We start from the raw sequence: 115,343 nt of genomic DNA on the forward strand, positions 1-115,343 counted from the left end.
TCATCTTTTCTTCCTATCGTTAAAAGTTGATAATAATGCTTATAATACCATTTTTTTGAGGTTCTTACAATCCGGTCATTATATCCATATACAACCTACAGGACTCAAACAACTGCTTCAGCTCTACATATTCATTCTCCCTATGTACCACAGCCAAATCTCCGGGGCCTATTATTACAGGGACGAGTCCGTTCTTTATAAGTTTACTTGCATCTGTCGAACCTGAGAAGGTTTCAAAGCAAGGCTCTGTTCTCAGGTTTTCAAGGCTTGAACTTATCGCCTTTATAAGTTCGTTTTCTTTATCCGTATGCCATGAATCTCTCATATCGGCAATCTCATATGTTGCGTCAAAATGCGGATTTTCATCCTTTATCTCTTTTATCAGCTCTTCAAGCTTTTCCCATATCTTGCTTGGCTCATGTCCCACCTGTAGTCTTGCATCCACAGTAAATACACATCTGTCAGGCACTACCTGAGGCTCCACTCCGGCATTTATAGCAAGTGTACGCCAAAATGTATCCGGATACTCCTTAAACTCTGTATGCTTTATCTTTTCTATAAGTTTTATTGCAAGATATATCGCATTCTCTCCCACACCTTTTTGAGAACCGTGTGCAGTCATACCGTGTACACAGATATCCGCCCATGTCCTGCCCTTTTGTTCATTACATATATGCATATTTGTAGGCTCACAAACCACCAGATACTTTGCAGTATCAAATACCGGATTTTTATATAATGCTCTTGAACCCTTCATATAATTTTCTTCATCAATAGTTGCCGCAAGTATTATATCTCTTTTCGGAGTAATATTGTTTCTCTTTAAAAGTATCATAGCATACAGCGCACTTAAAAGTCCGCTCTTCATATCCGCACTTCCTCTGCCGTAGAGTTTGCCATCCTTTATAGTGGAAGTAAAAGGCGGTGTATTCCATCTTTTCATCTCGTCATCAGATACAGGTACCACATCCATATGCCCTGTAAATACTATAGCATCTTTTTTGGTTGCTCCCTTTATTTTAGCCAAAATATCATACCTGTCCTTTTCCACAGGTACTATAGAATACTCTATACCGTTTTCTTTCAAAAGTCCTTCGACATATTCACACATAGGCCTTTCATTTCCTGTAGGATTGGTACTTTTTATATCCACCGCATTTGAAAGAATCTTTACCAACTCATCTTCTTCAACCAAATCAAAAAACTCCTGCATAATATCTCCATTCATAATTATCTCTAAAATATTTTATGTTTATCAACAAACTGAGTATATTTTACTATTTTAAAAATATTTTTTCTACTTTTAAAAAATTTATATTACTAACAAACGCACCACTTCTTACAATATAAGTTTTATATGAACTCAGTTGTCAAATCAGGTTGTTTAGGTGATAATGTAAGTGAAACGCTTTACATTTTAGTGTAAATAGAATACAATAAACTAAAAGTGAGGAGAATTATTATGGCACAGATTAGCTTAAGAATTGATGATGATGTAAAAATGAATGCAGAGAAAGTATGTAAAGATATTGGAATGTCAATGTCTACAGCAGTTAATATCTATTTAAAAAGACTTGGGGCAGAGCGACGAATACCTTTTGAAGTATCTGCAGATCCTTTCTTCAGTAAAGAAAATATGGATGAATTGGAGAGAAGAATCGCCAATATTCGCACAGGGAAAAGCGTGTTAAAAGAACATGAATTAACGGGAGTTGAATAATGCGAAAACTATGGGATGATAATGCATGGGAAGAATATCTTTATTGGCAAACACACGATAAAAAGATTTTAAAGAAAATCCACAGATTATTAACAGATATTGATAGAAACGGATATGAGTGTACCGGAAAGCCTGAACCGCTTAGTGGAAACCTTTCAGGATATTGGAGTGTTCGTATTGATGAAAAAAATCGAATTGTATTTAGAATATTCGAAAACAGTATTGAAATAATACAGTGTGGTTCTCACTATGGTGACAAATAAGTTTACACTTAAAAACGTTATGTCGATATAGTGTGGATTTGTTGCTGTTCACTTTTAAAACTTAATCGTATTCAGATAGTATTTACTCATAATATAAGGTCCCCTATGATTTGTATTTTGTCATAGGGGAACTTTCGTTTAACAATTGTTTACAAAAAGGTATTCTCATACCGGTAGACTAAAAGAATGTTTAAAGCACAAATTAAATAACCGATACTATATTCTCTTACCTTAGCTTCACCTCTATCGCTCCCATCTTTGCCGTTTCATAAATAGTGCAGCCGTTTTCTTTCAATGTATCCAGAGTTTCACTGCTTGGGTGGCCGTAGTGGTTGTTCTTACCGTAGGATATAACCGCGTAGGTAGGACTTACATTCTCTATAAAGGCTTTTAAAGAAGAGTTTTTTGAGCCGTGGTGTGCCACCTTCAGTATGTCAACCTTGCCGATATCACCGTATTTTAAAATACTCTCTTCACTTGACCTACCGATATCTCCTGTAAACAATAATCTTTTATCAAAAGCCTCTACAATAAATGTCTGGCTTTGCTCGTTTACATTTTCCTTAGGCTTCTTATCGGGCCACAGACATTCAATCTTTAAATGCCCGAGGTTTAAGTGATCACCTCTGCTTAAATACACCACATTAGTCCCGCAGTTTGCCGCCTTTTGCTTCAATTCATCATACGAGGTATCATTCATTGCCTGATAAGGCAGGTACAAATTTTCAATCCTTATATCACTCTCAAGCAGATACAACACTCCGCTTATATGGTCAATATCTGAATGTGTGACAAAGGACATCTCTATATCATCCACACCCTTATACAATAAAAACGGCTCCATAGTATACTCACCCAGAGAAAGCTTTGAGGTGCTGCCGCAATCTATCAAAATATCATTGTCATCAATATGCATATAGATGCCGTCACCCTGTCCCACATCCAAGTAAATCACCTCATCTCTTTTAAAAAACGGAAATAAAATAAAAACAGACGGAATACAAAGCAGTAAAAAAACTCTTTTCTTCTTAAAAATTGTCAAAGCTGTCAATACAGTCAATACAGTGTAATAGATAAAAATCTGTATAATATCCGGTCTGCCAAAGACAAGCCTATGCAAAGGCAAACGACTTGCCGCTTCACAGATAAACTCATAGAAATCTAAAATACCCACTGCAATAAGGCTAATATACTTATATAAAAATACACCGACTATATTAAACACAAGTGATAATATAGAAGAATACAGCACAAAGCTCATAAGCGGAATCACCACGATGTTTAATAAAAAAGCGTATACCGGAAAAGTATAAAAATAGTATAGAATAAGCGGCAACGTCAGAATCTGAACTCCGATACTTACAAGCATTACTTCAAATACTTTTTCACTGAAGTTTTTCTTTTCTTTTTTTAATTTCTTCAGCACAAATGCAAGCACTCCGCCAAGACTTAACACGGCTCCGAATGAGAGTTGAAAGCTTACTCCAAAAACTTCAAACGGAGATATAAAACATATAATTACCGCACTGATGCAAAGTGCCGATATCAGACAGTAGCTTCTTCCAAGTACCTCCGCGATAAAATAAAGTACAAGCATAACTCCCGCTCTTGCGATGCTTACACCGTCACCTACCAAAAGCCCGTAAAACAGCAGAAATATACTTGCGAATCCTGCCGAAAATAAAAAACTTCTTTGCAATATTTTCCTTAAAAGCTTATAAAGACCGATTCCAAGCAATGAGACATGAAGACCGGATATTGCCAACAGGTGTGCAATACCGTTTTTTTGATACATTTTGTATACATCTTTATCAAGGTCAGCCCTTACCCCAAGCAAAATCGCTTTTATAAGTCCCGCAGTTTTTTCATCAAATATACTCTCTATTCTTTTAGACAAATACTGTCGCAGATTAAAGAAAAAACAACCTATAAGGTCACAGCTTTTATCTGTAACGGTATATTTGTTTACAGTCATTTTACAGTATATACCCTTTGTTCTGTAGTAGTTTTTTGCATCAAATTCGCCGGGGTTTGGATTACTTTTTATCTCTTCCGCCTTTCCGTAAAAACTGACGCTGTTACCTATACTTATATCGCCGTAAAACTTATCCGCGTCCAGATAATATATCATACCCCTTGATGTAAAAATCACCATATCATCCTTGAAGCCGATACTTTTTATATTTTTGCAAACATATTTATTTTCTTTTTTGTTGTCCACATTCTGTGATACAAATTCTCTTTCAAATCGGATTTCATACTTGATTCTAAGCGTGAATATAATAAAGAAGGTAAAGAAAATAAGAATATATATTTTTTTGATTTGAATTATTTTTTTGAATACTAAGATAAGACAGACCGAAACCGGGATGACACAAATCACCCCAAGTTTCAGTATACTTATATAACATCCCATAAGCTCTCCAAGCAGGCAGGCCGTTACTATAAGTACACATGGTCTTTTCATTATTTTTCCTCTTTTACATAGTCAAGATTTCTCTCTACAGAAGTCCCCAAAGAAATCGAATTATAATTTTTATCTGATTTACCGTTTACCAGTATCTGCACACGAGATATATTCGGCAGTTCGGAAAGTGAATCCACTATTGAATATATTGTAATACTGTCCAAAACATCAGGCAATGCATTTAAAAAGCCTTCATCAAAATTTACATAGCAAATGCCTTCATTCACAGTGACACTTATAACCTTCGTATCATTAGGTATAGTGGCCTTAAGTCTCGTATTGGCCGGTCCCTTCATAAGCTCGTCTATTATAAGTCTCTCTTTTGAAGTGTTCATATCGTAGAACATCTCTCTGGTCTCAGGCACCAGCTTCGTTCCTTCTTCATCTGCAAAATACAGTGTCAGAGTTGCTTTTTCAAAGCTGTTTACATTTGATACACTGTTTATAAAATTGCTTGAACTTATAAGTCCAACATTCTCTCCAAGCGCATTGATAAGCGGCTGGTCTCCTGAACGAATACTTATATAATCTATTCCGTCTATCTGCGTCAGAGTCTTTGCCAGTGCCGCTCTTGCAAGCACCTCTCTGCTCACATCCATGCTTTGATAATTGGTATCAAAGTTCAGATACAGTATATTACCGTCTCTGTTAAATCCCTGAAATGTAACCTTGTCAGGCAACGCGCTTAATGCCTCCAGATCATCCGGCACTTTTAAAAACTGTGTCATAAGCTCATCCACCAGTTCGTCCACATCATCATTTGGGAGTGAGACCGTATATCTGTTTTCTACAAGCTTGTCCATTGCGGTATTTATATAATATACATAGTATTCGGTTTCTGAAAGAGGTTTATCATCTTTCTTCTTACAAGCTGTAAGGCTAAATGAAAACAGTATCATCAAAAAAAGTAAGATTTTATTTTTCATTTTTTATCCCTCCTTTTTACATGATTCAGAGGAATTCTTACTGTGAAGGTGGTTCCCTCGCCCTCTTTACTTGACACTTTTATAATACCGTCATGCAGATGCACTACATTTCTGGTAATTGCAAGCCCAAGTCCTGTACCGCCTGTCTGTCTTGATCTTGCCTTGTCAATACGGTAAAACCTTTCAAATATAAGATCCTGATATTCAGGTGCAATGCCGTCTCCGGAGTCCTTTACCTGAATATAGAAAAACTTGTGGTCGGCGTCAATACTTACCTTTACAAAACCGCCGTCCTTATTATATTTTATGGCATTTTCTATCAGATTGTTGATGGCAAGTGAAAGCTTGGTCTCGTCCACATCCGCACTCACCTCTCTGATAGTCTCAAATGTCAGCTCAATATCTCTTTTATCGGCTATAGGCCTTAGTCTCTTTAATATCTGCTTTATAAGCTGATTGATATCCACCTGCTCGGTTACCAATGTATTTGCCGCCTTGTCAAGCTTTACAAGTGACAAAAGGTCGTCAATTATCTTTGCCTCTCTGTCTATCTCATCTGAAATATCATGCATAAACTCCGCATACATCTCATTCGGCACATTCTCCATACCTATCAGCGAGTCCGCCAAAACTCTTATTGAGGTGATAGGAGTCTTCAGCTCATGTGACACATTTGCCACGAACTCATCTCTTAACTTGTCCGCCGCCTGTAACTTTGCCAGTGTCGTATTGATATTCTCGGATATGGACTTTGTAAGCTTATACTCATTATGCTCAAGCTTTTGATCAAGCTTTCCGTACCCTATACTTGCTATATCGTCTCTCAGTTTTGTCAGCGGCCTAAGCAGTCTGCCCGCCGTTATTATAGAGAGTACAACTACTATGGCCGACAATGTAATATAAAGGAATCTCTCTGTATTACCTACCCCTTCCGCTACCGCAATCAAATTGTCCGTAGATGCAATAAATAATAAAACACCGTCTATATTTTTATTGTCTATTGTCTCATATATAGGCATTGTCTGCAAAATATATGACTTTTTCCTGTTGTAAATATTTGTATTTGTACCGTTGAAAGTATCTATTATCTCAGGTGCTATATTTATCTTTCCGACTGCCAGATTGAAAGTATCTACAATGGTATTATATGACTTATCTATAACAACTATTCTGCCGTTATAGATTTCCGCCACCGCATCTATCTCTGAATTAAGGCTCTCCCTTTCTTTAGGGTCTTTCAAGAAATTGCCTCTTGTAAGCTTATTGCTTAGCATAAGTCCCTTGGTCTGAAGCTCTATCTTTCTGGCATCAATCCTTGATGAAAGATTGGTACGGCTTACCATCCTTCCATATATAAATACAGGTGCTATTCCTAACACTATAAATACTATTGTAAGCAGTAAACGAAAGCTTACGGCAGGCATTTTAAACTTGAATTTTTTCTTTTCCTCATCCATATCAGTCTGTACTTATCTTTCTTGCAACAGCCAAAGCCACGGTTCCGGGACCTATATGTGTAGCAACCGACAGTGACAGATTGACTGTCTCAACCTTACCGAACTCAGCCTCAAGCTCTGAGGCAAACTCTTTTGCAAAATCAAGATAACCGTACTGTGCTATCATCAGTCTGGAATCCTTACACATAGGGTCATTCAGTCTTTCGCTTAAGTCTTTTTTTATAGCTTCCACCATTATCTGTTTTGCCTGCTTAAACGTTCTTGCCTTGGCATAGGCGTCTATCTTTCCTTCATGAAGCTGAAGCACCGGCTTTATCTTCAAAAGTGAGGCAAGTGCGGCCGCCATAGGTGTTATTCTTCCGCCCTTTTTCAAATATTTTATATCACTGACCATTACATAAATGCCTGACTTCAAAGCATCGGCTTCAAGCTTTTCTTTAATCTTATCAGGTGTAAAGCCGGCATCAATAAGTGTCAGCGCATCAAGTCCCGCACTTATCTGTGTAACGGATATTCTCTTATCATCCACTACAAATACTCTTCCTACATACTCGTCCTCACTTGCAAGCATGGTGGCGGTATCACATGAACCTGAAAGCCCTGATGTCATAGGTATATGTATTACAGAGTCGTATGTCTTTAAAAGCTCATCCCACAGATCCATAACATTTTCAGGAGAAGGCTGTGAAGTAACTATATCGGCTCCCTCTTCCTGCCTCTTTAAAAACTCTTCACGTGTAATATCTATTCCGTCCAAATACTCCTTGCCGTCAATCATAAACGGCATAGGTAAAATATACATACCGTATTTTTTTGCCTCTTCACCGGTCAAACCGCAATTACTATCTAATACCACTGCTGTACTCATTAGCCTCTATCCTTACCCTTTGCTATTTCATCTATTACATTGTTCTTTATCATATCATCTATGATCTTTTCGCCGCTTTTTTCACCCTTTTTCGCCTCAGTTTCCTCCATCTTTGCATGTAGTGTATAAACGGCACATACAGCCACAAGTATTAAAATAAGTATTACAAACCTAATCATTTTACCACTTCCTTTATTACTCTCAGTGCATTTTTATATGTTATATTTTCAATGAGGCTGTGACCAAATCCTTCTCTTTCCATTGCATCAATCAAATCCTTTGTCCCTGAAGCGTCCTTCCACTCAAGAGTATCATCAAAGCCGTCATAGTCGGAACCGAGTGCAACAAACTCACTTCCGCCCACCTTTACCATATACTTTAACATCTCTACGGCATCTTTTATATAAGCTTTTCTCTCTCTTTTTGAAAAGTCTGTAGATAAAAACTCGGGATAAAAATTAAGTCCCGATATACAACCTTTGTCCGCCATCTTTTTTATCATATCATCTGTAAGATTCCTTGCATGATTACAAACCTCTCGGGCATTTGAATGACTTGCAACAAAAGGCCTCTTTGACATATCAATTATATCATAAATTCCGGCATCCGACATATGTGAAACATCTACAATCATTCCCAGTTCTTCCATTTTTTCTACAACTTCAAAACCGAAAGGCTTCAGTCCGTTCTCGATATCCGGAACATATCCTGCAAATTCACCGTTTTTTGTGATTCTTTTATTTCCGAATCCGATAGAGTTCTCAAAATTCCATGTCAGAGTCATCATTCTCACGCCTCTTTTATAGAAATGCTCAAGCTTTTCAATACTTCCCTCTATCGCCTCACCCTCTTCTATGGTCAAAAAAGCCGATATCTTATTATTGTCTGAATTCTTTAAAATGTCACTGTAATTTTTTGCAAAATCAATATCACTTTTATTTTTCCCTATCTCTTCTTCATACAGGTCTATCAAAGCATTGACATAATTATAAGGTTCTCTCACATCCTTAAGATGAGTAAACATTGCAAAGCACTGTAAGATTACATCCGATTTTTTAAGCTTTTTTATATCAATCATCAGATTGTTTTCCCTGAGAGTCAGCCCTTTTTTCTTATATATTTCGCTTATCGTATCACAATGTAAATCTACTATCATATTACTCCTTTTTTAAATCCTTATGCCACCACTTTCCGGATGCAAATCTGTATACAAAATTGGAGGATCTGAAAATCCAATCTATTATCATTGCGCACCATACTCCGACGGCTCCTATATGGAATACCTTTGCTATGAAAAGCGATGTGCCGAATCTGAATACCGCCATTGAAAACAGGCTGATACCCATTGTAAACTTAACATCATTCCCTGCTCTTAACGCGTTCGGAAGTATAAAGCTTAACGGCCACAAGAATACGGCAACGCCCATATGTATCCAGACCAAAACTGCAGTAAGTTCCTTTGTAGCATCAGGCACTTTGTATATTGAAATAAAGGAATTTTGGAATAAGAAAATAATTAAAGCAGGTATTATAATAACCAAATATCCCATGCACATAAGCTTCTTTACATAATACTTGGCTTCCTTATACTTACCTGCTCCCACACAGCGGCCTATTACGGTAATCATGGCAATGCCTATTGCATTTCCCATATTTACCCCCAGACCGTCCAGATTGTTGGCAATAGCATTGGCGGCTATCTGAGTTCTTCCGAAGTTTGATATGATGGAGACTACCGCCACTCTTCCAACCTGAAATAATGAATTTTCAATACCTGACGGTATTCCGATGTAGAGAATCCTTCTCATAAAGTCCGACTTTATACCAAAGACTTCCTTAATCTTCAAAAAAACCGTTGCATCCTTATTTTTAGATGCAAGTATTGTTATCACAACCGCCGCCACACTTCTTGATATTACACTGGGTATTGCCACACCTGCAACGCCAAGATGAAGTATAAATACTCCTATATAATTACCCACAATATTTATTATATTCATGAGTATACTTACCTTCATAGAAGTCTTTGAATCTCCGATACTTCTGTATATTGCCGCTCCCGAGTTGTATATTGCAAGCATGGGAAAGCTTATTGCAGTGATCATTAAGTATTTCTTACTCGCCTCAAACACTTCACTGTCTATATTTCCGAAAAGCACTGATATCAGCGGATGTGCAAAGGCTATTGAAAATATTGATATAAAGACGGCTACAACAAAAGCCATAAGCTCAAGCTGTGCAGCCGCCATACACGCATCTTCATGCCTTCTTGCACCTATAAACTGACTGATCACCACCGCACCGCCTGTTGCCAGTGCAGCAAGCAGTGATATTATTACATTGTTGACCATGTCCACAAGAGATACACCGGATACCGCAGCCTCGCCTGCAAAGCTTACCATTACGGTATCCGACATACCTACAGTTATAGCTAAGAACTGTTCTATAATAAGCGGGACTATAAGCACCTTCAAGTCCGTATTGTCAAACATCTTCCCTATATATTTTTCACTATCCCGTAGCATATAATCTCCATGTAACTTTTATAAGTTTTCGCTGACCAGTAAATATCCTGAATGTGGCTCTATCTCCATGTTCAAATATCCGTTGTCATTTTCATATGTCACTCTGCCCACATTGTAGCCTGTTCCGTTGGTATAGATCACTCTGCTTATTATCGCATTGTCTCTCATTCCTGTAAGGTAAAGAGGTATATCTATTTTCTTTGCATATTCTCCTGTATTGATAACAATGACCGAAACATTGTCCTTTAAAACTCTGGCATAACATACCGCTCCTGCGGCTGAAATAAGCTTTATCAACGAACCGCTCTTTAATTCTTTTCTGACCCTATGCCATCTGTTCATATACCTGTGATACTCTAAAAGTTCAAGATTTTCATGTCCCCAAGGATATGTTCTTCTGCTGTCAGGGTCTGTAAATCCGCATACTCCCACTTCATCGCCGTAGTATACGGTAGGTGCTCCGGGTAATGTCACCTGCATCATTATAGCCTGTCTCATAACCTCAAGCTTCACGCCGCTACTTGCATCCTCAGACTTATGAGTATTTATTCTTCCCACAATGCCGTTGGTTCTTGTAAGGAATCTTGAGTGGTCATGGTTTGAAAGCTGAATCATTGATACCAGTGCACAATCATAAGGCATCTTTCCAAGTGCATTGTTAAGCATAAGAAAGAATGCATCCGAGTTTCCTTTCAGATTCATATCCGCTCTGTCCGAGTGCTTATCAAGTCCTGTCAAAAACCAGCTTACAGGCTCCATAAATCCGTCATAGTTCATTACGCCGTCCCAACATTTGCCGTCAAGCCAAAAACTCGGATCACCGTAATGCTCCGCCAAAATAACCGCATTTTTATTGGCAGACTTTACCGCACTTCTGAACATAGCCCAAAATCTGTGGTTGAACTCATGGCTGTAGCCCAAATCCGCCGCAACATCAAGTCGCCAACCGTCTACATTAAAAGGCGGTGACACCCACTTTTTCGCTATACCAAGTACCTCGTCTATAAGTTTTTTGCTGTTCTCATAATAAAGCTTCGGCAGAGTATCATGTCCCCACCATCCGTCATATTCATTACCGATAAAGTTAAAATACGGCCTGAACTCACTTTCCTTTGACCAGTACGCACCTATCGGATATTTATCTTCGGCTCTTTTATATATACCTTCTTTGTCCATCCACTTGTTAAATGAGCCGCAGTGGTTGAAAACTCCGTCAATTATAACCTTAATATTTCTCTTATGTGCTTCCTCTACAAGTCTTATAAAAAGCTCATTACTTGCCTCAAGATTTTTCTTGCAGGTAACTCGCTTTACATACTTTGTGGCATTTTTATTGTCAGTATCGTCCTCACCGAGCACTCCGTCTGCATCTTCCACTATCACACCGATATGAGGATCTATATAGTCATAATCCTGAGTATCATATTTGTGGTTTGACGGTGATACAAAGAGAGGGTTAAAGTAAATTACCTCAACCCCAAAGTCCTTTAAGTAGTCCAGTTTTTGTAAAACTCCTGCCAAGTCTCCGCCATAGAAATATCCGACATCAAAGTTTGAAGGATACTCGTCCCAGTTCTCCTTATGCTTCACAGGCAAACCTATGTAGATATACTCGTCATCTACAACATCATTTGTCTCATCTCCACGATTGAATCTGTCAATAAAAATCTGATACATCAAAGCTCCCTTTGCCCAATCAGGCAAAGTAAAGCCCTTGTTGTATTCAAATAATGCGTCTTCCTTCAGATAATCCGTAACTCCGAACCTTGTAAAGAACAAAGTCTTTTCGCCGTCAATTATCTTAAAATAATACTTTAAATAATCCCTATCCTCTAAATCTGCGTAGTAAAAGTCGAAATACTCGCTTGAGTGAAGCTTTGACATCACTACTTCACTGTTATCTTGGTGATTTACCAATATAATATCCGGTTTATCATCCTTAAAAATTCTAATCTGTATTCTTATATTCTGTCTATTCTTAAGGCTTTGTATTGATACATATTCGTTTGTCTCATCACTAAAAATACCTTCAATATTCATCTAAAACAATGCCTCAAATTCTTCAAAACCAATTTTCTCTTTTTCTATAAGAAGGGCCGCACATGCGTCAAGCACATATTTTCTCTTCATTATTATCTCTTTTGCCTTTGTATGACAATCGTTTATAATTTTTCTGACTTCCTCGTCAATCATATTTGCAGTCTCTTCACTGTATGACTTTGTCTGCCCGAAGTCCCTTCCTATGAAAATCTCATCTCCTTCATTTCCGTAGTTTACAAGTCCGGCTCTCTCATTCATACCGAATTCCATTACCATTGCTCTTGCTACGCTTGTCGCCTGCTTGATATCCGAGCTTGCACCTGTTGTAATATCTCCGAAGATGATTTCTTCCGCTATTCTTCCGCCAAGGCTGACCATGATATTATTAAGCATCTTTGACTTGGTATTAAACATCTGATCTTCACCGGGCAGAGGCATGGTATAGCCTGCCGCACTTACGCCTGTAGGTATAATGGATATGGTATGTACAGGTCCCACTCCGTCAAGCTCTCTAAAGAGTATTGCGTGTCCGGCCTCATGATATGCGGTGATTGACTTTTCCTTCTCACTTACTATCCTTGACTTTTTCTCCGTACCTATTCCTACTTTTATAAATGCCTTGTTTATATCATCGGCAGATATAAATCTCTTTCCCTCTCTTGCAGAGAGTATTGCCGCCTCATTCATAAGATTTTCAAGGTCTGCACCTGTAAATCCTGAAGTCTGTCTTGCAACCGAATGTAAATCCACATCATCTCCCAAAGGTTTTGATGCCGCATGTATCTTTAATATTGCCTCTCTTGCAGCCACATCGGGTCTGCCTACCGCAACTTTTCTGTCAAATCTTCCAGGTCTTAGAAGTGCCGGATCAAGTATATCCACTCTGTTGGTCGCCGCCATCACTATAATACCCTGATTGCCTGCAAATCCGTCCATCTCTACAAGCAACTGATTGAGCGTCTGCTCTCTCTCATCATGGCTTCCGCCAAGTCCTGAACCTCTTCTTCTTCCGACCGCATCAATCTCATCTATAAAGACGATACACGGTGCGTTCTTCTTGGCGTCTTCAAAGAGGTCTCTTACTCTGCTTGCACCCACACCTACAAACATCTCTACAAAGTCCGAACCTGATATTGTAAAGAAAGGCACTCCGGCCTCTCCTGCTACAGCCTTTGCAAGAAGTGTCTTTCCTGTTCCGGGAGGTCCTACAAGAATTATACCTTTAGGGATTCTTGCACCGAGTTTTGTATACTTGCCGGGATCTCTTAAAAAGTCCACCACCTCAGCCAGTTCTTCCTTTTCTTCTTCAAGTCCTGCCACCTTTGTAAAATTCACATTTGTGGACTTTACAATCTTTGCTCTGCTCTTGCCGAAGTTCATCATCTTGTTATTGCCGGCGTTACCTCCTGCCGCCATCCTGCCGTTCATATACATCATAAACAATATGATCATTATGGCGGTCAGTCCTATCGGCAATATGGTGTTTGTAAATACACTGTCTCTCGGAACATCATCCAATATATAGGTTATGTTCTTTTCTTTAAGTTCCTTTGTGAATTCGTTTACATCCGATACAAAATAATGTACCTCGGATTTCCCGAATTCCTGTTGAGTGTTAAAGTGTATTATCGCCTCACCTGTAGGTGTCTGTGAATTCTGTCTTATCTCTATCAATGAAATATTGTTTTCTTCAACCACTTTTTCAAATTGCTTTGAATCCAGCTTTATGCTGCTTAGTTGGTTGCCCATGTTAAAAATAAGCCAAACTATAAGTCCTAAAACTAACAGTAAGAAAAATACTCTTACCGGATTATCTGCTCTTTTCATCTTTCTCCTATCTAATCTGAGAGTTCCATCACCCCGATATACGGTAAATTCCTATATCTTTGATCATAGTCAAGTCCGTATCCCACAACGAACTTATCTTCTATCTCAAAGCATACATAATCTACAAATACATCCTTTTTCTCTCTTCTTGAAGGCTTGTCAAGAAGTGTACAAAGCTTGATAGACTTCGGGCCTCTCTTTTTTAATATATCCATAAGGTATGACAGTGTGTTTCCCGAGTCAATGATGTCCTCAACCACCAATACATTCTTGCCGTCTATACTGTCATCCAAATCCTTTATTATCTTTACCACTCCTGAGCTCTTTGTCTGTGAGCCGTAGCTTGATACACTCATAAAATCAAGTCTTACATTCAGGTTAAGTCTCTTTGCGAGGTCACACATAAACATGACTCCGCCTTTTAAAACACATATAAGTGTAAGCTCTTCACCCTCATAGTCCTTATTGATTCTGTCTGCAATCTCCAGGATTCTGTTATCTATTTCCTTCTCAGATATCAATACATCAACTTTCTCTTTCATATTTATCTCCTAATACTTCTATTTTTAAAACCTTGTTTGTGTACAAATCCACTTTGTAAAGCTCACTTATCCTGTCAAGCCCTACCGTATCATCAGGTGATTTATTCTCTTTGAATATCCAAACCACACATGACCCTATTGTAAGTACTATATGTTCTTTTCTTATACTTACAGGTATCTTTTCATCTGTAAAAAGCTTTTTTACAGCCTTTTTACCGCTTTTTATCTGAATAAAATCACCGCTCATATACCCCCTGACAGCGATATTTTTCTCTATAAATTTCAAATTGTTGTCTTTGCTTACAACACTGTTGATACACAAAGATTCCCCTGTATATTTTACTATATCTCTAAGGACTTTGTCAAAATCAAGCCATTTTATATTACCGTCACCGGGGATATCTTTCATACTGAAGTTGCTAAAAACACCGTATCTTATTTCAGGGAAACCGCTCTTTCTCTCCTTTTCATCTCCACCCTGTACAAATCTCAAATACTTATAATCATTATATACTTTTATATCATATTTTAAATCCAGCTTTTTTCCGTTCTCTCCGTGAGCCAACTGCCATACATCCTCTATATGCACCATTCCTATATCCTTGATTCCGAGTTTTTTTTCTTTCAACAACTCTTTCAGTGCATACCTTATTATATATGTACCTAAAATATGCGGATGCTCTATCAGCTCATTTCGCTTTAGTGTATAACCTCTGTTTCCTTCAGCTTTTAAATTCTTTTCACAAAATTTCTTTGCCGAATCTTCAAAATATTCATCGGCCTCAGCCGCAACTGTTGAAGTTTTATAAAAGTTATTGATTACATTGCTGTTTACATACTTTGTAAGTATCGGAAAGACTTCATTTCTCAATACATTTCTTGTGTATTCGTTTTCAAGATTTGTACTGTCGGTCATATACTCTATTTTATTTTCATTCAGATATTCTTCTATCTCGGCTCTTGTAAAGATAAGCAGAGGTCTTATTATTCTGCCGTTTTTTGCCAATATACCCTTAAGACCTGATATTCCGCTTCCTCTTGAGAGATTGTGCAGCATGGTCTCCGCATTGTCATTTTTATTGTGTGCGATTGCAATCTTTACCTTTGAAATATCAACTCCTTCAGTTTTACTTATATCAGTTGCGATATTTTCAAAAGCTTCGTATCTTGCCTTTCTTCCGGCCTCTTCCTCACTGATTTTTAACATAGATGCCATCTTCGGGATATTGTAATGAACAGAAAAAAACTCCACATCAAGTTTATTACAAAGCTCTTTTACATAATTTTCATCGCGGCTTGCTTCTTTTCCTCTGATGCCGTGATTTATATGTACAACAAAAAGCCTTATTTCTAAGGCTTTTTGCAACTTACAAAGTGTATGCAGCAGGCAAACGGAATCCGCCCCGCCGCTTACACCAAGTATCACTCTGTCTTCTTTTTCAATCAATTTGTTGTTTTCTATAAAACGACTCAATATATCTATATTCAACATATCAATTCTCAGGCTTTATGGCAATTTCATTTGGAAAAACCAAGCCCAACTTCTCCCTTGCCATCTCTATTATATAGCTGTCTGTCTGAACATACTTCTTTTTTTCATCAAGTTCCTTGGCTCTTTCGCTTTCGCTTTCCAGTTCTTTGACTATTTTTTGATTATAAGCCTCTCTGTTTGCAAGCTCTTTTTTTATACTTCTTACCTTTACTCCAAGGACTATCGCCATAGACACTACTACCATAGTAATGAATACTATAGAAAGTCTGTTCTCAAATATTCCTTTGGTTTTTTTCTTTTTAACCGCCTTTTTAGCCATAAACTTCCCCTTATAAAACAATCCGATGAAAAAATTTGTAAGCCCTTATTAAGATGTCTATATACTATAGTAATATCATTTTATTCTTTTTGCAAGCCTCTATCATATCTGCAGGCCATACGCTTGACTGTACTTCACCTACATGAGCTTTGTTAAGTAAAAGCATACAAAGTCTGCTCTGTCCGATACCGCCACCTATTGTGTACGGCAACTCACCTGCAAGTAATGACTTATGGAAAGGAAGATTCTTTCTGTCCTCGGCATTTGCCGCTTTAAGCTGTGACTCCATAGCATCCTCATCCACTCTGATACCCATACTTGAGATTTCAAGTGCGCAGTCAAGATTTTCAAACCAGAAAAGAATATCTCCGTTCAATTCCCAATCGTCATAGTCAGGTGATCTTCCGTCATGAGGCTTGCCGTCTCCAAGCGCTCCGCCTATCTTCTCAACAAATACACAGCCGTGTTCCTTTGTTATAAGATTCTCTCTTTCCTTAGGAGTCTTATCAGGATACATCTGTCTGAGCTCTTCAGAAGTAATAAAGAAAATATCGTCCGGCAGGTGCTTTACGGCTTGCGGATACTTATACCACACCTCATGCTCCATATGCTTGATTACTTTAAAGATAGTCTTTACGGTATCTTCCAAAGTTTTTATATTTCTGTCTTCTTTTCTTATTACCTTCTCCCAGTCCCACTGATCCACATAGCATGAATGAAGATTGTCAAGCTCCTCATCTCTTCTTATGGCATTCATATTTGTGTAAAGTCCTTCACCCGGAGCAAAATTGTACTCGCCAAGTGCCATTCTCTTCCACTTTGCAAGTGACTGAACCACTTCGTACTCCTCATTCGGTATACCTAAAATATCAAATGATACAGGGCGCTCAACACCGTTTAGATTATCATTGAGACCGCTTGACTTTGATACAAACAACGGTGCCGAAACTCTCTCCAAATTCATCTCTTTTCCGAATTCTTTCTGGAAAGTGTCTCTGATATACTTTATCGCTTCCTGAGTTTCTCTCACACTTAACACCGGGTCATAACCCTTTGGTAAAATCAATGCCATAAAAACCTCCATTCTGAATATGAAAACATATCTCTTTAAAAAACTTATGATATCACTAAGTATAATAATATACAAGATGGAATTTAGCACTTTAAAATAAAAAACTGCCACTTTCGTGGCAGTCAAAATAATTTTAATTTTATTCAATTGCTATTGTCTTTGGAGGCTGCGGTAAGCTCTCTTTTTCTTTAGGCAATGTAAGCTTCAATATACCGTTGTTGTATGAAGCCTTGATATCTTCTTCTGTAATGGCCTCTCCGACAAAGAAGCTTCTCTCGCATGAACCGAATCGTCTCTCTCTGCGGATATATTTATCATTTTCATCCTTCTTGTCATCGTTTTCTTCATGCTTTGCACTGACTGTAAGGTATCCGTCCTTAAGACTTGCTGTAATATCTTCCTTATTAAATCCCGGAAGCTCTATGCTAAGCTCATAATTACCGTCTACATCCTTTACATCAGTCTTCATGCTTGGAGCCTCAAACTTACTAAAGCCCTTACCCCAAAAATCATTATCAAAAAACTCATCAAACAAATTATAATTTCTTCTAGGTAGTAACATATCTATATCTCCTTTATTATCATCATTATTATTCAAGTAGAACCTGTTTGATAACTTTTATTGTTATCTATGTCCTATTTGTTATAGTCATAATATAACAAATATTATTAGCAATGTCAATAGGCGAGTGCTAATTTTTTAAAAAATTTTATCTTATAAATCTTTCGCTTAAACCTTGACATTCCACTTAGAATATCCTAAAATTATGGTTGCGTTTAGATTGAACTGTCCGTGTCCAGGCTTCAATATAAACTTTCGAAAGTTTAACTTTCATAAAACAAAAAGTTATTTATTTATTGGAGGTAAATGTGGCTAATATCAAATCCGCAAAGAAAAGAATTCAGGTTACTTTAGTAAAAACAGAAAGAAACAAGGCAATCAGATCAAAAGTGAAGACTGCTATTAAGAAAGTTGAGAGTGCTGTTGCAGCAAATGATAAGCAGCTTGCAAAAGACAACCTTAAGAACGCTATCGTTGAGATTACAAAGGCGGCATCAAAGGGTGTATATCACAAGAACAATGCTTCTCGTAAGGTTGCAAGACTTTCAAAGGCTGTTGATAGTATCAACGCATAAAATAAACTCCAATGACCGTCATCATTGGAGTTCTTTTTTTATCTGCTTATAATCATCTTACAAATCTTATTTCCCTGACCCACAAATTTTTCTTCATACTCGGTCATTATATTCCCTTCGCTCTTCTCTTCAGAGTGAAAATCAAAACTGCAAAAATCAAGCTTCCACTTTGAATCTTTAACCACTTCAAGCGAATATTCAAAAAGCCCCACATTGTCTGTCTTAAATTCTATCACCCCTTCAGGCTTTAATATCCTGTCATAGATTTGTAAAAAGTCAGGAGAAGTAAGTCTTCTGTTTGCATGCCTGTCCTTCGGCCACGGGTCCGAAAAGTTCAAAAATATCTTATCCACTTCACCGGTCTCAAAAATATCTGCAAGCTTTCTTGCATCCGCACATAAAAATCTTAGATTATCTATTGCTTTGTCACTTTCAAGATTTCTCTTTCTTTGTATCGCCTTCATCAGTACACTTTCATATCTCTCAATACCTATAAAGTTTATACCCTGATTTTTCAATGCCATATTTCTGATAAACTGCCCCTTGCCCATACCTATTTCTATCTGCAGCGGTCTTCTTACATCAAAGATATCCTGTATCTTACCTTTTAAGGCTATAGCTTCATCCTCTCTGAGGCATTCTTTCGCATCAGTTATAAAGTCTTCACAACCCTTTATATGTCTAAGTCTCATATCATATACTCCATTTCATATATAGCAATTTAGTATACCGTAAAAACAACAAAAAAAGCAACAGGCTTTCACCTGCCGCTTTTCAAAATATATATTACTGTTCCTGTGCTTCCCTCTTACCGAGAGTGATACTTACAGTCTTCTCAACATATTTACCGCTGTCGTCAAGTCTTTGAACTGTCAAATCCACCTTTCTGCCGCTCTCATAGTATGTAAGCATATTTTTGAGTTCTTCCATACTTCTTACACTCTGTCCGTCAAACTTGGTGATAATATCCTTTGCCTTCAAATCTGAAGATGCTGCGGCACCGCCTTCTACTACTTTGTATACATAGATACCCTGCGGCATATCATAAGCCTTTGCCATCTCCTCATCAATGTCCTTACCTTGTATACCGAGGTATCCCTGATTTTCCTGTGCTACTACAGTTCTTGTCTCCTTGCTTGAAAGTTCCTTTATAAGATCCTTTACTGTAGATATAGGGATTGCATAGCCCATTCCTTCTACAGCGGTATCTGAATACTTGGCTGAGTTGATACCTATTACCTGACCCTGCATATTAAGGAGTGCTCCGCCTGAGTTACCCGGATTTATAGCCGCATCAGTCTGTAAAAGATTTCTTGAAGTACCGCCTTCAGTCTTTACCTCTCTGTTAAGTGCCGAAATATATCCGACTGTTACGGACTGACCGTATCCCAGTGCATTTCCTATAGCGACAACACCCTGTCCTACCTTAACATTATCACTGTCTCCGATATTTGCGATGCTGATTCTTGACAATGTGTCTTCTCCCATATCTGAGAGCTTTACAGCCACTACAGCCACATCATTGTCACTGTCTCCACCTTTTACAGATGCACTTGCCTTCTTACCGTCTGAAAATTCAACTTCAAGGCTTGTAGTATCCGCAATAACATGGTTGTTTGTCACAATCAAAAGCTCACTGTCGGTCTTTCCTACTATTATACCTGAACCGCTTGACTGTGCTTCATAGCTTTGAGGACCGAAGAAACTGTTCTGTGTGACCTCTTCCTTTCCGTAGATGGACACTACCGAAGGCATTGCCTTATCTACTATAGTTGAAACATCCATGCTTGAAAGATTGGTAGCAGGTGCCGCAGTGCTTTCACTCTTGGCATTATCCTGACTGCCTATTGTAATATCGTCAGCTTTTGTCTTTGTATTTGTTCCGACATAGCTGCTTGCCACATTGTTGACACCAACCATTACTCCGCCGGCTACAAGGCCGAACACTGCAGCGCTTGCTACAAGTCCGAATGCTCTTCCTACTTTTGATTTCTTGCGCTCTTTACCCTTACCCTTGCCTTTTTGAGGCTGTGCGGCAAAAGTTTGTGTTCGTACATTTTCTGACTGAGTTCCTCTATTATCTTCTCCAAAATTTCCGCTATCTGTTGCATTATTTGCCTCCTTGATATCCGATATATTTATATTCTGTGTATTTTCCAAATTCTCACTTGCATTTGAAGCAAAGCTTGACACCGCTTCTTTGTTCAAATCAACGTCATTTTGCACGGCATCATATGAAGTATCGCTGCTTCCGTCGTTCCTTGCTATATCTTCTGCAGCCTCTGCAAGACTTTCACTGTGCCTTCTTATAATGCTGTCTATATCCTTAGGCTCATCGTTTGAAGCGCTGTTTTCAATCTCACCGTTGTTTGTGCTGTTCTCCATATTTGTATTAACCTCATTGTCAAATTCATCTCTCTCAAATTCCATAATATCTTCCATACTAAAAGTACTCTCCTTTCATAAAATATATAGTCTTATCTGCAGCAAATATACTCGCTGCGGTTTATTATCTTTGCCACCTATGTAATAAAAAAGCATCGGTGACTTTCCTTTGATGGTTATAAGTCTACCAATGCTTTGTGTCCACTTTGTGTACAAAGTAAGTTTATTTTATGTTTTTTTATTCCGGTTTCGGTTCCACCGTCTGAGCTGTAGGTACAGGAGGCACAGTCTCTTCCTTACGGTCTGCCGTAGTAGGCACAGGCTCTACGGTAGGTTCCTTTGTAGCCTTTGTCTCTCCCGGGCCCTTAGGTTTTTTGGACTCTTCAGTTGCTTTGGCTGTTGTAGTCTCTCCCGGACCGTTAGGCTTCTTTTTAGGAGCTGCAGTTTCAGTTTCCGCCGTCTCTTTCTTTGTATGAGGCTCCACTATCTCCACACTTGAACCCTTGTTGGCCTGTGTAGACTCTGCAGGTGCTTCTGTGGTTGACTTTGACTTGTTACTCTTTTCCTTATGTGTAGACTCTTTCTCCTCAGGTTGCATATAATACTTGTTTCCTGCACCGTCGGTGTAGTAGTCCTCACCGTCGTTTTTGTCTATCCAAACAGTCTCGCCGTCTTTATCAAGCTGATAATATCTGCCGTTATTGTCCGTATAGACATCCACACTCTTGCTCTTTTTGGTCTCTTCCTCTACAGTTGACTTCTTTTTCTTACTCTTAGTCTCATCTTCGTCATCATTATAACTCTTATTCGACTTATATCCGTCATTGGTCTTTACACGTTTGACTTTGTCTCCGTCCTTATAAAAACCTGTATCTTCAGATATTCTCTCACTGTAAGCCTTTACCTTTGCTGAAGCCTCATAGTTCTCATCTCCGAAAAGATAGCTGTGAAGCTGTACAACATTGCTCTCAAGGTCAATAGGAACAACTATAAATCCCTTAGTTCCCTTTGTCATATCATCCTTTTTGAACGGGAAGCCCTGTGTATCTACCAGCTTATACTTGCCTATATCATTGATTACATCCAGACCGTCCTGCCATGTAAGGTTTGTAGCCACCATTGAAAGTACATTTCCGAGCAAATCGTTTAAAGTCTTCGGATCAGCCTTCTTCGCCTTCTCAAATGCAAGCTCGACAACCTTTCTCTGTCTTTCGGTTCTTTGATAGTCCGTATCCATATATCTCAGTCTTGCATATGCCACAGCCTGAACACCGTCAAGATGCTGCATACCCGGCGCCTTAAGCTGTACTGAACCTATACCTGTTCCCTTTACGGTCTCTGTGATATATGAGTTGATATATTTAAACTCGGCAGGCGTAATATCTATATACACACCGCCAAGTATGTTTATAGCTGTTGCAACCGCCTTCCAGTTGAATGTTATATAATCCGTGATATTCAGGTCCAAACTGTCATTCAGCATCTTAACCGCTCTTGCAGGTCCGCCGTAGCTGTATGCATGAGTCGCTTTCTGGAAAGAGTTCTTTCCTACATCAAGGTAAGTATCTCTGTATATCGACACCAACTTGATTTCGCCTGATGACTGCTCTATTGAACAAATGATTATAACATCCGATCTGTTTCCCCTACCTACACTGCTGTCTCTGGAGTCCACACCGAATACGGCAATATTTCTGTATCCTCTCATCTCAGCCAACTTCTTCTCAGACAAATCCGTATTTAAAACCTGTTCAACATTGTAGTCAGGCCTTTGTATCTTAGAGTATTGCTTAAGTGCATATGCATACGCAAATATTACACCCAATACGAAAACTTCCGCTATAAGCATTGTAAAGAAAAAAGCAACCTTAGATTTTTTCCTCTTCTTTTTAGGCTTCTGATTATCTTCGCTCATTATATTCCTCCTGCTAATAAGCATTTTTATTTATAAATCCCTTAAATATAGTCAAAAACATTATCTTGAAATCAAAACCCAAGGTCCAGTTTTCAATATAATATAGGTCATGGTCAATTCTTTTTTGTATGGAAGTATCTCCCCTGAATCCGTTGACCTGTGCCCAGCCGGTAAGTCCCGGTCTTACCTGATGTTTTATCATATAATGCGGTATCTCTTCCCTGAACTTTTCCACATAGAAAGGCCTCTCAGGTCTCGGACCGACAAGTGACATATTCCCCTTTAACACATTGAAAAACTGCGGGGTCTCATCAATGCTTGTCTTTCTGATAAACCTGCCTACAGCCGTGACTCTCGGATCATTCGGTGTAGTCCACTTTGACTTCTCCTCTGACGCCTTTTGAACAGACATGGAGCGGAATTTATACATTTTGAAAGGTTTGTTATGCAAACCCACTCTTTCCTGCGAATATATTATCGGTCCACCGTCTGTCAACTTTACAAGTATTGCAGTGATTAACATCACAGGTGAAAACAATATTATACCAAACAATGCCCCAAATATGTCAACAATTCTTTTTATATATGCATTGTGAAGTTCTGTAAGCGGCACATGTCTGATATTTATAACAGGAAGCCCTTGCAAATCCTCTATATAAGGAATAGTCGGTATAAAATTATTGTAATCCGGTATAAACTTCGTATGCACACCCGATTTCTCACAGTCGTTAACTATAGCCTCAAGATGCTCATACTCTTTTATACTAAGTGTAATGGCAATCTCATCAAGCACATTCATCTCTAAGATCATATGCAGATTTGCTATTGTGCCTATTACCTTAACCCCGTTGTAGCAATATCCCCTTTCCTTGTGGTCATCTAAAATACCTCTGATATTGTAGCCCCACTCGGGATTTTGCTTAACTCTGTCTATATACCCTTCAGCCGCTCTTGAATACCCGATAAGCAAAATATGCTTTTGGTTGTATCCCTTTGTCCTGATGCTCATCAAAAAGCTTCTTATAAAGCTCCTCTCAAAGACCATCAGTACATTTGTAAGAATATAAAAGATGATTACCAATCTTCTTGAGAAGTGGTGCATATTCATATTCTTACCGCCAAGGTACAGTGTCAAGGTAAATATCAAAAATCCTATGGAATTGGCTTTAAAGATATTTGCTATCTCACTTCTTCTACCTGAAATTCTTTTGGGTGTATACAGTTCAAAGAATTCATACAGTATAAGAAATCCCGGTATTATAATAATCAATGCGCTGAAATATACCTGTGCGGACAATGCCAGTATCGCATCATCATTGTAATACATTATAAGGTAAGCTATCAAGTAGCTTGTGAATATAACAAGGGCATCCAAGAGTATATGCAGCCTATTCAGTCTCTTTTGGTTTTCTTTAATCATATATTGCTCCATATCGCACTTAAAGTGTTCGATTTCTGCCTAAATTTTGTAAAACCCTGAAACTATTTTACAACTAAAAACAAAATCATTTATTACATTTTATTTAATCTTTAGTAACAGTTATTAACAGGTATGCCTTTTTATAAATCTGTACACATATTCAAAGGTGCCGAATATGATTTCACCTTCCAGAGCCAATATATTTGATTTCTTTATTTCACTAAAATCCACTCTGTCACATTCTTTTAAGTTTTTAAATCCTTCAATAAGTCCGTTTACATAATCTTTTATAAATCCCTTTTTCAAGAAAAATCCCATCTTTATAAATGTACCGAGTGCAAGCGGTAAAATATTGAAAGCTATCTGCAAATTTGTCATATTCTTGTATATAAGATAAATATTGTTTCTTGCTGCCAGTCTTACCTTAAATGAATTGTACTTTGAGCCTGATGTGGCGCTTCCAAGGTGATATACCTTTGCAAGCGGCTCAAAACCTATAATATATCCTTTAAGCCTTGCCCTGAAGCTTAAGTCCATATCTTCAAGGTATGCAAAGTGCATTTCATCAAAGTATCCTACTTCGTCCAATATACTCTTTCTGTATATGCTTGCACCTGCACAGGCGGAAAATACAGCTCGCTTCTTTGTAAAGTCGCCTACCTTCTCACCTACACCTATCTGATATCCCCATCCAAGCAGTGAATATCCGTCTCCGGCGTCGTCCACAAGTTCCTTATTATGCGCGTTTATCATAAGCGGATTTACTGCAAATATCTTCTCAGACTTTTCTATCGCATTTACAAGTCTTTCCACATAGTCATTAAAAACTTGTGTATCGTTGTTTAATAAAATAATATACTTACTGTCGCTTGCAGCCAGTCCTACATTTACTCCTCCTGCAAAGCCTAAGTTTTCATCCAAGTATATCACCCTTATATTCAGATTTTTTTCATAGCTTTCCAAATCTCTTAAATACTCAAGTGAAGCATCCTTTGAGCCGTTATCGACCACCAGCACATCAAAGTTTTTGTATGTCTGATTTCTCAACGACTCTATACAATCGCCCAAAAAGGCGGCACCGTTGTAATTCGGTATTATTATTGTTACTTTACTCATAATTCTCCCATACCTACAGGTATTTTTTTATCTTCTCATCTATAAAAGGTTCGCCTATCTTTTCATGTAACAAATCTCTGAGTGCAAAGTTTGACTTTCTAAGCGTGAGATTCGGATTGTAATACGGGTCACCCTCAGCCAAAATCTTCGGCCATCTCTTCATAAATATAGCAGTCTCTCTGTTGAATCTTTCAATCTTTTCAGGGCTGTCCTCAAGTCCTCTTGATTTTGATTCATAGTGGTAAAACAGCGCATAAGGATTGTACACAACAAGATAATCTTTTGATCTTACCTTCATACAAAAATCAATATCGTTAAAGGCTACAGCAAGTTCCTCACTGAATCCGCCCACTTCATTAAATATTGATTTCTTTGTAATAAGTGCTGCCGCCGTTACGGCTGAATAGTCCTGTAATGTAAGCGCTCTGTGGAAATAACTGTTTTCCACATCCGACAGTCCTATAAATGTATGACCTGCCACACCTCCGAAGCCTATTACAACACCTGCGTGCTGTATGGTGCCATCATTGTAAAGCAGCCTTGCACCTACTATTCCCACATCTTTTCTAAAGGCATACCACATCATCTCCTCTATTGATGTCGGATTTATCATTTCAATATCATTATTCAAAAAGAACAGATACTCACCGCTTGCATAGCCTACACCGAAGTTGTTGATAAGAGAATAATTAAATTCTCTCTCCCAGAAAACCACCTTAACATTGTCAAATTCCTTTTGAATCTTTTCATAGTAATCAAAAGTCTTTTTCTCTGTGGAATTGTTCTCAACCACAATAAACTCTATATTTTTATAGGTACTCTTTGTCACTATGGAACGAATTGCAAGGTCAAGGTCATCACTGTGATCTTTGTTCGGAATAATAATTGATAAAAGCGGCTGCTCTTTCATAATAAAGTACTTGTGATAGATGCCGTAGTCCACACCTTTTTCAATTTTTTCCACAGGTAGGGAATTTCCCATTCTCTCTATATGTGCCTTTATAGCTCTTGCACCGGCCTCAAAAGCATACAGCTTACTTTGAGGATTGGATGCTGTAGAGTTCATATGACATCTCCAGTGGTATAAGACCTTAGGTATATGCACAATCTTTTTTGCATTCTCACTGACTCTGAAGATAAAGTCATAGTCCTGTGCTCCGTCATATGCGGCATCAAACATTCCCGCCGTATCCACAAGTTCTTTCTTTACTACAAAAAGATGACAGATATAGTTTACGCTCTCAAGCATATCAATATTGAAGTCAGGTTTAAAATGAGGGTCAAACAGTGAACCGCCGTCCATATCAAGCTTATCTTCATCAGAGTACATACAGTCACATTTTGTTTCATTTATCGCCTTGGCACATTCATACAGCGCATTTTGTGTTATCACATCATCATGGTCCGCAAGCACTATATAATCGCCTGTAGCCATCTTTAGAGCTTCGTTGGTATTGCCTGCAATCCCCAGATTCTTGCCGAGCTTTTTATACTTTATCTTATTTTGTGCACTTTTTTCTTCAATATATTTTTTTATAAACTCTTCCTTATCCTTACCGCCTTCAGAGCCGTCCGCAAGACAAACTTCAAAATTTTGATAAGTCTGATTCAGTATGGAGTCAAGCAACTCTCCAAGGAAATTGTCAGGTGTGGCATAAAGCGGCACCACTATCGAAAATAAAGGTGAGTAATCAAATTTTACATCTCTTTGTGCATTCAGTTCTTCTTTGGTAGGCTTGGTTTTTTCATACCACTCCGCATACTCGTAGTCATTGTCCATGCCTTGAATCTTACTCTTTGACTTTCTTATAAGTGCCCTGAGACCGTTCTTTTTCATAAAGTTCATTGCAACCCTTACAGTTTCCATATTGCAAAGGTCCTTTAACTTTTCCATCCTCTTATAGGCTACACTGGAGCGTTTATATATCAGTTCTTCATTGTACTTTATTCTCTTTTTTTGCTTGTCGATTGCTATCTCAAGGTAGTAGTCATCGCCCCTTTTGTAGTCAAACTTTATATCAAATCCGTAGTCCTCGTCATATACCTTTCCGAAGTATGTCTGACTTACATCATCTCTTCTGGTCTTTACATATTTGAATTCCACACTCTCCATCTTACTGTTATAGACATGAAAAGAGGGCTGTGAAGTCGGCTTTTTGCCTACAACCCAACCGTTCAAAGTAATATAGTTCTCGCGTATGCGAACGTAGTCCACCTTATATTTCATAAAGTATTTTCCTTTTATTCTTCAAAATTGATTCTTTCTTCTTCCACTACAAGCGGTCTGTTCATCACTCTTTGGTTTATGGTCATTATATACTCACCGACAAGTCCTATAAAAAATATCTGTATAGAACCTAAAAAAAGCATACCTATAAGAATAGGTGCCATCCCTGCCGGGAATCTGTCCCAATATAAGAGTTTCATAATCAAATATATCACAGCTATTACCATGGACAGTCCTGAGAGTATAATACCTGCAAAGGTCGCAAGACGAAGTCCGACCTTTGTATATGCGGTAAATGAAAGCATTGCCGCATCATAAAGTTTATAAAAGTTGTTGCTGGTCTTTCCCGCTCTTCTTTGCGGCTGCTCATACGGAATCTCTTTCCTTCTGAATCCAAGCTCCGCAACTATTCCTCTAAGAAAAGGTACCGGGTCGTCAAGCTCTCTCATAACATTGATAAATGCCTTGTCATACAGTCCGAAACCTGTAAAATGCTCTATCTGTTCCACCTCCGAAAGCTTCTTTATTGTTCTGTAATAAAGACTCCTAAGGTGATACATTATTTTATTTTCCTGACTGGATTTTTTGATTCCGATAGCTATCTTATAGCCCTCTTCCCAAGCTTTTACATACTTCGGTATCATCTCCACGGGATCTTGAAAATCCGCAGCCATCAAAATAGTCGCGTCTCCGGTACTTTGTAACATTCCGTAGTATGGAGAATTGAACTGTCCGAAATTCTTTGCATTGAATATACCCTTGATACCTTTGTCATTCTTACAAAGTTCTCTTATCAACTCTCTTGTTCTGTCTTTTGAATCATTGTCAATAAAAATAATCTCATATTTGTAAGCTGAAAGATCATTTTTGAATACTTCCCTTATGGCATTTGCCATAGGTACCACATTTTCTTCTTCATTATAACATGGTACCACCACACTTATTTTTTTCATTCTACCATCCTGTAAGTATCATTGTCTTTATAACATCATTACCCTTATCTTTCATAAGTTGTAATGCTTCCACCACATTCTCAAATCCTTTGAATGTATGTGTAATCATCTTGTCAGGTTCAAACCTTTTGTACTTTACCATGGATAAGAGTCTTTCCATCCTGACTCTGCCGCCTTTTCCAAGCTCCATATATATACTTTTACCGGACATACCCCTTCCTGAAGAAAACTTCGGTATCTCCATACTTCCGTCTCCTGTAAAAAGTTTCAGATTTACAACCTTTCCGACACCATATCTTACCATATCTATCGCATCTGAAAAAGTCCTATCATTGCCTCCTGCAATTATTACCACATCTGCACCCTTACCGTTTGTCGCTTTAAGGACATATTCGACTATATTGTGGTCTTTGTAAGATATCACTTCACTTGCTCCGTACTCATATGCAAGCGGAATACTTGCTCCTCTGCTGCCTACCGCAATAATCCTTCCGGCACCTCGAAGTGCGGCACCGCATATTGCCATCAGTCCTACGCCGCCTATGCCGAGTACTACAACCGTATCGCCGAAGTTTACCCTCTCTGCACCTGTAAAGCCCGTTGTCGCCATATCCGTACACATAAGTGCACTGCCAAGGCTTACCCCCTCAGGCAAAAGTGCCAGATTAAGATCCGCATCCGCCACTTCAAACTCTCTTGCAAAGACTCCCGGAGTACTTCTTCCAAGTGTATTTGCACTGAAGTTTGCCCCTGCATGCAAAAGATTACCGTCCTGTATATCCTTGTCGTGAAAATTCGGAGTCATGGAAGGCACTGCCACAATATCTCCCTCCTTGAAATCTCTTACACTTTCACCTGCCTTAACCACTCTTGCCACCGCTTCATGCCCCAAAATAAGATTGTCGGGCTTTTTTGAACCTGAGCCGTATACTGTATTTACATCCGATGTGCATACCGATATGGCCACCGGAGTCAGTATAGCATTGTACTCACTTTTAAATACCGGTCTTTGTGCATCTATAATCTCGGCTCTGTTTCTTTCTACCAGTGCAAATGCTTCCATTACTTCTTTTGCCTTTTCCTTTCAAAATAATACACTTATTACTTCAATCAAATACTATTATTATATATCCTAAACGCCGATGTAACAATAGTGAGAATGCAAACAAAAAATGCTTGGACAAGTATCGAAAGAAAACTTTTCAATACTAATCTAAGCATCTTTTACTTCTTAATGATTATCTTTTGTCTCCAATAAAAAATACTGCGACTGTTCCCGGACCGGTATGTGCACCTATTATATGACCTATCTCTTTTACTTCAACATTCCCTTTTAGATTCGGGAAGCGGGCCTCAAGCATACTTGCAAGTTTTGTGGCCTCTTTTTCTGAATCTGCGTGACTGATAAAACATTTTCCTGTATATCTCTTGCCGTCGACCGCCTGTACTTCCATTCTTGAAACAATGGCTTCCATGGTCTTTTTCTTGGTCTTCACTTTTTCAATCACGACCAGCTTACCGTCTCCGTCCACACACATAAGCGGACAGAAGTTAAGTGTCTTACCTATCTTATATGTAAAGTTTGTCAAGCTTTCTTCTTTCAGATAAGTAGTCAAATCGGTTGAGAAAAACCAATGATTGATATACTTTTTTGAATTCTCCGCATAGAGCTTCAATTTGTCAATAGGCATTCCCTCGTCCCTTTTGTCCGCCAAAATGTCAATCAGCAAGCCCATGCCTGCCGATGCGGACAAAGAGTCTACTACATGTAATTGTCTTTCAGGATATTCCCCCTTTAGTTCTTCTGCTGCTGCCGTCGCGGTCAGATACGATTCGGATATACTTGATGAAAGACAAATATGTAATATATCCTTACCGTCTTCCAAAAATTTCTTAAAGTATTCCTTGTAATCTGCCATGTCGATTTGACTTGTTGTCGGATTTATACCATTTCTCATCTTCTCATAGAAATCCGATAAAGGCACGCTCTCTCCCATACTTTCATCATATATCTGTCCATCAATAGAATATGTACTGTCAATATGATGAATATCCCTACTAGAGTAATACCCGTTAGTCATATCTGCGGTGGAGCTGCATGATAAAATATAGTCCTCCATGACTATACCTCCTAACGTTTTTTTGTAACCTAACCGTATGTATTTAATATTGAAGTAATGCTTACGTCCATTAAAAATACTTCAATATAAGGACCGGTTCACCCCTTATTTCTGTCTAACATATCAAGTCAATCTACTGTCAATTTGTGCAAATCTTTATGCATCTATATAATAACATACTTTTAAGCTATTTTTCAATATTTTATTGTTTGATTTATATTTTTTATGCTATTTTTTATTTGCAAAAACTTTTTAAAAAATCTATTTTCGCTATATATATATTATTATCTGATATAATTGTATATAATGATGTTTTTTAGAGTCAAAAAAAGGCCTTATATTTGAAATAAGACCTCATAAAAAATGACAAAATTTTTTAACTTGAAAGCGTTTCAATCAGTGATTGCAGTGCCTCCAGACTTCCGTTATCTCTAATCTTATAAAACAGATGTTCAAGCGTCTTTCTCTCACCAATTCTTGCTATTTCTTTTTCAAGACTCTTTGTCGCATCCAAAAAGACTTGCCAATTTTCCTGAAACAGTTCCCATTTTAAGAACTTCTCAACTCCGTCTGCTGCCATCTCCCTTGCTTTTTCAATACTGAGCTTTTTCTTTTCGTTGTTTTCCTTGGCATATTTTTTCATATCATCCATATTGTAATATGATACACCCTCCAAGCTTTTTACCCTCTCATCAATATCACAAGGCAGAGCCAAGTCCACAAATATCTTTTTGCAGGCTTTACTTAAGTTGTTTTTTATATGCTCCATAGTCAAAGTAAAATGCGGTCCGCTTGTGGAAGAGATTATAATATCCGCATCATCCACATACTTATATCTGTCATTGTATTCGATTATTCTTACCTTTCCCTCTGCATTAGGCGACATATCTATATTGTGGCTTCTCTTTGTGACATAAATTTGTGAAAAATCGTAGCTTAGGGCATTCTTTAAGACAATGCTTCCTATCTTACCTGACGCACCTATTATAAGCAGCTTCTTCCCTTCAAAACCTGACAACTCATCCTTTGCAACTCTTAATGCAAGCGTTGCGGTAGATACTCCGGACTTTGATATAAGTGTCTCCGTCTTTATCTTCTTTGCCTCGGTAACGGCATCTCTAAAAAGAGTATTCAGATAAAGATGTGAAGTGTTACATTTTCTTGCAAATTCTATAGCATCCTTTACCTGCCCAAGTATTTGGTCTTCTCCGATAAGCATCGAATCAAGCCCTGCACTTACCATATATAAATGGCTTACAGCACCCCTTCCGGTATAGCACAGTATATAATCTCTCAAATGTTCTATATCCCTACCTATAATATCTTCACACTTTTTTAAAATAAGGCTTATCAAAGTATTGGTATTCTCTTCATGCGTACTTATATATATCTCAGTTCTGTTACAGGTCACAAGTACCGCCGCCTCATCTATAGGTTCTTCACTGCACAGTGTAAGAAGCAGTTTTTTCTTGTCCTCATCCCCAAAGGCAAAATATTCTCTCACCTTTTGCGGAGTATTCTTAAAGCTGAGACTCAGAAGTAAAATCATTCAACTCCCCCAAATCTCTTTATTACATCCAGTGTATTCTTTATATCTTCACTGTCATGTGCCGCGGATATGAAAGCCGCCTCAAACTGACTCGGCGCAATATATATACCGTTATCTCTTAAAAATCTGTAGTAGCTTGCATATTTATCAAGGTCACAGCTAAGCACATCCTCGTAACAGCTCACATCTTTTGCAGTAAAGAATACACTCATCAAAGAACCTACTCTGTTTATATGTACTCTCTTTTTATCTGAATTCATTATTTTTTCAATACCTTCAGCAAGAGTTTTTGTGCTCTCATCTATATTCTTATATATTTCAGGATGTTCAAAAAGCTCTTTTAATGTGGCTATACCTGCAGCAGTGGCTATAGGATTGCCGCTAAGTGTACCTGCCTGATACACATCACCCAAAGGACTGATACATGCCATGATTTCTTTCTTTCCGCCATAAGCTGCAAGAGGCATACCTCCGCCTACTATCTTACCGATTGTAACAATATCAGGCTCTATACCGTAGTACTCACAGGCACCGCCCTTTGCCAATCTGAATCCTGTTATAACTTCATCAAATATCAAAAGCGAATCATTCTCTGTTGTAATTTTTCTTAAAAACTCAAGGAAGCCCTCCTTTGGAGGTACTACACCCATATTTGCAGCTACAGGCTCCACTATAATTGCGGCAATCTTACCCTTGTACTTATCAAACAGTGCACTTACACTCTTGGAATCGTTAAACTCCGCTACCAGAGTATCCCTTGCATAGTCATTCGGTACACCGCCGCTTGAAGAAATCGCCTCTGTAAGTACGCCGCTTCCCGCCTTTACCAAAAGCCCGTCGGAATGTCCGTGATAACATCCTGTAAACTTTATAATCAAATCCTTCTTTGTATATCCTCTTGCCAGTCTTATCGCACTCATGGTAGCCTCCGTACCTGAGTTTACAAGTCTTACCTGCTCCATAACAGGCATTGCCTCATTTATCATCTCTGCAAGAATATACTCTTTTTTTGTAGGCGCTCCGAAGCTTAATCCCTTTTTCAACGCCTTCTTTACCTTCTCTGTTACTGTAGGATAGGCATGTCCCAATATTGCAGGTCCCCATGAACATACATAATCTATATATTCGTTTCCGTCCACATCATATATCTTTGAGCCGAGAGCCGATTTTATAAAAACAGGGTCACAGTGTACCGCTCTTGCGGCACGAACGGGAGAGTTCACCCCTCCCGGAATATACTTCTTTGATAAATCAAAATACTTTTCCGATTTTTTATAATTTTTTGATTGCATCTATTATTCCCTCTACATCATATCGCTTTGCTGTAATTATATTTTCTATACCAAGTTCTACAAGTGCCTTTGTGGTCACAGGTCCTATTGAAACCACTTTTCCTGAAAGCATTTTTTTATCTTCAATCATTTCCACAAGAGCCTTTGCCCCGCTTGCACTTGCCGCCACAACATAGTCAAAGTTTTCTATATCCTTGTTGAGCTCAAACTTTTTCCTATGGTCAATTATTGTATCATAAACCGGAATATCGCTAAAGGAAATTCCCGCACTCTTAAGTCCTTTCGGCAATACATCACTTCCGATCTTTGCCCTGAGCATAAGGACCTTACTGTCTTTATCAAGTTTAAGAAGGATTTCATCCAAGAAGCTTTTTGAATCAAATTTACTTGGAATAAAGTCCGCATTCACTCCGTATTTATTCAAAGCTTCCCCGCTTCCGCTGCCTATAACGCATATCTTCTTATTATAGAGACTTCTGATATCAATACCATATCTTTTTATCTGTTCAAAAAATATATTCACACCGTTTGAGCTGGTAAATAAAATATGTGTGGAATCGTTAATCTCAGATAAAAGCTTTTCTCTTTCTATTTCTATCTCTTTTATTGCAATAAGACTCATCTCACATATATTGGCGCCCGTTTCTTTAAATCTTTTTGCCATTTTTTCTGCAAGCGACCTTGTTGCAGTCAGGAGTATATTTTTACCTGAAAGCGGCAGCTTGGATTTATTAAAGAATGACAAATCCTTTTTACACACATCGCCCACTACAATCAATGCAGGTGAAACTACATTTTCTTTTTTTGCAATCTCTTCTATACTGCAAAGTTCACCTCTGAACACTCTTTGATTGTACCTTGTACCGTTTTCCACAACAGCGGCACCGATATGAGGATCCATACCGTTTGAGAGCAGTCCGTTCACTATAAGAGGAAGATTGGATATTCCCATCAAAAATACAAGACTGCCGTCACTCTTTGCAATATTTTTAAAATCAAGGTCAAGCGGCTCTCCTTTTTTTCTGTGCCCGGTAAAGACATGAAACGATGTCGCCTCACCTCTGAATGTAATCGGTATACCTGCATAACCAAGTCCTGCATAAAATGAGCTGACTCCATGCACTATCTCAAAATCAATGCATCTTTCTATAAGGTATTCGGCTTCCTCACCGCCTCTGCCAAAAATATAGGGGTCGCCCCCCTTTAATCTGACTACATATTCACCGGACGTGGCATACTTTGCAATAGTCTCATTTATCTTATCCTGAGTCAGGTAGTGATTTCCCGATATCTTTCCGGCATAGATAAGCTTTGCATCTAATCTCGCCTTGTTTAAAACAGTAGGATTTATCAAATTGTCATATACCAACACATCCGCATTTTGTATACATTCCAACGCCTTTAATGTAAGTAGACTTTCATCTCCCGGCCCCACACCTACAAGTGAAACCTTTTTTACTTCTTTATTAAACATCTTTCCTCTTAAGTTTGATTGCTATTTTCTCCACTGTATCTAAAAGTTCTTTTTCCTTTGTATCGGCGCTTTGATATTCACCTTCAAAGTAAGCATTTATACTGTAATTATCCAATTTCTTTTTTATGTATATACCCGCACTTGTATGGCAATCCGCCTGTAATACACTTAAGTATCTTCTTTCCGCATTAAATAAAGTATTGCAGGTCTCATCCTGTATTTTTTTTAAAACCTCCGCCATATCATCAGCAGCATACTGCGCACAAAGTATTCCCTGAGCCGGAGCCGGCAGTATATCAGTCTCTTTTATATCTATAATATTTACTTTCCCAAGCAGTTCTTCACATTCCGCCGCATACTTTTTATCAGCCAAAAGTCTGTCAAGCCCTGCCTTAGCCAAGATAACTCCGTCGGTATCACCCAAAAATATCTTACCGATTCTTGTAAGTACATTTCCTCTTATAGGTACCACTTTTATATTGTCGTTCAAAAGCATGGCCTGTTCGGACCTTCTTTTTGAGCTTGTACCTATTCTGAACCCGTAAGGCAGATCTCTTATCTCCAAATCTGTGGGACAATCATTTTTTATAACCAGTACATCTCTTACAATGCCTCTTTTTAATACAGGCATAAGTTTAAGTCTGCCGTCAAATTCAAGCGGCAAATCCTTTGCGGAATGTATTGCCAAATCTATATCACCGTTTATAAGCGCTTCTTCAAGCTCCTTTGTAAACAGCCCTTTTCCGCCTATTTCCTGCAAGGAGATATCAAGTCTCTTATCTCCGAGTGTGTTAATAGGAATATATTCTATTTTTATATGGGGGAAGCTATTTTTTATAGCATCCCCCACCATTTTAGTCTGTGCAAGCGCCAAAGCACTTTTCCTTGTACCGATTCTTATTATTTCTTTATGAAACATAATTCGCCTCATCAGCATGTTTTAGTATAAGCCTTCTGACAAAATCATACTCTCCAAGTCCCTTAAGCTCATAATCCACATTCTTGTCCATATCTTCAAGTATGCTCTTAAAGCTGTCCTCATCACCTGCCATATCATTCTTTGCATGGTCACCTGCAACTATCATAAACGGAGACAAATGCACAGTATTATATCCTGAAAGCTGCGGAAGTACGTCCTCAATATACGGATAACCTTCTACACAGGCTATGTAAATATCATCTCTGCCGCATTCTACAAATCTGTTTCTGAGTAACTCATATATCTTGTTTGACTCATGGTCCGAGCCGTGCCCCATCAAAAGATATGCCGCTCCGTCTTCTTTTTCATATAGTGAATCAAGCTCTTTTATAAGATACTCAAAGTCTTCATCATTTTCAAGTAACGCATTACCCATCTTTATACTTGAAAATTTATCCTTATATGAAGCCGCCACTTCTTTGACCTTATTGTTTTCAATGCCGTCTATGATATGAGTGCTTATAATAAGCAAGTCATCGACCCCAAGCCAAAGAGCCTCTTCAATCGCCTCTTTTATATCGTTGATATGCACACCATATCTCTTTTTTAACTTCGCCCTTATAATATCGCTGGTCCAAGCTCTTAATATAATACTGTCTTTATACTTATTCTTGATTTCATTTTCGATTACATCTATTGTCTTTTCTCTTGTATCATCATGTGTTGTTCCGAAACTTGCAACTATTAACCCTTTTTTCAACCTATTAACCCCTTATCTATACATTTTGCCAATTCTTTTGCATAGTATGTGATATATATATCGGCTCCCGCTCTGAATGCCGAAACCGCCATCTCACACATTATTTTCTCTTCATCTATAAAGCCGTTTTTTGCCGCAGACTTCACCATAGCATATTCTCCGCTTACAGAGTATGCGGCCACCGGAATATCCGTTATTTCCTTTACCTTTGTCACCACATCCAAAAAGCTCATAGCCGGCTTTACCATAACTATATCCGCACCTTCCGCCACGTCGTCATAAACTTCTTTCAATGCTTCTCTTATATTGTGCACATCCATCTGATAAGTCTTTCTGTCTCCAAATGCAGGTGCCGAATCTGCCGCCGCCCTGAAGGGTCCGTAAAATGCCGAAGCATACTTTGCGGAATATGACATTATCGGAATATTCTCATAGCCGTTTGCATCAAGCAACTCTCTAATCTCACTTACTCTTCCGTCCATCATATCTGAAGGTGCCACCATATCGGCTCCTGCCTCCACCTGTGACAGAGCAATCTTTGCAATGTACTTTATAGTGGTATCATTGTCAACATCATATCCTTTCAGTATTCCACAATGTCCGTGTGAAGTGTACTCACACATACATACATCACCTATCACATATATAGGATAGTTTTCCTTTATATATCTGATAGCTTCCTGTACAATACCGTGGTCGTGATACGCTTCACTTCCCACCTCGTCCTTATGTTTCGGTATACCGAAGAGCATTACAGCACCGACTCCTGCATCCAGCAACTCTTTTATAACACTGTCACATCTGTCTATACTCATACGATACTGCCCGGGCATTGACTCTATCTCTTCGAAGATATTTTCTCCCTCTTCAAAAAACATAGGATAAATGAGCGAATCCTTGCTTATTCTGGTCTCTCTGACCATATTCCTGATAATTGCATTTGCTCTTAGTCTTCTGTTTCTAAACATATCTCTCCTCTTATATCAGTCAAATTTTTCTGCGTTCGGGTCTTCTTCCAGTTCTTTTTTGCATCTGCTGACCAAATCTTTTATATTGTACCTGATTTCACTTGCAACCCTTCTTGCCAATCTGTGATTGCTTCCTGATGATGTCACGCCTATTACCATCTCTTCTTCTGTCACAATTCCCGGAAAATAGAAATCACAGTTTTTATAGTTTGATGCATCATTTACCATGATTCCTGCCCTATTACAATCCCAGACTATCTTTTCATTCAGCTCCTTATCATTGGTAGCGGCTATAACATAGTCAACACCTACAACGTCCGAACTGTCATAAGCTCTTTCCTTTAAAATCAACCTGTCATCCTGCAAATCCATTATAGTCACTACTATAGACTTTGCTACAACTATTATTTTGCAACCGAACTCCTTAAGTTTTAGAATTCTTCTTGCAGCTATATTTCCGGCACCTACCACCAAAAATGTCTTGTTGCTTATATCAATAAACAACGGAAAATACTTTGCCATATTCGCCTCCTCTTACATAAAAACCTACCAAATCTTGTGGCAAAAAACACTGCATATATTATACCATATTCTGATATATTTTTTGATAGAAATATAAAATCTGAACGCTGATGTTTATCAAAAAAAGCATAAAGTAATATCATTTGAAAACAAGGTCCTTCGATATTCCGTTCAGAGTTGAAATATTAAAAACTCATTGGATAATTGTGTACTATCCACACATTTTGTTACTTATTTTTATATATGATGTCAATTGTTTATGATGTTAAACTTTGCTACAATCAAAGTACTTATTCTTATATGTTCGTGATTTTATTCTATATACTTTCTGTTTGTATATTCTAAATTTCACAGGGGACATGGATTCTAAAAAATTTCTTTGGTATAATAGAAAGGAGAAATATGCAAGAAAAAGATATTACTCAAAAGATGCTTGAACACTACAATGACGTATTTGCAGATATTGTAAATGTGCTGCTGTTTAACGGTGAGCGCATTGTTAAGGAGAACTCTTTAATCGATACGCCTACAGTCAGCTCACTTAAGATGGACGGACATACACATCATCAGAACAGAGATGTATCAAAGTATTGGCAACACAATAAGATAAATATTGCCATGCTGGGCTTTGAAAACCAAACATCTCCCAACAAGCTGATGCCTTTTAGAGTTATCAGTTATGACGGTGCCGAATACGGCAGACAAGCCAACAAAAAGCATGCTGATGAAGATAATTATCCTGTAATCACATTGGTACTGTACTTTGGCTACTCACAAAGATGGAACTATCCCAAAAATATCTTAGGGCTGTTAAACGTAGACGACCGTTTAAAGCCGTTTGTCAGCGACTACAATATCAATGTCTTTGAAATCGCCTTCCTTGATGAGGAAAAGCGAAAGCTGTTCAAAAGTGACTTTAGGGTATTGGTCGACTATCTTTATCAAGTGAGGACCAACCACAACTATAACCCTGAAAAATACTTTGTACAGCATATGCAGGAGGTTTTAGACTTAATGTCTGCAATGACCGGTGACACGATTTTTGAAAAATCAATTGAAAATACTAAGATAAAGGAGGCTCATTATATGTGCGATGTTATTCATGCTATGATAGACGAAGGTGTTGAAAGAGGTAGAAAAGAAGGCAGAGAAGAAGGTATACAAAAAGGCAAGCTGGAAGGGGCCAATATCATAATCCGTCTATATGAAATCTTGCTTAATGAAGGCAGTATGGACAAACTTAAAAGGGCTACCAAAGATGAATCTTACAGGTACGAGCTCTTAAAAGAGTATGACTTATTAAAAGACTTCAGCTGACATACCGGTTAAAATATTTTAACTCGCATGTACAATCAACTACTTTAAAGTTCTACTCAGGTAAGAGCCAACCACAACTATAACCCTGAAAATACTTTGTACAGCATATGCAGGAGGTTTTAGACTTAATGTCTGCTATGACCGGTGACACGATTTTTGAAAAATCAATTGAAAATACTAAGATAAAGGAGGCTCATTATATGTGCGATGTTATTCATGCTATGATAGACGAAGGTGTTGAAAGAGGTATTCAAGAAGGACTTCAAATGGGAATACAAAAAGGAAAGCTGGAGGGGATCCAAGAAGGGATCCAAAAGGGCAAGCTGGAAGGTATTCAAGAAGGTATCCAAAAAGGCAAGCTGGAAGGGGCCAATATCATAATCCGTCTATATGAAATCTTACTTAATGAAGGCAGTATGGACAAGCTTAAAAGAGCTACCAAGGATGAAGCTTACAGATACGAGCTTTTAAAAGAATACCATCTCATATAACCCGGTACTTCATATTTTTATTTGAGTCTATTTTATATATCGGCGTGTAAATATCATAGATTATCTTTCACATGCCGGTTTCCGTAATTCTTTCCGTATCTTATAACAATCCTAAAGCAGCTTAATGTTATCCAATAATTGTGTATTACCTACATATTTTATCAATTATTTTTATACACGATGTCAATTGTTTATGATGTTAAACTTTGCTACAATCAAAGTACTTGTTCTTATATGTTCGTGATTTTATTCTATATACTTTCTGTTTGTATATCCTAAATTTCACAGGGACATGGATTCTAAAAAATTTCTTTGTTATAATAGAAAGGAGAAATATGCAAGAAAAAGATATTACTCAAAAAATGCTTGAACACTACAATGACGTATTTGCAGACATTGTAAATGTATTGCTGTTTAACGGTAAGCGCATTGTTAAGGAAAACTCTTTAATTGACACGCCTACAGTCAGCTCACTTAAGATGGACAGGCGTATACACCATCAGAACAGAGATGTATCAAAGTATTGGCAACACAATAAGATAAATATTGCCATGCTGGGCTTTGAAAACCAAACATCTCCCAACAAGCTGATGCCTTTTAGAGTTATAAGCTATGACGGTGCCGAATATGGCAGGCAAGCCAACAAAAAGCATGCTGATGAAGATAATTATCCTGTAATCACATTGGTACTGTACTTTGGCTACTCACAAAGATGGAACTATCCAAAAAATATCTTAGGGCTGTTAAACGTAGATGACTGCCTGAAGCCGTTTGTCAGCGACTACAATATCAATGTCTTTGAAATCGCCTTCCTTGATGAAGAAAAGCGAAAGCTGTTCAAAAGTGACTTTAGGGTACTTGTCGACTATCTTTATCAAGTGAGGACAAACCACAACTATAACCCTGAAAAATACTTTGTACAGCATATGCAGGAGGTTTTAGACTTAATGTCTGCTATGACAGGTGACGAGGTTTTTGAAAAATCAATTGAAAATACTAAGATAAAGGAGGCTCATTATATGTGCGATGTTATTCATGCTATGATAGACGAAGGTGTTGAAAGAGGTATTCAAGAAGGACTTCAAAGGGGAATACAAGAAGGTATACAAAAAGGTAAGCTTGAGGGGATCCAAGAAGGTATACAAAAGGGCAAGCTGGAAGGGGCCAATATCATAATCCGTCTATATGAAATCTTGCTTAATGAAGGCAGTATGGACAAGCTTAAAAGAGCTACCAAGGATGAAGCCTACAGATACGAGCTCTTAAAAGAGTATGACTTATTAAAAGATTTCAGCTGATATACCGTTTAAAACTTTTTAACTTATATTTACAATCAATTACTTTAAAGTTCTACAATACTTAATGCAAAGGAGCATCTCTATATGTTCGAATATAATACAAATGATGATTTTGAAACAAGCAGAAAATACGGATTTAGTAGTCGCATTATAAAAGATGAAAAGATATATAAACATATTGTAAACAAGCTCTACGAAATATTACTTGCTGAATGCAACTTTGATAAATTAAAAAAAGCTGTTGGAGATGAAGAGTACAGAGACATATTATTAAAAGAGTACCATCTCATATAATTTAACATAATATCAAGCTTATATTGTTTTAACAATTTTACTTACTGCCGAGATTTCAAAGTCTCGGCAGTAAGTATTAGATTCAAAATTTTATTTTGCTGCAATCAATTTATAACATTTAAAAAGAGCGTACCTAAAGTAAAATACTTAAGATACACTCTTCTCTATTGTCTTTCGCAAACCTCTTTTGCAAACGGAATACTTGGTGATGCACCTTTTCTGCTTACTGTAATACTTGCAGCCCGGGCAGCCTGCTTTAAAGATGCTGCAACATCTATACCTGCAACCAGCCCTGCTATAAAGTAGCCTGTGAAGGTATCACCTGCTGCCGTAGTGTCAACTACATCAGCCTTGTATATTTCCTGTCTTATCTTCTGAGTCTCGTCCACATATACAGAGCCCTTCTCTCCCAAAGTCAACACTATCTTCATTCCCGGGAATCTTTTTGTCAACTTCTCTATCAGCTCATCTTCACCGGTGTCTGAGGCTCCAAGTATATCCGCAGCCTCTATTTCATTGAGTATAAGATATTCCACCTTTTCCAAATCACATTCAAATATTTTTTCATTTATAGGTGAGGGGTTTAATACAATGATCATTCCCCTTTTATATCCCTCATCTATAATAAATGAAAGATTACTCACCTCATTTTGAAGTAAAAGTATATCTCCTTTATCAAAATCCTTTAATACCTCTTTGATAAAGTCAATGCCTATATTTTGATTTGCACCTCCATATAAAAGTATGCAATTATTACCTGCTCTGTTTTTTTGTATAATGGCATGTCCCGATGACATATCATATCGCTTTATATAAGATATATCGGCTCCCACATTAGAAAGTGCCTCCAAAAGCATAGCTCCGTCTGCACTTCCCACTGCTCCGGCATGATATACTTTTATACCTGCCTTTGCCAAAGCCACAGACTGGTTAAGCCCTTTTCCGCCACAAAACACATTCATGTCTGTTGAGGATATAGTCTCTCCCTCTCTCACGAAATGATCTACATCATATACATAATCCAGATTTAGTGAACCAAAATTAAGTACCTTCATTATCAACTCTTACTTTCTAAAAATAGACATACCCCTTTTACCATCAGGTATCCCGCTACAGCTCCCTGACCCGCAATGCCGAAGTCTCTTTGATTATCCGTAGCAATAAAACTTAGAATCATCTACTACAAAATCCTGTGGGAAGTTATCGTATTCCATAGTATCATAGTTAAAAACACCCACCTTGAAAGGCTTCTCGCCATGGCATTTTGCCACCCTTTCATAACCTGTCAAGGCCACCTCTTCATACTCAATATATCGAATTTCCAGCTTTGTAAAGCTGTTACCTACAGGTACATATATGTTTATCTCATTCTCTGCAAGATATTCCACTGTAATATTCGAGAAGTTCATTAAGCAGTCATAGAACGTATCTAAAATAAATATATCATTCAGATTCGGCTCAAAATCACCGCTTTCCATATCATACTCTGTAAACGACATCAAATCAAAAATTGTATTTATGCTTATATCAAAGCTTACAACATATCTTTCATTCTCGTCACCGGGTTTCAGCCCCCATATAGCAAGAGTAATGCCGTCCAATGCCTCCAACTCTCTTACCTTTTTTTCAACCTCAATCTTACCCATAATGAAATCTCCTTCAAATTGGTTATAGTATAAATAAAATCTTTTTACGCATCAAAAATACTTATATATATTATAAATTTTTTCACCAATATTTTCAAGATGTATACAAAAAGGCCCCCGCACCTAAGTGCGAGAGCCCCACATTATGCTTTACTTAGATTATCTTCTCCAAGCTCCGCTTTCATTTACATGATATCCGTCAGGTGTATTTTCATTCTGATACATTGAACCAAGTGGTCTTGAGTTCACGTCTCCGAAATTCCATCTGCCTGTAGCGTTATCATAGAACCATGTCTGTGCCGGTGCTGTAGGATTTAAGAAGTAATACTCTCCTCCTATCTTGCTCCAGTTTGTATGCATAGCTCCGTTGTTTGCATCAAGATAGTACCATCTGCCGTCCTGGCCGTCATGATGCCATCCCTTTACCATCTCTCCGAAGAATCCGTTATGATTCATTGACAGATAATACCATGTATTTCCGTCTAAGAACCAGCCTGAGTTCATGATGTTGTCATCACCGAAGTGATACCACTCAGACTTTGTCTGACCCTCGTATGTATAGCTTAGATAAGCCCAGCCCTTTACTCTTCCGCCTGCTGTGAGGTTGAATACCCACTTGCTGCTGTCAGGGTTTGCTGTAGCCTGCGCAGGATTTAATAACTCCCAGTTACCGTCCTGACCTACTCTAAGTCCGGCTGTCTGTCCGGCTGCCGCTCTTCTTCCGGCGCTTCCAGAACCTCCGCCTGAACCGCCACGGCCACCACGACCTCTTCCGCCGCCGCCGTTTCTTAAGTTCAATGTCGGCAATAAAGCGTTCAATGCATCAAGCGCTGCCTGAAGTTCCGCTGTTGATGACTTTCTGTTGATTCTGTCTAAGATTGCCTGTGCTGCAGCCAACTGTGCTGTTAATCTTCCCTGTGAATTTGCATCGTAGTCTCTTAAGCTTCTTCTTGCATCATTCACTGCTGAAGTTAAATCTCTCTCAGCTTTTGCTCTTGCAACCTTATCGTTTGAATAGAATACATATAAAGTCTCATCAGATGTTACTCTCAATGTAGGATCATATGCCTGATATGTATCCTTATCGGTACTCAGTCCTTCATAATGCCATGTGATACCGTTGTTGTCAATGTAATCACCTGTGATACTTCCTGAATAAAGGCTTGCCTTATCGTTTACAACCTCTGTTGATCTTATTGTAAAGTTTGTGATAAGAGAGTTGTCTCTGTTATCCTTTATCTTTACCTTATATACTACAGGTGTTGTGTATCCGAAGATATAGCTCTTTCCTGATTGAAGGTTAATATCAAACTGTCCCGGATATGTTGAGCTTGGATTCTCAAAATCTCCGCTTAATGCACTTACCGCATTTGAGCTTGTTGCCAACTCATGGAATGTGTATTCTCTTGTTGACATCAATGCTCCTGTCTCTACAGTTGTATCAAGATTGATACTTCCTCCTGCCGGTGTATAATCCACCCAGTTGTTTGTTGCAGTATCAAACTTTTGTACCTTGATATTCATAAGGAATACTGCACTGTATGTATCTGTAAGTGTATCTGCTATCAGGTTCTTTATAGGTGTAGGTACACTGTTCTTATCAATAACAACTCTGAATCTTCCTGTATCATTGATAACAGGATTTACAGCTCCTATTGACTTTCCTGAAGAGATATTGTCGTTATATACATTTCCGTCCCAACTTGTTCCGTCACTATACATTGCCTGTACCTTTACAGGTCTGTTCGGCATTGTAAATGTGATTCTTGCATTGGTTGTTGCACTGCTGCTTGGTAAGCCGCTTACAACTTCCCAGTTGCTGAATGTATTTGATGCATTATCAAGCGGCTGTGCCAAAATCTCTACCGTTGTTCCAGGTGCAAGATTTCTAAGCTTGTTGATATCTGTTTCCGCCTGACCGTTTATCTTGAAGTTTGCAGGTAATGCTGCATTATTTGCAATAACTGTTACATCAAATGTATTTACTGTTAAACCGAGATTGTTTGTGCTTACAGGTAAATCCGCTCCTGCCGCCTGTCTTTGAGCAGGTGTATCATTGCTTCCTGTCTGTCTCGGTACTACATGGTATGTTCTTCCCGGATCAAGATTTCCGAATGTCACGGTACCGACTCCATGTGAATTGTTTGTCGGTGTAGTGAACGGATATACTGTATTTCCGTTATCGTCTACCAATGCATACTCTGTATTAGGTGCTGTAGGACTTACTTTAATACTTGCTCTTCCCGGATTTGCACTGTCTTCAGTTACCTGTGGTGTAGGTGCTACCGGTATTGTTGCAGGTGACGGTGTAGTGCTTACTCCCCCTGTTGTAGGTATCTGCAATCCCACTGCTACACTTGCACTTGGCAATGCTGTATATACATTATATGTATTACCCGGTGTTAGGAACGGTCCTGTAATGTTCGCACCGTTGGTTAAAACATCACTACCCGGTACTACCGCTACTACATTGCCGCTGTTATCTGTTACTACATAGTTAAGTCTTGCATCAATTAATGCAGATCCCGAAGGATTCATTGAATTTGAAGGATCTATTGCTATAACAGGCTCTCCTGTAGTCGGATTAAGACTTGGTGTAGGTATCGGATTATACGGAGTAGCCGGTGTATTAGGTACGGCATAAGCTGTGAATGTCATGCCGTTCATGCTTGTAATATCTGTTGCAGGTGTTACCACTGCACCGCTGCTGTCCTTCCATACAACTGTATATCCTGAAGCAACTGTTATTCCACCTGCCGCTTCATCAACATAATTTGCCAAGTCTGCAAATGTCAATGTTCTAGGGTTACCGCTTATATCTATATTCGGTAACTTTGCTATACCGCCCTGTAAAAGACCTACATGTCGTGTATCTGATGAAACAAAGTTATATGTGTTTAATGTATTAGGATTTTCCTTAAACAATGCTTTGATTGTTATATTTGATACACTTGACGGTATTCCTGTAATTGTAAAGTCAAACGGTGAAGATGAAGGTGCATCTACAAATCCGTTTCCATCCTTATCATACTGCCAATGATCAAACTCAAATCCCGGATCCGGTGTAGGTGTAGGCAAGTAACTTTCCTTAAGAGTCAACTCATAAGTGTTATTTGTGGCGTTTATATTCTCCCTTGCACGTGTGATAACGTGATTTATATTTCCCGGATCATACTCGGCACTGCCTACCATTAACTTTCCGCCTGTATTTGTCTCAGCCTGAACTCCTACAACTGCAGACGGGTTTATTCTGTAAGTTACAATAAGTGTCTCACTTGTTGACGGTGCTCCTGATGCTGTACTTACTCCTACATGGAATTTCTCATTTGTACCAAGTGACCAGCTTCCGTTAAGTGAAGAAACTGATGTAGGTGTATATGAATTTATCCAACTTGGAAGGTTTACCGCATCTATAGTAGGATTCGGTTGATACAAATCAAGCTTTGGAGCAGGTATATCTATACCGCTTGTAGATGCATTATTTACATATGCTACAAGTTGTTCACCGGTTGTTCCAAGCGGTGCACTGTAAACAGTATTTAATGTCGCTGCCGTTTGGTTTGTTGATGTGTTAGGGTCTGCAGATATGTTACCTAATTTATTTATAACCTTATCTGTAATATTGTTTCCGTCAGCATCCTGATATATTACATTTATATGTGTTCTAAAGTTAGGATTTAAAACATAGTTATATGTAACTGTAACACCTTGGTTTGGCATATGTCCGATAACTTTATTGGATGCATCCACCTTAATCTCATTAGGATCAACTCCTGTAGGTGCCTGTCCGGCAGGTAATCCCTTGCTGGCATTCTTTGTATTATGTATCAAATACTTATTAAGATTTGAATAATTGTTTCCTGTTCGGTTAATTACTGCCTCATCCTTTACATACTTTACATCAGCCTTCTCTTTTGGATCATCTGCAGCACTAAGCTTAACTGTAGGTGCTGTTGTAGTACCTACGGTAGAACCTACAAGCATATACATACCGTTTGCTGTTATATTAGGATCGTCTTTAATGTTAGATGTTCCGACATCAAAGCCTGTAGGCCTATGCTCTGTCTTTCTTACCTGATTTTTAACCAAAGTAGCAAGACCTGTAGTCGGATCAACCTGATATATGTTATCTTCAATGCTTAATGTAAACACTTTGCTTGTATCAACATCATACTTATATTGAATGTTAACATCTCTGTTTATAGCATTTCCCGATACTGTACCGTCATTATAAGTAAAATTGGTGTCAGTAAGAGTTCTTGTTGCACTTCCTGTAGGATTTACAATACTAACAGTGTCATTTAGGCTTGTATTTACTATCTTGAATCCACCGATCTCTGTTATCGGGTTTGTTTGGAAATACTTAAGTGTATTTACAGCACTGTCTGCAGCACTATGATTTGTATTGTTATAACTTCCCTTTGTATTTCCGTCAATTCCCGGTACAAAGACATTACTGTTTGCAGGTACATGAGTAACATTGATATTGTAGTATTTACTTGTATCAGCTTTCAGACCCATATAATATGTACTGGTTGTATATGGATATCTTGTCTGATCAAGTCTGTCCATCTCTTGTGAATACCTACCGTTAGGTCCATTATACCACGCATCTATCTTGTAGCCGTCAAGATCAAGCCCTTTCCAATTACTGCCGTAAAATGTTGTTGCATCATTATAATCATATCCGGCAGTTGGAGAAGTTTTATAAAAAGGCATATACACATAATCGTTACTGTCTGTTTCCAGACCGCTTCCGGTTAGAGGTGCACTTCCCTTTATTATACTTCCCGGAGTACCACCACTTATAGTCTTATTACTTAACCACTTAACAGAAGGATTAAGAGTAGCAAAGTCAAAAGTGATATCACCGTTTGCCGCATATGCCGGCATTGCCGGTGCGAGCATGACAAGAGCCATACTCGCAGACAATGCAGCAGAAACCTTTGCTTTTATTGTCTTTCTTCTCATTTTTTCTCCTATGTCACTTAGTTCCAAGCACCGTTAGCATCTACAGTGTAGCCGTCAGGAGTCTTCTCACCGGCATACATAGAACCATACGGTCTTACACTATTGTTCAAGTAGTTCCACTTGAATGCGGCGGCATCCCACTCATAGGTTTTCTGTGGAGTATTGGTGTTGAAATAATACCACTTACCACCGATATTTTGCCATCCTGTAAGCATCTCACCGTTTGAATTCAGGTAATACCATCTACCGTCCTGCTTATCAAGATGCCATCCTGTTACAAGGATACCTGTATTGTCATTCATGTAATACCACTTGTTTGTCTTAGGATCCTTTACCCAGCCTGTTACCATCTGACCGAGATCAGGACCTTCATTTGTATTCATATAATACCAGTTACCGTTCTTTGAGTCATATACCCAACCTGTTGCCATAGTTGACTGACCGTCGAAGTAATACCAGCGAGATACTTTCTTTCCTGTGTTGTCATCAAATGTGATCATACCCCACATATCGTTGATAGGTGTTCCTCCGTTAAGTACGAATGACCATCCCTTTGTTACAGGGTTTTTCTCCCAAGCACCGTCTACGCCGAGTACGAACGCTCTTACATTGCTGCCTTCGTTTCTTGCTGTACTCTGCTGTGACTTCTCTCCCGGAGTCAGAAGCTTACTTCCTCTACCGCTTGATGAGTTACCACCGCCGCTGGCACCGCCGGTTCTCTTAATTCTTGCAGCCTGTCTGTCGCTTGCACCCTTTGAGTACTTATTGATAACTGCTCTAAGTGCATCAATGGCCTGCTGAAGCTCTGCCCAGTTTGCCTGTCTGAGATATGTAGTACCGTCAGGAGCTACAAGATCTCTTGCCTGTCTGAGAGTCTCAAGTGCATGTGCAATTGCCTCGTTGATCTCGGCAACCTCACCTGCCTTAAGATACGGATCTCCTGTAAGATCTTTAGCTATATCAATAGTATCGCCAAGATCTACTCTTGCCTTTGCTACTTCTTTTCTGTTGTCGGAGTAGTAAGCATAGATAACCATTCTCTTTGTTACAGGGCTTGTTGTGTCGTATACAGAAAGCTTATCTTCCTTCTTTGACCAGTTCTTGTAGTCATACTGTACACCGTAGATATCTTCAAACGGTGTTACAAGTGCATTTGCCACATCATTTTGTGCATATGCAGTGACTGCCGCATAGTCGCTTGAATAGTAGCTGTCTTCTACGTTTTCTTTTCTTCTTACCTTGAACTTCTTATAGAAGTTTCTGCTTGTATCATTCAAGTGTAAGTTGTCAAGTACAGGTTTGTTGTCAATGAATGTAACCTTGAATGTCTTTGAGTAAACAAGTACATATGAATGTTGCAAGTTACCTGTGAACTTAAGAAGTCCGGCATTGTTTGCCACATCGGTTGTAATTGTTACTTCAACAGGTGTTATATTACCTGCATTGTCAGGTGTTACATCATATAATTGATAATCAAGCTGATCAACATCCTCTGCAGGAAGCTGTGCTATCACATCAACTGTTGCGTTTGAAGCGGTTGCAACGATACCGTTGTTTACAAGTCTGCCGTTTACATATCTTTCAAGCTGGATATCAAGTCCGTATGCAGCTGTATGTGCATCAGGATGGTCGATACCTGAAATTGAAACAGGTTTTACAGCAGTCTTCTCATTTGTCTTTGCGTCTCTCTTGTTGAATACAACCTTATATTCTATGTTTGCACCGTTTACACTGTTAAGTGATCTGTCAAGCGGTGTTGTAAGTGTATTTGCAAGTCCCGGAATCTGGTTTGGATCAAGTCCGAACTCACCGGCACTACCGCCTCTTATTGTCTCTGTAAGATCCGCATCATCACCTGCTATCTTGGTAGGTTCATATACAGCCTTAAGTACAATATTTGAATTTGAAAGAGTGAATGTGTAGTCAGCCTGTGTAATATTACCGCTAACTCCTACAGCTCTTCCTGCAAGTACCTGCCAATATAGGAAGTTCTTGCCGTTTGCATTAACAGGATCTGCATGAATGGTTACTGTCTCTCCTGCCTTTGCCTGATCATATGTATCGTTTCCGACACTTGTTGTTCCTACAGATACTACGCTACCGTCCTTAGTCTCTACAACGTACTTAGGTGCGTCAGCCATATCTCCAGGGTTTGCTATTATCTGATTACCGTCAGGAAGCTTAGTGAGCGGGTTAGGAATAGAGCTGTCGCCCTTCTTTCTTGCCACTACTGTATAAGTTTCATTAGGGTTTAGGTTGTTGAAAGTAACTGTTGAAGGATTGTTTCCTACAGGAGTCATCCAGCCGTTGTCACTTCCAGGGTATGGAACGACATTTCCGTTCTCGTCTATAAGTGCATAGTCCGCATCAGGATCTGCCGGGTTGATAACGATCTGTGCCATACCGTCATTGTCAGGATCGTATCCTATATTGTAGTTGCTGTCTACTGTAGGTACATATACATCCTGCGGTGTAGATACCGATGTACCTGTTATAGAAGAAATAGGCTGACCTACTGTAGCATGTGTATCAGGTGTTCCTTCCTGTACATTGTAATGAGCGCCAGGGATAAGGTTTGGAACTACTGTTCTGTTACCCACCGAATCTCCCGGAACTACCGCTACTATATTACCGTTAGGATCGCTGATAACATATACGTTACCAGGTGTTGTACCGTCTATTACTATCTCACCGCTACCGTCGTTTCCGATACGTCCTGTCGGTGTGATGTTACCTGTATTTGTACCCCAAGTATTAGGGTCCTGACTGAATATTGCAGTATATGTTGCATGATTTGTCAGTGTGCTTGTTGCCTGCATAGGTGTTCCGTTAGGATCCTTCCAACCGTTGAATATATAGTTGGCTACAGGTGTAGCTGTCGGCAACTGTGTTGATATCTGATTCCATGTGTAATCATATGGAACATGAAGTGTTGCCGGAGCTGAGATTGAACCGTTGCTTCCGGCTGCAAAGTTAATATCGAACCACTGACTTGGGTCCTCTACGAACTTGGCATAAAGTGTAAGCGGTGTTGTTCCTGTAGGGAATGTATCTGTACCGTTTACCTGCTGTGTTGCTGCCGCGTCGAGATACCATCCGTCAAACTTATAATATCTGTTCGGTGTGATATCAGGTACATAGCCTTCTGTCTTTAACTTATCAAATGTATAAGCGTTCGCATTACCTGCCGCACTTCCGTCATTTGCAAGGAAACTTGTCGGTGCTCCTGCCGGTAACGGATTGATTGAACCGTTGTTGTTAGGTGTTGCCGCTACAGCAAAGTTGATATCTCTCCACTTTGATGCGTCTCTACCTAATTTATAATCTGCTCTTATACCATTTCCGCTAAGAGGCATAGTACCTGTAAGTGTACCTCCGGCTCCTACAGTAAGAGAACTTGCAGGATCCAATGTTACGCTTGATGAAGCATCCCATGCATATCCGTAGAGTCTGTCACCTTCTGTAGTTCCTGCTGCCGGTATTGATGCATTTACTGTATCTCCAGGATTCATCGCATCTACTTGACTTGCAATTATTCTGTTATTTAATCTGTCAATATACCTTCTTACAAGGTTCATTCCTGCATCAGCATTATACTTATATATTATTGTAACAGGCTGATTCGGCATAAAGCCTCTAAACTCACCTGTTGTTGTATTATTTGCCGTTATCATTCCAGGCTGGTCAAGACCTATTATATATTGACCCGGTGTTGTAGGTGTTTCAGCTACCAAGTTTGAAGTTCCACCGGCTACAATGCTGAATGTATTATATGTATATCCTGTAATTGTTGCATCAGGAGCTGCCGATATAGGCTGTTCAGCTCTTCTTTGTTCAACTATCGGTGTTATCAAATCATTTCCTGCAGCATCTTGATGCTTAACAGTAAACGGCTGTTTAACACTTGGATTTACTCTATATCTATAGTTTACGCTTATTCCTCTTGGAGGCATGCTTGCTATAGTAACATTTCCTGAACCTGTATTTATAGTTCCTACACTTGCCGGATTAACCGTTACACTATTGTAATCATATCCCGGTATTGTTACAGGATTCTTTGTTACATTAGTTGTTACTGAATGATTGGTTATGTCTGAACCGAAGTTCAACGGCAAAGTCGCATTCATATTCTTATGGCTTCTTGTCACAGGATACTGTGTTGTATCAGGTGTCCATTTAGCATAAAGATAAACTGTTCCTTTGACTGAAGGACTTGGGAATGATGTAAATGCAGCTATATCCGTATCTCCGGTAGTATATGTACCGCTATGATCATTGTCATTATATTTTTCCCATCTGTCAAATACAAATCCAAGCTTCGACGGAGTAGGTAAATCTGCAGCTGTATATATTGATGCTCCTGATTGTACAGGCTCCACCTTATCAGCTATAGTATTTCCGCCATTTGAATCAAACTTGTATCTCACTTCCTCTTTTGCAAGCTTTATAACAATATCTGTATTGGCTGTAGGCATTGTTCCTGTTATAGAACCGTTATTATTGTTAATACCTGCCGGAAGTGTTCCGTCTACACTGTCATATGAATATCCTGCCACTGTAGGCATTGCAAGATCTATATCTTTTCCTGCCGACAATGATTTCAGATATGGGTTTGAAGTAACATGATTTGTACCTGTTCCTGTCCATGACATATTTGCAAAGTTTACAGAACTTCCGTCCGGTAACTGATATGTGACACTAAGATCATACAAATCTGTCTTTAAGTACAAAGCACCGGCTATCTAATTTCCTGTTGTAGTTCCTACCGGAGTTGCAGGATCTGCAGTAGTCGCATTTACTATATGCTGTCCGTCTCCATCAGGCTCAAAGTTTGATGTTGAATATGGTAATGCACCGCCTGTAGCTCTGTCGGCATAATCTACAATATATGTAGCCTGATCACTTGTCTGAGGTAAGCTTGCACTCTCCAGTGTTATACCGACAGTACCTGTATACTTGTCTCCGCTCTTTACCCATAACGGCTTATCTCCGACTTGCACATTTGCCTTCTTCACGCCTGTAGGAAGCTTATGTGTCACAGGATCAGGTGTACTTGGTGCTGTAGCTGCCGCCGCTTCTCCATTTGTATTACCTGTGATGCTTGCACCTCTGTTTAAAGTAACCGGATGATCAGCACTTGAGCTTACCATTACCGCATCTCCGTCTCCTGTAGAGAAGTTACCTGTGATCTTTGAGTTATCTCCGTCAAGAGCTAACACGGCACTTCCACCTACATTTATAGCGGAAGCTCCGTTCCCGCTTACTTTATTATTCTTAAGTGTAGCACCGCTCAGCATTTTTACAGTTCCTGCTGTAGCATCTACTATAGGTGCTGCAGCTGTAACATTGTTACCGTTACCGTCTATAGTAATATTTTGGAATGCCAATCCTGAAGTTGAACTTGTTAATTCAAACATCGCTCCGTCGTTAGCATGTCCGTTTGACTTTGTAGGCTTACGAGTAATTGTCTTCTTACCGGTTGAAGGTGTAGGCTCTGATGCAACATAACCCGTAGCATTATAATTAACACCTGCCGGTGCTCCGTCAAAATCAGCTGTTGTAATAGTTACCTGTTTACCGGCAGGTACTGAAACAGTATCATCTAAGCTAATGTCACCCTGTACATAGATATATGCCTTAGATGTGTAACCAAGCTGGCCTATTCTGGTCATAGCCTCTGCAATAGTCTTAACAGGAGTTCCCATAAATCCGTTACCGCTTGATGAGGCATTCGGATCTACATAGATAACTGCCGGAAGCATCGAAAGTTCAAAGCTGGCTGTCTTAGTCTCTCCGGGTTGTAAGTTAAAATAAGCACTGAAGCCGGCTGCCGAATCTCCCGGATTTATATATCCATACTTTGACTGTGAGAACACCCATGCAGTATGTGCTACACCCGCTGTGGTTGACCAACTACCTGCCCAAAATCTGGTCTCAGAAGGATCTCCTGCACCTCTATTGGTTATACCTGCAGGCTTTACGTCAAATACTGTACCGAATCCGTCATTATCATACGAACTGCTTGAGTTTTGAAAGTGAAGACCGTTCTTTGTAACAAATATAGGAACGGCATCCTGTCCTCCTATCATGGTATCAGTCTCATTTCCCACCATGAAATCTATAACACTGTTTGTAGGATTATAAGCTGTATACTCTACAACAACACCGCCGTCTTTTGTCGGCTTTACTTCCTGCCTTAATTCTACCTTTTTAGCACCGTCTACAATTTCTTGAACTTCACCATTATAATGACCGGTTCCTGTATGAAGTGCTCGTCTTGCAGTGCTTGTGTAGCTTGCACTTGTAGGTTCATTACCTGACCAAGTGTTGGTAGGATCCACAGGATTTGTAGCATTGTTTACCGCACCCATATTGCTTCTCAGCAACCATGGTGTACCGAAAGCGTAGTAACCGTGCCACCAGTTATCCTGAGTTCTATAAGCTGCCGCATATCGTGGGTTTGTACCCGGAGGAGTTGGAGCATTATTAGGATAGTATCCTCTTGAAGTATTTTCCCTATCTGAATCCTTTAAAACCGCTCCAACGTTAAATGTGTATGTATCTGTACCACCGCTTCCGGAGCTGTTTGTTCCTGTATGGCCTGTTGAATCACCAAAAACAAACGCTGTAGTATTTGATGATCCGTACACCCAACCGCCTACATTGTTCACAAGGCTATTTGAACCTGTGGGATTCAACGCAGTATTAGGCTGCAGCACAGTCGTCGCCGCCTGCGAAGTAAAACTTCCCAGCGGAGCGCCTGTAAGTGCCATTGCCGCTGTCAACAGCCCCGCAGTCGTCTGCTTAACCTTTCTTATTAAATTGTTTTTCTTCATATCTCTCCTCTAACCTTATCTGTCAAAGAGTACGAAATCACTGTCCAGATTGTTTGCACCGTCTGTCGCGAATGTGATCTCTGCACCCCATCTGTCATTTCTTTCAGCAGTAGAGTCATAGTGATAGAATCTACCATTTTTCTTTCTCGGTCTGTCGCCGTCAGCTACTCTTGCAACGAACTTTGAGTTGTCAACTATTATCCAATTGCCTTCGCCGTCTTTGAGTATCTTCTGACCCTTTACCTGCTTGCCGTTTGCGTCTACGACAACATATTCACCGTGACCTGTTCTTGTATCACGAAGAATTCCGTACTTAAGGTCTCCGTCAGCATCCAATCTAAGACCGTTATAATAGAACTTGTCATTGCTCTTTGCAAGTGTACACTTAGCTCCGATAGCCTTACCGTTGTCTCTGAAACCGAATACCGCATTCTGATCTCTAAGAGAAACTGTTACTTCACCTGTAACCATAGAACCGTCGTTAAGCTCATCTGTACCGAAGAGATACAAGTTACCTCTATCTATAGCTGCTATAGGTGAGTTGGTTGCGTCTGTAAGGAAGTCTTCCTTATTCCACTCATCTACATCATACTTGATACCGAATGTACCGTCTTCAAGCATTACTACAAATCCTGTCTGCATACGACCTATCTCATCGAAAGCATATCTTCTTCCAAGTACCGTAGCAATCTTGTCTTTGATGACATCTCCGTTCTTCTTTGTTCTGAACCAGCTGTGCTCCTGCGTATCGTAGTCATCCTGACTCATTACTTCATTAGGAACGCTGAATGTCCAGTAGTCATCTCTTTGCTCACCGTCTGTATCGAGTGAACCGTATTTTACTCTTGCGTTGCTTGAAGTTGCTCTGATGTTTGCACTTCTAAGTGAAAGCTGAGGTATCATTACACCGTTTTCATCAAAGAGATAATCCTTACCGTTAATCTCTCTTTGTTTTGAACGATCTGTACTGCTTGCAGCGTACTTTCTACCGTTGCTTCCAAAGTAGAGCCACATCTCGTCATACTCGCTGTAGTTTCTCTGTGCAAGCTCCGAATATCCCGGATTCTCTCCTACCTGTGAGTAGAGTAACCACTGATCCTGAAGCATTGCTCCGTCATCTCTGAAATAGTATACGGCAGTCTTGAAAGGATTTTCATCTTCTACCGCATTGCCCTCTGCGTCGAAGAATCCTGTCTGCATTACTCCGTCCTCATCGAAGAGATATTTCTTGCCGTTTATCTCTCTTGCGTATACTCTTCCTTCCTTACCCTTGTATGCCTTACCGTCAGGACCGAAGAAAAACCAACCTTCATTGTCGTCATCGTCTTTGGTCTGTATCCAACGGTTCGCAGCCATAGCGCCGTTAGCATCCAAGTAATAAGAGTTGTCGCCTATGGTAACGATTGAATCTTTTACCATATTTCCGTCATCACCTAAATAGTACCATGCGTCGCCTGACTTACGCCAAGCATCAGACACTGCGTTGTTGGCACTATCAAGGTATCTCCACTCTCCGCTTGAGTTGTCCCAGCCCTCTGCATGTGCTGTGCTTGGGAATACCCAGAGGAAAAGAGCGGAAATTGCCAGTAAGCCTGCTTGACTTACTACCCTCTTTTTCTTCATCAAACCACCTCCTTGATTGTGTGTCAACCGGAATACGGAGTCCTATATCATGCTCCACTTACATTCTCCATATAACTGTTCAACATAGCGGCATTAAATCAGTCTCTTTATATCCGGTTAGTTTATTTATATATTTTCTCCATGCAAACAAGACAACACAAAAAATATTTGCAAAATATATCAGTGTCACTTTCTTATCGGCATTAAAAAAAGTATATCATATTCATATTGTAAAAACTCACTCTAATTTACAGTCTTATATCTATTTCTATATTTTTGTATCTTGTATAATAATAAGTTCTTACACTTTGTGGAACTGTCATCAGTTCCTCTCTTCAATCCGTCATAAATCACATGAATAACCATTAAGATTTATGCCTATTTCAAACCTGCTTATGTCATATTTTACCCTGCCTATCCGACAATCGCTAATTATACTATTATATTTGTATAATACAACATTATAATAGTATTGAACAGTAGCTTTGTCAAATAAGTCAACTCGATGAATATCAGATATTTTTATTGTTTTTATATATTAGTCCAATTTAAACAGTCAAGTTCAACTAGCTATATTATATATGTTTTTCAACATTCTAGCATATTTTTATTATTTGTCAATGATAAAGTTTAGTTTCACTCAATTTGCTTTATGTAATTTTATTTTCTTACTTTTTCATAACAAAAAAATCGAATGAGTTTCCGGTATATTTATGCATATACTCAAATACTCATTCGATTTCATTGTTTATATCTTATATTATTATTGAATCTGTTTACTTCTTTGCTGTTGTGCTCTCTGCAGCTGTTGTCTCAGGTGTCTTCACCTCTGAAGGAGCCTTTGATTCAGCGCCTGTATTATCAAGAGCTATCTTATCCTCAGTAACTATTGCTACGGCACTGTCCTTTGTTATATTCTTATCTTTATCTACAGATACTACGAAATAATATCCTTCAGACTCGAATACCACTGTGCTCTCACCCTTCTGACCTACTGTAAGCAAAGCCTCGTTAGACTCAAGTCCTTTTTCTTCTTTTGCTTCCATCTGATTCATTGCATCGCTAAGGCTTACTTTATCTGCTGTAAAGCTGAGTATGTCCCCTGCCTTACCGCTTACGGCCTGAAGCATATATCCGCTTGTTCCGTCATTATAATAGTGGAACTCTCTTTCAGGATTTGTATACTTTACCAGTCTCTCTCCCGCATCTTCTTTGATATCATCCGATGCCGGATCTCCGAATGCCTTACCTATGTCGTCATATGACTCGTCAAGGTGATTTGCTATATCATAGTTTATATCCACTTTTACTGCAGCTGCTGTTGTAGTCTCGGCTGTAGTGCTTTCTGCAGCTGTTGTACTCTCCGCTACAGTCTGGCTTGATTCATTGGTATCTTTTTTTGAGCCGCATCCGCTAAAGAGTAATGCGCTTCCCATTGTTAATCCTAAAACTGTTATTAAAAATCTTTTTTTCATAGTTTTACCTCCTAAGTCAAACGGCAAGACCGCCTGAATTATTTCGTTATCTGACACTATATCACCACATCTCTCCAAAAACAAGCCTTATATATGAAAGTATTTTTAAGATATATGGTATTTTTTTATAAATACTGCTATACTTACTATGTTGTCGTCTCCCAATCTGACAATAAAAGAAAGCTTGGAGAGTCTCCCCTCTCCAAGCTTTCGCATTGTGATTATAATGAGCTGTTTCGTTCATCTCATATATGATGATAAACTTTAATCAGCAAAAAGTCAACCCCGACTATGATATTACAAGCTTTGCGGCGCCATATATTCCGGCATCGTTTCCAAGCTTGGCTATTACTATATCCGCCTTACTCTTTGTAATAGGTGTATAGTATATGAATTTTTCTCTTATCTTGTCTATAAGGAAATCTCCGGCTTTTGAAACACCTCCGCCTATTACAAATATCTCAGGGTCTACCGTCATTGCTATATGTGCCAGAGCTATTCCGAGGTATTTTGCCACTATATCGACCACTTCTATAGCAAGCTTGTCTCCGGCCTTTGCGGCATCAAGTACATCCTTGGCTGTCAAATCTTCTATCAGTGCAAGTCTTGAAGTGTCTTTTTTCTTTGCAAGAAGCTTCTTTGCTTCTCTGACTATTCCGGTGGCGCTGGATATCTGCTCAAGGCAACCCTTACCTCCACAGTTGCACTTTTCGGTCTCCGACTCTCTCACATGCATATGTCCTATTTCTCCGCCAAGTCCGTGTTTTCCCGGTACTATCTTGCCGTCTATTATGATGCCTCCGCCTACACCTGTGCCGAGTGTTACCATCACAACATCCTTGATATGTTTGGCACCGCCCATCCATGCTTCACCGAGTGCAGCCACATTGGCGTCATTGCCGAGCGCTACAGGCATACCGTCCAAAAGGTCTGAAAGGATTCTTGCAGGGAATACTTCTTTCCAGCCTATATTTACAACTACTTCTATGTAGCCGTTGGGCATTACAGGTCCCGGAACTCCCATTCCCACTCCTACACAGTCTGTAAGTGAAAGTCCGCCTTCTTTCAGGTTTTCTTTTATCGACTTGCCTATCTTTTCAATAAGAGCCTTTGTATCATTCTTCGGCTCTGTAGGTATCTCCCACTTTTTGAGCAATGTTCCGCTCAGTGTGAATATACCCAGCTTTACACTTGTTCCACCAATGTCAACTCCTACACATACCTGCTCCATAATTTCTCCTTTGCCGTGTTTATTTGAGTACTATACCTCTAAAGTCGTTATCCCCAAGCACTGTAAACCCTGATAAAAACCCGCTCTTTACAATCTTATGGATATTTACGTCCAGGCTTCCGCTGTATTTTATTACGCCTGATGTATTCATTATAATAGCATTATCGTTTTTTGTCATATATATATATCCTTTTTGCATATCGAGTTTATTAAAATCTCCCGCAAACTCTTTTTTAAGCAATACGCTTCCTGTCTTTGAATATATATATAGTGTATGATTGAATTTTTCCGAGGTGTTTTTATATACCACGCAGAGTCTGTCTCCCTCAAACGCTACCGCTTCTATATCATTCTCCGCCTTTATCGTCTTTACAAGTTTCGGCGACGCTATATTCTTTGATGAGAAAAAATACAGTCCGTCCGAAGCGATCGCCACCGAGTTTATTTTATCCAGATACTTTACCCTTGCCACCATGGATGAGACGAACTCTTCGTCAAAGCCGCCCACCACTCTGTTCGGCATATTTTTACCTATCTCCGAAAAGTCATAGAATACAACTCTTCCCATCATGGAGCTGCCTTTCAGATACTGGAATGCGGCAAGAAGTGCGGTTCCGTCAGGAGATATCGCAATATCTGTAGGGAAACCGTCTCCCGATAGCTTTGATTTTACCGTTATATCAAGTTTTTTGCCTTCATTGTCAAAAAAAACTATATCTGTAGACTTCGATTCTTCCACAAGTGCCGTGACCACTCCGCTTTTTGAGACTATCGCCTTTATTATAGGAAGTTCGGTGTCTATGCTTGCCGCTTTTCCTTCCTTGGTGTAGCTTACTATCTGCTTACTTCCGACATCAAAGACTATTGCATACCTTCCGTTGGTATTGGTCTTGGGGTTACTCATCTCATAGCTGTCCACCCAAACATTCTTGCCGTTTTTTTTCAGATAAACTGCTCCGTCTTTTGAATATTTCAAAAAACCGTTCCCAAGACTTATATAATCCACAAGGCTTCCTTCGCTTAACTCATGCATCCACTTCAGTTTGAACTTTGTATGAGTTTTAAATCTGTTTTGAAAGGCAAGCCCTAATATTATGATCCCTACCAAAACAAGGAGGAGTATGACAACTCTCCTCCCTTGTGTAAAAATATCCGCATTTTGCCTTCTTCTGGATCTTGGAGTATCTTCTTCAAGGTCAGAAGTGTCTATGATTCTGTTTTTTATTTCCTGCTTTTTCAGTTCTTTATCTTCTATCATCACTTACCCGTTTTGTCTTCTTTCATACAGATCTATAGCTTCACTGATGTTGTTTGCTTCTCCGTCTGTTATCAACTTTTGCAGTGCATCTATTTTTTCCGTATTTAAGAAGCCTCTTCCAAGATATGACTCGTATTTATCCGATATTGTCAAGTTTATCTGCGACCTTCTGTCAGCTATACTGCTTAAGCTTTTCTTTGTCATCTCAAGCTCACCGGTAAGACTTTCAAGCTTCTCTCTTGAGCTTTCCCTTATCTCATCTGTGATAATCTTTTTTGTATTGTTTTCAAAGTCGCTTACGGCCGCATTTCTCTTTGCATTCAGATCTGAAAGCTTATCGCTTACAGCCAGTATCTCATTATCAAAAGATGAGAGATCATATCTGTCATCCGCCGAATCATTGTTGATATCCTTTGTGATAAGAACAATTCTTTTCATATCGTGGTCTATATTGTCTCTCATCGCTCTTATCTTCATAAGGCTGTCTCTATGTCTTGCTTTGGTAAGGTTGCCTATAATGATATAGAGTCCTCCTGTAATAAGCACTATAACAAAGTATATAAACGGAAGGTATATCGGCTTATGCTCAGGTATCAGCTTATATATAAGCACAGGCAATCCCAAAAAGAGTACCACTACAGTTATAAGTATCTTTATATAGTCAAAGAACTTATGCGGAAAATAAAATGTAAAATAGCTCCTTGTATTGCAGAATGCCGGAATGCCTACATTTTTCATTTCCTGCTTTATCTCGGACTTTATCGTTGCAATATGTTCTCTAAGGTCCTTTGTCTCGTCGGAGATTCTTTCACTTATCTTTTTGTTCTTCGCCTTTTCTTTTTTTGCTTCTGCCAGCCTCTTTTGCTCTTCGGCTTTTTTTATCTCACTGTCATATGTAGAAGTTATTTCTTTAAGTCTCTTTGCGGTGGTGTCGGCTATCTTATCCTCGGTAGCCTTTTTTTCCGAATCTATAGCCTTTGATATTCTATCACTTTCAAGGCTCAGTCTTTGTTCCTCAGTACTGAGTGTATCAAGCTCAAGCAAAGCATTTTTTGCACCCTCAAAGAAGCTTTCATAATCTAATATAGGTTCCGCCATTTATACTCTCCATTATATGTTATTCTTTTGGGGCAAAATAATAGACCCCTATTCTTCGATTATCTGTATTTCAAGATAGTCAAAGTCTATCTGTTCTATAAAGTTGTCGGCATTAAACCTGACTTTACCTCTGTATGCAAAATCATCTATGTTCGGCAAAAGCCATATCGGCTCCGCTACATCAAACTTATGACATATCTCCCTAATCGTATCAAATACCATGGTCTTTCTGTCTTTGCTGTAGTCACCGTCCTGTGCAACATGATCTTTTATCATACGATTGTCTTTAAATATTCTACCCCAAAGTCTGAACATCTCTAACCAAGCCTCTTTAAAAGTTCTTCTCTTTGACTTTCATAGCCCGGCTTTCCGAGAAGTGCGAACATATTTGCCTTATAGCTTTCAACTCCCGGCTGGTTGAACGGATTTACTCCAAGTATGTATCCGCTGACTCCGCAGGTAAACTCATAGAAGTAGAACAAGCTTCCAAGTGAGAATGCACTCATATCAGGAATATTTATCTTAAGGTTCGGTACATCTCCGTCCGTATGTGCAAGTATTGTTCCGTTCATTGCGGACTTGTTGACAAAATCCACGCTCTTGCCTGCAAGGTAGTTCATTCCGTCGGTATCGGTCTCTTCTTCTTTCAGAAGTATTTCTGCAGGAGACTTTTCTATATCAAGTACGGTCTCAAACATTATTCTGGCACCGTCCTGAATATACTGTCCCATTGAGTGAAGGTCTGTTGTAAGGTCTACAGCCGCAGGGAAGATACCTCTGTTATCCTTGCCTTCGCTCTCACCGAAGAGCTGCTTTACCCACTCGGATACATAGTGAAGACTCGGCTCGTAGTTGGCTGTTACTTCTATATTCTTTCCTTTTCTTAAGAAGATATTTCTTGCGGCTGCATATAAAAGTGAAGGGTTCTCTTCAAAGTCCTTTTTCAGCACTTCTTCTCTGGTCGCTGCGGCACCTGCCATAAGTTCGTCTATATCTATTCCGGCTACAGCTATCGGAAGCAATCCTACCGCTGTAAGTACGGAGAATCTTCCTCCTATATCGTCAGGTACGACAAAGCTTTCATAGCCTTCTTCGTTTGCAAGTGACTTAAGTGCTCCTCTGGCCTTATCTGTTGTCGCGTAGATTCTTTTGTTTGCTTCTTCTCTGCCGTACTTTTCTATAAGCATCTCTTTGAATACTCTGAAGCTGATAGCCGGCTCTGTGGTGGTTCCTGATTTTGAAATGATATTGATTGAGAAATCTTTATCTTTTAACAGATCCTTTATATCTGCAATATATTTTGATGAGATTGAGTTTCCGCAGAATATTATCTGTGGTGTGTTTCTTTGTGACTTGTCAAGGCAGTTATAAAAACTGTGGCTTAAAAACTCGATTGCCGCTCTTGCTCCGAGATATGAACCGCCGATTCCCACAACCAGGAGCACATCCGAATCTTCTTTTATTTTCTTTGCTGTCGCCTTTATTCTCTCAAACTCTTCTTTGTCATAGCATACCGGCAAATCTATCCATCCTAAAAAGTCGTTGCCTGCTCCTGTCTTTGACAAGAGTGTATCTCTTGCGTTTAATGTTATAGTTTTAAAATTTTGTAACTCATCAGCCCCTAAAAATTTTCCTGCTTTTGAATAATCAAAACTTACTGTCTTACTCATCTTTCTCGCCTTTCAAACTTAAATAAATGATACTCTTTGAGACAAAACAAGCCTCAAAGTTATCTGTATTTTATACCAACTGAATATTATTATCAATAGGTAGTCAGCCGTCTATAGTCTCTATCAACTTCTTTGTCAGCTTCACACTGTGTTCTATAGCTTTTTTCTCAAACTCGGAGTAGTCCATGCTTGCACTGTCGTCGGCCTTATCGGATATTGACCTTATTATAAGTGCCTTTATATTATTGAGGTATGCGACCTGTGCTATGGCGGCGCCTTCCATCTCCGTACAGTAGCCTCCGAAAGTTTCTTTCAAGTCATCCTTAACGGCCTTGTCTGAAACAAAAACGTCACCGCTTAATACTCTGCCTTCAAACACCGAAATATCTTTTAAATCCTCTTCACAGATTTTTTTTGCAAGACTTCTTAAAGCATCATCTGTAGGGAATGCAAACACATCCATTCTTGGTACCTGACCTCTTTTATATCCGAAGCCTTCCACATTCATATCATGTATTACGGTATCTGTAGACAGTACAATATCTCCTATATTGATTTCGTTTTTCAGTGAACCTGCAATACCTGTATTGATAACCACATCAACTTTGAATCTGTCTATCAGTATCTGTGTGCAGGCTGCGGCATTTACCTTTCCTATACCTGAACGCACCACAGTTACCTGCTTTCTTGCAATTTCGCCTTTGACAAATTCCATTCCGGCTATTGTGTGTATTTCTTTATTGTCCATAATCTCTTTTAACTTTGAGATTTCCTCTTCCATAGCTCCGATTATACCAATCATTGTACTTCCTCACTTGAATATTTATATTTGTTAAATTATACTTATATAATACTTTTATTACAATATGAGAATGGAAACTGTATGAAAAAAATAATATTAACAGGTGGCGGTACAGCAGGACATATCACACCGAATATTGCACTCTTGCCTGCACTGAAAGAAGCCGGCTATGATATAAAGTACATAGGCAGCAAAAACGGTATGGAAGAAGGCCTTATAAAGGCACAGAATATTCCATATGAAGGCATATCCTCAGGTAAGCTTAGAAGATACTTTGACTTGAAGAACTTTACAGACCCTTTCAAAGTACTGAAAGGACTATTTGAAGCCAAAAGTATAATAAAAAAATACTCGCCCGATATCGTCTTTTCAAAGGGCGGTTTTGTGAGTGTGCCTGTAGTCATAGCTGCCGCACTCTCAAAAGTCCCTGTAATTATACATGAGTCCGATATCACTCCGGGACTTGCCAATAAGATAGCGACCAAGTTTGCAACCAAAATTTGCACAAATTTCCCCGAGACTTTACAGTATCTACCGAAGAACAAGGCGGTGCTTACAGGCTCACCTATCAGAAAAGAACTTCTTTGCGGCGACAAAGAGGTCGCAAAAAAACTTACCGGCTTTAGTGATGATAAGCCTACTTTACTTATAATAGGAGGGAGTCTCGGCTCGGTCATTGTAAATAACGCTGTGAGAAAGTCTCTTGACGATATTTTAAAGGAATTTAATGTAATACATATCTGCGGTAAGGGAAACGAAGATGAAAGCCTTATAGAAAAACAGGGCTACCTTCAATATGAATATGTCGACAAAGAATTAAAGGACTTCTTTGCGCTCTCCGATGTGGTGGTGTCAAGAGCGGGCGCCAACACCATCTGTGAGCTTTTGGCTCTCAGAAAGCCGAATCTTTTGATACCGCTCTCAGGTGCCGCATCAAGAGGTGACCAGATATTAAATGCAAAGTCTTTTGAAAACGCAGGATATTCAAAGGTTATAGATGAGGAATCTCTTTGCGATATTTCTTTATCCGCCGAGATTCAAAAACTGTATAAAAACAGGCAAAAGTATATAGACTCCATGTCAAAGTCCGATGCCAACAACGGTGTCTCAAATATAATAAAACTGATTAAACAGTACAGCTAGATTTTTATGCAAGACTTACAACTTTATTAGTTTATATTCTACATCAACAAAATCTTAAACTCTTTGAAAGTTTTTTCAATTTTCAAAGAGTTTTTTGTATATTGAATACACTTCACACGATATTTCCATTATTTTTTCTGATTATATTGTTTCTATATTTAGACTTCTACATTCTGCACAAAAATACAGTCTATAATAGTACACTACTACCATAGACAAATATTTTTACTATATTGTATAATCCTTAAAAATAAAGACAATCCAAGACAATTTAACTAAGCTATTTTTCGAACTTTATTAACATGGCTTTTACAGGATTGTGACAATAAGGAGGACTTTTTCGTGAAAAAAAGAATTTTAAGTGCACTTATGGTTGGTGCAATGTGTACAGGACTGCTGTCAGGCTGTGGCGGCGGTAAGGCTGCTTCCACCGGTGATTCATCTGCTGCAGACAACGCGGCAACAGCTACAGATGACAACACTCTTACAGTTTGGTGTTGGGACCCGGCTTTCAATATCAATGCTATGAAGGAAGCTGAAAAGGTTTATCAGGCGGACCATCCCGACTTTAAGTTGAATATAGTTGAGACACCTTGGGCCGATATTCAGACCAAGCTCAGCACTGCAGGTGCCGCAGGAGACCTCTCCACATTACCTGATATTTTCCTTATGCAGGATAACGCATTTGCAAAGAATCAGATATCATTCCCTGACGCTTTTACAAACCTTACAGATACCAAGGCATTTGATTTCACACAGTTTGCACCGGGTAAGTTGGCTTACTCCACAATAAACAATGTAAACTACGGTGTTCCTTTTGATAACGGTACGGTTATAGCGGCTTACAGAACAGATATTCTTGAGCAGGCAGGCTACAAGGTTGAGGACCTTACAGATATCGACTGGGATAAATATATCGAGATCGGTAAAGATGTACTTGCAAAAACAGGAAAGCCTTTACTTTCATGTCAGGCAAATGAAGCTGATATTATAATGATTATGCTTCAGTCTACAGGCGCTTCACTCTTTGACGCAGAGGGCAACCCGAATATCGTAGGAAACGAGACTTTAAAGAAAGCTCTTGAAACATATAAGGAACTTAAAGAGTCGGGCGTTATGGTACTTGTAAACGACTGGGATCAGTACATCACAACTATGAATGCCGAGACTGTAGCCGGAACTATCAACGGTTGCTGGATTATGGGATCTATAAGAGCCGCAAAGGATCAGTCAGGTAAGTGGGCTGTTACAAATCTTCCTAAGCTTGCAGGTATCGGTGAGCAGACCAACTACTCAAACAACGGCGGTTCAAGCTGGGCTGTAAGCGGATCTTCAAAGAAGAAAGATTTGGCTGTTGATTTCCTTGCAAAGACATTTGCAGGAAGCACAAAGCTTTATGACAGCATCCTTCCAAGCGGTGCACTTGCTACATGGTTACCTGCAGGTAACACTGAAGCTTATTCCGAGAAGGTAGAGTTCTTCGGCGGACAGGAAGTTTATAAGCTTCTTACAGAATTCGCTTCAAAGACTCCTAAGAACAATACAGGTGTTTACTACTATGAAGCAAGAGATGCCGTAGCCGTAGCTGCTACAAATATCATTGCAGGTGCCGATGTGGACAGCGAGCTTAAGACTGTTCAGGACACTGTAAACTTCGCAATGGGTAAATAATATTTTAAACTTCAGGGGGTAGGTTTGGCTATGGTCAAGTCTGCCCCTTTGTTTATAGAAGGAGAAAAAATGGGAAACAAGAAAAAATTTTCACTCTCACAAAAGCAAAATATCTCAGGCTGGATATTTTTGACTCCTGCAACGCTTCTTATAGCGATTATGAGCTTCTATCCTATGATAAGAGCCATAATACTGTCTATGCAAACCGGTGTGGGTGCAAAAATATCCTTTGCGGGACTTAATAACTATAAAAGAATGTTTTCAGATGCGGTCTTTATGCAGTCTTTGAAAAACACCTTTATATACCTGATAGTACAGGTACCTATAATGCTTTTATTTGCACTGCTTTTGGCATCACTGCTTAATGACAGGCATCTTAGATTCAAGGGGCTTTTTAGAACCTGCATATTCTTACCATGTGCCACTTCACTTGTATCATATGCCATTATCTTCAGATCTTTATTTGCGGTAGACGGCTATGTCAACAACGTGCTTATACACCTTGGAATACTGCACACCGGATACAACTTTTTGTCAAATCCTTTTACCGCAAGAATTGTAATTATTATCGCACTGCTTTGGAGATGGACAGGCTACAACATGGTATTTTATCTTGCAGGACTTCAAAATATCGAATATTCAATATATGAGGCTGCAAAGATTGACGGCGCCACATATTTCCAGATACTTAGAAAGATTACCATTCCGCTTTTAAAGCCGATGATTTTACTTACGGCGATAATGTCCACCAACGGTACACTGCAGCTCTTTGACGAGTCTGTAAACCTTACAGGCGGCGGACCTGCCAACTCAACCATTACAATGTCACATTATATATATAATTCTTCATTCAAGTATGTGCCGAACTTCGGTTACTCTGCCGCCATGTCATTCCTTATTTTGATTTTGGTAGCAGTACTTGCCGCAATCCAGATGAAAGTAGGTGATAAGCGTGATTAAACTGAAAACTGCAATAAAATATATATTTTTAATAATTGTATCACTGATATCCGTTTTTCCGCTGTACTGGATGGCTGTCAGTGCCACTCACACCAGTATCGAGGTAATAAGAGGTGCGCTCTTACCGGGCAACTACCTTTTTAAGAACTTTGCCAATCTGCTTGCGGCAGGTGATGTTTCAGGTGCTATGGCAAACTCCTTTAAGTACTCCATAGTAATGACCGTACTTGCGCTTTTTATCTGTTCACTTGCAGGCTACGGCTTTGAAATCTACCATGACAAGGCAAAGGATGCCATTATGTCGGTGCTGTTACTTGCAATGATGGTGCCTTTTGTAGCTATTATGATTCCGCTGTTTCAGGCTTTTTCAAAGTGGGGACTGCTTAATACTACTCTCGGATTTTTGCTTCCTACCATATCAACTCCGTTTTTGATAATGCTCTTTAGACAAAGTGCCAGGTCATTCCCACATGATATACTGGAAGCTGCCAGACTTGACGGACTGAATGAATTTCATATCTTCCTTAGAATTTTCGTTCCTACCATGAAGTCCACCTACGCTTCAGCCGCTATCATCACTTTTATGGGTGCATGGAACTCATATCTTTGGCCGAAGGTAATAATGACTGAAAAGACTTCCATCACCATGCCTATGCTGGTTGCCAATCTGAAAGAGGGCTATGTAACAGACTACGGCGTTTTGATGCTTGCAGTATTGCTTTGTAGTATACCTACCGTTATCATATTCTTCCTGCTTCAAAAGCAGTTTGCCGAAGGAATTACAGGTGCGGTAAAATAATATATTATATTCTTTTAAAGGTGTGAAATTGTGTTAAGATTTCATACCTTTTATTGATAAAATTTAAATTTAAGAGAGGTAAAAATGAATAAAGATATCTTAAATAATATTTCAACCCCTTCTGTTTTTGAGGAAAACAGGCTTACGGCCCACTCTGACCATCGTGTATATGCAAACAAGTCGGAGTTACTTAAGGGAAGCTCTTCACTTTGCTGTTCTTTAAACGGAGTGTGGAAATTTGACTACTCTATAAATCTCAACTGCACTCCTGACGGCTTTGAAGCCTTGGACTATGACTGTAAGAACTGGGATGATATAAGGGTTCCGGCGCATATACAGATGGAGGGATATGACAGACCGCACTACGCCAATGTCGCCTACCCTTGGGACGGCAGACAAGCTTTAAAATCAGGTGAGACTCCGACAGATTTTAACCCTGTAGGCAGTTATGTAAAGTATTTCACATTGCCGAAGAACTTTTTAAAGGACTCTCTTGTACTCAGGTTTGAGGGCGTGGAGAGTGCGGCGGCCATATGGTTAAACGGTCATTATATAGGTTACTGTGAGGACAGCTTCACTCCTTCAGAGTTTGATTTGACAAAATATATAGTTGAAGGAGAAAACAAGCTTGCAATACAGGTAACCAAGTGGTGTGCCGGCAGCTGGCTTGAAGATCAGGACTTTTTCAGATTTTCAGGTATATTCAGAGATATTTATCTCTACACCAAGCCTAAATGCCACCTTGAGGATATTGAAATTAAGCAGGTCTTTGAAAAGGGAAGCTTTGACAATGTAAAGCTTAATCTTTCCATAGACTTAAGTAATAATGCAACTGTAGCGCTTAAATTATTTGACGCTATGGACTTTACACTGAAATCAAATGAGTTTAAGGTATTTGACGAGATGCCTGTAGTTTATGAAACTGTAGGTAATTTACATTCGGGCAAAAACGAGCTTTCATTTGACATTGCCGCTCCTAAGCTTTGGAGTGCCGAGATTCCGAATCTGTATACTCTCTACATTGAAATATTTGACGGAGAGACTTTACTTGAGGTTTCAGCTGTAAAGGTCGGCTTCAGACTTTTTGAAAAGAATGCCGACAATGTAATGACATTAAACGGTAAGAGAATTGTCTTTGCAGGTGTGGACAGACATGATTTCAGCTCAAAGTTCGGCCGTGCAATCACCTTTGATGAGATTAAAAAAGATATTGTGACTATGAAGGAAAACAATATCAATGCTATAAGGACAAGCCACTACCCTAACTCATCGGCGCTCTATGAGCTGTGTGATATATACGGTATATATTTGATTGATGAATGCAATCTTGAGACTCACGGCAGCTGGGACGGTCTTCTAACCGGCGTATCCGACTATGACTTTGTACTGCCCGGAGATAAGAAAGAATGGTTACCTCTGTTACTTGACAGGGCGAACTCAATGTATATTAGAGACCGCAATCACTCAAGTGTTCTTATCTGGTCCTGCGGCAATGAAAGCTACGGCGGCAGCGATATATATGAGATGAGCGAGTTTTTCAGAAAGGTCGATTCAAGCAGACTTGTACACTATGAGGGCGTTTACAATGACCGCCGCTACAATGACACCTCGGATATCGAGAGCAGAATGTATGCAAAGGTGGCTGAGGTCAAAGAATTTTTAAAGACTCACAGAGATAAGCCTTTTATCGAATGTGAATATACACATGCTATGGGCAACTCCTGTGGCGGTATGCAGCTTTATACGGAACTTGCATGGGAGGAGGAGCTTTTCCAAGGCGGCTTTATCTGGGACTACATTGACCAAAGTATCACAGGTAAGGATCCTTTCGGAAATGACACACAGTACTACGGCGGTGACTTTGACGACTCTCCTACCGACTACAACTTCAGCGGAAACGGTATCGTCTACGGCGGTGACAGAGACGCTTCACCTAAGATGCAGGCCGTAAGGTATAATTACAGACCGGTTGACTTAAAGCTTGATTTAAACAAGGACGTTTTACATATCCACAACAGAAATCTTTTCAGAAATCTGAGTGATTACAAGTTTGTAATCTATATAAAGAAGTTCGGTAAGACTTTATATGAAGAAAGCTTTTTTATAAGCGGTGAGGGCCTTTGTAAGCTTGATTACAGCCTGAATATAAAAGAAAGAGTTAAGAGTCTGTTTGATATATATGGAGACGAGCTTATCGTGGGTGTTAAGGCGATTTTTAATATCGAAACACTTTATAACTTAGGCGAGGTATCATTCAGTGAGGCGGCTGTAAGAGAAAATATGCAGATATTTGACGCTCTTTTAAAGGCTCCGGACAATAAGCTTATATGTGATACTCCTCTGCTTGAAAAAAGACCTTATAAACTTATTATGGGTGTAAGTAATTTCGGTGTTAAGGGCGAGAACTTTGAGGTGCTCTTCTCACAAAACTTCGGCGGACTTGTTTCTTACAGATATGCCGGAAAAGAACTTCTTAAGGCCGTTCCGAGACCGAACTTTTGGAGAGCGCCTACAGACAACGACTACGGCAACAACATGCCTTTCAGATATGCCAAGTATAAGACGGCTTCACTTTATGCTACCACAAGGATGCCTAATCCCGTCAGTACATATTGGGGGGCTTTCAGACCGGTTATAGAGGAACATGAATCCTATGTCTCCATAACATATGATTATGCACTGCCTGAGAGCAGTGATAAACTGAGCCTCACATATCATGTCTACGGTGACGGCAGTATCAGAGTAAATACGGAGTACACTCCTGTGTCGGGCAAGTATGATCTTCCTGAGTTCGGTACTTTATTTAAGTTAAAGCCTGAGTATGAGAATATATCATGGTACGGTGCAGGTCCTATGGAAACTTATTCCGACAGGCTTGTAGGTGCAAAGATTGATTTATACAGCGTCAAAGTAAGTGAGCAGCTTGCAAAGTACCTTTCACCACAGGAAAGCGGCAACAAGTCTTTGGTACGTTTTGCCAAACTTACAGATAAGAAAGGCCGCGGACTTTTGGTTGCAGGCGACTGTATCAATGTATCCGCTCTTTGCTACACTCCAAGTGAACTTGAAGAAGCAAGACATGACTTTGAACTGCCTCCTGTTACAAAGACCGTGCTTCGTATCAGCCTTTCTCAGATGGGTATCGGCGGCGACGACACATGGGGCGCGCCTACGCTTGATAAATATTTGTTAAAGGGCGAAGGCACACTGAAATTTGACTATGTTATAAAGGGAATCTAAAAACAAAAAGGCCTGAGATATCACATATGTGATCTTCTCAGACCTTTTTTTATTAAATTTATTATTTTCCTGTTGCACTGTATGCACCTGAGATACCTACATAGTATCCGTCAGGTGTTGTAGTATTTGAAAGCATCTTTCCGCTGTTTAAATCCATATAGTACCAGTTGCCGCCTATTAACTGCCATCCTACAAGCATATACCCGTCGGCATTGAAGTAATACCACTCACCGTTTATCTGTCTCCATGAAGATGTTACATAGCTTCCATCAGCCAATGTGTACCACCAACCTGTATTATTGTGCTGCCATGTACCGCTCTGTGATGTCTGACTCTGACTTTCATTGTAGTTTCTTGCAGCCTCGGCCTGACTTACCGTTATGGTATTTGATGTTACCCAAGGGCCGTTCTTTTGGGCATCGCTGCTTAGAGCACGCACCTTAAGTACATATGTACCCTGTCTGTTCAAAAGATACTTTAAGTTTGCACTGTTTGTTGTAAAGTTCTGTACTCCGCCTATTGTAGATGAATTATCTCTGACAAGCTTTACCTGATAGCCTGAAGCTCCCTGTGATGCACTCCATGTAGCCTGTCCGGAGTTGTTCAAAGTAACGCTCTCTATAGGTGAAACCTGATTTGTGAGTGCAGGCAACTGAATGTCCACATACAGATCATTTGAAGTATTCTCTCTTCTTGCCTCTATAAGTTCTCCGCCTGTTATCTTAAAGTCTTCAGCCTTATATACGCTGAAGTAGTAGTTGTCATCTGCCGACAAATGTACTGTAATCTTAGGAACATCTGTAATCTGCCAATCAGTACCCATCTCCAAAAAATCTACACCGTCTATGCTGTAGTTGCTTCCTGATGTACTTACAGTAACATCATCTATATTCCTAGGCTTTCCTACAGTGATTGCATCGGACTTTATATTTATCTTTACAGACTTTATTCCTGATGCTGCAAATGCTGTCATAGAAGCCGCCAAACTCATTATTCCCGTTATCGCCGCTATTGCGAATTTCTTTCCAAAATTATTCATATATATCCTTTCACTCAAATAAAATACTCTTTTCATACTATTAAATACTAATTTACGGTTTCAGTCAATTACTATTATATGAATTTTCTTTAAAATACTTACTAAAAGGTTCCAATCCCGGTCCGTAAAATTTTCTATTAAAAAAGACGACAGCATCTCGCCGTCGTCCTTATTGTTATCTTGCAACATCTGCCACTCTTGATTCTCTGATCACATTTACTTTGATTTGACCCGGATATTGCATCTCTTCTTCTATTCTCTTTGAGATGTTTCTGGCCAATATAACCATATCGTCATCGCTTACCTTCTCAGGTAGTACCATGATTCTTACCTCACGGCCTGCCTGTATAGCAAATGACTTCTCTACTCCGTCAAATGAAGTTGTGATTTCCTCAAGCTGACTCAATCTGTTAGTATATGTCTCCAAGGTCTCTCTTCTTGCACCCGGTCTGGCTGCCGATATTGTATCTGCCGCCTGTACCAGACAAGCTATAAGTGACTCCGGATCAACATCTCCATGATGTGATTCCACAGAATTGATTACAACCGGATGTTCTTTGTATTTCTTACAAAGCTCCACACCAATCTGTACATGTGAACCTTCCACTTCATGGTCGATGGCTTTTCCAATATCATGTAGTAAACCGGCTCTCTTTGCCAGTCTGATGTCCACTCCAACCTCTGCTGCTAAAAGTCCTGCTAACTGTGCCACCTCTATAGAATGTTTCAAAGCATTCTGTCCGTAGCTGGTTCTGAATTTCATTCTTCCAAGTAGCTTGATAAGTTCCGGATGTATACCGTGCACTCCTACTTCAAGTGCGGCATTCTCACCCTCTTCTCTCATTATGTTGTCAACTTCTTTCTTCGCTCTGTCCACCATCTCTTCAATTCTTGCAGGATGGATACGACCGTCGACAATCAACTTCTCAAGTGCTACTCTTGCTACTTCTCTTCTTACAGGATCAAAACAGGATAAAACTACCGCCTCAGGTGTATCGTCTATTATAAGCTCTACTCCTGTAAGCTGCTCAAGTGTACGTATGTTTCTACCCTCGCGTCCTATGATCCTTCCCTTCATGTCGTCATTTGGCAACGCCACTACTGAAACTGTCGTTTCCGCTACATGGTCCGCTGCACATCTTTGAATTGCAGTTACCACATATTCCTTAGCCTTTTTATCGGCTTCATCCTTTGCGGCATTTTCAAGCTCTTTGATAAGCTTTGCCTTGTCATGTTTCACTTCATCTTCAACTGATTGCAATAAGAATTCCTTAGCCTGATCGCTTGTAAGTCCGGATATTCTCTCAAGTTCGGCTATTCCCTTATCATATAGGGACTCTACTTCCTTGCTTCTTGAAAGTATACTTTCCTCTCTTGCAAGAACGCTCTCTTCCTTCTTTTCAAGTAAATCCTGCTTCTTGTCCAAGTTCTCTTCTTTGCTAAGTACTCTTTTTTCATAGCGGGCTAACTCCGCCCTTCTTTCCTTCACCTCTCTATCAAGCTCATTTTTTGTCTTTATTGACTCTTCTTTTGCTTCCAAGAGAGCTTCACGTTTCTTTGTTTCGGCTGTTTTTAAGGCTTCCTCTATTATTTCTCTGGATTTAATCTCTGCTGATCCGATTTTATCTTCATATGACTTTTTACGATGAGCAATCGCTAAACTCCAACTTAGAGGCGCCACAACAACTACACTGAGTATTACCGCTATTATTATACTTCCCAGTTGTGACATAAAAGCACCTCCTTATTCAATTTTCATTGTTCAAAACAACATTTTAATTTTAACAAAAAATGAACAAAAAGTAAAGTTGGTAAAGATTGTATACAAAATACTTTATTAAAGAAATCCTTACACTCCAATCAAAAAAGCCGCCGCATATGCGACAGCCTTTATTATTATGCATTCTTATATGTTCCCACTACAACTTTTCTGAGAAGATCTACAGGTATCATTGTGAATGCCAATATGAATACTACTATCCAGCCCTGTATACTAAAAGGCACACAGCTGAACATCTTTCCGATGAACTGGAAAGGTGCAAGAGGTATTGAACCTGAATTTACTATCAATGCCTGTACTATGATGATGGCAAAGAATACTTTCAAAAATCCCGGGTTCTCCTTCAATCCGTTAAAGATAGAGAAACCTTCATCTCTTACATTGAAGCCGTTAAACAATGCACTTGCTATAAACAGTACAAAGTAGCCTGTAAGTAATTCATCCATATTTCCGCCGAAAAGGTTCATAAAGAACGGTGTTTTAAGGTATATAAAGCTTACGATTGTAAGCCAAAGTCCCATAGTAAGAATCTGAACGGCCATATTCCTGCTGATGATATTTTCATCTCTTCTTCTCGGCTTTTCCATCATGTAGCTTTCCTTAGCCGGCTCATTACCGAGCATTATAGCTCCCAGACCGTCCATTACAAGGTTGACAAACAAAAGGTGAGTTACCTTAAGCGGCTCTTCCACTCCGAAGAAAGGAGCGATGGCACTTACTATAACCGCAGTTACATTGATGACAAGCTGGAACTTACAGAACTTAAGTATATTGTGATAGATGGTTCTACCGTAGAGTATCGCATCCTTTATAGATCTGAAGTTGTCGTCAAGTATTACAATCTCACCGGCTTCCTTTGCAGCCTCGGTACCGTTACCCATAGCAAATCCGACATCTGCTCTCTTAAGTGCAGGTGAATCGTTTACACCGTCTCCGGTCATACCTACAACAAGATTCATCTCCTGACAAAGCCTTACCATTCTTGACTTGTCTGTAGGAAGCGCTCTGGCAATAACTCTGATATGCGGAATAAGCTTCTTTACTTCATCATCGCTCATCTCGTTTAACTCGGCAGATGAAAGTGCTCTGTCTGAAGTATTCTTTATAAGACCTGCATCCTTTGCGATAGCTACCGCAGTCTCAAGTCTGTCACCTGTAATCATTACAACCTGGATACCTGCTCCCATAACTTCAGCGATAGCATCCTTTGCCTCGGCTCTGACATCGTCTCTGATACCTACAAGACCGATGATTACCACATCATCGTTGATAGAATTTTGTGCAAGCGGCTTTTCTGAATAACCAAATGCCAAAACTCTCATAGCTCTTGCGGCAAGCTCGTCAATCTTTCTGTCAAGAACGGCCTTATCAATAGTCTTTACTTCACCGTTCTCATCAAGGTACTTCTTAGCCTTTGCAAGCAGTCTCTCAGGTGCACCCTTATAGAAAGTCTTATCAAGTGAATCTATCCTTGCCTGACTGAACTTATTTGTAGAGTTGAAGCCCTGATGTGCTCCCACTACCAAGTCCTTATTTTCTGAAAGTGCATTAAAAGTATCTTTTCCTATAAACTTCATAAGTGCCTGGTCTGTAGCGTTACCGCCGATTACAACACCTCTGTCGTCAAAGAGTGACTGTGTATTCTTACCGATTGCAATATCTACAAGACCCTTTACCTTGCTATGCTTACTGAGTTCTTTAATCTCTATTGAGTTGCCGTCGGCTGTAAAGAAATCCACAACTTCAAGGCTTCCCTTTGTAATGGTACCTGTCTTATCACTGAAGAGTATATTCAGTGAACCTGCAGTCTCGATACCTTCAGCCTTTCTTACAAGGACATTGTGATCAAGCATCCTGCTGGTATTTTGCATAAGTACAAGTGAAATCATCAGCGGCAATCCCTCAGGTACCGCACATACTATAATAACTATTGCAAGTGTAACAGCCTTTATAATATCCTGTACTATATGCTCTATTCCAAGTCCGAAATAAGGAGCGAATCCTCCGGCTCTTACTACAAAATATGCAAGATAAAGTACTGCAATAACCGTAGCTCCCACATATCCGAATATGGATATCTGATGTGCAAGCTTTCCAAGCTTTACCTTAAGCGGTGAATCGGGATCTTCTTCATTCATCTCAAGAGCCATCTTACCCATCATTGACTTAAGTCCGACTCTCTTTACAGCTAAAACACCCTCGCCGTCAAATACTACGGCACCTCTGAAAAGTGAATGCGCATCTACGAAGGTATCACCTGTGATATCTTCCTTAAGTTCAAAGGATTCATCCGCAGCGGTCTTTTTACATTCCTCAGCCTCACCGTTAAGTGCGGAGTTGTCCACTCTCAAATCACCGTCTATAAGAATACCGTCTGCAGGTATCTTATCTCCGGACTGTAAGAGTACCATGTCTCCCACTACCACGTCATCCACGTCAATAATGGTTACAACACCGTTTCTATATACCTTACAGGTATCCTTTTTTGTATTGTCCTTTAACTCACGATACTTGGTATCGCTGGCCACACCCGTCTTTGCGGAAACAAACGCAACTATGATTACTGCAACGATAGTACCAAGAGGCTCATAGATCTCAGCATATCCCATAAAGAACATGATTATCATAAGCACTGCAATGGCAAGCAGTATCCTTATCATAGGGTCATTAAATGTCTCCTTAAATTCCTGCCAAAAGGTGGTAGGTTCGGAATCGGGAATAACATTTGAGCCGTTTTTCTGTCTTGACTGCTCTACTTCTTTCTCAGTCAAACCGGTAAATTTCATATATTTTCCTCTTTCAAAGTTTTAGGAGAAAGCCAAAGCTCTCTCCCGTAATTTATATTACCTACGCTATTTTACAATAGTTTAGCAATAATTAAAAGTATAAAAGTATTATAAATACCTGTTTGCAAGCTCTCCAAGGCTTGCATCTGTAGTGCCCTGTCCTACAGCCGAGAACTTCCACTCACCGTTATGTCTGTACACCTCACCGAAAATCATAGCGGTCATACCTGCATAGTTCTCTGTAAGATTGTACTTAAGTATCTCTTTATTGTTTGAAGCATCTACAAGTCTGATAAATGCGTTTCTGATCATGCCGAACTCCTGACGTCTTTGTACGGCCTGATAGATATTCACAACAATAACTATTCTGTCATAATCTGCAGGAACATTTGCAAGATCTATTGTGATCTGCTCGTCATCACCTTCACCTGCACCTGTCAGGTTGTCTCCCATATGGATAACAGTACCTGATTTGTGGCGAAGATTGCCGTAGTATACCACATCATCCTTATATACAAGCTTGCCGTTCTGCAAAAGGAATGCAGATGCGTCACAGTCGATATTGCTTTCACCGCCTGAACTTCCAAACAGTGATGATAAGAATCCGCCGCTCTTTTGGGCTTCATCCCAACCGAGACCGACCACAATTTTTTTAAGTCCCGCATTTTCCTTTGTAAGACTTACCTTTTGTCCCTTTTGTAAACTGATAGACATAAAACCTCCTAGTCTCTTTAGCCTACGCTACTTCTATTCCGTAGTGATTGCAAAGTGCCGCAAGTCCGCCGCCGAAACCGCTTCCGATAGCATTGAACTTCCACTCGCCGTTGTGCTTATATAACTCACCTACCACTACCGCTGTCTCAATAGAGAAGTCCTCACCGAGGTCAAATCTGATAATCTCGGTATTTGTTACCTCATCCACGATTCTGATGTATGCGTTTGATACCTGACCGAAGTTTTGTCTTCTTGACTCGGCATCATAGATTGTTACGGTGAATGCAATCTTTTCGATATTTGCAGGTACCTTTGAAAGGTCGATTTTTATCTGCTCATCGTCTCCGTCACCTTCACCTGTAAGGTTATCTCCCATATGCTCAACGCTCTCTGACGGATGCTTTAAATTGCCGTAGAAGATAAAGTCCTTTTCAGTAGGACATTTACCGTTGGCTCCTACCATAAATGCAGCGGCATCAAGGTCGAAATCAGCACCTGAGTCAAACGCATTTACATCCCATCCTAAACCTACAATTACTTTTTTCAGTCCCGGATTTGTCTTTGTTAAATCTACTTTCTGTCCTTTGGATAAATTGATTGGCATAAAATCCTCCTTTATACACCGAATTTTTTATAAAATTCATTTTTAATATTTTCAAGTTTTACCTTGTCTTCAGCTCTCTGTCTTCTTGCGTCATCCTGTATTCTCTTTGTTTCTTCGATACCGTTTACAATAGTCTTCCAAGACTTCTCAAGAGTATCCACTTTTATTGAGCTGCCTGAAGCCATCTGTGCCGTAAGCTTTGCCTGCTCGACAGTATTGGTTGCATTCTTTAAAATCATCTCATTTGTCTTCTTATCAAGCTCTGAGAGTGCTTCAGCCTGCAATCTCTGTCTCTTAAGCATAATAGCCTGTGCAAGACTCTGCTTAAAGATAGGCAATGTGATAATGAAAGCCGAGTTTATCTTTCTTATCAGGTTTATATTGCTGAACTCCATTGTCTTTAACATAGGAATTGTCTGCATAGCCACATTCTCAGCCACTCTAAGGTCCTGTGTTCTTTGCTCAAGCATCATAAGTGCATTGTTAAGAGTGGTAAGCTCAAACTGTATGGACTTATCACCTGTACGATCCATCTCGGCTGTTTTATCCGCAATAGCCCCTTCAAGCTCTTTACAACCCTGCTCGCCTGCCAAAATATACTTAAGCAGGTCGTGGTAATAGTTCACATTTGAATCAAACATGGTGTTGAGCTTTTTATTGGTCTCTTTGATCTCACCCTCGTAACCCTTAAGCTCTACATATATCTTGTCAATCTCTCCGCCCATGGTCTGATACTTTGCCATTATCTTATCAAGCTGCTTTTTGATACCGCCGAACAGTTTGTCAAAAAGACCCGGATCCTGCTTGATCTCTTCGATATCGAACTTGCTCATGATATTGGCAAGTACACCAAGCATCTTGGATGTCTCTTCAATCTGAGCTATATTCATACTGTTAAGTACCAAATCCGACGACTTTGATATCTCGGTGGCCACCTCTCCTCCGAAGGTTACAATACTGTCAAGATTATCAAGTTCTATCTTGCTTACAAGTGCATCCACCTCTGCAGAATTGACCAAATCGTTTCTTAGTTTCTCAGACTCTACCGCAATATCAAAGGTCTGAGTTGTAGCCGGTAATGTCTCACCTTCTACGGCGGTATCTGTCACTACGCTTGCTTCACTTTGTTTTGCTTTTGAAAAATCAAGTCCCATTTTTTCCTCCTTGCTCTGTGCTTTAAAAACCGCAGACACAGAGGCCTATAGTTTTATTAACCAAAAAGTCTGGCAAAAAAAGATTTTTTCTTATTATTGCCCGCCTTTAGCCTACTGAAATCAGGTATAGCCACATCATAAAGATAATTGCCTATTATATGTTCCTTTACTATCTGATTGTTGAAATATTTGCTGATATTGTCATATCCCGTAGGTACAAAAAACAATATATCAAAACCTATCAGATTCAAAAAGGCGACAATTATACTATCTTCCAACGAAATTATGCTCTCCGTTGTATTTACTATTATAAGCTTTGGAGGGCATTTTGTAAAATCAAAGCTCTGTATAAATCTTAAAATTTCCTTAGGTAAATCTAAAACAATTGTAATAATCTTATATTCCACTCCGTTTTGCCCTGTTCCGACTATTACCTTACTCTTTAAAAGCTCCGACAGTTTGTCTAAAATATAATCCTGAGTCTCAGCTCTTAAATAGTCATATTTGAAACCGTCCCATTTCTTTATTGCTTCCTTATCAAGTCTGTTGTTCTTATAAAATGAGGTCACGCCTGCAGCAACGCTTACATTGCCTTTGTAGATATTTTCATTCTTGTATAAGAGTGTGGTATCCGTCAAAAGGTCCTTTATCTTAGCAAAATATGCATCTATATCCGAATTCACTACGCCTGAGACTTTTGCGCATATCACAGGGATATTTACCGCATTGTCAACTGTGGAGAAGTTCGGTCTGAATCTGGCTTCCTGTTTCCAATAAATTGCTATCTCCTCATAGGTGGTCGACAGTATTATTACATTTGCCTTTGTAAACTGCATATCCCTATACATTCCCGTATCCGAATACATCATGCTGTCCAAATCTCTTTCCGCATTACGTGCGGTAGTACTTATACTGAGTCCTACACTGTCTGTCGGAAACTCTCTTATTTTCAAAGTCTCTTCAAAGCGTATATCATAAAGGTTCTTATCTTCAAGCTTGTCTTTTAGCTTTTCAGGGTTAAAAATCACCACATCGACGGGCAGCTTGGACACCATCTTTAAAAACAGACATTCCGTATCACTCTCCACGCTTCCGAAGTATATAAGTATCGGTGTAGGCGAATGTATATCCATACCGTTCATAAGCTCCACTATATATCTGTTTATCCAGCAGAGTATATATATGCCCTTATTCATTATCTTGTTAAGGTCCATATTCATAAGCTTACTTGTCTCAATCATAGTGTCTACAAAAGCGTCTCTTGCGACATCTAAAAACACGTTGTTTGTGAACTTGATATTGGTTTTAAGGTCAAGTATAAGCTGATTTTCATTGGCATAATTGCCTCTTTTTATCTTGGCTATCTCATCCACGCTCGGATTTGTGATACTGTTGTTTATCACCTGTACTTTTCTGTTTGCCCTCTTCAAATCCTGATAGAGAAGGTAGAGTTCATTGGTATAATTGTTTCTGTCGTCACAACCGTTTATCCTTACAAACATGTTGTAAAAAAAGGCTGTGTTCTCACCTCTTTTTATATTTTTCAAATCCTCAAAGATATCACCGCTAAGCCATGCGTTGGTATTGGGCTTTATATTTACATTGCCGCTGTAGAGCATCTTTTTGTTTTTATCATCCTCGTACAGTTTAAGCAGCCAATCAAGGTTAAATCCCGGCGGAAATCCCTCACTGCCCATCTTTAAATCAATGGAAAACTGTGACTTCGGGTCTATGGCCAAATACTGTGAGTCGCCTCCGGGTTGCAAGAGTATAATATCCGCACCTGCATTTGATAATATATTTAATGTGGAAAGCTCCGAGAAGTTCACATTACCCCAGAAAATAATCTTAGGTATATCCTCACTTCCAAGCCTTTCCATAATGTTATAAAAGTTATAGTAGAGCCAACACATTATTCTTGTGAAGTTGTTCTTCAATATCTCTATATTCTTACCCTGACGCCTTAATACCTCCAAAGTATCAAAGATGCCGTCAGCCATAGACGCTCTCTCATAGTCTCTGATTCTTGGAAGCCATCTCTTAAGGGCATCCGCTATAAAGCCCGGACCGTGTACATATCTGTCACCTATAATCTCGTTAAAATATGAGATATTGTCGGCTGTAGGATTTTCAATATGTGTGTCAATTATTGCTCCGTCCTTTTTGGCCAATTCATAATATTTTCTGATAAATTCCAGTATTGTTTCGTCATATGAGTTTATCCTGTAAAAGTATACTCCTCTGGGCTTTCTCATACTAAGTCTTTTAAAAAAATCATCAACTTCTTTTATCTTTTGATGCAACAGCATATATTATCCCCTTTCAAGTATTATCTTATAAAGCTTTTTGCAAATCCATATATGGCATCATACGGTACCGCCAAGTTTATATTCTGTCCTTCACTAAATCCTGCCGTACTTATTCCTATTACCTCTCCAAACATATTTAAAACCGCACCGCCTGATGAACCCGGCGATATCGGTGCACTGAACTGTATCATGTCCACATTGTCGATATTTCTAAAACCTGATATGATACCGTCCGAAACCGAGTTGAAAAGTCCGAGCGGACTGCCTATAGCCACCACATTTTGCCCTCTTACAAGTTTCTCTCTTCCGTCAAAAAGCCTTAAAGGACTCAGTACTCTTGCTATCCTTATTATGGCAAGGTCAAGATATTGATTGTACTTTATCACCTCATCGGTTTTATAAATTCTCTCGTCATCTTCAATCCTTACTTCAAAATAGTAACCGCCTCTTATTACATGGTTGTTTGTCAGTATGAATCCGTCTTTTCCGATCATTATGCCTGAACCTGTTCCAAGCATCTTTTGTCTGTTGTCATATACCGCAATCATTACAATGGATGTTGAGAGTTTTGCAAGCTCGATATAGCTAAGCTCCCTGTCAGTCTTTATACCGGACCTAGGCATATTTGTATCTGCAGAAGCTACTGCCGTCTTAGCAGCTCCTCCCGTATTTGATATATGAGAGTTTGCCGCACTTGCTTCAGTCTTTATTGCTTTATTATCTCTGTCTTTTCTTCTTATTGATGCAAGGCTTATTCTCACTCTGCCTTCTTCTTTAACCTGTGCTGTGGGACTCTCTTTTTTGATATCTTTACTTTTTGTACTCTCAGGTATTTCATAAGGCTTCAGCACCAACTTATCCTCAATGAAATCTCCTATTCTCTTAGTGTAAAAATGATCCTTCAGTATATCCGTATCTTTTGAGTACTGTAAAAGGCAGACATCCATTCCAAGCAGATTTAGGAATACAAAAAAATAGATTTCAGACTCCTTATCTATGTTTTTTGCCACCACCTTTATATTCCTGCCTCCGTCAATCTTTATATCCGAAAAGTTTTCACACAACCAATACAAAAGCTTTACCATTATATTTTTTTGTATTGTATCTGTCAGATTCTTCTTATATTTGTGCAGCAGATTCTCAATTTCTTTCATTGCACCTATAAGTTCTCTCTCTGAAATATTTGTCTTTAAAATATCTATATGACCGGTGTTTACAAAGTTTTCATAGGCCGTTTTTATGCTCATGCAATCACTGTTTATATGAAGTGAATCAATATATTTATAATATATTTTCCCTTCTCTCATATCCTTTGACAGATATTTTAAAAGGTCGTTTATTTCATTTTCAGCACCTTCAGACGCCCCGCTAAACTTGACCGCATAAGTGTTTCTTATATCGCCGTTTTTGCCGCCTCTTATACTGCCAAACTCCATATAGCTGTTTATATTTATAGGATTCAACCTGTATTTAAACATATTTACTCCATTGAATTCTTTCTTTGTTTTATAACTTTTCTATGCTATAATTATACCAATAATAAGCCTATATTCAAGATGCCCCGTATAAAAGACCGTCTACAAAATAAGCGGCCGTTTTATCCTTGCAATCTTAAGCTCATTTGTAATTTTATATTTTTTGACAGGGGAAGACTATGAAAGATTCCGGTATTTACTATAGCTTGGGTGCATTGCTTTACACCGCTGCCGACAATACGAATATTATAGACGATATAATATTTGAAAAATTTAATATTCCGTTTTCTTTAGCATTTTCATTTGATACGACAAGCAATGATGCCGAAGCCGACAAGGCCGAGAATGTCCTTGTAAAGACCTTGGACAAGCTCTTTGTTGCAAAAAAGGAGAGAAATTTCTATATACCCAAGCTCTTTATAAGAGTCCTTTCCACAGCACATATCCCACATCTTTACAAGAAGTTCGGAAGCTTACTTGATCTTATCACCGGATTTATACTGCCTGACTTTTCAGTATCAAATGCAGATGTTTATATCTATGAAATGCAGCGTATCAACTCGGTACTTTCCACCCCTGTATATATTCTACCGGAGCTTGACGGCATAGCGCTTCTTGACTTAAAAAGCAGATACATTGACCTTTATTCAATCAAAGAAAGACTTGCAACATATGAGGACTATGTGCTCAATTTGCTTGTTTCAACAGGTAGCGTACTCAATTCTTTTTGTGTAAGGAGAAGAGTTGACGAAAATATTTATCAGAGCTCCCCTGTAGCTTCACTTTTAGCCGACATCGTAACTGTATTTGCAACCGATTATATACTATGTGCTCCCGCTTTTGAATATTATGCGGGTATAGGCTGGGAAGAGGGACTTTTAAAGGAAATCGAGTTTGATAAGATGAACGGTTTTGTAGGCAAGACTGTAGTACATCCTAAGCAGATTTCAATTGTCAATGACGCTTATAAGGTATCAAGTATTGACTATGACGATGCACAGAGTGTGTTGGATGATAAGAAGATATATCAGGTCCGTGCCAATGTAAACGATACCAGAATGAATGAACCGAAAATCCACTACAGCTGGGCAATGCAGGTTATATTCCTTGCAAAGTACTTCGGCGTAAAGAAATATTGATTTAAAAGGGGATGTGAAAAAATTGATCAAGTTTTTTCGCATCCCCCTTTAAGTGCCCTATATGTCTTTCATCTTTTTTATAATGCCCATACATTTATAATTGTTTAATCTTGTATACTCTATTTCGCTGTCTTTTTCTTTTGCCAGTCTGACTATATGGCGAAGCTCTCTGTCATCTTTATATCTCTCATCTATAAGGACTTTCCACGGCACTCTTCTTAACAGCACTCTTGTAGTCTCTCCTATACCCGGCTTTATCAGGTTTATATCCTCTATACAAAATCTCTTTGCCTGATTTTGCGCCTCAGTTATTCCCTTTGTCTTCGGCATATCCGTATTATCTTTATGAGTTCTGAAAAGTTTTTGTATCTCATCTATGAAATGATAACTTAAATCCTGATCTTTATATTCCTTATAATACAGTGCTCCGTGGAAATCATTTTCACCTATTATATCACTCCTTAAAAACGTCCTGCTGACCAGTCCGCACACCGTAGCATTGAGTGCAGAGCTTGGAATAAATATATCACTGTAAGTTCCCGTAAGTACGGTCTCACCTGCCGGGTCGCATACCACCGCAAGTTCAGGCGAAACGCCTTCATAGTTTTTGACCGCCTTCTTTAATTCCTTAAGTATTGCGCCCTTTCCAATCCACCCGTCTACAAAGAGTATATCCTTTGCAGGATGGTTCTTTAAAATATACTTCATAGCATTGTCGTCAATGCCTCTGTCTCTGATTATGGATACGGAATAATGCGGCAAATCCATATTATACTTCAGGTTTATATATCTTTTTAAAAGTATTCCTATAGGAGTACCCGCTCTTGCAAGTGATACAAGCACAATATTCTTTCCGCGGCTTTTCACTATCTTGTCTGCAAGTGAACCCAGCGCATCCGCCATAGCCTGCCCGAAGATTTGTAGCGAATCAAAGTATATGTCCATATATTCCTTACTTGGAATATATTCTATCGGAAGCATTTCGCTGTAATGCATTCCCGACTGTATAAGTTTTTCTCTCTCCCTGCTTGGCAGAGGTTCCACCATTCCGGTAACATCTTTTAAAAGGAATATTACATCCTCTTTTTTATAACTGCTGTTCATTATCCCACCTGATAAAATATATATCTTTATTGCCGGCAAGTTTTATTGCCTTTAATATATCGTTTTCACCGTTCTTATCTTTGCCGTCACTGACTAAAAAGAATATATCACTCTTTTTAAGATCATAGATATATGTCTGTCTGTTTTTGTCATAGATACTCTCCACCTCATATCTTGTATGCAGAGGATAATCCTTTGTCTTTGAAACTTCAATAGGACTTCTGGTGGAAGAATGTACATAGACCTTACTTGACTTATCCGCATTCTCATATATGTACTGTGCCAACTTAAGCGGCACATAGATAAACTCTTCAGTTCCAAGTACCGTAATGGTATTTTTACCCTTTATCAAAGTCTTTATATCTATATTTTTTTCCAGGTACTCTTCCAATCTTATTATTTCATTATCAAGATCTTTTATATTTAACAGTCTTCTTGTTCTTATATCTGTTTTAAAATCTATATATTTTATATTGTTTTCTTTCGGAGCATTTTCTATTCTATATACATCTCCGTCTGTGACGGTATCAAGCACATCGGCTTCAAAGTTTTCTTTATTTATATCTCGTATATAGATAATCTCCACATTTCTTTCTTTAAAAAACTTTTTTCGATCTTTTGAGAGTGTATTTGTAAGCGGTGCTATCGCATATTTTTTGTTTCCATTAAATATGCTCTCTATTTCCTCTATACAATGCCATATAGTATTGCCTGTAGTTATCTCATCTTCTACAAATACGATTCTCTCAACCTTTTCATAGATTTCTTTCATATCGGCAAGTACAATTCTTTGTTCCGTGGCGTGGCTGTGTGCCTCCGTAAAATATATGTACTCATTTTCTTCACATATGTTTTCTCTGGTTGTCTGCATAAAATAGGCTCCGGCACTGCTTGCCAGAGTTGCTCCTATCGCTATCGCCGTTTCCGCAAAACCTATAACAAGTGCATTCTTTAATACATTTTTTGAAAGTTTTGCAAGTGTATCATACTCATTTTCAACGTCTTCAACCAATGCAGGCTTGTGTTTGCCCTGATCGGCATTGATTATCAAATACCCTCTTTTATTATTGTTGAGGCGTTTTGCAAGGCTTATCTTATTCATTTATCCCACCTGTATAAATATTTATTAACATAAATATAGGGGTGACTTTCGCCACCCCTATATTAAATTCAAATCTCATCATCCGAATTATAAATCTGGAATACCTGGTACTCCTTTATAAATTCAAATCCGACTCTTGAAGCAAGCTCCACAGAATGTTGATTTCTCACATCCACATATGGATTTATCTTATTGTCTTCAAGATTAAATGAAACATTGGATGCCGCTGTAAGAGCAAGGTTTCTTCTCCTGTATTCAGGATTGGTAGCAAATACAAGTTCCATAAAATCATTACTGTATACCCTACCCATGCATCCGCTTACAGCTTTATTGTCTTTGTATACCATATATCCGAGTGCATCCTTCTTAAAGTCCTCACTGTTGTCAAAGCAGGCAGAGAAGTCTTCGCTCCACATATCGTTTGAGAGAGCTTCGTATTCATCAGGCTTAACTTTATCTATATTAAGTCCTTCTTCCAATGCACCGTTTAACTCTACCAGCAGTTCTCTGTTTTTTATACCTTTAAATTGTAACAGATATCTTGAAAAGTTTCTGTATCTGCAATCTATATTCTCTACAAGCCAGTCTATCCAAGACTCTGAAGTAGGGATAATATATGATCCTTCTCCATGTCTTGCTATAGTTCCCCACAAAGATACAGCTCTGTCCTTTTTTGGAGTAACTCCCAATATATACATATAGTGGTATATTTTTATAACACAGTATGAAGCTGCACCTGTAGCAGGTACCCAGACTCTTCCACATTTTCCGGCAAGTGCCTGTCTAACTAAGATGTCGTCTGTCGCCAACTCCGCCAGACCTTCCCTTTCCTTCAAACCAAGTTCAACCATAATACCCTTCCTCGTCTAATCTTTTTATTTTCTTTATAAACATAGTTTAACACAAAGAATGGGTTTATACTACAATAAAAAACTATGCTCTTTGTTTAAATTCTTCCTTATGAATCTTTGACACTCTCACAAATCTATTCAACTCTTCATCTGAAAGTTCAGGACTGTCTTCATCATATAAAATAGGACATTTCTTTGCATCCTCTACTTCTTTCATCTGTTCTGCTGTCAGTTTTGTTTCTTCATTAAGTACATATGTTTTAATAGCCATCTTTATACCTTTTCCTTTCTCGCTCATTTGCGATTCTGGCTGATATTAAGCGAATCTTAGGGTCTCTATATGTATAAACTACCAACAATACATCTCCTGCAAAGCCGATCGTTATATATCTGTCTTCCATTTCACTATGCTCTTCATCAAAGTACTCTATTCGTTCCTCATCCATAAATACCATTGCAGCTGTTTCAAAGGAAATTCCATGCTTAACTTTATTGATTTTTGCTTTTTCTTCATCCCACTCAAATAGCATATCCCCCTCCACAATAATGTATTTCTGATTTAATTATAATTTTTTATTTCTTAATTTTCAATATATAAAAAATCCCCCTCATACGAGGGGTGAAATATTAACCTATAACATTTGCCATACGAATAATAGGTCTGTAATTATAATTTGAAATCTTGATTCCTGTTCTTGCAGATGAAGCGTGTACTATCTTTCCGTCGCCTATATACATAGCAACATGGCTTACAGATCTGCCTGAACCGTAGAAAATAAGATCTCCGGGCTGTAGCTGGTCTGCACTTGCTACTGTAGTACCTCTTGTAGACTGCTCTGAAGATGTTCTCGGAAGACCTACACCTGCCGCATTTGCCAAGATATACTTTACAAAACCTGAGCAATCAGCTCCGATATAAGGATTTGTACCGCCATATATATATCTTCCGCCTACAAAACTCTTAGCAAAATTGGCAATCTCTTCTCTCTTGTTTGCAGACTTTGTCTCCATTATCTTCTGTGTAGCTGAAGCTGCCGCAGCCTCCACAGATTCAAGCTCCTCTATAGAAGCGTCGCCCGTCTTTATTGACATATATCCTTCAACATCGTTATAAGAAACCCTTGCATAACCGCTTCCCATATCTTCAAGTATCTGGAATACATCTCCCTTGCTTGCCTTACCGATTGTCTCGTTTGATGTCATGCTCTTGTAGATATCAAGTGAGCTTGCTTCAACTGTTGCTATATATGTACCGCTCTTAAGTGCAGGACCGCTCATAATGCTCTGTCCGTACTGATAAGTAATCTTTCTTACTGTTGTTGCAAAAGATGTAACAGGTGAAAGAGTGGTTATAGTCATTGCTGAAAGTATTCCGATTAAAAGTTTTCTTGTGTTATTCATTTTAGGCTCCTTATTCCTTTTATGGTAAACCGACTTAAGCCGGTATTAAAATCTCTAATAATTACAAACGTTTATGTTTGTTAAGTAATTGTTACAAAACATAGTATAAGCTTACAACATCCATATGTCAAGCTTTTTATATATAATTTGAATTATTTTTTCCATATATGTTTTTCATAGAAAAAAAGGGTATAAATACCATCAATCGACGATATTTACGCCCTTCATTGTTAAACTCATACAAATTTTATTTCAAAAAGACCAACCTGATGTCTATATATATCAATCAAACTTGTAAATAAATATATATTGTACTGAAATAAAATCACAATATTTTTGTCTTTTATCCACTGTAAAGGTATTACGGATACCTCTTTACAGCCTAAAATTTCGGCCTTGAAATCTCTAAATTGTTAAATCTTGTAACACTTTTGTAATAACTTAGTACCTGTTTTTATTATCTATAATTCCTTTTATAAGTCCTATCACTATAAGCACCGCTATTATCGGCAATAGTACAGGTGCCAAAAATGAAAATACCGCCACTATAGCGACCACTACAAGTATAAGCACCGCCAATACAATAATTAAAGGAAGTATCAAACTCTTGCCGGTCATATTATAGATTTTGAAAGCACCGTTTTCTTCGCGGCGCTCCTCATAATCTTTATCAAAGCCTTTATTGTTAAACTCATAATCCTGATTTTCTTTGTAGTTATCTGTACTTTCCTCAATCACTTCATCCTCAAGCCCTACAAAGACATCACTGTAACCTTCAGCCACTTTTATTGAATTGGCGATAAGCCTCGGATCGCCAAGTTCATTCATGACGTCATCCATGCTTCTTCCCTTTGCAATCTCTCCGTCAATATATGAGGAATAGTAGTCTAAATTATATTCTATAAGAGACTGTGAACCTGTAGAAAACAAGGCTCTTTTCAGCCCTTCAAGGAACTCTTCCTTTGTCATTTATCCTCCTAAATATATCTTTTAAGTTCTTCTCTTCTTTGCTTATAGTCAGGTATCTGTTTTTCCACTTCATCCCAAAAAGCTTTGGAATGGTTCATCTGTTTTAAATGTGCAAGTTCATGCACACATACATAATCTATCAATCTCTCAGGCAGAAAAAACAGTTTAAAATTGAAATTCAAATTCTTCTTTGAAGAACAGCTTCCCCATATAGTCTTTACATTCTTTATCCTGACCATATTAAAGTGAACATCCATCCGCTTTGCAAAATCATTAAGCTTCTTTTTAAATATCTTGCCTCCTAAAGAATGTAAAAAGAATTCTACCATACTTTCATACTTGTCAACAGGCAAAATAATATGAAAATTTTCATCATATTTCATGAATAAAAATTCCGCTTCTTAGCTTAGGCTCAAACCATGTGGACTTAGGAGGCATCAGCTTGTTTTCATCAGCCACGGCAAAAAGCTCCGTCATAGAAGTCGGATGCATCAAAAATGCAACTTTTCCTCTTCCGCACTTAAGCTCACTCTCTAAAAACTCCACGCCTCTTATACCGCCTGCAAACTTTATTCTGTTATCCGTTCTCGGATCCTTTATACCAAATATCGGTTCAAGCACAAAATCCTGCAATATGGATACATCCAGACTCTTTATAGTATCGTCTGCTATAATCTCTTTCTTAGCCTTAAGGATATAGAACTTATCTTCAAGCAGCATACCGAACTCATGTCTGTTTGCAATTTCTTTTTGCACAGGGCATTCTTTTATATCAAAATTTTTTGATATACTTTCAAGTATCTCTTCCTCACTCTTTAAGTTTAAATCCAAGACTATTCTGTTGTACGGAAGGATATGCAGCTGTCTCTCATCAAATATAACAGATAAAAAGTAGTTGTACTCGGCATCCTTATCATTATATTTTTGTCTTCTCTTTAATGCCACTTTCACGGCGGAAGCCGCTCTGTGATGTCCGTCCGCAATATAGAGTGCAGATATATTTTCAAAGCATTTTGCTATCTGTGTATTGTACTCTTTTTCAACTTTCCACACTCTATGCCTTACATTATCCTCACATACAAAGTCATAAAGTGGCATATTTTTAGTATTTTGTGAGATTATCTTTTGTAAAGCGTCGTTTGCTTTGTATGCAAGGAATATAGGTCCTGTCTGTGCGTCCAGTGTATCCACATGATTTATCCTGTCAATTTCTTTTTCTTCTCTGGTGTTCTCATGCTTTTTTATAATGTTGTTCAAATAGTCGTCTACGCTTGCAAGTCCGACTATACCTGTCTGACTTCTGCCGTTCATTGTAAGCTCATACAAATAATAGCTGTCACAGACGTCCTCTTCATATATGCCCTTGTCCTTAAACTCATTGTACAAATCTCTTGCGTGCTTATAAGCCTCTTTTGAGTACATATCAAAATCATCGTCAAACGCCGTCTCCGGTCTGTCAATATTTAAAAAGGCATACGGTTTATTTGCCACAGCCGCCTTTGCTTCTTTTCTGTCATATACATCATATGGCAATGACGCCACCTGCTCTGCCATATCCTCTACGGGTCTTACACATTTGAAAGATTTTACTATAGCCATCCGTCTCTCCCTAAGTTTTTATTAAATCTCTTCAGAGTATTCTATCAAATGTAGTAACAACAAGCAATATTATATAATGAAGGACTTAAGTAAAGTCATATATTCCTGTGTGCTGTTATAAAATTTTGACAGTAGAAAAAAACACTTGTAAATAGTATAATATCGTAAGTAGTGTCGGCAAAATAAAGAGGTGGAACTATGGAGTATACTGAGATAAAACTAAACGTTTCAAATGACAACATCAAAGAATATAAGCTGTTTGAAGGAATAAAGATATATTCAGATATCTTTATATCTGAAGACAAAAAATCGCTTATAAATAAAAGGGTTTATATTACTAAAAAGAAAAATTATGTCTACTATGAAAGAACGGATGTGAATTGGAATTATTGGAATGATAAAAATAAGTATGATTTCAGTTTTGATACGAACAGTATCAAACATAATATTATATTTGAAGTATCAAAAGACTTGACTTCATTTTCACATTATCTGGGAGAAAGAGTTGTTGAAAAGATTATGTTAAAAGAAGCAACCGGAGAGATTGTGGAAAAATTGGATATATAAATATATTCTCAGTTTCAGATTTTAATATTTCTTGTACACAAAGGGGATAAGTTCTTCTTATAAAGAGCTTATCCCCTTTAATGGCATATTGATTACTCTATGATTTCTTCTATTTCACCTATCAAAATAAAATGCGGCTCCCAGCCTCCATGACCGTCAGTATAGATATCAGGATAAAGTTCATAGTAGTCTTTTATTTCCTGTAATTACTTTATAACTCTTACCTTCAAAACTCCGTCAATGGCATTTAACTCATCAACAAGTTTTTCACTCGCCTTACTCTCTATGTCGATAAGTGTATATGCTCTTGAAGCTTTTGACTTGTTTGTAAGGTCTGAGATATTGTAACCGTTTTTTGCAAATGCGGATGTAATCTGACCGATCATATTCGGAATATTCTTATGAAGGATTGCAACTCTTCCTTCCGCCTGACATACTCCCATATCACAGCTTGGGAAATTCACGGAGTTCTTGATATTACCGTTTTCAAGGTAATCCACAAGCTCATTTGCGGCCATCACAGCACAGTTGTCCTCACTCTCCTGAGTTGAAGCACCCAGATGAGGTATTACTATCGCCTTTTCCATCTTTGCAGACTTTGTATTCGGGAAGTCGGTAACATATCTTGCAACTTTTCCGCTCTCAAGAGCCTTCTCCATCTCATCATCATCTACAAGCAAATCTCTTGCAAAGTTGAGGATAACAACTCCGTCCTTCATCTCGGCTATGGAATCCTTGCCGATCATACCCTTGTTATCATTTGTAAGCGGTACATGAAGTGTGATGTAGTCGCAATCTTTGAAAATCTCGTTGATATCCGTGATATGCTTTATCTTTCTTGAAAGTCTCCATGCTGAGTTTACGGAAATATACGGGTCATATCCCAGTACTTCAAGTCCGAGTGATGCCGCCGCATTGGCAACCTCGGCACCTATCGCTCCAAGACCTATTACACCGAGCTTCTTGCCCTTTATCTCGCCGCCTGCAAAGTTTTTCTTACCCTTTTCCACATCTTTTGAAATGGTATCGGAATCCTTGATGCTTCTTGTCCACTCAATGCCGCCTACGACATCTCTTGCAGCCAAAAGCATTCCGCATATTACAAGTTCCTTTACGCCGTTTGCATTGGCTCCCGGAGTATTAAATACCACTATTCCGGCATCTGCACATTTATCAAGCGGAATATTGTTTACACCGGCACCGGCTCTGGCAATTGCAAGGAGATTTTTTGAAAATTCCATATCTCCCATTGCTGCAGACCTTACCATGATTGCATCCGCCTCATTTATGTTGTCTGTAAGCTCATAGTTTTCATCAAATATATCTGTTCCCACACTTGCGATAGCGTTTAGGCAATGTATCTTCTTCATTATATCTCCTTATGCATTTTCCTGTTCAAACTTCTTCATAAACTCAACAAGCTTTTCTACGCCTTCCTTAGGCATAGCGTTGTAGATGCTGGCTCTCATACCGCCTACACTTCTGTGTCCCTTTAAGTTTACAAATCCGTTTGCCTCAGCCTCTTTTACAAACTTGGCGTCAAGCTCCTTATCTCCTGTAACAAAAGGTACGTTCATAAGTGAACGGTCTTCCTTTCTTACAGTGCCTTTAAAGAGTTTTGATGAATCAAGGAAATCATATAAAATCTTTGCCTTCTCTTCATTTCTCTTCTTCATTGCACTAAGTCCGCCAAGAGATTTTATCCACTTGAACACCTTGCCGCAGATGTAGATATTGTATGTAGGAGGTGTATTATAAAGTGACTTGTTGTCTGCATGGATTTTATATCTAAGCATTGAAGGTGTGCCCTCAAGTACATCATCAGTCACCAAATCATCTCTTATGATTGCGATTGCCAAACCTGCAGGTCCTACATTCTTTTGAACGCCGCCCCAGATAAGCGCATACTTGCTCACATCCATAGGCTCTGACAAAAAGCATGATGACACATCCGCTACCAAATCCTTGCCCTTTGTATTCGGCAATGTCTTAAACTTTGTACCGTAGATTGTATTGTTCTCACAGATATATACATAGTCCGCATCTTCTCTTATAGGTAAATCGGAGCAGTCCGGAATATATGAGAATGTCTTATCCTCACTTGATGCTACAGCCACTACGTCGCCATACATCTTTGCTTCCTGAAAAGCTTTCTTTGCCCACTGACCTGTGATGATGTAGTCGGCTTTTCTGTTCTTCATAAGGTTCATCGGAACCATTGCAAACTGTGTATGTCCGCCGCCCTGTAAAAACAGCACTTTATAATTATCAGGGATGTTTAACAGATCCCTTATATCTCTTTCAGCCTCTTCTATTATGTCTTCATATACCTTGGAGCGGTGACTCATCTCCATAACCGACATTCCGCTGCCTTTATAATCAAGCATTTCTGCAGCCGCCTCTTTTAAAACTTCCTCCGGAAGTACTGCGGGACCCGCACTGAAATTATAAACTCTTCCCATGATAATCTCCTTATAACTTATATTAAAACCTACGAAGGTAGATTCCTTGCATTATTTTACCGGATGTAACTTCAAATCTTTTTCATCAAATGCATCTGATATTGCCGCTCCCGGTGATACCATCGGGAATACCTTCTCATCAGAATCAATCTCACAGTCAATAACAAAAGTGGTATTTGACTTAAGCGCCTCGTCAAATGCGGCGTCAAACTCTTCTTTTGTAGTGACTTTCTTTGCTCTTGCCCCCATAGCCTCGGCCAATTTTACAAAATCAACCTTGTCTCTTAATATAGTCTGTGAATATCTCTTACCGTAGAAGAGATTCTGCCACTGTCTTACCATTCCAAGCACATGGTTGTTGATAACAACCTGTATAATCGGTATATCATATCTTGTAGCGGTAGCTATCTCATTCATATTCATCCTGAAGCATCCGTCACCCGCTATATTCACTACGGTTTTATCCGGTTCGGCAACCTTAGCTCCTATAGATGCTCCAAGTCCGTAGCCCATTGTTCCGAGTCCGCCTGATGTTATAAGTGTTCTCGGATGCTTAAACTTATAAAACTGTGCGGCCCACATCTGATGCTGACCTACCTCCGTACAGATGATAGTGTCGTCCTTTGTCTTTTTATCTATAGTCTCTATAATGTACTCGCCTGTAAGTCCCTGCTTGTTTGTTCTGATAGGATACATATCCTTTAATCTTTCGATATGTGCAATCCACTCATCATGGTGCAGAGGATCAAGTCTTGAATTAAGCTTTCTTAAGATAAGTCTTGCATCGCCCACCAAGCTGTAATGTGCCTTGATATTCTTGCTGATTTCAGCCGCGTCCACATCTATATGTAAAATCTTTGCATTTTTTGCAAACTTCTTTGCATTACCGATTACTCTGTCCGAGAATCTTGCACCTATTACAATAAGCAAATCACACTCGGTTATTCCAAGGTTACTTGTCTTAGTTCCGTGCATTCCGACCATACCGGTATATTTAGGATCCGAGCCGTCAAAAGCTCCCTTACCCATAAGTGTATCGGCTACAGGTGCATCTATCTTTGATACGAAGGTTCTAAGTTCTTCACTTGCTTCCGAAAGTATTGCTCCGCCACCTACAAGCACATACGGCTTTTTTGAAGCTCTTATCAGTGATACGGCATCCAAAATATCTTCTTCACTTACATCAGCCTTCGGGCTTATCTTCTCAGGCTCTTTGTACTCATATTCAAAGCTGTCTCCTGTGACATCCTTTGTAATATCTATAAGTACAGGGCCCGGTCTTCCTGTAACGGCAATCTTAAAAGCTCTTCTGATGGTATCGGCAAGCTTGTTACCGTCTTTTACTATAAAGCTGTACTTTGTTACAGGCATCACTATACCTGATATATCCACCTCTTGGAACGAGTCCTTTCCCAGAAGGCTGTTACCTACATTACAGGTAATGGCAACCATAGGTATGGAATCCATATATGCACTTGCAATACCTGTTACAAGATTGGTAGCTCCCGGGCCGCTGGTGGCAAGGCATACTCCCACCTTGCCGCTTGCTCTGGCATAGCCGTCCGCAGCGTGTGAAGCGCCCTGCTCATGACTTGTAAGTATATGTCTTATTTTGTCCTGATTTTTATATAACTCGTCATATAGGTTTAATATTGCACCGCCCGGATAACCGAAAACCGTATCCACGCCCTGTTCCAACAGACATTCAACTATTATCTTTGAACCACTTATTTTAGCCATACATCCTCCTATAATTCATCTACCGTTAAAACCGCACCTCTCGGAGCGCCTGAAACAAGCTTTCTGTATCTTGCAAGATAACCTGTAACCTCATTAAGTCTCGGCTTCCAGTTTTCTCTTCTCTTTGCAAACTCTTCTTCACTTACTCTGGCATTTATAGTGTTTGCATTGATATCTATATCAATGATATCGCCTTCTTCTATAAGTCCTATAGGACCGCCTACAGCAGCTTCAGGTGAAACATGACCTATTGATGCACCTCTTGAAGCTCCTGAGAATCTTCCGTCCGTGATAAGTGCTACGGTGGTATCAAGTCCCATTCCGGCTATGGCCGATGTAGGATTTAACATCTCTCTCATTCCCGGACCTCCCTTAGGTCCTTCATATCTGATAACCACTACATCTCCCGGCACTATCTTGCCGCCCTTTATAGCTGTAATAGCATCTTCCTCACAGTCAAATACCCTTGCAGGTCCTGAGTGCTTGAGCATTTCAGGAAGCACCGCACTTCTTTTTACCACACATGAATCCGGAGCGATATTACCTTTAAGTACCGCAATACCTCCGACCTTTGAGTAAGGGTTCTCAGCCGGTCTTATAACATCCGTATCCAGATTTATCGCATTCTTTATATTCTCGCCCACAGTCTTACCCGTAACCGTCATACAGTCAAGATTTAACAGTCCGAGCTTTGATATCTCTTTCATTACGGCATAGATACCGCCGGCCTCGTTAAGCTCCTCTATATATGTATGTCCTGCCGGTGCAAGATGGCAAAGGTTCGGTGTCCTTGCACTTATCTCATTTGCTATATCCACGTTTAACTCCACGCCTGCCTCATAAGCAATAGCCGGAAGGTGAAGCATTGAGTTTGTGGAACATCCAAGTGCCATATCCATTGTAAGCGCATTGATGAATGCTCCCTTTGTCATAATATCTCTCGGACGAATATCTCTTTTCAACATTTCCATTACGGCATATCCGGCTCTCTTTGCAAGGCGGATTCTCTCGGAATATACGGCAGGTATTGTACCGTTACCTCTAAGTCCCATACCTAAAACTTCTGTAAGACAGTTCATCGAGTTTGCAGTATACATACCTGAACATGAACCGCAGGTAGGACAGGTCTTATTCTCATATTCCATTACATCATCTTCACTCATCTTTCCTGCAGCGTAAGCGCCCACAGCTTCAAACATACTTGAAAGTGATGTGTTCTTTCCCTTAACTCTTCCTGAAAGCATCGGGCCTCCCGATACAAATACAGTAGGGATATTGAGTCTGGCTGCCGCCATCAGCATTCCCGGTACTGTTTTGTCACAGTTAGGAATCATTACAAGCGCATCAAACTGATGTGCCATTGCTACAGTCTCTGTAGAGTCCGCTATCAAATCTCTTGAACAAAGTGAATACTTCATTCCTATATGTCCCATTGCTATACCGTCACATACCGCAATCGCAGGGAATACTACAGGTGTTCCTCCGGCCTCTGCTACTCCCAGCTTTACCGCATCCGATATCTTATCCAAGTTTATATGTCCCGGTACTATCTCATTGAATGAGCTTACTATACCTATTATAGGTTTTCTCATCTCCTCAGGTGTCATGCCGACTGCATTTAAAAGCGATCTGCTCGGCGCCTGTTGCATACCTGATTTCATATTGTTTGAGCGTAAATTCTCCATTTTTTCCTCTTTCTATCAAAAATCTTTCAAATACTAAAATATGTCATCTATATCTATTTTGCCTTTTTCAATAGCTGTCGTTTCCTTAAGCCACTCTGATACTATATCTCCCATTTGCGAAGTCTTAAGTACCTTTATTCCCGGGGACTTTAAATCCCATGTTCTGTAATTGCTGTCTAATACATCATCAATAGTATCTTCTATCTTCTGTGCCTCTTCTAAAAGCCCGAGAGAATGTCTAAGCAACATCGCTGCGGAAAGTATGGTCGCAAGCGGATTTGCTTTATTCTTGCCTGCTATATCAGGTGCGGAGCCGTGGCTTGGCTCATACAGTCCGAAGCTGCCCTCTCCAAGACTTGCACTTGGAAGCATTCCTATAGATCCCGCTATCATACTGGCTTCATCGGATAATATATCACCAAACATATTTTCAGTAAGCATTACATCAAACTGTCTCGGTTCCTTTACCAGTTGCATTGCCGCATTGTCTACAAGCATATGCTCCAAAGTAACCTCAGGATATTCCTTAGCCACTTCTTCCACAACACTTCTCCAAAGTCTTGAGCTGTCAAGGACATTTGCCTTATCTACACTTGTAACTTTCTTTTTTTCTCTTGTCATAGCGATATCAAAGGCCACCTTTGCCACTCTTCTGATCTCATTTTCATTGTATACAAGAGTATCTACAGCCGTTTTTACACCGTCAATCTCCTTAGTGTATCTCTCACCGAAGTAAAGACCACCTGTAAGCTCTCTGACTATCACCATATCAAACCCTCTTTCTGCAATTTCTTCCTTTAAAGGGCATGCCGACACCAGCTTAGGATATAATGTAGCCGGTCTTAGATTTGCAAAAAGTCCGAGTTCTTTTCTAATCTTTAAAAGTCCCGCCTCAGGTCTTAAATTCGGCGCTACATCATACCACCTTGAGTTGCCGACATCTCCGCCTACCGCACCTAAAAGCACGGCGTCGCTTTTCTTTGCAATCTCTATTGCCTCATCCGTCAGCGGTACTCCGTATTTATCAATAGAGCATCCGCCCATATCTATTTCAGTAAATATAAATTCATGGTCATATGCATCTGCAACTGCCTCAAGCACTTTTTTTGCTTCTCTTATTATCTCCGGTCCGATACCGTCACCCGGTATCAAAGTTATATTAGCTTTCATATATATATCCATTCCGAATGCTGCTATAGTAATGAACTTATTTACTATCTTATTAAACATTCCAATGCTTTTTGTTTTATAATCCTTAATTAAAAAGATTTTCTTACCATAATACTTTAAAATAATCTTTTTTTCAACTTTACAGCCCACTATTCTCAAATTTGAACATATATTTTTTCTATATTATCCATAACATTTGGTTAAGTGAGGCATTAAAAAAGGACCAAAGACAAATCTTTGGCCCTCTTTTTTAGAAATCTTCTTCTTCATCTTCTTCAGCTATAGCACCGAATATAGCCCCCATCGTACCCGCCGATACCGCAATTGCCACCACTATAACGAGTCCTACAATACCTGCAAAAATTGGCATAATGTCCATATGTACCTCCCAAAGCCCAACAGCTTATTTAAAAAAAAACACCCGTAGGTGTCAGCATTAACATCTATAAAACTGGGCCAGCTGGATTTGAACCAGCGAATGCAGGAGTCAAAGTCCTGTGCCTTACCGCTTGGCGATGACCCAATAATCAAAAAAAAGGTGGGTAGAGGGATTCGAACCCTCGGCCTCCAGAGCCACAATCTGGCGCGCTAACCAACTGCGCTATATCCACCATATGCCATATACTATGACAAAAGCAGGTGATGGGAATCGAACCCACGTATTCAGCTTGGAAGGCTGATGTTCTACCATTGAACCACACCTGCAAAATCAAGTGAGCCTGAAGGGATTCGAACCCCCGACCCTCGGCTTAGAAGGCCGATGCTCTATCCAGCTGAGCTACAGACTCATATATTTTGTTTTTAGAAAACAAATCGGGGTGACAGGATTCGAACCTGCGACCCCCTGGTCCCAAACCAGGTACTCTAGCCAAACTGAGCCACACCCCGTCGATTCATTTACTCAATCGCGTCTCTCAGACACATACAGCATTATACCGAAGCATTATTGCAATGTCAAGAACTTTTTTAAAAAAATTAAAAAAGTTTTGTCTCTAAAAAATAATCCCGGGAAGGCCTTATTTAAAAGGCTTTCCCGGGTTATTATTTATTTAAAATATTCATGACCTCCATAAGAAAACAAATAAGTTAACGATGAATCAAACCATCCTACCGCATGGTTCGTAGAATAAGCTCTGTCCATAAAGTAAAGTGCACCCCTCGAGTAATCCTCTCCCAACAAAGCATTGTTTACGCCTTTGATGGTGGCTTCACTCACTTTAACCTTGAAAAATCGCTTATCTCTGATAGGCGAAAACTGACCCTTACTGAAAATAACATCTGTAATCGTGTTTTCAAAATGACTTGACCGAACCCTGTTGATAACCACATTGGCTACAATGGTTCTGCCGTAAACATCATTATCACCTACCTCAGCTTCTACAATTCTTAGCAGATTATTGTAATCCTCAACTGTAAGAGAAGGTAAATCTAACGCCTTTCTTCTTTCCTCCAGAAGCCTTTCCATTTTTTCATTTCCGGTCTCCTTTTGAACGATTCTGGGCAAATCTATATTCTCTTCCTCAGCAGTTGTATCTTCTAATCCGGCATTATCCAAAACGTCTCCGACCGCAGCTTTGTCCTCGTCATCATCCTGACTTTCATCGGATGAATTGATTACATCAGCACTGACCGCATTCTTTCCGCTTCCCGCAAATCCGTTACTTGAAAGTGCAACGACACTTATTATAGCACCTCCTATAGTGAGCAACGCCATGTATCGATACATCCTCTTTGTGATTTTCATAGGTATTGACATAATCCTGCCACAAATGGATTTAAGAAACGATGTAATTCTTGGCATAAAATCTCTCCTTTAATACAATCGCTAATTTTCTGAATTATAGTGATTGCAAAAGGAAATGTCAATAATGTCATAAATATGTCATATTTCCGTAAGTATTGCTTAATATATTTTATTTTCCTAAAATAATACCAAAACTGTATACTATATCATAGATTTATTGGTTGAAATCTGCATTCAGCCACTTTATAGCGTACTCGGCATAGAGTGCCGCACCTATATCAAGTGCATTCTCGTCAATATCAAAGCCTTCATTGTGAATTTGAATCAAGGTATTCGGCTTATCCTCATTGGATGTACCAAGATATGCATATGCTCCCGGTACTTCAAGTATAAACTCGGCAAAATTGTCACCGCCAAGTGATATAGGCCTTGTCTTTATAGCCTCATCACCTAAGATATCTCTTACAACCTCTCTTACTTCTTCACTTGCCCTCTCGTCATTTATCAATGCTGATGTATAATCTGTCCAAATAACCTTAGCACTTCCGCCATAAATTTCCGCAATATTTTGTGCCGTCTTCGTTATCTTATCTCTTACATCCTGCCTTGTTTTGGCCGATGTGGTCCTTGTTGTACCCTCTATCACACCGCTGCCTGAAACTATATTGTAAGAAGTTCCGGAGTTCAATATTCCTATTCCTATTACTACAGGATCTATAGGAGATGTTGTCCTTGTAACGAGTGCCTGAAGTGCCACCACCGTCTGTGCCGCAATATAGAGTGCGTCTATACCAAGCTGCGGTGTGGACACATGAGTAGCCTTGCCCTCTATCTCTATTCTGAAATGGTCTACCGCAGCATTGTTTATAGCTGTTGTAACACCTACCTGACCGCATCTTAGATCCGGAGCCACATGGAGTCCGAATATTCTTTCAACTCCTTTTACTTCACCGTTTTTTATCATCTCCTGTGCGCCTGCACCTATCTCTTCACCCGGCTGGAATATAAGCTTTACCGTGCCTGCAAACTTGTCTTTATTGTTTGCAAGTACTATTGCCGCTCCCAGTAATGACGCGTTATGTAAATCATGTCCGCAGGCGTGCATAACGCCTTTATTCTCTGAACAATAAGTTCTGTCATCTCTTTCAAGTATAGGAAGCGCATCTATATCCGCTCTGAGTGCAACCACTCTGTCCTTGGCTTCTCTGGTACTGTTTTGATGACCCACATTACTTTCAGATTCGTCGGCTCCCGTATTTTTTGCAGGCTGCGTGGCCGCCTCTCCTCTTATAAAGCCTACCACTCCGGTTCCTGCGCTTCTGTAGTGCTCTATACCCAGCTTATCAAGCTCTTCTTCTATCCTTGTAGCTGTACGATACTCTTTCATACTCAGCTCAGGATGAAGATGAAAATCTCTTCTGAGTTCCACCAATTTTTCATGTATTTTCTTTACTTCATTTAATATATCCATAATGCCCTCTTTATTTTATCCTTTATTCCTACTCATTTAATAGGTTTTGTTTTATAGTATCACTTTTAAAATTTCCGGTCAAGATATAGACTGAAATTTTAAAGGCCGTACTCACAACCTGTGAATACAGCCTCTATACATCTTTATTTAATTTTTGTAAGCTTTCCGCTCAGTACAAATCTTGCATCGTCAAATTCGTAGCTGCAAGTTGACAGTGTGAAAATCTTATCGCCATACTTAGGCTCTACATCCGATTTGAAAGCGGATAAATTTTTCTGATTTTTTACCCAGTTATCAAACTCCTCACTGTCACTAAAGTCAAGCTGCCACGCGTCTTCCTCCACATTTGCCACATGACCTGCAAAAAAGTCAATCCGATAAACCGCATCTTCAGTTATCAGATAACCTTCCTTGTGGCTGTCAAAGAAATCCTGCTTCTTATATCCTTTAAGCGCCGCAAACATACTTCCGTTCTTCATATGATGACCGTATATTATATTATGGACATCACTCAGATCGATGGGATTTCTTGTATCCAAAAATATCGCACCTGCCGGATTCTCGGTTCTGTCCACCATATGGTCAAGGTAGTATTCATTGTCTGTAGTATGTACTATCGGATAGTTTATCTTGGTATCAGGCAAATATATCCAACCCATGACATCACTGTTTACTTCTTTCAAGCCCTTAAAGTCCACATCAGGATACGGCTTTTCTTCAGCCGCAGTCTCTTCTTGTAATGCACTTGTCGTGGCGGTTGTCTGCTCTATAGTATACTTATCAATTTCTTTGTAGGTATCCACACCTTTTTTATATTCACTCTGTATTTTTATTATATTGAATGCGGCATACAATGCTATTGCCAAAAATACAAAGCAAAGTACTGTTCGTATCTTATCTCTCAAGTTTTTCTCCTGTCTATAATACTTACAATCCCGGCTTCAGTCCGCTTACAATACTGCCAAACAAACTTTAATCTGAAACCTTTAGTATCACAAATTTTTATAAAGTATATCACAGATGCAAAAACTATCAAGTATATTTACATTTCCAACCTGTAACTCATACCGCAGATATTGACGATATCTCCATTATTCATTTCTATATTCTCTTCATTTTCAAGCTTCTTACCGTTTATATATGTTCCGTTTCTTGAGTTTAGGTCTACGGCATAGAGTAAACCTTTCTTTTCAAAGAATTTCAGATGTATCCTGCTCACCCCCTCCACATCCAGTACATAGTCACATATTCTGTCCTGCTTACCTATAATAAAAGGCAGATAAGAAATCTCTATATCTTCCTTGCCGTTAATACTTTTTAATACTCTGCCTGAACTGTTTAACTTTATATCTGTTAAAAGTACCGTATTTGAAATCTCCTCGTTACCCACTTCAAATACGCTCTTTTCTTCATTCAAACAGGCGGCGCGTACACCGGGTTCATACCCGTCAAATACTTTTTCCAAAAACTCCTCTTCCTCGGTTTGTTCTTTTATCTTATTTCCTTTAAAAATACCTCCGAAAATATTGAACTGCTTTTTCTTTTTGTCGCGACATTCTATAGGATTTTCCATCTCGGTTTCACAGTCAACCACAGGTTCATATCTCTTTACCTCTTTTTGTACACTTCTATCCAACAATTCTTCCAAATCATTTATAACAAAATCCTTTTTCTGACATTCCTTTAACATTCCGTATACAGTTATCAGGCAATCTTTGTCCTCTTTATTGATATTATCCAATATACTTTCCAAAAGCAATTTCATTTCTTCCTTATTGTTCTCGCTTCTTGGAATATATAAAAATGAATATCTTTTCAGATTCAAATCTGTAAATATATATTCAGGATCAAGTACCACCGAAGAGGCTTCCAATAAAAACTCTTCCAATGCCTTTGTGGCGGATATTATATCAATGATAAAATCCTTTATCTCATCCGTATTCATAGTCCTTACTTCAAGCACTCTTGAAAGAGGTTGAAGTGAACTTATGTCATAGCTAAGTTGTAGTCTTGCGTCTACTCTCTTTAATGTCGGCTTTAAAAAACCTTTAATCTCATTATGCTCTATCATACCGAGCTCAAATGCGTATTTACTTTTCAGCTCAATCAAAAACTTTTCTTCCGGTTCAAATATAAGCCGGTTACTCTTTAGGTTCCTTAGATAATTGACCTTTAAGTCTTTCATATATCCCCTCCAATGCGGTAGTGGCCCTTATATATCCTTCAGGATTATATATGCTCACCCTCATACTTTTCTCACCCGACTCTGCGTCAATAAAAAATTTCTTTTCCTCTATCCTTACAGCTTCCTTTTCTTTTAAGTTTATCAAACTCTTAAGTCTCTCTTTGTCATAACCCATATCTTTCTCATCATGTGAGAGTCTTTCCAAAAGCAGGTGCAATTCCACATTGTCTACAACCTGATTATGCTTGTCTATGCCGTATCCGATTATAAAGGCTATACCCAAAAATACGAAAAATATAATATAGGTCATCTCTATTGTAAAACTTCCTCTAAGACTTTCTTTCATACACAAAACCACAGGATACAATTTGCCGCGGTTATAAACGGAAGCATTGCCACCCTTATACCCTTTATCCTTCTTCTTTTCATCATACAGTACATACAAAGAATAAGCGCATATATAGAAACTATGAACACTGAGATAAAAAACAATAATAAATTTTTCTTTAACCCCAATATGGCTCCGCTTCCTATAAAGACAAATGCATCTCCCTCGCCTAAAATATTTACTTTACCAAGCGGCAACAGTATCGCTCCGCTTAAAATACCTAAAATCACAGATTTGTAATCTATACTTATGCCGAAAGCGGCTTTATAAATCATAAGTATTACTATGGCCAGATAGAATATAACTATACCGACCGTATATATTTCTTTTTTCCTGATATCCTGAAAGCAAAATATTATAAGTGCCGTTATCAAAATTATTCTTTCCGCAAACAAAATATTCAATGACCACCTCCACAGTATGAACAGGCTCCCAGATGCTCCACATCCGACAACTTTACTCTCTGAACATATGCCGTTATCGCACTGCAATGCGGATCCGAGTGATACCTTGTACCTGAAGGCATAATATAGACCGTTCCGCATGCTCTGTTGCCGCATCTCTCACACGGATGGTACTTACCTCCGTTTTCATTTCTCAGACTGTCTATATCTGAAAGCGGTACGGGTCTTAAGTCATTGTAGAGATAGTGGCACCTCGGATTTAGGTGATACCTTGTGGGATTTTTACCTATATACACATACTTTTCATCAGCGGTATTTTCACTTCCGCCCTTGCCGCCGTCAGCTCCTATCCACGCTCTTCTTGTAGCTACCACACTCCTGGATATACCGTTTTTTCCGAATATCCCTATAGGCAGTGAATATTTATAATCAATGCGTATACATACAGTCTCACCGTCAGCCATACAGGATGAAAACAGTCCGTTTATATTTCTCATATTCTTATCCGCAATCTCAGTATTTATCTTTGATACCGCAAATGCGCCTATAGCACCTCCCGATATCACTCCCTTTATACCCTCCATTGCACTGCTGTCATAGTTTTCGCCGTTTTCCTCTCTTTTACCTGTACTCAGTCTGTTATAGGTATAGGCATACTGACAGGTATCCTTACATACGGCTTCTGCAATCCCCATGACTTTTCTGTCGGTGTTCATCATATCAAAAGGCATTAAAAGTATTGCCATGGCTATTATAAAAAGACTGAAACACAGGGCGGCTTCAACACTGAGAGAGGCTTTGTGCGTCCTCTTATACCTGCATGCTTGGAGAGCTTTCATTCTTTTGATTTTTAATTTTTTAATTTCTTTGGTATAAATTTCTTTGTTTTCAAAATCACTATAAGAGGACATACAAAACCTCCCTTCAATATATTTTTTCCACCCTTACTTCCATACTGTAGCCCGAGCTTAGACCGCTAAATTCCTTTGAAAATAATGATATTTCACTGAAAAGCCTTTTCGCGCCGCAGGATATATTTGCATCTACGCCGTATACCATATCCTTTATAAGAAAATCTTTTTGATTGACTCCTATATCAAGCTGCATTATATCCATCATCCTGAAATTTCTCTTTACAGGATCTTCGATATATAGAAGCATCTTAAGATAACCCTCATAGCTTATACCTCTCTTAAAGTCGGCACTGTTTCCGAGGTCTTTACTGCTCAATATATCAAATATGGAATCAAGGTCGGTGTGCCAGTCTTCACCGCTCTTTATTATGGGTACCTTACCTCCGGACAACAGACCCTTTATATCTATTGCGGACTCCACCAGTGCCCACACGGCTATTATAAGGAACTTTACAATAAAGGTTATCTGCGGCAGACAGAGTGCACCGCTTATAGCCGCCGCCAGCTGTGTGGCAAGTTGCACCTTATCCTGATCTCTTATTATATGCATATAATTGAGTCCTTCTCTGATTGCAAGCAACTTAAGCACCGCACTTTCAAGATTTGCCCTGTCACTACCGGCACCGTTTAATATATACTCAAGCTCATAAGAAAGCGGCGTATTTATATCATCTGTAAAATCTGCAAAGTACTTACCCATATACTCATCTATCAAAAGTCTCTCAGCAAGATTTCTGCCTGTGTATCCGCCTGTAATCGCATTTGACGGCAGACTGAGTGTATTTATACTCTTAGTGGAAACCGTCCTGTTTGAAGGAATAACCAGTGAAAATACGCCTTCTGAAATCATCTCCTTTAGCTGCTTTAACTTATCTTCCTTATCCTCATCAGCTATACCATGCTTGCAGCTTAATTTCATTTCACCGAGTGAATATACATCATCACTTACTCTGCTCCAGCCGTCACTGATTTCGCTGCTGTAATCGCCCTCATCATCTTCACTTGCCTCATCAAGTGTACTTTGCAGACTGTCTATATCAGATTCAAGATTATCAAGTTCCGCTATCATACTTTCACTTTGTAAGGACAGCGCCTCTACCTCAAGTCTTCTTTCACTGTCTTTGTCCACATAGTCTTTAAACTTTTCTATTTCACCCTCTATATATGCCTTATTGCTCTCCGAGAGTTTATCAAGGTTTGATGCGTTTTTAGCTTCTATCTCTCTTAACTTTGCCGACATCTTATCGGCTTTCTTCTCATATTTTTTTACAAGCTCAGGAACCTTCTTTAACTTCTTTTTCAGATTGTCGCTTAATCTTTTTAACTCACCAAGATTCTTATTATCAAGTGACTCCTTCATCTTAAGCTTTATCTTTTCCTGTGCATCAATATTTTCAGAAAGCCGCTTCAATGCCTTTTCCACATCTATAGCTTCTCTTGAACTGAGTCCGTAGTCCGAGGTAATCTTTTCCATGCTCTTTGCGTCCTCAATATCCTTCCACAATTTATCCGGAGACCCGTCAAATACGGATTCAAAAGTGCCAAGCTTCATATAGTCAATGATTTCCTGCTCAAGATACATTCCGCCTTTGTCATTTAAAGAGATTTTCTTATTCAGGCTTACCACAGGGTTTTGAATCCTGTACATTCCGCAATTTCTCACATAGGGCTTCATATACTCACACATCAAATCACCGATATTCTCATCGTTCTCACTTTCAAAGGCGAATATCCTGTAATTATCCCACATCGCCCTGTGGTATCTGCTAAACAGCGAATCTATTGCCGAATCTCCTGCTGTTTGTAAATAAAGTCTGGCACTTGAAGTTCTGGCGGATTCCAAAAGTGCACATATAAGTGCGGCAATACAGACAAATATCAAGGCTATAAAGACGGTAACGGAACCTCTTTTTTTCAAGTATATACCTCTTTTGACTTCTTATTGATTTCCTTGAAAATATTGTTTAGAAGCTTACCTATATTGCCTTTGAATATAAGTACCAAGCCGATAAGTACCACAAGCACAAGTACTATCTCTATAACTCCTACTCCGTCCTCGTTTTCAAAAAACTCCTTCCAAAATTCCGACATACTCCCTCCTTTTTTTACTTTTCCACATTCCGAGCATTTTCTCAATAGAATATCAACAATGCCGGAACAATTATCATCATCATCACTATAAGTAACATCATAAAAAGCGGTAAGAGTAACTTGGTATTCAGCTCTTCGCCCTCTCTTTTGGCAAGGTTTAACCTTTCCTCCCAGGCACTCTGTGACTCCATACCAAGTAAAGTGCTTAATGTAGATATTCCACTTTTTCTGTTTTGCTCAAGCAGTGATGCAAGCTTCATGTACTGCCTCAAAAGACAGCTTCTGCCAAACTCCTTGTACACAACATTTTCCGGTGTACCTGTTTTCAGCCTTGCAAGTGACTTTGCCATCTCTTCATATGCATACCTTTTTTCCTTGTTCTCACTCTCATAATCCTTCACTATCCCTTCCCATGACTGTCTGACTGAAAGACCTGCACCTATAAATACAATAAGTTTTGATACTATATCCGGATAGTCTTTTAACAATTCTCTCTTTTTCTTTTCAAGCTTTTGCCTGTCATTATTCTTTTCTCTAAGATACAAAAGTATTGCTACAATTATCCCCATTATCCAAATAAGGTGAAAATTCATACCGTCTTCAAGGTGATATACCAATTTCTTTCCTTCAAAGCTTTCGGGAAGGTAAAATCCCGACTCACCTGCACTTTTTTTATCTGCGACCGATATGTAGTCCTTAAATCTTTTTATAAGACTTTCATCCGCCGACATAGGCTTAGGCATTACCCTTGCCGGTATAACATAGCTTTCTTCGTAACTTTCATAGCTGAGAGTAACGCCGATATCTATATCCACGCTCTCACTAAGGTTCTCATTGTCCACCTTTCCCTGTATATCAATGATATCACCGTCTCCAAAATCCCACTTTACACCAAGTCCCAAATCACTTAACTCGCTTACAGGATTCAAGTCTGTAGTAATATCTTGCAGTGAAGTATTCTCTCCCGGAAGTATATTGAGTATTTCATCCATACCCTTTTTCATGGCTTCCTTTACTTCCTCATTTGAATAAACACGCTTTGATACAGGTATTTCTATCTTTTGTGAACCTTCAAGTAAACCTTCCACCTCTATTTTTACTTCGGTATCATCCTCGTCCACATATGGTCTTTCTATATAATTGGATGCCTTAGAGTTATTCAAAAATGTTGAACATAAAATAAACAAAATAAAACCCGCTGCGACTATGAGCCAATACTTCAATTTATCAGAAAAGATTTGTTTTAGATATTTTTTCATCCGCTACACCTCTATATTTAAAAGTCTTTTTGATATATAGATTGCAAGCAGATATACTGCCAATCCGAAACTCATACATACTCTTCCGATTATTGTCGTGTACATGATATTAAAAAATCCCGGTGAGCTGAGATCAATATATAATACGATAAGTAGCGGAAATATATTCATCACCTTCTGTTCAAATCTTTTTGCGGCGGTCATAGTTATTATCTCTTCTTTTATCCTTACCTTATCGCCTATCACACCTACAGTATGAGCAATGATACTTTCAAGTTCTCCTCCGCTTCTTTTTGCGATTCTAAGTACCTTTGCAAAACTTCTTATATCCTCACAACGGCTTCTGTAAGCCAAATCATCAAAGGCTCTCTCCACGCTTATATTCATATATATAAGCTGACATATATATTCAAACTCCTTTATAATAAGGTTGTCCTTCTCATATAAAAGCCTAAGCTCCACCAATGATTCTTTTACTGAATTTTCAAGTGAATATCCTGCATTTAACAGTGACGAGAGTATCATTATCGCCTCTTTAAACTCGGTCAAAAGTCTTCTTTTCCTTGCTGCAATCAACTCTTTTTTCTTTATTTTGGGATATAAAAAGCAAAAAGGCAGCAGCACCAAAAACATTATTATACTTTTATAAAATATATAAGAAATTAAACTCAACATTAAAGCCGCGTAGAAGCTGTACTTCATCCATTCCGCAAATGTGAAACTGTAGCTGTCATAGTCTGTAGCCTGTTGCGAGCAGTTTTTGTTTGTCTTTAAGTTCTCCGACTTTTTTATGGATTTTTTCTTCCATATCATACTCATACAGCTTGTTAAGTCCAATCTCACCATTTTCATACGGTAAAACCTCCAAAATCTCAAGCATCTTTCTTTCACCTTCTCTGAGTCTGCCCAGATGAATCATGATATCTATGGCACTTGCTATCTGTGATCTTATGGCGGCAAGCGGAAGTTCGGCGCCGCTTAATACCATGGTCTCAAGTCTTGAAAGCATATCTTTGGCACTGTTTCCATGTCCTGTACTCAGTGAACCGTCATGCCCCGTGTTCATAGCCTGAAGCATATCAAGGGCTTCTTTTCCTCTTACCTCACCTACTATTATCCTGTCGGGATTCATTCTGAGCGAAGCTCTTATAAGGTCTCCGATACCGATGCTTTTATCACCGTTTAATGTGGCGTTCTTAGTCTCAAGCCTCACAATATTTTTTATATGCATCAGCTGCAGTTCCGCAGAATCCTCTATAGTGATCACCCTTTCGCTCTTAGGTATATAGCTTGAGAGTGCATTCAAAAATGTAGTCTTACCCGAATTGGTTCCGCCTGAAATAAAGATATTGTAGCCGGCACATACCAAGACTTCCAAAAACTTTGCACATTCCTCCGATAAAGTCCCGTATGAAATCATCCTCTCCATACTTATAACTTCGGGAAATTTTCTGATGGTGATTATAGGGCCGTCAAGTGATATCGGCGGCAATACTATATGCACTCTTGAACCGTCCTCCAATCTGGCATCCGCAATAGGTGATGAAACATTGACCACTCTGTTTACCTTACTTACAATCTGCTGTATCATATCTTCAAGTACTTCATTGTTTGCAAAGCACTTGTCCCATTTTTCCACTTTTCCACATTTTTCTACAAAGATATCATCTTTTCCGTTTACCATTATCTCAGTGATATCCTTTGCATCCAACAGCTCCTGTAAAATATCCAGTCTTCGAAACGAGTCAAACAGTGCGTTTCTGATATTCATTTTTTCTTCAAGCGGGATATAAAAAGAATGTTCCTTATGTATTATCTCTTTATCTATTATCTCATACAGTTCGTTATCATCTATATTCCTAAGATCTGAAAGCTTATCTCTTATTTCTTTTTTTAATTGCTCGTAGATACTCTCATTTGACTCCACATCTTCGGATTTTACCACCTGTATTCTAAGTTCTTCCTCCTCTATTACTTTCCTGTTTAACAAAAGCACCTCCACAATATAAAGCCTGCCAAAAAATAAGGCGCCATAGGCATCATATGCTTATCTCTTAATCCGTATTCACCGTATTTTTCAAGCCGTCCGCAGGCAAGTACTCTTATACAGTAGTTAACGAGCATATTAAACCTTTTAACAAGTTGTGCACTGAAAATAAGATAGACAAGTGCACCTGCTCCTGCAAATATAAGTGCAATCACGCTCATATTGATGCCCTCATATACTCCCAAAAAACCTATAATCAAAGAGAATAACTTCACGTCTCCGGCACCGAAAAATCTGAGTCTGTACAGAGCGGAAAAAATAATAAGTGAAATACAAAATCTTATCAAGAAATCTGAATGTAAAACAAAAATACCTGATACAAAATATATTAAAACCAAAATATTCGGTATACGTCTCCAAAATATATCTGTAATTGTTGCGGCTAAGAGCAGGCTTCCCACCATGTAATAAACCATATCACGCTCCGTCAACCAAACTTGAAATTTGTGAGAAAAACTCATGTCTTTTCAATCTGTTAAAATTGAATATATCATCTGAAATACTCTCCCCCGGCGACTTTATCTCACAAAGCTTATGGATGACTTCTGCATACCCGTTTCTGCCCAAAAGAGCTTTAAAATCAGCCACCTTTTTTCTCTCCACTCCGTCTTTCTCTCCGATGACGGGGCAAAAAATCTGCTCACACATATCAAGCATCTGCATTGACCTGCGTCCTATACTTCCGAAATCCAGTACAATCGTCTCAAAAAGATTTGCCGAAAGTATATCATTCATAAATTTTGTCAACTCATTGTCGGAAAGATAAAAAAGATCCTCATTGTATCTGGCAGGTAAAATGATATTAAGATCCTCCACACGACTTATACATTCTCCAAGTTTTGCAAAGTCCAGATCTCCCGTCTTGTATTCATAGAATATATCAGACAAGTCTTTGCTGTTTTCCTTTCTGAGTACCGAAAACACGGAGTCGTACTCATCAAATGAAATAAGTAGGGAGCTTGTATTTGCAGAACAAAAATAAGAATGAATTGCCACAGAAAGGCTTGATCTTCCGCACCGATTTATCGGTGAGTAAACGCCGTAGACTTTTGTATTGTTGTGAACTGTAGTAAGCCCGAATGAATCATTCCTTGAAAAAAAGCCCAGTAACTCATCAACTATAGTATGTACACCACAGAATTTAAAAATTGAACAGAACAGCTTTGTCAAATTACTGTATTTTGATTCCACCATCGCGTCATCCGACAAAAGGATAACCGGAAGTCCGGTGTCTATGCACTCGTCTACATTGTCAATATCCGTGATAAATGCCACTACATCCATCAAAGAAGTCTCGCTTTTATACATGTGGAATGATGAGTAGGCGACCGCCTTGAACGGAATCCTGTCCTCCTTGGACAAAAAATCAGATAACTTTAAGGCAAAGCGTATATCCGTATCAATCACCGCTATAATATGCCTCATAAAACTCCTATAGAATTATTTAAAGAAAGGTCCCCAAAAACACAAACTTATGTGTGTTCTAATCTCTAGGATTTCATCATAATAAAAAAGAGCATAAAAGTCAATGCTCTTTCTTATATTTATTATATGCTTTTTGTACAAACTTACTTGTAAGTTTTGTAGAAAAAAATTATTTTGTTCTCGGAATCTGCTCCACATCGTAGTTTCTGCTGTTTAATTTAGCTTTAATCTCATTAGGCAGTGTGGATTTTCCTATACTTGACATCGCAAGTTCCACTACGGCCTTTGCATATTCCTTTTTGTCACTTTCAATAGTTCCCAGTAACTTACCTTCCGCAATGGCGTCCAAAGCTTCCTTGGTGCCGTCTATTCCTACAGCCTTTATTCCGGTTATATTGCCCGCTCTGTCTATAGCATCTATGGCGCCGAGAGCCATATCGTCATTGTTTGAAATAACAAGGTCGATATTTTTGTACTCCTTCAGCCACTCCTCCATAAGTGCGGAACCTTGGGCTCTCTCCCAGTTTCCTATAGCTCCGTTTAACTTATTTATCGGAATACTGTTCTCCTGTAAGGTCTTTATTACCCACTCGGTTCTGACCAGTGAATCCTGGTGACTCGGCTCTCCTTCAAGAAGCACATAGTTTATCACACCGTCTCCGTCAATATCTATGCTGTGCGGATTTTTATTGTAGGCATCTATTATTATCTTCGCCTGCTCAATACCTGCCGACTTCGGGCCTGCTCCCACATAGTAGATATTATCGGCTCTGTTCAAATCGTCGTCTACAGGCTTTCTGTTAAAGAATACTATCGGAATGCCTGCACCTACAGCTGTCTCAATCATATTTGAAGCCGCAAACCTGTCCACCACATTTATTAATAGCACATCATAATTGAGTGAAACAAATCTCTCCACCTGATGATTCTGTGTATTTTGATTGTCCTTGGCATCCACCACTTCAAGATTTATCTTAACTTCATGTTCCTTTTCATATTCCTTTACATACTCTTCAATCTCCTGTCTGACATTTGAAATAAATGTATCGTCAAACCTGTAAAGACAAAGCCCCAACTTTATAACATTTTTCTTGGGCGTCTTGGTGCAACCGGTCATAAAAGCAGCGCTTATCACAACGCTTACAACCAAAACCAATGCAATAATAATATTATATTTCCTCTTCATTTTACTCCCATATTCTTACTCTACAGGAAAAAGCTGTTTTACTATATCTTCATCCTTCAAACTTTCCTTATCAAGCAATATATTTTTCATATCGACATTTGACGTATAGCCTGTCTTTTTAAGGTCCGCCATCAGCATCTCTACAGCCAAATATCCTTCATCATATTCATTCAATGTGGAAAGCGCATCAATATTTCCGTCATCCAGCTTATTTACAAACAATGTGGTTGCTCCGATACAATAAAACCCTTTTATATGCTCATTGTATACACTGCTTCCGCCAATTATTTTACATAGATTGTCACTGCTGTGTTTATCAAGTGAGAATATATATGCACTCTTTTTACTATGTACCAAATCTTCAATAGCAGTACGAAACTCTCTCTCATCTCCCTCTATAAATACGGTATGCGCATCCTTTGATTTTAAAAACTCTATTTCAGGTTCCACCCCCGCAGGCTTGGTACTGTTATAAAACACA

The 115,343-nt window shown here is 39.1% G+C and carries 98 protein-coding genes and 5 tRNA genes (2 of these 103 only partly in view); 14 read left to right on the forward strand and 89 right to left on the reverse strand.

Features of this window, described 5'->3' with window-relative positions; genetic code table 11:
• Both lepA and EHW90_RS10570 read right to left on the reverse strand, forming a co-directional pair.
• Window positions 1-4, reverse strand: the beginning of a protein-coding gene (lepA, locus tag EHW90_RS10565; RefSeq protein ID WP_124952738.1) for a translation elongation factor 4. The gene continues 1,808 nt to the left of window position 1, outside the view; 4 of the gene's 1,812 nt are visible here — the first part of the coding sequence; the start codon lies at window positions 2-4; its stop codon lies off the left edge, out of view.
• 60 nt (window positions 5-64) lie between these two features.
• Window positions 65-1,213: a M20 family metallopeptidase gene (locus EHW90_RS10570; protein ID WP_124952925.1), complete on the reverse strand. Its 1,149-nt coding sequence runs from the start codon at window positions 1,211-1,213 to the stop codon at window positions 65-67.
• Between the two features lie 249 nt (window positions 1,214-1,462).
• Between EHW90_RS10570 and EHW90_RS10575 the strand changes: the two genes are divergently transcribed.
• Together EHW90_RS10575 and EHW90_RS10580 are read left to right on the forward strand one after the other, a co-directional pair.
• Window positions 1,463-1,720 (forward strand): type II toxin-antitoxin system RelB/DinJ family antitoxin, encoded by a 258-nt coding sequence (locus EHW90_RS10575; RefSeq protein WP_124952739.1) that lies wholly within the window; start codon window positions 1,463-1,465, stop codon window positions 1,718-1,720.
• Complete coding sequence (locus EHW90_RS10580) at window positions 1,720-1,983, forward strand: Txe/YoeB family addiction module toxin (RefSeq protein ID WP_060930883.1); 264 nt, start codon at window positions 1,720-1,722, stop codon at window positions 1,981-1,983. Before EHW90_RS10575 ends, EHW90_RS10580 begins: the two co-directional genes overlap by 1 nt.
• A gap of 226 nt (window positions 1,984-2,209) precedes the next feature.
• Here EHW90_RS10580 and EHW90_RS10585 read toward each other — a convergent pair whose 3' ends face one another.
• The 14 genes from EHW90_RS10585 to EHW90_RS10650 form a co-directional block, all read right to left on the reverse strand.
• Window positions 2,210-4,450: a DNA internalization-related competence protein ComEC/Rec2 gene (locus EHW90_RS10585; protein ID WP_124952740.1), complete on the reverse strand. Its 2,241-nt coding sequence runs from the start codon at window positions 4,448-4,450 to the stop codon at window positions 2,210-2,212.
• A complete protein-coding gene (locus tag EHW90_RS10590) occupies window positions 4,450-5,376 on the reverse strand; it encodes a GerMN domain-containing protein (RefSeq protein ID WP_124952741.1) in 927 nt (308 codons plus the stop codon). Before EHW90_RS10590 ends, EHW90_RS10585 begins: the two co-directional genes overlap by 1 nt.
• Window positions 5,373-6,833, reverse strand: a complete 1,461-nt coding sequence (locus EHW90_RS10595; protein ID WP_124952742.1) for a sensor histidine kinase — start codon at window positions 6,831-6,833, stop codon at window positions 5,373-5,375. The genes EHW90_RS10590 and EHW90_RS10595 overlap by 4 nt, the downstream gene beginning before the upstream one ends.
• A gap of 1 nt (window position 6,834) precedes the next feature.
• Window positions 6,835-7,701: a DegV family protein gene (locus tag EHW90_RS10600; RefSeq protein ID WP_124952743.1), complete on the reverse strand. Its 867-nt coding sequence runs from the start codon at window positions 7,699-7,701 to the stop codon at window positions 6,835-6,837.
• Window positions 7,701-7,880, reverse strand: coding sequence for an ErpG protein (locus EHW90_RS10605; protein ID WP_124952744.1), 180 nt, complete (start codon window positions 7,878-7,880; stop codon window positions 7,701-7,703). The genes EHW90_RS10600 and EHW90_RS10605 overlap by 1 nt, the downstream gene beginning before the upstream one ends.
• A complete protein-coding gene (locus EHW90_RS10610; RefSeq protein ID WP_124952745.1) occupies window positions 7,877-8,857 on the reverse strand; it encodes a dipeptidase in 981 nt (326 codons plus the stop codon). The genes EHW90_RS10605 and EHW90_RS10610 overlap by 4 nt, the downstream gene beginning before the upstream one ends.
• A 1-nt stretch (window position 8,858) precedes the next feature.
• On the reverse strand, window positions 8,859-10,226 hold the full coding sequence (locus EHW90_RS10615) for an MATE family efflux transporter (RefSeq protein ID WP_124952746.1): 1,368 nt from the start codon (window positions 10,224-10,226) through the stop codon (window positions 8,859-8,861).
• An 18-nt stretch (window positions 10,227-10,244) separates the two neighbouring features.
• The gene (locus EHW90_RS10620) at window positions 10,245-12,266 is read right to left on the reverse strand and encodes a glycoside hydrolase family 13 protein (RefSeq protein WP_124952747.1); all 2,022 of its coding nucleotides are present in this window, start codon (window positions 12,264-12,266) and stop codon (window positions 10,245-10,247) included.
• A complete protein-coding gene (gene ftsH, locus EHW90_RS10625; RefSeq protein WP_124952748.1) occupies window positions 12,267-14,093 on the reverse strand; it encodes an ATP-dependent zinc metalloprotease FtsH in 1,827 nt (608 codons plus the stop codon). It lies immediately after the preceding gene.
• 11 nt (window positions 14,094-14,104) lie between these two features.
• Complete coding sequence (gene hpt, locus EHW90_RS10630) at window positions 14,105-14,635, reverse strand: hypoxanthine phosphoribosyltransferase (protein ID WP_009444690.1); 531 nt, start codon at window positions 14,633-14,635, stop codon at window positions 14,105-14,107.
• Complete coding sequence (gene tilS, locus EHW90_RS10635; RefSeq protein ID WP_124952749.1) at window positions 14,619-16,127, reverse strand: tRNA lysidine(34) synthetase TilS; 1,509 nt, start codon at window positions 16,125-16,127, stop codon at window positions 14,619-14,621. Before tilS ends, hpt begins: the two co-directional genes overlap by 17 nt.
• A 1-nt stretch (window position 16,128) precedes the next feature.
• On the reverse strand, window positions 16,129-16,446 hold the full coding sequence (locus EHW90_RS10640) for a septum formation initiator family protein (protein ID WP_060930895.1): 318 nt from the start codon (window positions 16,444-16,446) through the stop codon (window positions 16,129-16,131).
• 64 nt (window positions 16,447-16,510) lie between these two features.
• Complete coding sequence (asnA, locus tag EHW90_RS10645; protein WP_124952750.1) at window positions 16,511-17,518, reverse strand: aspartate--ammonia ligase; 1,008 nt, start codon at window positions 17,516-17,518, stop codon at window positions 16,511-16,513.
• A 139-nt stretch (window positions 17,519-17,657) separates the two neighbouring features.
• Window positions 17,658-18,080 carry an Hsp20/alpha crystallin family protein gene (locus tag EHW90_RS10650; protein ID WP_124952751.1) on the reverse strand — a complete coding sequence of 141 codons (423 nt, stop codon included), beginning with the start codon at window positions 18,078-18,080 and terminating at the stop codon, window positions 17,658-17,660.
• Between the two features lie 308 nt (window positions 18,081-18,388).
• Here EHW90_RS10650 and rpsT point away from each other — a divergent pair, with 308 nt between their 5' ends.
• Window positions 18,389-18,655, forward strand: a complete 267-nt coding sequence (gene rpsT / locus EHW90_RS10655) for a 30S ribosomal protein S20 (protein ID WP_124952752.1) — start codon at window positions 18,389-18,391, stop codon at window positions 18,653-18,655.
• A 38-nt stretch (window positions 18,656-18,693) separates the two neighbouring features.
• Here rpsT and trmB read toward each other — a convergent pair whose 3' ends face one another.
• The 16 genes from trmB to EHW90_RS10735 all read right to left on the reverse strand — a co-directional run bounded on the left by trmB (window position 18,694) and on the right by EHW90_RS10735 (window position 38,275).
• The gene (gene trmB / locus EHW90_RS10660; RefSeq protein ID WP_124952753.1) at window positions 18,694-19,347 is read right to left on the reverse strand and encodes a tRNA (guanosine(46)-N7)-methyltransferase TrmB; all 654 of its coding nucleotides are present in this window, start codon (window positions 19,345-19,347) and stop codon (window positions 18,694-18,696) included.
• 94 nt (window positions 19,348-19,441) lie between these two features.
• Entirely contained in the window at window positions 19,442-21,085 is a 1,644-nt protein-coding gene (locus EHW90_RS10665) for a S1C family serine protease (protein WP_124952926.1), read from the reverse strand.
• Between the two features lie 193 nt (window positions 21,086-21,278).
• A complete protein-coding gene (locus EHW90_RS10670; protein ID WP_124952754.1) occupies window positions 21,279-22,955 on the reverse strand; it encodes an LCP family protein in 1,677 nt (558 codons plus the stop codon).
• Window positions 22,956-22,968: 13 nt separating this feature from the next.
• Complete coding sequence (locus tag EHW90_RS10675; RefSeq protein ID WP_124952755.1) at window positions 22,969-24,375, reverse strand: undecaprenyl-phosphate glucose phosphotransferase; 1,407 nt, start codon at window positions 24,373-24,375, stop codon at window positions 22,969-22,971.
• 123 nt (window positions 24,376-24,498) lie between these two features.
• The gene (locus EHW90_RS10680; RefSeq protein ID WP_124952756.1) at window positions 24,499-25,491 is read right to left on the reverse strand and encodes a glycosyltransferase family 2 protein; all 993 of its coding nucleotides are present in this window, start codon (window positions 25,489-25,491) and stop codon (window positions 24,499-24,501) included.
• 13 nt (window positions 25,492-25,504) lie between these two features.
• Complete coding sequence (locus tag EHW90_RS10685; RefSeq protein WP_124952757.1) at window positions 25,505-27,718, reverse strand: glycosyltransferase family 2 protein; 2,214 nt, start codon at window positions 27,716-27,718, stop codon at window positions 25,505-25,507.
• Between the two features lie 14 nt (window positions 27,719-27,732).
• Window positions 27,733-28,671: a glycosyltransferase family 2 protein gene (locus tag EHW90_RS10690; protein ID WP_124952758.1), complete on the reverse strand. Its 939-nt coding sequence runs from the start codon at window positions 28,669-28,671 to the stop codon at window positions 27,733-27,735.
• A 1-nt stretch (window position 28,672) separates the two neighbouring features.
• On the reverse strand, window positions 28,673-29,734 hold the full coding sequence (locus tag EHW90_RS10695; RefSeq protein WP_124952759.1) for a zinc-binding dehydrogenase: 1,062 nt from the start codon (window positions 29,732-29,734) through the stop codon (window positions 28,673-28,675).
• 175 nt (window positions 29,735-29,909) lie between these two features.
• The gene (locus EHW90_RS10700; protein ID WP_124952760.1) at window positions 29,910-30,791 is read right to left on the reverse strand and encodes a DegV family protein; all 882 of its coding nucleotides are present in this window, start codon (window positions 30,789-30,791) and stop codon (window positions 29,910-29,912) included.
• 376 nt (window positions 30,792-31,167) lie between these two features.
• A complete protein-coding gene (hemA, locus tag EHW90_RS10705) occupies window positions 31,168-32,340 on the reverse strand; it encodes a glutamyl-tRNA reductase (RefSeq protein ID WP_124952761.1) in 1,173 nt (390 codons plus the stop codon).
• Window positions 32,337-33,632 carry a glutamate-1-semialdehyde 2,1-aminomutase gene (hemL, locus tag EHW90_RS10710; protein WP_124952762.1) on the reverse strand — a complete coding sequence of 432 codons (1,296 nt, stop codon included), beginning with the start codon at window positions 33,630-33,632 and terminating at the stop codon, window positions 32,337-32,339. The genes hemA and hemL overlap by 4 nt, the downstream gene beginning before the upstream one ends.
• The gene (gene cobA / locus EHW90_RS10715) at window positions 33,613-35,106 is read right to left on the reverse strand and encodes a uroporphyrinogen-III C-methyltransferase (protein WP_124952763.1); all 1,494 of its coding nucleotides are present in this window, start codon (window positions 35,104-35,106) and stop codon (window positions 33,613-33,615) included. The genes hemL and cobA overlap by 20 nt, the downstream gene beginning before the upstream one ends.
• A complete protein-coding gene (hemC, locus tag EHW90_RS10720) occupies window positions 35,099-36,025 on the reverse strand; it encodes a hydroxymethylbilane synthase (RefSeq protein WP_124952764.1) in 927 nt (308 codons plus the stop codon). Before hemC ends, cobA begins: the two co-directional genes overlap by 8 nt.
• A complete protein-coding gene (locus tag EHW90_RS10725) occupies window positions 36,015-36,785 on the reverse strand; it encodes a sirohydrochlorin cobaltochelatase (RefSeq protein WP_124952765.1) in 771 nt (256 codons plus the stop codon). Before EHW90_RS10725 ends, hemC begins: the two co-directional genes overlap by 11 nt.
• On the reverse strand, window positions 36,782-37,753 hold the full coding sequence (gene hemB / locus EHW90_RS10730; RefSeq protein ID WP_124952766.1) for a porphobilinogen synthase: 972 nt from the start codon (window positions 37,751-37,753) through the stop codon (window positions 36,782-36,784). The genes EHW90_RS10725 and hemB overlap by 4 nt, the downstream gene beginning before the upstream one ends.
• Before the next feature lie 15 nt (window positions 37,754-37,768).
• A complete protein-coding gene (locus EHW90_RS10735) occupies window positions 37,769-38,275 on the reverse strand; it encodes a precorrin-2 dehydrogenase/sirohydrochlorin ferrochelatase family protein (protein ID WP_124952767.1) in 507 nt (168 codons plus the stop codon).
• Between the two features lie 402 nt (window positions 38,276-38,677).
• Here EHW90_RS10735 and EHW90_RS10740 point away from each other — a divergent pair, with 402 nt between their 5' ends.
• The 4 genes from EHW90_RS10740 (at window position 38,678) to EHW90_RS10755 (ending at window position 41,675) form a co-directional block, all read left to right on the forward strand.
• Window positions 38,678-39,592 (forward strand): Rpn family recombination-promoting nuclease/putative transposase, encoded by a 915-nt coding sequence (locus tag EHW90_RS10740; RefSeq protein WP_124952768.1) that lies wholly within the window; start codon window positions 38,678-38,680, stop codon window positions 39,590-39,592.
• A gap of 107 nt (window positions 39,593-39,699) precedes the next feature.
• A complete protein-coding gene (locus tag EHW90_RS10745; RefSeq protein WP_207667054.1) occupies window positions 39,700-40,083 on the forward strand; it encodes a FliH/SctL family protein in 384 nt (127 codons plus the stop codon).
• A 335-nt stretch (window positions 40,084-40,418) separates the two neighbouring features.
• Window positions 40,419-41,381, forward strand: coding sequence for an Rpn family recombination-promoting nuclease/putative transposase (locus tag EHW90_RS10750; protein WP_124952770.1), 963 nt, complete (start codon window positions 40,419-40,421; stop codon window positions 41,379-41,381).
• Between the two features lie 84 nt (window positions 41,382-41,465).
• Window positions 41,466-41,675, forward strand: coding sequence for a hypothetical protein (locus EHW90_RS10755; protein ID WP_124952771.1), 210 nt, complete (start codon window positions 41,466-41,468; stop codon window positions 41,673-41,675).
• A 164-nt stretch (window positions 41,676-41,839) separates the two neighbouring features.
• Here EHW90_RS10755 and EHW90_RS10760 read toward each other — a convergent pair whose 3' ends face one another.
• The 13 genes from EHW90_RS10760 to EHW90_RS10825 all read right to left on the reverse strand — a co-directional run bounded on the left by EHW90_RS10760 (window position 41,840) and on the right by EHW90_RS10825 (window position 64,285).
• Entirely contained in the window at window positions 41,840-42,730 is an 891-nt protein-coding gene (locus EHW90_RS10760) for a ribokinase (protein WP_124952772.1), read from the reverse strand.
• Between the two features lie 93 nt (window positions 42,731-42,823).
• The gene (locus EHW90_RS10770; protein ID WP_124952773.1) at window positions 42,824-43,321 is read right to left on the reverse strand and encodes a hypothetical protein; all 498 of its coding nucleotides are present in this window, start codon (window positions 43,319-43,321) and stop codon (window positions 42,824-42,826) included.
• Window positions 43,322-43,480: 159 nt separating this feature from the next.
• Window positions 43,481-48,292, reverse strand: a complete 4,812-nt coding sequence (locus tag EHW90_RS13555; RefSeq protein ID WP_243113988.1) for an InlB B-repeat-containing protein — start codon at window positions 48,290-48,292, stop codon at window positions 43,481-43,483.
• Window positions 48,293-48,309: 17 nt separating this feature from the next.
• A complete protein-coding gene (locus EHW90_RS13645) occupies window positions 48,310-53,022 on the reverse strand; it encodes a hypothetical protein (protein ID WP_279221904.1) in 4,713 nt (1,570 codons plus the stop codon).
• Between the two features lie 12 nt (window positions 53,023-53,034).
• Window positions 53,035-55,128 carry a hypothetical protein gene (locus tag EHW90_RS10785; RefSeq protein ID WP_124952774.1) on the reverse strand — a complete coding sequence of 698 codons (2,094 nt, stop codon included), beginning with the start codon at window positions 55,126-55,128 and terminating at the stop codon, window positions 53,035-53,037.
• Window positions 55,129-55,143: 15 nt separating this feature from the next.
• Window positions 55,144-56,751 (reverse strand): N-acetylmuramoyl-L-alanine amidase family protein, encoded by a 1,608-nt coding sequence (locus EHW90_RS10790; protein WP_124952775.1) that lies wholly within the window; start codon window positions 56,749-56,751, stop codon window positions 55,144-55,146.
• Window positions 56,752-57,527: 776 nt separating this feature from the next.
• Window positions 57,528-58,226 (reverse strand): hypothetical protein, encoded by a 699-nt coding sequence (locus EHW90_RS10795; protein ID WP_124952776.1) that lies wholly within the window; start codon window positions 58,224-58,226, stop codon window positions 57,528-57,530.
• 289 nt (window positions 58,227-58,515) lie between these two features.
• Window positions 58,516-59,457, reverse strand: coding sequence for an ROK family glucokinase (locus EHW90_RS10800; RefSeq protein WP_124952777.1), 942 nt, complete (start codon window positions 59,455-59,457; stop codon window positions 58,516-58,518).
• 19 nt (window positions 59,458-59,476) lie between these two features.
• Complete coding sequence (locus EHW90_RS10805) at window positions 59,477-60,715, reverse strand: DUF5711 family protein (protein WP_124952778.1); 1,239 nt, start codon at window positions 60,713-60,715, stop codon at window positions 59,477-59,479.
• 3 nt (window positions 60,716-60,718) lie between these two features.
• Window positions 60,719-61,813 carry a hypothetical protein gene (locus EHW90_RS10810; RefSeq protein ID WP_124952779.1) on the reverse strand — a complete coding sequence of 365 codons (1,095 nt, stop codon included), beginning with the start codon at window positions 61,811-61,813 and terminating at the stop codon, window positions 60,719-60,721.
• Between the two features lie 48 nt (window positions 61,814-61,861).
• Window positions 61,862-62,128 carry a hypothetical protein gene (locus EHW90_RS10815; protein WP_060931046.1) on the reverse strand — a complete coding sequence of 89 codons (267 nt, stop codon included), beginning with the start codon at window positions 62,126-62,128 and terminating at the stop codon, window positions 61,862-61,864.
• Between the two features lie 2 nt (window positions 62,129-62,130).
• Window positions 62,131-63,483, reverse strand: coding sequence for a glucose-6-phosphate isomerase (locus EHW90_RS10820; RefSeq protein WP_124952780.1), 1,353 nt, complete (start codon window positions 63,481-63,483; stop codon window positions 62,131-62,133).
• A gap of 103 nt (window positions 63,484-63,586) precedes the next feature.
• Window positions 63,587-64,285 (reverse strand): 5'-methylthioadenosine/adenosylhomocysteine nucleosidase, encoded by a 699-nt coding sequence (locus EHW90_RS10825; RefSeq protein ID WP_124952781.1) that lies wholly within the window; start codon window positions 64,283-64,285, stop codon window positions 63,587-63,589.
• An 81-nt stretch (window positions 64,286-64,366) separates the two neighbouring features.
• On the opposite strand from EHW90_RS10825, the gene EHW90_RS10830 reads away from it, so the two are divergent.
• The 5 genes from EHW90_RS10830 (at window position 64,367) to EHW90_RS10850 (ending at window position 72,098) form a co-directional block, all read left to right on the forward strand.
• On the forward strand, window positions 64,367-65,428 hold the full coding sequence (locus EHW90_RS10830) for an undecaprenyldiphospho-muramoylpentapeptide beta-N-acetylglucosaminyltransferase (RefSeq protein WP_124952782.1): 1,062 nt from the start codon (window positions 64,367-64,369) through the stop codon (window positions 65,426-65,428).
• Between the two features lie 342 nt (window positions 65,429-65,770).
• Window positions 65,771-67,099 carry an ABC transporter substrate-binding protein gene (locus EHW90_RS10835; RefSeq protein WP_124952783.1) on the forward strand — a complete coding sequence of 443 codons (1,329 nt, stop codon included), beginning with the start codon at window positions 65,771-65,773 and terminating at the stop codon, window positions 67,097-67,099.
• A gap of 69 nt (window positions 67,100-67,168) precedes the next feature.
• Window positions 67,169-68,059 carry a carbohydrate ABC transporter permease gene (locus tag EHW90_RS10840; protein WP_124952784.1) on the forward strand — a complete coding sequence of 297 codons (891 nt, stop codon included), beginning with the start codon at window positions 67,169-67,171 and terminating at the stop codon, window positions 68,057-68,059.
• Window positions 68,052-68,858, forward strand: a complete 807-nt coding sequence (locus EHW90_RS10845; RefSeq protein ID WP_124952785.1) for a carbohydrate ABC transporter permease — start codon at window positions 68,052-68,054, stop codon at window positions 68,856-68,858. Before EHW90_RS10840 ends, EHW90_RS10845 begins: the two co-directional genes overlap by 8 nt.
• Before the next feature lie 84 nt (window positions 68,859-68,942).
• Complete coding sequence (locus tag EHW90_RS10850; protein ID WP_124952786.1) at window positions 68,943-72,098, forward strand: glycoside hydrolase family 2 TIM barrel-domain containing protein; 3,156 nt, start codon at window positions 68,943-68,945, stop codon at window positions 72,096-72,098.
• Between the two features lie 61 nt (window positions 72,099-72,159).
• On the opposite strand, the gene EHW90_RS10855 is transcribed toward EHW90_RS10850, so the two are convergent.
• The 8 genes from EHW90_RS10855 to EHW90_RS10890 all read right to left on the reverse strand — a co-directional run bounded on the left by EHW90_RS10855 (window position 72,160) and on the right by EHW90_RS10890 (window position 83,962).
• Window positions 72,160-73,137 (reverse strand): cell wall-binding protein, encoded by a 978-nt coding sequence (locus EHW90_RS10855; RefSeq protein ID WP_124952787.1) that lies wholly within the window; start codon window positions 73,135-73,137, stop codon window positions 72,160-72,162.
• 175 nt (window positions 73,138-73,312) lie between these two features.
• A complete protein-coding gene (gene rny / locus EHW90_RS10860; protein WP_009446755.1) occupies window positions 73,313-74,869 on the reverse strand; it encodes a ribonuclease Y in 1,557 nt (518 codons plus the stop codon).
• A 164-nt stretch (window positions 74,870-75,033) separates the two neighbouring features.
• Window positions 75,034-77,703: a calcium-translocating P-type ATPase, PMCA-type gene (locus EHW90_RS10865; protein ID WP_124952788.1), complete on the reverse strand. Its 2,670-nt coding sequence runs from the start codon at window positions 77,701-77,703 to the stop codon at window positions 75,034-75,036.
• A 108-nt stretch (window positions 77,704-77,811) separates the two neighbouring features.
• Entirely contained in the window at window positions 77,812-78,417 is a 606-nt protein-coding gene (locus EHW90_RS10870; protein ID WP_124952789.1) for a TerD family protein, read from the reverse strand.
• A 22-nt stretch (window positions 78,418-78,439) separates the two neighbouring features.
• Entirely contained in the window at window positions 78,440-79,021 is a 582-nt protein-coding gene (locus tag EHW90_RS10875; RefSeq protein WP_060931135.1) for a TerD family protein, read from the reverse strand.
• An 11-nt stretch (window positions 79,022-79,032) separates the two neighbouring features.
• Complete coding sequence (locus EHW90_RS10880) at window positions 79,033-80,175, reverse strand: toxic anion resistance protein (protein ID WP_167456755.1); 1,143 nt, start codon at window positions 80,173-80,175, stop codon at window positions 79,033-79,035.
• A 56-nt stretch (window positions 80,176-80,231) separates the two neighbouring features.
• Window positions 80,232-82,484, reverse strand: coding sequence for a YceG family protein (locus EHW90_RS10885; protein WP_124952791.1), 2,253 nt, complete (start codon window positions 82,482-82,484; stop codon window positions 80,232-80,234).
• A gap of 20 nt (window positions 82,485-82,504) precedes the next feature.
• Window positions 82,505-83,962, reverse strand: a complete 1,458-nt coding sequence (locus tag EHW90_RS10890) for a S1C family serine protease (protein ID WP_124952792.1) — start codon at window positions 83,960-83,962, stop codon at window positions 82,505-82,507.
• 176 nt (window positions 83,963-84,138) lie between these two features.
• Here EHW90_RS10890 and EHW90_RS10895 point away from each other — a divergent pair, with 176 nt between their 5' ends.
• On the forward strand, window positions 84,139-85,098 hold the full coding sequence (locus EHW90_RS10895) for an HpcH/HpaI aldolase/citrate lyase family protein (RefSeq protein WP_124952793.1): 960 nt from the start codon (window positions 84,139-84,141) through the stop codon (window positions 85,096-85,098).
• 57 nt (window positions 85,099-85,155) lie between these two features.
• Here EHW90_RS10895 and EHW90_RS10900 read toward each other — a convergent pair whose 3' ends face one another.
• From EHW90_RS10900 to EHW90_RS10940, 9 genes are all read right to left on the reverse strand, one after another.
• Complete coding sequence (locus EHW90_RS10900) at window positions 85,156-86,202, reverse strand: cysteine protease StiP family protein (RefSeq protein ID WP_124952794.1); 1,047 nt, start codon at window positions 86,200-86,202, stop codon at window positions 85,156-85,158.
• A complete protein-coding gene (locus EHW90_RS10905; RefSeq protein WP_124952795.1) occupies window positions 86,186-87,304 on the reverse strand; it encodes a phosphoribosyltransferase domain-containing protein in 1,119 nt (372 codons plus the stop codon). The genes EHW90_RS10900 and EHW90_RS10905 overlap by 17 nt, the downstream gene beginning before the upstream one ends.
• A gap of 68 nt (window positions 87,305-87,372) precedes the next feature.
• On the reverse strand, window positions 87,373-88,155 hold the full coding sequence (locus tag EHW90_RS10910; RefSeq protein ID WP_124952796.1) for a GNAT family N-acetyltransferase: 783 nt from the start codon (window positions 88,153-88,155) through the stop codon (window positions 87,373-87,375).
• 82 nt (window positions 88,156-88,237) lie between these two features.
• On the reverse strand, window positions 88,238-88,426 hold the full coding sequence (locus EHW90_RS10915) for a hypothetical protein (protein ID WP_124952797.1): 189 nt from the start codon (window positions 88,424-88,426) through the stop codon (window positions 88,238-88,240).
• Complete coding sequence (locus EHW90_RS10920) at window positions 88,416-88,685, reverse strand: BrnT family toxin (RefSeq protein ID WP_207667055.1); 270 nt, start codon at window positions 88,683-88,685, stop codon at window positions 88,416-88,418. Before EHW90_RS10920 ends, EHW90_RS10915 begins: the two co-directional genes overlap by 11 nt.
• A 97-nt stretch (window positions 88,686-88,782) precedes the next feature.
• The gene (locus EHW90_RS10925; protein ID WP_040458247.1) at window positions 88,783-89,556 is read right to left on the reverse strand and encodes a C40 family peptidase; all 774 of its coding nucleotides are present in this window, start codon (window positions 89,554-89,556) and stop codon (window positions 88,783-88,785) included.
• A 441-nt stretch (window positions 89,557-89,997) separates the two neighbouring features.
• Window positions 89,998-90,525, reverse strand: coding sequence for an HAAS signaling domain-containing protein (locus EHW90_RS10930; protein ID WP_124952799.1), 528 nt, complete (start codon window positions 90,523-90,525; stop codon window positions 89,998-90,000).
• Between the two features lie 8 nt (window positions 90,526-90,533).
• Complete coding sequence (locus EHW90_RS10935; RefSeq protein WP_009446772.1) at window positions 90,534-90,908, reverse strand: M48 metallopeptidase family protein; 375 nt, start codon at window positions 90,906-90,908, stop codon at window positions 90,534-90,536.
• The gene (locus EHW90_RS10940; RefSeq protein ID WP_124952800.1) at window positions 90,898-92,124 is read right to left on the reverse strand and encodes a DUF1015 domain-containing protein; all 1,227 of its coding nucleotides are present in this window, start codon (window positions 92,122-92,124) and stop codon (window positions 90,898-90,900) included. The genes EHW90_RS10935 and EHW90_RS10940 overlap by 11 nt, the downstream gene beginning before the upstream one ends.
• Window positions 92,125-92,322: 198 nt before the next feature.
• Here EHW90_RS10940 and EHW90_RS10945 point away from each other — a divergent pair, with 198 nt between their 5' ends.
• The gene (locus EHW90_RS10945) at window positions 92,323-92,691 is read left to right on the forward strand and encodes an EXLDI protein (protein WP_124952801.1); all 369 of its coding nucleotides are present in this window, start codon (window positions 92,323-92,325) and stop codon (window positions 92,689-92,691) included.
• Window positions 92,692-92,897: 206 nt separating this feature from the next.
• On the opposite strand, the gene EHW90_RS10955 is transcribed toward EHW90_RS10945, so the two are convergent.
• The 27 genes from EHW90_RS10955 to EHW90_RS11080 form a co-directional block, all read right to left on the reverse strand.
• On the reverse strand, window positions 92,898-94,061 hold the full coding sequence (locus EHW90_RS10955; protein ID WP_124952802.1) for a phosphoglycerate dehydrogenase: 1,164 nt from the start codon (window positions 94,059-94,061) through the stop codon (window positions 92,898-92,900).
• A gap of 9 nt (window positions 94,062-94,070) precedes the next feature.
• Window positions 94,071-95,153: a 3-phosphoserine/phosphohydroxythreonine transaminase gene (serC, locus tag EHW90_RS10960; RefSeq protein WP_124952803.1), complete on the reverse strand. Its 1,083-nt coding sequence runs from the start codon at window positions 95,151-95,153 to the stop codon at window positions 94,071-94,073.
• Between the two features lie 51 nt (window positions 95,154-95,204).
• Window positions 95,205-96,893 (reverse strand): biosynthetic-type acetolactate synthase large subunit, encoded by a 1,689-nt coding sequence (ilvB, locus tag EHW90_RS10965; protein WP_124952804.1) that lies wholly within the window; start codon window positions 96,891-96,893, stop codon window positions 95,205-95,207.
• Between the two features lie 8 nt (window positions 96,894-96,901).
• The gene (ilvD, locus tag EHW90_RS10970; protein ID WP_124952805.1) at window positions 96,902-98,578 is read right to left on the reverse strand and encodes a dihydroxy-acid dehydratase; all 1,677 of its coding nucleotides are present in this window, start codon (window positions 98,576-98,578) and stop codon (window positions 96,902-96,904) included.
• Between the two features lie 33 nt (window positions 98,579-98,611).
• On the reverse strand, window positions 98,612-99,748 hold the full coding sequence (gene leuB, locus EHW90_RS10975; RefSeq protein ID WP_124952929.1) for a 3-isopropylmalate dehydrogenase: 1,137 nt from the start codon (window positions 99,746-99,748) through the stop codon (window positions 98,612-98,614).
• A 250-nt stretch (window positions 99,749-99,998) separates the two neighbouring features.
• Window positions 99,999-100,127, reverse strand: a complete 129-nt coding sequence (locus tag EHW90_RS13650; RefSeq protein WP_279221905.1) for a hypothetical protein — start codon at window positions 100,125-100,127, stop codon at window positions 99,999-100,001.
• A 72-nt stretch (window positions 100,128-100,199) separates the two neighbouring features.
• Window positions 100,200-100,271: transfer RNA gene (locus EHW90_RS10980), tRNA-Gln, on the reverse strand.
• A 14-nt stretch (window positions 100,272-100,285) separates the two neighbouring features.
• Window positions 100,286-100,359: transfer RNA gene (locus EHW90_RS10985), tRNA-His, on the reverse strand.
• A 23-nt stretch (window positions 100,360-100,382) separates the two neighbouring features.
• Window positions 100,383-100,453: transfer RNA gene (locus tag EHW90_RS10990), tRNA-Gly, on the reverse strand.
• A 9-nt stretch (window positions 100,454-100,462) separates the two neighbouring features.
• Window positions 100,463-100,536: transfer RNA gene (locus EHW90_RS10995), tRNA-Arg, on the reverse strand.
• 25 nt (window positions 100,537-100,561) lie between these two features.
• A tRNA-Pro gene (locus EHW90_RS11000) sits at window positions 100,562-100,636 on the reverse strand.
• 157 nt (window positions 100,637-100,793) lie between these two features.
• A complete protein-coding gene (locus EHW90_RS11005; protein WP_124952806.1) occupies window positions 100,794-101,549 on the reverse strand; it encodes a cell wall hydrolase in 756 nt (251 codons plus the stop codon).
• Window positions 101,550-101,706: 157 nt separating this feature from the next.
• Window positions 101,707-102,963: a M20 metallopeptidase family protein gene (locus EHW90_RS11010; protein ID WP_124952807.1), complete on the reverse strand. Its 1,257-nt coding sequence runs from the start codon at window positions 102,961-102,963 to the stop codon at window positions 101,707-101,709.
• Window positions 102,964-103,106: 143 nt separating this feature from the next.
• Window positions 103,107-103,868, reverse strand: a complete 762-nt coding sequence (srtB, locus tag EHW90_RS11015; RefSeq protein WP_124952808.1) for a class B sortase — start codon at window positions 103,866-103,868, stop codon at window positions 103,107-103,109.
• A gap of 137 nt (window positions 103,869-104,005) precedes the next feature.
• The gene (locus EHW90_RS11020) at window positions 104,006-105,148 is read right to left on the reverse strand and encodes a DUF6382 domain-containing protein (protein WP_124952809.1); all 1,143 of its coding nucleotides are present in this window, start codon (window positions 105,146-105,148) and stop codon (window positions 104,006-104,008) included.
• Window positions 105,105-105,494, reverse strand: a complete 390-nt coding sequence (locus tag EHW90_RS11025; protein ID WP_124952810.1) for a hypothetical protein — start codon at window positions 105,492-105,494, stop codon at window positions 105,105-105,107. The genes EHW90_RS11020 and EHW90_RS11025 overlap by 44 nt, the downstream gene beginning before the upstream one ends.
• On the reverse strand, window positions 105,491-105,940 hold the full coding sequence (locus EHW90_RS11030; protein ID WP_124952811.1) for a prepilin peptidase: 450 nt from the start codon (window positions 105,938-105,940) through the stop codon (window positions 105,491-105,493). Before EHW90_RS11030 ends, EHW90_RS11025 begins: the two co-directional genes overlap by 4 nt.
• Window positions 105,937-106,851, reverse strand: a complete 915-nt coding sequence (locus EHW90_RS11035) for a hypothetical protein (RefSeq protein WP_124952812.1) — start codon at window positions 106,849-106,851, stop codon at window positions 105,937-105,939. Before EHW90_RS11035 ends, EHW90_RS11030 begins: the two co-directional genes overlap by 4 nt.
• A 13-nt stretch (window positions 106,852-106,864) precedes the next feature.
• Entirely contained in the window at window positions 106,865-108,772 is a 1,908-nt protein-coding gene (locus tag EHW90_RS11040) for a DUF5702 domain-containing protein (protein ID WP_124952813.1), read from the reverse strand.
• Window positions 108,769-108,945, reverse strand: coding sequence for a Flp1 family type IVb pilin (locus EHW90_RS11045; protein WP_082749833.1), 177 nt, complete (start codon window positions 108,943-108,945; stop codon window positions 108,769-108,771). The genes EHW90_RS11040 and EHW90_RS11045 overlap by 4 nt, the downstream gene beginning before the upstream one ends.
• A gap of 41 nt (window positions 108,946-108,986) precedes the next feature.
• The gene (locus EHW90_RS11050) at window positions 108,987-110,108 is read right to left on the reverse strand and encodes a hypothetical protein (protein WP_243113990.1); all 1,122 of its coding nucleotides are present in this window, start codon (window positions 110,106-110,108) and stop codon (window positions 108,987-108,989) included.
• A gap of 99 nt (window positions 110,109-110,207) precedes the next feature.
• Window positions 110,208-111,017 (reverse strand): type II secretion system F family protein, encoded by an 810-nt coding sequence (locus tag EHW90_RS13570; RefSeq protein WP_243113991.1) that lies wholly within the window; start codon window positions 111,015-111,017, stop codon window positions 110,208-110,210.
• Complete coding sequence (locus EHW90_RS11060) at window positions 110,935-112,194, reverse strand: CpaF family protein (protein WP_124952815.1); 1,260 nt, start codon at window positions 112,192-112,194, stop codon at window positions 110,935-110,937. The genes EHW90_RS13570 and EHW90_RS11060 overlap by 83 nt, the downstream gene beginning before the upstream one ends.
• Complete coding sequence (locus EHW90_RS11065; protein ID WP_124952816.1) at window positions 112,188-112,667, reverse strand: prepilin peptidase; 480 nt, start codon at window positions 112,665-112,667, stop codon at window positions 112,188-112,190. Before EHW90_RS11065 ends, EHW90_RS11060 begins: the two co-directional genes overlap by 7 nt.
• A gap of 1 nt (window position 112,668) precedes the next feature.
• Window positions 112,669-113,676 carry a P-loop NTPase family protein gene (locus tag EHW90_RS11070; protein ID WP_124952817.1) on the reverse strand — a complete coding sequence of 336 codons (1,008 nt, stop codon included), beginning with the start codon at window positions 113,674-113,676 and terminating at the stop codon, window positions 112,669-112,671.
• 169 nt (window positions 113,677-113,845) lie between these two features.
• The gene (locus tag EHW90_RS11075) at window positions 113,846-114,862 is read right to left on the reverse strand and encodes a galactose ABC transporter substrate-binding protein (protein ID WP_124952818.1); all 1,017 of its coding nucleotides are present in this window, start codon (window positions 114,860-114,862) and stop codon (window positions 113,846-113,848) included.
• Window positions 114,863-114,877: 15 nt separating this feature from the next.
• Window positions 114,878-115,343, reverse strand: the final stretch of a protein-coding gene (locus EHW90_RS11080) for a hypothetical protein (protein WP_124952819.1). Its footprint extends 500 nt past the window's final position; the window shows 466 of its 966 coding nt (coding positions 501-966); its start codon lies off the right edge, out of view — the gene reads right to left on this strand; its stop codon occupies window positions 114,878-114,880.

The organism is Lachnoanaerobaculum orale, from assembly GCF_003862485.1.
GTDB classification, from domain to species: domain Bacteria; phylum Bacillota; class Clostridia; order Lachnospirales; family Lachnospiraceae; genus Lachnoanaerobaculum; species Lachnoanaerobaculum orale.

What these genes read in the sequence shown, in the direction of transcription:
- EHW90_RS10570 (WP_124952925.1), bottom strand. Translation starts at nt 1,213, where the DNA reads ATGCAGGAGTTTTTTGATTTGGTTGAAGAAGATGAGTTGGTAAAGATT.
- EHW90_RS10575 (WP_124952739.1), top strand. Translation starts at nt 1,463, where the DNA reads ATGGCACAGATTAGCTTAAGAATTGATGATGATGTAAAAATGAATGCA.
- EHW90_RS10580 (WP_060930883.1), top strand. Translation starts at nt 1,720, where the DNA reads ATGCGAAAACTATGGGATGATAATGCATGGGAAGAATATCTTTATTGG.
- EHW90_RS10585 (WP_124952740.1), bottom strand. Translation starts at nt 4,450, where the DNA reads ATGAAAAGACCATGTGTACTTATAGTAACGGCCTGCCTGCTTGGAGAG.
- EHW90_RS10590 (WP_124952741.1), bottom strand. Translation starts at nt 5,376, where the DNA reads ATGAAAAATAAAATCTTACTTTTTTTGATGATACTGTTTTCATTTAGC.
- EHW90_RS10595 (WP_124952742.1), bottom strand. Translation starts at nt 6,833, where the DNA reads ATGGATGAGGAAAAGAAAAAATTCAAGTTTAAAATGCCTGCCGTAAGC.
- EHW90_RS10600 (WP_124952743.1), bottom strand. Translation starts at nt 7,701, where the DNA reads ATGAGTACAGCAGTGGTATTAGATAGTAATTGCGGTTTGACCGGTGAA.
- EHW90_RS10605 (WP_124952744.1), bottom strand. Translation starts at nt 7,880, where the DNA reads ATGATTAGGTTTGTAATACTTATTTTAATACTTGTGGCTGTATGTGCC.
- EHW90_RS10610 (WP_124952745.1), bottom strand. Translation starts at nt 8,857, where the DNA reads ATGATAGTAGATTTACATTGTGATACGATAAGCGAAATATATAAGAAA.
- EHW90_RS10615 (WP_124952746.1), bottom strand. Translation starts at nt 10,226, where the DNA reads ATGCTACGGGATAGTGAAAAATATATAGGGAAGATGTTTGACAATACG.
- EHW90_RS10620 (WP_124952747.1), bottom strand. Translation starts at nt 12,266, where the DNA reads ATGAATATTGAAGGTATTTTTAGTGATGAGACAAACGAATATGTATCA.
- ftsH (WP_124952748.1), bottom strand. Translation starts at nt 14,093, where the DNA reads ATGAAAAGAGCAGATAATCCGGTAAGAGTATTTTTCTTACTGTTAGTT.
- hpt (WP_009444690.1), bottom strand. Translation starts at nt 14,635, where the DNA reads ATGAAAGAGAAAGTTGATGTATTGATATCTGAGAAGGAAATAGATAAC.
- tilS (WP_124952749.1), bottom strand. Translation starts at nt 16,127, where the DNA reads ATGTTGAATATAGATATATTGAGTCGTTTTATAGAAAACAACAAATTG.
- EHW90_RS10640 (WP_060930895.1), bottom strand. Translation starts at nt 16,446, where the DNA reads ATGGCTAAAAAGGCGGTTAAAAAGAAAAAAACCAAAGGAATATTTGAG.
- asnA (WP_124952750.1), bottom strand. Translation starts at nt 17,518, where the DNA reads ATGGCATTGATTTTACCAAAGGGTTATGACCCGGTGTTAAGTGTGAGA.
- EHW90_RS10650 (WP_124952751.1), bottom strand. Translation starts at nt 18,080, where the DNA reads ATGTTACTACCTAGAAGAAATTATAATTTGTTTGATGAGTTTTTTGAT.
- trmB (WP_124952753.1), bottom strand. Translation starts at nt 19,347, where the DNA reads ATGAGACTTAGACATATAAAGGGTTGTGAAGACTTTATAACTGATGCG.
- EHW90_RS10665 (WP_124952926.1), bottom strand. Translation starts at nt 21,085, where the DNA reads ATGGAATTTGAGAGAGATGAATTTGACAATGAGGTTAATACAAATATG.
- EHW90_RS10670 (WP_124952754.1), bottom strand. Translation starts at nt 22,955, where the DNA reads ATGAGCGAAGATAATCAGAAGCCTAAAAAGAAGAGGAAAAAATCTAAG.
- EHW90_RS10675 (WP_124952755.1), bottom strand. Translation starts at nt 24,375, where the DNA reads ATGATTAAAGAAAACCAAAAGAGACTGAATAGGCTGCATATACTCTTG.
- EHW90_RS10680 (WP_124952756.1), bottom strand. Translation starts at nt 25,491, where the DNA reads ATGAGTAAAGTAACAATAATAATACCGAATTACAACGGTGCCGCCTTT.
- EHW90_RS10685 (WP_124952757.1), bottom strand. Translation starts at nt 27,718, where the DNA reads ATGAAATATAAGGTGGACTACGTTCGCATACGCGAGAACTATATTACT.
- EHW90_RS10690 (WP_124952758.1), bottom strand. Translation starts at nt 28,671, where the DNA reads ATGAAAAAAATAAGTGTGGTGGTACCATGTTATAATGAAGAAGAAAAT.
- EHW90_RS10695 (WP_124952759.1), bottom strand. Translation starts at nt 29,734, where the DNA reads ATGGAAGCATTTGCACTGGTAGAAAGAAACAGAGCCGAGATTATAGAT.
- EHW90_RS10700 (WP_124952760.1), bottom strand. Translation starts at nt 30,791, where the DNA reads ATGGAGGACTATATTTTATCATGCAGCTCCACCGCAGATATGACTAAC.
- hemA (WP_124952761.1), bottom strand. Translation starts at nt 32,340, where the DNA reads ATGATTTTACTTCTGAGTCTCAGCTTTAAGAATACTCCGCAAAAGGTG.
- hemL (WP_124952762.1), bottom strand. Translation starts at nt 33,632, where the DNA reads ATGCAATCAAAAAATTATAAAAAATCGGAAAAGTATTTTGATTTATCA.
- cobA (WP_124952763.1), bottom strand. Translation starts at nt 35,106, where the DNA reads ATGTTTAATAAAGAAGTAAAAAAGGTTTCACTTGTAGGTGTGGGGCCG.
- hemC (WP_124952764.1), bottom strand. Translation starts at nt 36,025, where the DNA reads ATGTTTCATAAAGAAATAATAAGAATCGGTACAAGGAAAAGTGCTTTG.
- hemB (WP_124952766.1), bottom strand. Translation starts at nt 37,753, where the DNA reads ATGTTTAGAAACAGAAGACTAAGAGCAAATGCAATTATCAGGAATATG.
- EHW90_RS10735 (WP_124952767.1), bottom strand. Translation starts at nt 38,275, where the DNA reads ATGGCAAAGTATTTTCCGTTGTTTATTGATATAAGCAACAAGACATTT.
- EHW90_RS10740 (WP_124952768.1), top strand. Translation starts at nt 38,678, where the DNA reads ATGCAAGAAAAAGATATTACTCAAAAGATGCTTGAACACTACAATGAC.
- EHW90_RS10745 (WP_207667054.1), top strand. Translation starts at nt 39,700, where the DNA reads ATGCAGGAGGTTTTAGACTTAATGTCTGCTATGACCGGTGACACGATT.
- EHW90_RS10750 (WP_124952770.1), top strand. Translation starts at nt 40,419, where the DNA reads ATGCAAGAAAAAGATATTACTCAAAAAATGCTTGAACACTACAATGAC.
- EHW90_RS10755 (WP_124952771.1), top strand. Translation starts at nt 41,466, where the DNA reads ATGTTCGAATATAATACAAATGATGATTTTGAAACAAGCAGAAAATAC.
- EHW90_RS10760 (WP_124952772.1), bottom strand. Translation starts at nt 42,730, where the DNA reads ATGAAGGTACTTAATTTTGGTTCACTAAATCTGGATTATGTATATGAT.
- EHW90_RS10770 (WP_124952773.1), bottom strand. Translation starts at nt 43,321, where the DNA reads ATGGGTAAGATTGAGGTTGAAAAAAAGGTAAGAGAGTTGGAGGCATTG.
- EHW90_RS13555 (WP_243113988.1), bottom strand. Translation starts at nt 48,292, where the DNA reads ATGAGAAGAAAGACAATAAAAGCAAAGGTTTCTGCTGCATTGTCTGCG.
- EHW90_RS10785 (WP_124952774.1), bottom strand. Translation starts at nt 55,128, where the DNA reads ATGAAGAAAAACAATTTAATAAGAAAGGTTAAGCAGACGACTGCGGGG.
- EHW90_RS10790 (WP_124952775.1), bottom strand. Translation starts at nt 56,751, where the DNA reads ATGAAGAAAAAGAGGGTAGTAAGTCAAGCAGGCTTACTGGCAATTTCC.
- EHW90_RS10795 (WP_124952776.1), bottom strand. Translation starts at nt 58,226, where the DNA reads ATGAAAAAAAGATTTTTAATAACAGTTTTAGGATTAACAATGGGAAGC.
- EHW90_RS10800 (WP_124952777.1), bottom strand. Translation starts at nt 59,457, where the DNA reads ATGGAGCAGGTATGTGTAGGAGTTGACATTGGTGGAACAAGTGTAAAG.
- EHW90_RS10805 (WP_124952778.1), bottom strand. Translation starts at nt 60,715, where the DNA reads ATGATAGAAGATAAAGAACTGAAAAAGCAGGAAATAAAAAACAGAATC.
- EHW90_RS10810 (WP_124952779.1), bottom strand. Translation starts at nt 61,813, where the DNA reads ATGGCGGAACCTATATTAGATTATGAAAGCTTCTTTGAGGGTGCAAAA.
- EHW90_RS10815 (WP_060931046.1), bottom strand. Translation starts at nt 62,128, where the DNA reads ATGTTCAGACTTTGGGGTAGAATATTTAAAGACAATCGTATGATAAAA.
- EHW90_RS10820 (WP_124952780.1), bottom strand. Translation starts at nt 63,483, where the DNA reads ATGAGTAAGACAGTAAGTTTTGATTATTCAAAAGCAGGAAAATTTTTA.
- EHW90_RS10825 (WP_124952781.1), bottom strand. Translation starts at nt 64,285, where the DNA reads ATGATTGGTATAATCGGAGCTATGGAAGAGGAAATCTCAAAGTTAAAA.
- EHW90_RS10830 (WP_124952782.1), top strand. Translation starts at nt 64,367, where the DNA reads ATGAAAAAAATAATATTAACAGGTGGCGGTACAGCAGGACATATCACA.
- EHW90_RS10840 (WP_124952784.1), top strand. Translation starts at nt 67,169, where the DNA reads ATGGGAAACAAGAAAAAATTTTCACTCTCACAAAAGCAAAATATCTCA.
- EHW90_RS10850 (WP_124952786.1), top strand. Translation starts at nt 68,943, where the DNA reads ATGAATAAAGATATCTTAAATAATATTTCAACCCCTTCTGTTTTTGAG.
- EHW90_RS10855 (WP_124952787.1), bottom strand. Translation starts at nt 73,137, where the DNA reads ATGAATAATTTTGGAAAGAAATTCGCAATAGCGGCGATAACGGGAATA.
- rny (WP_009446755.1), bottom strand. Translation starts at nt 74,869, where the DNA reads ATGTCACAACTGGGAAGTATAATAATAGCGGTAATACTCAGTGTAGTT.
- EHW90_RS10865 (WP_124952788.1), bottom strand. Translation starts at nt 77,703, where the DNA reads ATGAAATTTACCGGTTTGACTGAGAAAGAAGTAGAGCAGTCAAGACAG.
- EHW90_RS10870 (WP_124952789.1), bottom strand. Translation starts at nt 78,417, where the DNA reads ATGTCTATCAGTTTACAAAAGGGACAAAAGGTAAGTCTTACAAAGGAA.
- EHW90_RS10875 (WP_060931135.1), bottom strand. Translation starts at nt 79,021, where the DNA reads ATGCCAATCAATTTATCCAAAGGACAGAAAGTAGATTTAACAAAGACA.
- EHW90_RS10880 (WP_167456755.1), bottom strand. Translation starts at nt 80,175, where the DNA reads ATGGGACTTGATTTTTCAAAAGCAAAACAAAGTGAAGCAAGCGTAGTG.
- EHW90_RS10885 (WP_124952791.1), bottom strand. Translation starts at nt 82,484, where the DNA reads ATGCTGTTGCATCAAAAGATAAAAGAAGTTGATGATTTTTTTAAAAGA.
- EHW90_RS10890 (WP_124952792.1), bottom strand. Translation starts at nt 83,962, where the DNA reads ATGTTTAAATACAGGTTGAATCCTATAAATATAAACAGCTATATGGAG.
- EHW90_RS10895 (WP_124952793.1), top strand. Translation starts at nt 84,139, where the DNA reads ATGAAAGATTCCGGTATTTACTATAGCTTGGGTGCATTGCTTTACACC.
- EHW90_RS10900 (WP_124952794.1), bottom strand. Translation starts at nt 86,202, where the DNA reads ATGAACAGCAGTTATAAAAAAGAGGATGTAATATTCCTTTTAAAAGAT.
- EHW90_RS10905 (WP_124952795.1), bottom strand. Translation starts at nt 87,304, where the DNA reads ATGAATAAGATAAGCCTTGCAAAACGCCTCAACAATAATAAAAGAGGG.
- EHW90_RS10910 (WP_124952796.1), bottom strand. Translation starts at nt 88,155, where the DNA reads ATGGTTGAACTTGGTTTGAAGGAAAGGGAAGGTCTGGCGGAGTTGGCG.
- EHW90_RS10915 (WP_124952797.1), bottom strand. Translation starts at nt 88,426, where the DNA reads ATGGCTATTAAAACATATGTACTTAATGAAGAAACAAAACTGACAGCA.
- EHW90_RS10920 (WP_207667055.1), bottom strand. Translation starts at nt 88,685, where the DNA reads ATGCTATTTGAGTGGGATGAAGAAAAAGCAAAAATCAATAAAGTTAAG.
- EHW90_RS10925 (WP_040458247.1), bottom strand. Translation starts at nt 89,556, where the DNA reads ATGAATAACACAAGAAAACTTTTAATCGGAATACTTTCAGCAATGACT.
- EHW90_RS10930 (WP_124952799.1), bottom strand. Translation starts at nt 90,525, where the DNA reads ATGACAAAGGAAGAGTTCCTTGAAGGGCTGAAAAGAGCCTTGTTTTCT.
- EHW90_RS10935 (WP_009446772.1), bottom strand. Translation starts at nt 90,908, where the DNA reads ATGAAATATGATGAAAATTTTCATATTATTTTGCCTGTTGACAAGTAT.
- EHW90_RS10940 (WP_124952800.1), bottom strand. Translation starts at nt 92,124, where the DNA reads ATGGCTATAGTAAAATCTTTCAAATGTGTAAGACCCGTAGAGGATATG.
- EHW90_RS10945 (WP_124952801.1), top strand. Translation starts at nt 92,323, where the DNA reads ATGGAGTATACTGAGATAAAACTAAACGTTTCAAATGACAACATCAAA.
- EHW90_RS10955 (WP_124952802.1), bottom strand. Translation starts at nt 94,061, where the DNA reads ATGAAGAAGATACATTGCCTAAACGCTATCGCAAGTGTGGGAACAGAT.
- serC (WP_124952803.1), bottom strand. Translation starts at nt 95,153, where the DNA reads ATGGGAAGAGTTTATAATTTCAGTGCGGGTCCCGCAGTACTTCCGGAG.
- ilvB (WP_124952804.1), bottom strand. Translation starts at nt 96,893, where the DNA reads ATGGCTAAAATAAGTGGTTCAAAGATAATAGTTGAATGTCTGTTGGAA.
- ilvD (WP_124952805.1), bottom strand. Translation starts at nt 98,578, where the DNA reads ATGGAGAATTTACGCTCAAACAATATGAAATCAGGTATGCAACAGGCG.
- leuB (WP_124952929.1), bottom strand. Translation starts at nt 99,748, where the DNA reads ATGAAAGCTAATATAACTTTGATACCGGGTGACGGTATCGGACCGGAG.
- EHW90_RS13650 (WP_279221905.1), bottom strand. Translation starts at nt 100,127, where the DNA reads ATGGACATTATGCCAATTTTTGCAGGTATTGTAGGACTCGTTATAGTG.
- EHW90_RS11005 (WP_124952806.1), bottom strand. Translation starts at nt 101,549, where the DNA reads ATGCCAAGAATTACATCGTTTCTTAAATCCATTTGTGGCAGGATTATG.
- EHW90_RS11010 (WP_124952807.1), bottom strand. Translation starts at nt 102,963, where the DNA reads ATGGATATATTAAATGAAGTAAAGAAAATACATGAAAAATTGGTGGAA.
- EHW90_RS11020 (WP_124952809.1), bottom strand. Translation starts at nt 105,148, where the DNA reads ATGAAAGACTTAAAGGTCAATTATCTAAGGAACCTAAAGAGTAACCGG.
- EHW90_RS11025 (WP_124952810.1), bottom strand. Translation starts at nt 105,494, where the DNA reads ATGAAAGAAAGTCTTAGAGGAAGTTTTACAATAGAGATGACCTATATT.
- EHW90_RS11035 (WP_124952812.1), bottom strand. Translation starts at nt 106,851, where the DNA reads ATGTCCTCTTATAGTGATTTTGAAAACAAAGAAATTTATACCAAAGAA.
- EHW90_RS11045 (WP_082749833.1), bottom strand. Translation starts at nt 108,945, where the DNA reads ATGTCGGAATTTTGGAAGGAGTTTTTTGAAAACGAGGACGGAGTAGGA.
- EHW90_RS13570 (WP_243113991.1), bottom strand. Translation starts at nt 111,017, where the DNA reads ATGATATGGAAGAAAAAATCCATAAAAAAGTCGGAGAACTTAAAGACA.
- EHW90_RS11065 (WP_124952816.1), bottom strand. Translation starts at nt 112,667, where the DNA reads ATGGTTTATTACATGGTGGGAAGCCTGCTCTTAGCCGCAACAATTACA.
- EHW90_RS11070 (WP_124952817.1), bottom strand. Translation starts at nt 113,676, where the DNA reads ATGAGGCATATTATAGCGGTGATTGATACGGATATACGCTTTGCCTTA.
- EHW90_RS11075 (WP_124952818.1), bottom strand. Translation starts at nt 114,862, where the DNA reads ATGAAGAGGAAATATAATATTATTATTGCATTGGTTTTGGTTGTAAGC.